Below are 107,662 nucleotides of genomic sequence, written 5' to 3' on the forward strand. Positions count from 1 at the left end.
GGGGGGGGGGGGGGGCCCCCCCCCCCCCCCCCCCCCCCCCCCCCCCCCCCCCCCCCCCCCGGGGGGGGGGGGGGCCCCCCCCCGCGAAAGCGTCCGTCAGAGCACTACATAACCATCAGGCTGCAGCGAAACGCTTATCCAGATAATCAATGATCACCTTGGACTCATACATCCAGGTAGTCTGGCCATTCTCTTCGATACGCAGGCACGGCACCTTGATCTTGCCGCCTTGCTCCAGCAGGGTCTGGCGATCCTGTTCGTTGTTCTTCGCATCGCGAAGGGCCACCGGCACATTCAGGCGGCGCAGGGTACGGCGGGTCTTCACGCAGAACGGGCAGGCGTGGAATTGATACAGGGTCAGACCCTTGGCGGCGGATTCGACCTGGGCCTGAGCGGCGGCAGGGCGCTTTTTCTTGCTCGGGCGCGTGATGAAGTCGATGAAGATGATCAGTTGGCCAAGGCCGACACGAAGCGCTTTTACGAACACGTTGAAAGCCTCACGGTGCAAATGAATAAGGGCGCGCAGCTTACCTGATTTTTTACGGGCGAAAAAAAACCGGCGATGAACGCCGGTTTTCTTCGTGCCGCGAATTACTTGATGAGGCTGAGGAATTCGCTGCGGGTGGCTGCATTCTCGCGGAACTCACCGAGCATCACCGAGGTGATCATCGTCGAATTCTGCTTCTCCACACCGCGCATCATCATGCACATGTGCTTGGCCTCGATCACCACCGCAACGCCCAGGGCGCCGGTGACTTGCTGGACCGCATCGGCGATCTGGCGGCTGAGGTTTTCCTGGATCTGCAGGCGGCGGGCGTACATGTCGACGATGCGCGCCACCTTCGACAGGCCCAGGACCTTGCCGCTCGGGATGTAGGCGACGTGAGCCTTGCCGATGAACGGCAGCAGGTGGTGTTCGCACAACGAGTACAACTCGATGTCCTTGACCAGCACCATTTCGCTGTTGTCGGAGCTGAACAGGGCACCGTTGGTGACCTCTTCCAGTGTCTGTTCATAGCCGCGGCAGAGGTACTGCATGGCTTTGGCGGCACGCTTGGGCGTGTCGAGCAGGCCCTCGCGGGAGACGTCCTCGCCCAGTTGGCCAAGGATCGCGGTGTAATTCTGTTCCAGGGACATGAAACTACCTGTGGGATTTTACGCAAAGGGCAAGGGTACGGTGGCGGACACGACGCTGCAAGCGTGGCGCATCAGCTTTACTCGTCGCGACCTTCCATCATGGTGCGTTTGAGCATGACGTAAACCGCTCCGGCACCGCCGTGTTTCGCCTGGCACGAGGTGAAGCCGAGCACCTGTGGATGCTGGCGCAGCCAGGTGTTGACGTGGCTCTTGATCATCGGCCGCTTGCCGTCCAGGCGTACCGCCTTGCCATGGGTGACGCGCACGCAGCGGATTTCGAACCGGGTTGCCTCGGCCAGGAACGCCCAGAGGGTTTCCCGGGCCTTTTCCACGCTCATGCCGTGCAGGTCGAGGCTGCCTTCGAACGGAATCTGTCCGGTCTTGAGCTTGCGCATCTGGCTTTCCTGCACGCCATCACGTGCCCACATCAGCTCGTCTTCAGGGCCGACGTCGATGACGAACTGATCGGACAGCCCGTCAACGGTGGTGGATTCGGTACGCACGCTGGCCGCCTGACGCAGCTTGGCAATCTGCGCGCGGTCAGCCTTGGGTTTGCCGGTTTCGGCGCGATCGTGCTTGATCGGCTTGACGCCTTGGAGCGCGCTCTTGAACAGGGATAAATCGTCGTCTTGCATGTCAGCCTCCGCGAAGGGCGGCCAGTTTACCCAACTCGAAGCGAATCGGGCGCGACAAAAATGCGCGCGACGTTTGGCTCAGTCGTGTTTTTTCATCAGGTGCGGGGACATGGCCAGTTCCCGCGACTGTCGCGAGCGACGACGGCAACGGCGCCACAGCCAGACCCCGAGGTACAGCACGAACAGGCCGATGACCAGGATCACGGCAGCCCCGGTGCGGCTTGTGTTCAATTCACCCAGGGCAGGTGCGTGGCCGAGCAGGCTGGCGGTACCGGCCATGGCGAGCAACACGCCGCACATCGCCAGCAATGCCGCGAACGTCGCGCCGATTCGAAAACGCCAGTTTTTTTGGCCTTTGGGCCGCAAGCGGCGAGCGTCAAAACCATCGGATAACTTCATTCCGACCTTCCTCAATGGGTATCGGCCCTTCGACCGGGAGTTGACCGGGATGTTCCTGAGGCTAAGACAATTATGGCAAATGAGAGATTTTTGCGGATGAGCGGCGTATCAGGCCGCTCATTGAGCGTCGATCAGATCAGTTCACAGGTCAGCGCGAGGGTGGCGAAGTTGTCGCCCATGATCGCCATTTCCGTCTGGTGAACGTGTTCGGCACTGAGCACTTTGCCCTTGTAAGGCAGGTCGCGGGTGGCGCAGGCGTCTTCCACCAGGGTGCAGCGGAAGCCCAGGTTCTTGGCCGCGCGCACCGTGGTGCTGACACTGGAGTGGCTCATGAAACCGCAGACGATCAGGTCGAGGGCGCCGAGGTCTTCCAGGCGTTTTGCCAGTTCGGTGCCGTGAAAGGCGCTTGGCAACAATTTACCGATGACGGTTTCACCACTCTGTGGCTCCAGGCCCGCAATGAACTCACCACCTACGCCCTGGGGGTTGAACAACCCGCCGAGTGTGCCGAGGTGGCGGACATGCACGATCGGTCGGCCGGCTGCACGGGCAGCGGCGAGCAATTGCTTGATGTTGGCGACTGCTTCATCCATGCCACTCAGGGCCAGGGGACCGCTGAGGTATTCTTTCTGGGCATCGATGATGACCAGCGTTGCATGGCTCAGATTGGCCGCTGCATAACCGCGGCCGCTGAGTTGAAACATCGTTTTTGGAACGGACATTCTGGGGCTCCTTGGAGTGGGGCTTTTGCGACATTGTCCTCTGGCTGAGCGGTTCTGTGAATCGCTACGATCGTAGGTGCCGTCGTTGCTGGCCTGTAGCCTTGTCAATAGTCGCATTTTGTTCAATAGCCAGGCGAAAAAACGGATAACTCCTACAGTTGAGTCGGAAGTTTTCCCGCGTCGTCGTGGCGCCGTTTGACTGGTAGAATCCCCCGTCGATTTTTCTGGAGTTTGCCGTCGTGATCACTTCCCGCCTTCGCACCCTGCGTGACCATATCCGTTGGGCTGTCAGCCGCTTCCATGGGGAGGATCTGTTTTTTGGCCATGGTACCGACAACGCCTGGGACGAAGCCCGTCAGTTGGTGTTGGGTGCGTTGCACTTGCCTTGGGAAATCGCCGACAGTTACCTCGACTGCAATCTGGAAGACGACGAACTGGTCCACCTGCAGAACTTGCTCAAACGTCGTATCGAAGAACGGGTGCCTACCGCGTATCTGCTGGGCGAGGCCTGGTTCTGTGGCATGTCGTTCATCGTCGATGAGCGCGTGCTGATCCCGCGCTCACCCATTGGCGAACTGATCGAAAATCGTTTTACGCCGTGGCTGGCTGCCGAGCCGGCGCGGATTCTCGACCTGTGCACCGGTTCCGGTTGCATCGGCATCGCCTGCGCCTACGAGTTCCAGCATGCCGAGGTGGTGTTGGCGGACCTGTCGTTCGAAGCGCTGGAAGTGGCTAACCAGAACATTGAGCGCCACGGCGTCGATCAGCGCGTGTACACGGTGCAGGGCGACGGTTTTGACGGCTTGCCGGGGCAACGTTTCGACTTGATCGTGTCGAACCCGCCCTACGTCGATGCCGAAGATTTTGCCGACATGCCGGACGAGTACCAGCACGAACCGGAACTGGGCCTGGCCTGCGGTGACGACGGTTTGAACCTGGTGCGGCGCATGCTTGCCGAAGCGGCGGATCATCTGACCGAGAAGGGCCTGCTGATTGTCGAAGTGGGCAACAGCCAGGTGCACGTCGAGGCGTTGTACCCGGAAGTCGACTTTGCCTGGCTGGAGTTCGAGCGTGGTGGCCATGGTGTGTTCATGCTGTCGGCCGAACAGTGCCGCGTTCATCAGACTCTATTCGCTTCCCGCGTCTGACCGCGATCATTGTGGCGAGGGGGCTTGCCCCCGTTCGGCGGCGAAGCCGTCGTAAACCCTGCTCCCAGGATTACCTGACACACCTGGTCAGCTGATTTCAGGGCTGCTTCGCAGCCCAACGGGGGCAAGCCCCCTCGCCACAAAGTGCAGTAACTTAAAGCTTTACCGGTGCGTGGCAATCCAGATCAGCAACCCCGCCTGAAACACCGCAAACGCCACCAGGCAAGTAATGGTAAAGCGCAGCCCGGCGTCTTCGCGTTTGTATTTGCTGACTTTCTCTTCGTGTTTCTTGAGTTTGACTTCCTGCTCGGCCAGGTTCTGCTCGGCTTGCTGAAGCATCTGCGCCGCTTCGAGAATTTCCACGACCTGCAGTTTTTCGCTGTTCCAGTCGCCAGTCAGGTCGCTGAGCTGGACCGGCTTGACGCTGCCTTTCAAATGCTGGGCATCGGCATACGCCACGTCGAAACCGTGCACGCGCAAAAAATGATCGCGGCGCAGGCGGGTGTCTTCGTTCAGCGCATCCTTGTTGTTCAGGTCAAAGCCGTCGACGGTATAGGTCGGCCAGCGCTTCTTCGCCCAGTTGATGCCCTGGGCCGCCAGGAACCGGCCAATGCCACGGTTCAGCGGTTCAACCTGCAAGCCGCTTTGCGGGCCGAAATGTACGCGCTTGTCGGCGTGATCGACCCACACGTCCAGATGATTCTGTTCCTTGCGTACGCGCTGGCCGGGCAGGGTGATGCTCATGCGCATCAGGCTGTGCTCCTTGTCGTTGCGCTCGGCATAGCCGAACTCGACAAATCGCAATGGGCGCCCGCCTGTGTTGCGGTCAGTCTGCAGCGGTGACAGACGGAGCATCTTGTGGTGCTCGACGTGGACGTCCGCCCAGGGCAGCTCGACCGCTGGCGGTGCGTCTTGTTCAGCGGTGGTGTCGGGTGAAGTCTGGGTGTCAGTCATAACGGCGAGATCCTGTCCAAGCTCGGCTTGTCGCCAACCAATGTGGTGGCGACAAAGGCTTATCGGCCGTTTTTTTCAAGACTGGAGGGCCAGGGGGCGTGAAAACTGGTTGAGAACGCCCCCTACAGCGGTCAACTGGTGCGAAGTCCGTCAATAAACCCGAGGATTCGCGTGCCCAGTTCTGCCGCCAGGGGTAATTGCGGGTCTTTATAGGAAGCCAGTTGGCGTTTGACGTCGTTGGGCACGATGCGCATGACGTGGTTCATGCCCTCGATCAGCGCCAGTTCGGCGTCCGGTTTGGCCGCCTTGAGCAGCCTTGCGTCATTGACGCCGACCTGGATGTCGTTGCTGCCCTGGATGATCAGCGCGGGCATCTTCAGCCTGGCAAACGCTGCGGCCGGGTCCTGGCGGAACAGGGAAATCAGGTACGGCTGCACGCTCGGACGGAAAATCGCCTGCAACGGTGGCGGCACGTTGTCGTCGGGTTTCCCGGCCTTGAGGCTGTCGAGCAACTCATTGCTGCGCAGCATCAGCGGCGGTGGCAGGCGATTGCCCAGTTGCTGGCGGATAACCTGATCAACCGGTCTTGCGCTGCCCGAGACAGAAATCACCGCGTCGGCATCAATGCCGGGCGCTGCGAGGCTGGCGATCAAGGCGCCCTCGCTATGACCCAGCATGATCAGCTTGCCAAAACGCGGATCGGCCTTGAGCTTGTGGCCCCAGGCTTGGGCGTCGGCGACATAGGCGTCCACGGTCAGGTTGCGTTCATCCGGTGTGGCCGCCAGGCTCGCGGCAACACCGCGTTTGTCGTAGCGCACACTGGCGATGTTGTGTTTGGCCAGTACCCAGGCCAGCCGCTTGAGGCTGTCATTGCGCCCGCCGTCGGTGTTGTTTCCGTCACGATCAGTAGGGCCGGAGCCGGAAATGATCAGGACAACCGGCACGGGTTCGTCGGATTTTGGCAGCAACAGCGAGCCGAAAAGCTCGCCGGTACCGGTATCCAGCGAGATCGGTCGTTGCAGGACGGTCGCCTGGGCGAAGCCGGAAATCAGGGTAAGGCTCAAGGCTAGAACTCGCAGCATCATCGCGCCATCATCAAGAAGATGCCGGTTGGACTCACCGGCACCCATAAGGTTCGAGGATGAACTACTTGGGTAGCCTGCGTATACTGGCGCGCATTACGTATTCAGGTTCATTTCACGGAGCGTCCTGCATGTCCGGCAATACCTACGGCAAGCTGTTCACTGTCACCACCGCTGGCGAAAGCCATGGTCCGGCGTTGGTCGCCATTGTCGATGGCTGCCCGCCGGGCCTGGAGATATCCCTGGAGGATCTGCAGCGTGACCTGGACCGTCGCAAGCCCGGCACCAGCCGCCACACCACCCAGCGTCAGGAAGCCGACGAAGTCGAAATCCTCTCTGGCGTGTTCGAAGGCCGCACCACCGGTTGCGCCATCGGCCTGTTGATCCGCAACACCGACCAGAAGTCCAAGGATTACTCGGCGATCAAGGATCTGTTCCGCCCGGCCCACGCCGACTACACCTACCACCACAAGTACGGTGAGCGCGACTACCGCGGCGGCGGTCGCAGTTCGGCCCGTGAAACGGCGATGCGCGTAGCGGCGGGGGCGATTGCAAAAAAATACCTGGCGAGCCAGGGCATCGTCATTCGTGGCTACATGAGCCAGCTCGGGCCGATTGAAATTCCGTTCAAGACCTGGGAATCGGTCGAGCAGAACGCCTTCTTCAGCCCGGATCCGGACAAAGTGCCGGAACTGGAAGCCTACATGGACCAGTTGCGCCGCGACCAGGATTCGGTCGGCGCGAAAATCACGGTGGTCGCCGAAGGCGTGATGCCGGGCCTGGGCGAGCCGATCTTCGACCGCCTCGATGCCGAACTGGCCCATGCGCTGATGAGCATCAATGCGGTCAAGGGCGTGGAAATCGGTGCCGGTTTCGCCAGCGTCGCCCAGCGTGGCACCGAGCATCGCGATGAAATGACCCCGCAAGGTTTTCTCAGCAATAATGCGGGGGGCATTCTCGGCGGTATTTCCTCCGGTCAGCCGATCGTTGCGCACCTGGCGCTGAAGCCGACGTCGAGCATCACCACGCCGGGCCGCTCCATCGACATCCATGGCAACCCGGTGGAAGTGATCACCAAGGGGCGTCACGACCCGTGCGTCGGCATCCGCGCCACGCCGATCGCCGAGGCGATGATGGCCATCGTGCTGATGGATCACCTGCTGCGTCACCGCGGGCAGAACGCCGATGTGCGTGTGAGCACGCCGGTGCTGGGTCAGCTCTGAATGGCTGACTTCACAGTCGCAGCCGTCTGATGGCGACTGCGGCGCTCCCGTACTGGCGGCTCTCCAGTTTCTATCTGTTCTATTTCGCCTTGCTCGGTTCTACAGCGCCGTTTCTGGCGCTGTATTTCGATCACCTCGGATTCAGTGCCGCGCGCATCGGCGAGCTGGTGGCGATCCCGATGCTGATGCGTTGCGTGGCGCCGAACATCTGGGGCTGGCTGGGCGACTACACCGGCCGGCGGCTGGCCATCGTGCGCTTCGGTGCGATGTGCACGCTGCTGACCTTTTCACTGATTTTCGTCAGCAAGACCTACGCCTGGCTGGCGATGGTCATGGCCTTGCATGCGTTTTTCTGGCATGCGGTGTTGCCACAATTCGAAGTCATCACCCTGGCACATTTGCAGGGGCAGACCTCGCGCTACAGCCAGATTCGCCTGTGGGGCTCGATCGGTTTCATCATCACCGTGGTCGCGCTGGGCCGGCTGTTCGAATGGCTGAGCCTGGACATCTACCCGGCGGCGCTGGTGCTGATCTTGGCTGGCATCGTGCTCAGCAGCCTGTGGGTGCCCAATGCCCAACCGGCGCCGGGCAACCGGGTGGCGGGGGAAGGATTCCTCAAGCAATTGCGCAGCCCCGGCGTGCTGGCGTTTTACGTATGCGTGGCGCTGATGCAGATGAGCCACGGGCCGTATTACACCTTTTTGACCCTGCACCTTGAGCGACTGGGTTACAGCCGTGGCGTGATCGGCATGCTCTGGGCGGTCGGCGTTGTCGCCGAGGTCCTGATGTTTCTGGCCATGAGCCGGATCCTCGCGCGCGTCTCGCTGCGCCGGGTGCTGATGGCCAGCTTTCTGCTGGCGGCGTTGCGTTGGCTGTTGCTGGGTTCGCTCGCGGAGTTTCTTTGGGTGCTGCTGTTTGCCCAGGTGCTGCACGCGGCGACATTCGGCAGCTTTCACGCCGCTGCCATTCAATTCGTGCAACGTAGCTTCGGTGCGCGCCAGCAAGGCCAGGGCCAGGCGTTGTACGCCGCACTGGCCGGCACCGGTGGCGCATTGGGCGCGTTGTACGCCGGTTACAGCTGGAACGCCCTCGGCGCGGCATGGACCTTTAGTATTGCCAGTCTCGCAGCCGTTGCGGCTGCCGTTATCATTGCCACATGTATGCAAGAGGACAGGCCATGAGCCTTACCCGTGAACACCTCGCCCAGGAAATCATCGACGCCGGGCGTTTTCTGTACGGCCGCGGCTGGTCGCCGGCCACCAGCAGCAATTACTCGACCCGCCTGTCGCCGACCGAAGCCTTGCTGACCGTGTCCGGCAAGCACAAGGGTCAACTCGGCATGGACGATGTGCTGGCCACTGACCTGTCGGGCAACAGCCTGGAACCGGGCAAGAAACCGTCCGCAGAAACCCTGTTGCACACCCAGCTCTACAGCTGGCGCCCAGAGATCGGTGCCGTGCTGCACACCCACTCGGTGAATGCCACCGTGCTGTCGCGCCTGACACCACAAGACTTCATCGAGTTCGAAGACTATGAACTGCAAAAAGCCTTCAGCGGTGTGACGACCCACGAATCCCGGGTGCGCGTGCCGATTTTCGACAACGACCAGGACATTGCGCGCCTGGCCGCCAAGGTGCAGCCTTGGCTCGACGCCCATCCCGATTGCGTCGGCTACCTGATCCGCGGTCATGGCCTGTACACCTGGGGGGCGCGCATGAGCGATGCCTTGCGGCAGATCGAGGCCTTTGAATTCTTGTTCGAGTGCGAGTTGAAGACGCGCTCGCTCTTTAACCGTAACGCATGAACCGTTAAGGAGTTGCCACGATGAGCAGCCTGTCCGTTTATCACGTCTCCAGCCCTGAAATGCCCAACAAGGTGCTGACCCATTTCGAAGACATCGCCTCGACCCTGGCCGAGCAGGGCGTGCGCTTCGACCGCTGGCAAGCGGCGGCGAAGATCCAGCCGGGCGCCACTCAGGAAGAAGTGATTGCCGCCTACCAGGAGCAGATCGACAAGCTGATGACCGAACACGGTTACGTTACCGTCGATGTGATCAGCCTCAACAGCGATCACCCGCAAAAAGCCGAACTGCGTGCCAAGTTCCTCGACGAACATCGCCACGGCGAAGACGAAGTACGATTTTTCGTTGCAGGCCGTGGCTTGTTTACCCTGCACATCGACGATTACGTCTACGCGGTCCTGTGCGAGAAAAACGACCTGATCTCGGTGCCGGCCGGTACCAAACACTGGTTCGACATGGGCGAACATCCGCATTTCGTCGCGATCCGTCTGTTCAACAACCCGGAAGGCTGGGTGGCCAACTTCACCGGCGAAGACATCGCCAGCCAATTCCCGCGTCTTGAGGACTGAGTCGATGCCGATCAAAGCGATTCTCACCGACATCGAAGGCACCACCAGCGCGGTGAGTTTTGTGTTCGACGTGCTGTTCCCTTATGCCGCCAAACACTTGCCGGCGTTTGTCCGTCAGCACGCCGAACGCGCCGACGTGGCAGAACAACTGGCTGCCGTGCGCCGCGACAGCAATGAAGCGAATGCTGACGTGGAGCGGGTCATCGGGATCCTGCTGGGCTGGATTGCCGAAGACCGCAAGGCCACGCCGTTGAAAGCGTTGCAGGGAATGGTCTGGGAGCAGGGCTACCAGGCCGGGCAACTGAAAGGCCACGTCTACCCCGACGCCGTCGAAGCGCTGAAGCACTGGCACCAGGACGGCTATCAACTGTTCGTTTATTCCTCGGGCTCGATCCAGGCGCAGAAGTTGATCTTCGGCTGCTCGGAGGCGGGGGATTTGACGCCGCTGTTCGGCGGCTACTTCGATACGACGTCAGGGCCAAAACGCGAGGCGCAGTCCTACGCCAACATCACCCAGGCGATCCAGGTCGAAGCGGAGCACATTCTGTTTTTGTCGGACATCGTCGAAGAACTCGACGCAGCGCGCGCGGCGGGTATGGCCACTTGCGGCCTGGCCCGTGAGGGCGGGGAGCTGGTGGGGCATGTCACTGTGGACAGCTTTGCGCGGATAAATCCTTCAGCCTTCTAAACACCGGACAACTTGTGGGAGCGGGCTTGCTCGCGAAGAGGGTGTGTCATTCAACGATGATGTTGACTGAAACACCCTCTTCGCGAGCAAGCCCGCTCCCACATTGGTTTTTTACAGCGAGTGATAGGTCGGCAGGGCAAACCGTTGCTGGCTTTGCAGCAGGGAAATCTGCGGCAGTTCACTGGCCTGTTCCGCGAGGTCGCGGCGAATCGCACTGATGACCCACATCAGTTGGTCGCCATTGTGCAATTGCTGGTAAGAGATCGAGCGCTTGAATTCTCTGCCGTCGTCGCTGCACAAGGTCAGCAGGATCCCGCCATCAGGGCGGTCCTGGGTAGTGACTGCGAAGTTGGAGAACAGGGACGAAAATTTTTCCTGGATAAGGCTCATGTCTTTCAGCTCCGTGATGACTTGAATGGCAAGCATGGGGAGGCTGTTGCAGCCTTTGTGCCAGTAAATTCAGTTGAGTAATATTGTTAAAAATCAATAAGTTAGGTTTTTCAGTGTTTTTTGCTTTCGTGCAATCTGCATGAATGGCCATCGTGCATCCTGCATTTTGCAGGTATGTCGGCGACTCGATGGAACCAATTGGCGTGCACGGGATCACCTTCGCGCAGCGCAGTCGCAGATCAAGATCGCAGATACAAAACATTTCAAAAACCGCGTGTACAGCTCAAGAACCGTTGACGTATTTTCGGGCTCAGTCATCGCCGCCCGACAATAAAAAAACATCGAACGGGAGCAATCATGAGCCGTACGTCGAACGACACGATTACCTGGGGCATGATGCTCCGCAAGCTGCCTTCCATTGCCAAAGCCATCCCCCGGGTGGTGAAGGGCATGAAGGTCGCCAACGTCACGGACCCGACCCAGGCGTGTGGTTTGGGCTGGTGTTTCGAGCAAGCCACGTTGCGCAACCCGGATGGCCCGGCGCTGTTGCAAGACGACGTGAGGCTCAGTTACTCCGAGGTCAACCAATGGGCCAACCGCATTGCCCATCACCTGATCGGCCAAGGCATCTGCAAGGGGGATGTGGTGGCGGTCTTCATCGAGAACCGCCCGGAACTGCTGGTGACGATTCTGGCGGTGGCCAAGGTCGGCGCGGTCAGTGCGCTGCTCAATACCTCGCAGACCCGCGACACCCTGGTGCACAGTGTGAATCTGGTGTCTCCGGTGGCGATCATTGTCGGTGAGGAGTTGGTCCCGGCGTACCTGGCGGTTCGTGATCGGGTGTCGATCAAGGCTGACCGAACCTGGTTCGTCGCCGATCGGGACACTTCTCGCCAACCGGGTATCGCGCCTGAAGGTTTCATCAACCTGATGACCGTCAGTCTCGATGATGCCAGCGACAACCCGGCCAGCAGCCAGCAGATTTTCTTCGACGATCCCTGCTTTTATATCTACACATCGGGCACCACGGGGCTGCCCAAGGCCGGCGTGTTCAAGCATGGCCGCTGGATGCGCAGCTCGGCGAGTTTCGGCATGATCGCCCTGGACATGCACCCGGACGATGTCGTCTATTGCACCTTGCCGCTGTACCACGCCACGGGACTTTGCGTGTGCTGGGGGGCGGCCGTCAGTGGTGCCAGCGGGTTTGCCATCCGCCGCAAATTCAGCGCCAGCCAGTTCTGGAACGACGTGCGCAAGTACCGGGCGACCACCATCGGTTATGTCGGCGAACTGTGCCGCTACCTGGTCGATCAACCGCCCAGCGCCGACGACAGCCGGCACGATGTGAAGAAGATGATCGGCAACGGCCTGCGCCCCGGCGCCTGGAACGAGTTCAAGACCCGCTTTGCGGTGAATCACATCTGTGAGCTGTACGCCGCCAGCGACGGCAATATCGGGTTCACCAACATTCTGAATTTCGACAACACCATCGGTTTTTCCCTGATGTCCTGGGAACTGGTGGCGTACGACCACGACAGCGGCGCGCCGATTCGTGGGGCCAACGGCCTGATGCGCAAGGTCGCCAAGGGCGAGCAGGGGCTGTTGCTGGCAAAAATCTACGACAAGGCCCCGCTGGATGGCTACACCGATCCGCAGAAAACCGCCAAGGTCGTGCTCCACGATGTGTTCGAGCAGGGCGACCGTTACTACAACACCGGCGATCTGTTGCGCAACATCGGCTTTGGTCATGCACAGTTCGTCGACCGCCTGGGTGATACCTACCGCTGGAAGGGTGAAAACGTGTCGACCACGGAGGTCGAAAACATCCTCCTGAAACACCCGAGTATTTCCGAAGCCGTGGCCTATGGCGTGGAAATCCGCAATACCAATGGTCGGGCCGGGATGGCGGCGATTACCCCCGCCGAATCCCTGGCAACCCTGGACTTCAGTGAACTGCTGGCCTTTGCCCGTGAGCAAATGCCGGCTTATGCGGTGCCAATGTTCCTGCGGGTGAAAGTGAAAATGGAAACCACCGGGACTTTCAAGTATCAGAAGACCCGACTCAAGGACGAGGCCTTCGACCCGGGTAAAACCGGTGATGATCCTATATATGCCTGGCTGCCGGGGACCCAGACGTATGTGCAGGTCACAGAACATTTGTTGTCTGACATTCAGGGCGGCAAGTACCGCTATTGAATCTGGCTATGGCAGCCCATGAGAAAAAACAAGTGACAGTGCCAGGGTGGCTCGGGAAACTGTCGGCTTTTACGAATGACAGAGAAGGGAGTACCCAATGTCAGACAAAAGCCGCCAGATGACCCCCGAAGAAGCCGCTGAATTTGCCGAACAGGTATTCAACAAGGCACGGGAGGGCGATGCGGCGATGATGGCCGCGCTGCTGACCAAGGGGTTACCGCCGAACCTGCGTAACCACAAGGGCGATACCTTGCTGATGCTGGCCGCGTACCACGGCCATGTGGAAACGGTAAAAGTCCTGCTGGAGCACAAGGCCGACCCGGAGATCCGCAACGACAACGGACAGAGTCCGATTGCCGGCGCCGCCTTCAAGGGCGACCTGGCGGTGATCAAGGCCTTGGTCGACGGCGGTGCGCAGGTTGAAGGTTCGTCCTTCGATGGCCGCACGGCGCTGATGATGGCGGCGATGTTCAACCGTGTCGAAGTGGTCGATTACCTGATCAGCAAGGGCGCCGACCCGAAAGCCAGGGACGCCAATGGCATCACCGCGCTGGACGCGGCGAAAACCATGGGCGCTTCCGATGTCGTTGCGCACCTGGAAAAACTGCTGGGCTGACGCAGGGCCTTGTGGCGAGGGGGCGCTCACTACAGGTCCACATTTGCGCTATCCTTCGCGCCCTCAATATTCCCCTCGCTACAGGATCCGCCCCATGAAAGCCGCACTCGTCGAACTCATCAGCAAAATCAGCTCCGGGTGCATGGGCGAAGACGAAATCCTCAAGGTCGCAGACGAAGCGGCGCAGGCCTACGCCGATCCGCAGGCTTTTCTGACCGCCAATCCGGACATCAACTACGACGACAGCTTCCCGATCCCGCTGGGTGAGTGGGTGGTGGTCGGCAGCCTGCCGGAAACGGTGCTGTTGCAGGCTGACACCTACATGGACCTGTTCGCCCAGGTTGTCGCCTCGTTCGGCCCGGGTGTGGATTTCAATCTCAAGCCCAAGCAGCTGGCCAGGACCGAAGCCCTGACCGCACTCAACCGCATCCAGGTGCAGATGAGCAGCCTGAACAAGGAAAACGGTGGCTACACACTGATGAACTTCAGCCAGTTGCTCGATGACGAGTTGCAGGTGGTGCTGGTCTACGGCAATGACGTGCCACGCGTGCTGGAATTGTGCGCTGAAGTCGGCATCGCCGCCGCGCCATCCCTGGAAGCCCTGAAAGTGGCGATCCACGTTTGATAGCCAAATACTGTCAATAAAGCGGAGCCCTCGCGACGACCGTCTATCCTGAGAGGGCAAATCACTCTTCAGGAGCGTCACCATGGGTTCCACGTTCAACAGCCTGGTTGCCTTGATCATTTTTGTCCTGGACATCTGGGCCATCATCAACGTATTCAAAAGTAGCGCCGAGACCGGGATGAAAATCCTCTGGGTACTGTTGATCGCGCTGTTGCCGGTGCTGGGACTGATCATCTGGGCCATCGCCGGGCCACGGGGCAATGTCAAACTCTGACGGATTTCCCGCAAACAACTCCGGCCCTGTGGGAGCGGGCTTGCTCGCGAAGAACGATTACGCGGTTCGCCGACAAACCGAGTTGCCTACTTCGCGAGCAAGCCCGCTCCCACAGGATTGTGGCAAGTCGAACAACTGAGGTTCGACCTGTCATGTTCCGCGACGTAGAATGCGCGCCTTTCCCGGTCAATCGAGACAATCGATTGGCCATCATGGGCGGGTAACCGTCCGTTGCCACCCGCATTCATCGGAGCACTTCCCATGAGCAACACCCCTGCCAGCGACTACCTGGAAACCCTCTACGAAGGCTACGGCCAGCGTTTTCGCATGGATAAACTGCTGCACGAAGTGCGCACCGAACACCAGCACCTGGTGATCTTCGAGAACCCGCGCATGGGCCGGGTGATGGCGCTGGACGGTGTGATTCAGACCACCGAAGCCGACGAATTCATTTATCACGAAATGCTGACCCACGTGCCGATCCTCGCCCATGGCAGCGCCAGGCGCGTGCTGATCATCGGCGGCGGCGACGGCGGCATGTTGCGTGAAGTGGCCAAGCACCGTGGTGTCGAGCACATCACCATGGTCGAGATCGACGGCACCGTGGTCGACATGTGCAAGGAATTCCTGCCGAACCACTCCAAGGGGGCATTCGATGATCCGCGTCTGAACCTGGTGATCGACGACGGCATGCGTTTCGTCGCCACCACCACCGAAAAGTTCGACGTGATCATTTCCGACTCCACCGACCCGATCGGACCGGGGGAAGTGCTGTTCTCGGAAAACTTCTACCAGGCCTGCCGCCGCTGCCTGAACGAAGGCGGCATTCTGGTGACCCAGAACGGCACGCCGTTCATGCAGATCGAAGAAGTGAAGACCACCGCCGGTCGCCTGCGCAGCCTGTTCCCGGACTGGCACTTCTACCAGGCCGCCGTGCCGACCTATATCGGTGGCTCGATGACCTTCGCCTGGGGTGCCACCAATACCGCTTATCGCAAGTTGTCCCGCGAAACCCTGCAACAGCGCTTCACGGGCAGCGGCATCATCACCCGCTACTACAATCCAGAAATCCACATCGGTGCCTTTGCCTTGCCGCAATACGTATTGCAGGCAGTGAACAAGCCAAGCAACGACTGATCTTTCAGTCCGCGCACGAAACCTGTGGGAGCGGGCTTGCTCGCGAAGAGGGAGGGTCAGTTGAAAACAAGTCGGCTGACACACCGCTTTCGTCGGAACGCCGCCCGGAGCAAGCCCGCTCCCACATGGCTGCGCTTGACGGGTTAAAGCGGGTGTCGGGAGAGATTTTCACATCCGTCGATATGTTTGATCTGGCGGAACAATTAGCCAGCTAACAAGGTCGAGATAGAGGTGAACCCATCAATGGGGTTTATCGAGGAGGCACCAATGCAAAAGTGGAAAGTCACTTTCGTGGATGATCATGGCGAAACCGTCAACGAAGTCTTCGAGTGCATCGAGCGCCCGGACTACGAGCGTGCCGCCAGGCTCATCAAGGCCAGGCTTCTTCCTGTCGCTGCCGAACTGGATCTGAACGATCTGGAAGGGCGGACCACTGATGCGAGCGTCAAAGAACTCAAGGCGCAGAACAGCATTCAAATCCTCGGTATTGCTCCAATCTGAACGACACCTGTCGCATTCAAATCCAGACCTTGGCAGAGGCTCTATCTTGGGGCTACTCTGCAAGCGAGATCAGCGAATGAATCGCTAAGGTCTGGTCTTGTCAGCTCCATGCTTGTTTCCCGCCGGCACATCGGTTGCCGTCGCTCGCGCTGTTCGGTTGCGGGTGAGGGAGTACGGAAAGTCTATCCATCGTTTTGAGGAGGACGTTTCATGAGCACAGCCTATCAAGAAGACATCAGCAGCAGCGTACTGCGCCGCATGAAAGAAGGCGGTTTTGACTTTTCGCGGTTTCATCCCATCGAGTTCTACGCCATTTTCCCGGACGAGGAGCGGGCACGCAGGGCGGCAGGTCATTTCCACCGTGGTGAATCCCTGGATGCGCAAATCAGTGTGCGCGACGACGGCGCCTGGGCGCTGGAACTGTGCAAAGTCATGTATGCCACCTACGACGACATCGGCGATTTCGAACAGGGTTTCGAAGCGGTGGTCGAGCCGTTGGGCGGCATCATCGAAGGCTGGGGTGTGAAACAGGAGGTACGAGGGCGACTCGCATAACCTTATGAACAGTGACAATTGGCAATGACGGCCGACCTTCGGGTTGGCCGTTTTCATTTTCGCCGCCAGGACATTGAACACAATCCGGTAGAAGCTGGCTTGCCAGCGAAGGCGTCCTCGAAGAGTAACCCATGACTTGCTGGCCCCATCGCCAGCAAGCTGGCTCCTACGGACTATGCTGGTGACAGGCGATCACTACGCCTTGCAATGAAGCGGGGGCGATCAGGTTGGGGCATTTGTCGCACAGGATTGGTGCGGTGCGTGCGTCTTGATTATCCAACCGATTGAAATTTAAGCGTTTATGCCGATGGCACGGGCCTTGCGAAGGTCTGGACGTCCGAGTGACAAGGAGTACGGCATGATCCGCACCTATTTTGATGAGATGTACGATGCCGGCGGCCTGGTCCGCCCGCATTATCGGGAGTTTGCCCGTTGGCTGGCCGAGACGCCTGACGAGCTTCTGGCACAACGGCGACGCGAGGCCGATCTGTTGTTTCATCGCGCCGGGATTACTTTCACACTCTACGGAGACGAGCAGGGCACTGAGCGCCTGATTCCGTTCGACACCATCCCGCGCAGCATTCCTGCCAGTGAATGGCGGGTCGTCGAGCGCGGCTGCATCCAGCGGGTCAAGGCGTTGAACATGTTCCTCGCCGACCTTTACCACGAGCAGCGCATCATCAAGGCCGGCATCATTCCGGCCGAACAGGTGCTGGCCAACGAGCAGTACCAGTTGGCGATGCAGGGTCTGGACCTGCACCGCGATATCTACTCGCATATCTCCGGGGTCGACCTGGTACGCGACGGCGACGGCACCTACTACGTGCTCGAAGACAATCTGCGCACGCCCAGCGGCGTCAGCTACATGCTTGAAGACCGCAAGATGATGATGCGCCTGTTCCCCGAACTGTTCGCGGCGCAACGCATCGCTCCTATCGACCACTACCCGAACCTGCTGCTCGACACCCTGAAAAGCTCAAGCCCCATCGACAACCCGAGCGTGGTGGTGCTGACACCCGGCCGCTTCAACAGCGCGTTCTTCGAGCATGCGTTCCTGGCGCGGGAAATGGGTGTGGAGCTGGTGGAGGGCGCGGACCTGTTCGTGCGTGACGACAAGGTCTACATGCGCACCACCGACGGGCCGAAAGCGGTCGACGTGATTTATCGTCGCCTCGACGACGCTTTCCTCGATCCGCTGGCCTTCAACCCGGAGTCAATGCTCGGCGTGCCGGGGCTGCTGTCGTCCTACCGCTCCGGCAACGTGGTGCTGGCCAATGCCATCGGCACGGGGGTGGCGGACGATAAGTCGGTGTATCCGTTCGTTACCGACATGATCCGTTTCTACCTCGACGAAGAGCCGATCCTGAAGAACGTGCCGACCTGGCAATGCCGTAACCCTTCTGAACTTTCCCACGTGCTGGCCAATCTTCCAGAACTGGTGGTCAAGGAAACCCAGGGTTCCGGCGGGTACGGAATGCTGGTGGGGCCGGCGGCGACGGCGGCGGAAATCGAAGCCTTCCGCGCGCGGATCATCGCCAAGCCCCATGCGTATATCGCCCAACCGACGCTGTCGCTGTCGACCTGTCCGACCTTTGTCGAAAACGGCATTGCACCACGCCATATCGACTTGCGGCCGTTTGTCCTGTCGGGTCGTGAAACCCGGGTCGTGCCCGGCGGTTTGACCCGTGTCGCCCTGCGCGAAGGCTCCCTGGTGGTCAACTCCTCCCAGGGTGGCGGAACCAAGGACACCTGGGTGGTCGAGGATTAAAGGAAGCCTGCCATGTTAAGTAGAACTGCCTCGGATTTGTATTGGATGTCGCGTTACCTGGAGCGGGCGGAAAACCTCGCACGGATGCTCGACATCAGCTATTCGCTGTCGCTGATGCCGCAAGACGGTCGTGGCGACGGTTTGCACGAATTGGCCATGCCGCTGTTGATCACCGGCACCCTGGACGATTACCTGGAGCGCCATGGCGAACTGCATGCCGAACGGCTGCTGCATTTCTTCGCCCTGGATGCGGCCAACCCGGCGAGCATCTACAGTTGTCTCGGTGCGGCACGGGCCAGCGCCCATGCGGTGCGTGGGCGCATCACCGCCGACATGTGGGAAAACATTAACGCCACCTGGCTGGAAATTCGCGGTATTGCCGAGCAGGGCCTCAGTCGCTACGGCATGAGCCGTTTCTGCGAGTGGATCAAGGAACGTTCCCACCTGTTCCGGGGCGCGTCCTACGGCACCATCATGCGTAACGATGCGTTTCGCTTCATTCGTCTGGGGACCTTCATCGAACGGGCGGACAACACTTTGCGCCTGCTCGATGCCCGCTACGAAATGGCCGGCGATCAGGCCGAAGCCGTCAGCGATGGCACCGCTCACGCGTATTACCAGTGGAGTGCGTTGTTGCGGGCGTTGTCGTCGTTCGAGGCCTACACGGAAATCTACCGCGACGCCCCCGGCGCCCGGCATGTCGCCGAACTGCTGTTGCTGCGGGCGGATGTACCGCGATCCCTGCGCGCCTGCACCGAAGAAATCGACCAGATCCTCGCGCAATTGCCAGGGGCCAATGGTCGCCCCGCACAACGCCTGGCGGCAGAAATGGACGCGCGCCTGCGCTACACCGGCATCCATGAAATTCTCGAAGAAGGCCTGCACGCCTGGCTGACCGAGTTCATCCCGCTGGTGCGCCAGTTGGGTAACGCGATACACAGTTCTTATCTGGAGGCCGCATGAGACTTTCCATTAGCCACGAGACCACCTATCACTACGAAGACAAGGTGCGGGCGAGCATCCAGTACCTGCGACTGACTCCCCACGACAGCGAGCGCCAGCACGTGCTCAGCTGGCAGCTCGACCTGCCTCGTCCGGTGCGGGCGCAACTCGACCCGTTCGGCAACATCCTGCATGTGCTGACCATGGATGAGCCGCACGAGGCGATCATCATCGGCGCCCGTGGCCAGGTCGATATCGACGAGTTGCGTGAGGCCGAGCACGAGAGCCAGTCGGCACTGCCGTTTCTGCGTTTCACCCGTTTGACTGAAGCCGACTCCGCCCTGCGTTCGTTCGCCGAGAACGCGTGCAAGCAACGCCGTGATCGCACGGCGTTGATCGATCTGATGCATGGACTCAACCAGCATATGACCTATACGCCGGGCTCCACGGAAGTGGACACCAGCGCAGCCCAGGCTTTTGCCGGGCGCTCTGGCGTGTGTCAGGACCATACCCATGCATTTCTTGCCTGCACGCGCAGCCTGGGTATTCCGGCGCGTTATGTGTCGGGGTATCTGTACAGCGAGAACAGCGAACACCTGGCCAGCCACGCCTGGGCCGAGGCCTGGCTGGATGACGCTTGGTACAGCTTCGACGTGACCAACGAACTGGCCCGGCCGGAACGTCACCTGAAACTGGCGGTGGGCCTGGATTACCTGGATGCCTGCCCGGTGCGCGGGATGCGTCGGGGCGGCGGGTGTGAGCAGATGCATGCCAAGGTGCTGGTTTCACCGACGCCAGCGCCGGTGATTTCAGTGCAGCAGCAGTAGGATCGGGGATACCGCTTCGCGAGCAAGCCCGCTCCCACATTTGATTTGCGGCGCACAGCAATTCCAATGTGGGAGCGGGCTTGCTCGCGAAGAGGCCGGTCCATACAGCACAAGGCTTAGGGCTTCACCTTCCGGCCCGACATATGCTTGAGATACCCCACCAACATCCCCAGGTCCCCATCCGGTAACACTTCGGTGGAGAACCCTGGCATCTTCGCCTGCGGCCACTGGCGCAAGCTCTGTGGATCGCGGATGTAGCGCTTGAGGAAGTCCGCGCCAAAATATTCGGTCGGGTTGTACGGAATATTCAGGTCCGGCCCGAACTGCGAGTCGCCAGCGCCATTGAGTCGATGGCATGCCAGGCAGTTCTTCTGGAACAACGCAAAACCCTTGTACACCGGATCATCGGCCCTCAATGCCGGATCGGGCAGCAGGGCGGGAAAGCGCTCGGCCACGGGCGCCAGGCGTTTGATGCTCGCGACCTGGAACGGCCATTGTTCGGGGCTGATGTTGCCGGCCTGCGGGTTGGTCCAGACCAGATAGAACGGCCCGGCGCCTGGCTTGCCTTCGGATAGCGGTGGCCAGGGCTTGCCAGGGTCTTCAATCGCCAGCCACGCCTGTGCCCCCTGGGAGTTGAGCAACGGCGCTGCGGCCATTTCGGCGGCAAAGCCATCCAGGGCCACGGCTTGCAGGTGGTCGTCGGGCTTGATGCCGGTCAGCAACGCGGACAGAGGCACGGCGCGGTAGCTCATGTCCCGTTTGTAGGAAACGTCGTCGCTGATGTCGATGGTTTGAACCTGAGGATGCTTGAGCAATTCCTCGGTCTGCCAGGTGCGACTGTTCGCGCCCAGCTCCAGGTTCAGCTGTGCGGCATACAGGGGCGAGCCGAACAGCAGGGCCCCGAGCAGAATGAGTATTTTCAAATGATCGCCGTCCATGTCGTGGAAGTGCCGCCAAGGTTGGCACAGCCACGCTGGCCCGGGTAGCGGGCCAGTCACATTTTGATAGTGGCAATTCAAAAACCGTGACGCCGTATCTTTCAGACGCGACTAGCCGATCACCTTGGTCAGGTTCGGCAATATCAACAACAATGTGGTGGCGAAAAGGATGAGCCCGGCTTGTCGTACTTTCGATTGTTTGAACATGGCTTGACCGCCTTTATTGTTATTTCCTGATGCCTGCCTGCATTGCTCCATGACGGCAGGTGCACTTCCTGTAGCGACGAGCGCCTCGGCAAAACCCGACGACAACTTCGTACAAGTTCACCTTAGAGCCCGCGCAGCGCTTGGCTTAGATCCATTTCGTATGGAGTTCTTACGATTCGCTTTAAAAAAGACATGAGGCCTATTGCCAGCTTTCTTGGCGCCCGTTGGCTAGACAGCTTGGTGTCCGGAATCGGTAAATCCGGTAGCTCACTACCGTCCGTCTGAGCGTGAGCGTCAACATCTGTGAGCGCTGCGGTCATTGAATCAAACGCGGCTCGGGCCAAGAGTGAGCACTCGATATTCACCCTCCCGCACTGTGGTTCGAGGACGTCATGACCCAAGCATTGATTTTCGACGCGTTACGCACGCCCCGTGGCAAAGGCAAGGCCGACGGCGCCTTGCACAGTGTCAAACCGGTGGACCTGGTTGCCGGTTTGCTCACTGCGCTGCAACAGCGCACGGCGCTGGACACCAGCCAGGTCGATGACGTGGTGCTCGGCTGCGTGACGCCGATTGGCGATCAAGGCTCTGACATCGCCAAGACCGCCGCTCAGGTGGCCGATTGGGATGTCAGCGTGGCGGGGGTACAGATCAACCGTTTCTGTGCTTCGGGGCTGGAGGCGGTCAACCTCGGTGCGATGAAAGTGCGCTCCGGCTTCGAGGACCTGGTGGTGGTCGGTGGTGTCGAGTCGATGTCCAGGGTGCCGATGGGCAGCGATGGCGGGGCCTGGGCGCTGGACCCGGCGACCAACCTGCACAGTCACTTCACACCACAGGGCGTGGGCGCGGACCTGATCGCCACCCTTGAAGGCTTCAGCCGTCAGGATGTCGATGCCTACGCGCTGCATTCCCAACAAAAGGCTGCGCGGGCGCGGGCCGACGGTTCGTTCAACAGGTCGCTGGTGCCGGTGCAGGACCAGAACGGCATCATCCTGCTCGATCACGATGAATTCATCCGCGCCGATTCGACCCTCGAAGGCCTGGGCAAGCTCAAGCCGAGTTTCGAGATGATGGGGCAGATGGGGTTCGATGCCACCGCGCTGCGGGTCTATAGCCATGTCGAGCGGATCAATCATGTGCACACCCCCGGCAACAGCTCCGGGATCGTCGATGGCGCGGCGTTGATGCTCATCGGCTCCGAAGCCAAGGGCCGGGCGCTGGGCCTGCAGCCACGGGCGCGGATTGTCGCCACGGCGGTCACCAGCACCGATCCGACCATCATGCTCACCGGTCCCGCGCCGGCGACCCGCAAAGCGTTGGCCAAGGCCGGGCTGCGGGTCGAAGACATCGATCTGTTCGAGGTCAACGAGGCGTTCGCTTCCGTGGTGTTGAAATTCATCAAGGACATGGCCGTCGATCCGGACAAGGTCAACGTCAACGGCGGTTCCATCGCCATGGGTCACCCGCTGGGCGCCACGGGCTGCGCCATTCTCGGCACGCTACTGGATGAACTGGAAGCCCGACGCCTGCGTTTTGGCCTCGCGACCCTGTGTGTCGGCGGCGGCATGGGCATTGCCACCATCATCGAACGCCTCTGAGCCCGGACTTCAAGGAATCCAGTTATGAACGAAGCCATTCGTTACGAAAAAGGCCAGGACCAAATCGTCGTCCTGACCATCGACATGCCAGGCCAGAGCGCCAACACCATGAACGCGGTGTATCGCGAGGCCATGGCTGACTGCGTTGCGCGCCTGGTGGCCGACAAGGACAGCATCGCCGGTGTGATCATTACCTCGGCCAAGAAAACCTTCTTTGCCGGCGGTGACCTCAATGAATTGATCAAGGTCGGCAAGCCCGAAGCCAAAGCCTTCTACGACATGGTACTGACCCTCAAGGGCCAGTTGCGCACCCTGGAAACCTTCGGCAAACCGGTGGTTGCGGCGATCAACGGCGCGGCACTCGGCGGCGGCTGGGAAATCTGCCTGGCCTGCCATCATCGCGTAGCGCTGGACAACCCGTCGGTGCAACTCGGTCTGCCGGAGGTCACCCTCGGCCTGCTGCCGGGCGGCGGGGGCGTGGTGCGCATGGTGCGCATGCTCGGAATCGAAAAAGCCCTGCCATACCTGCTCGAAGGCCAGAAAGTTCGCCCGCAACAGGCGTTGCAGGCGGGGTTGATTGACGAGCTGGCAGCAGATTCCGAAGAGCTGATGGCCAAGGCGAAGGCGTGGATTCTCGCCAACCCGGCGGCGGTACAACGCTGGGATGTGAAGGGTTACCAGATTCCGGGCGGTACGCCGTCAAACCCGCGAGTCGCTCAGATGCTGGCGATTGCACCGTCGATCCTGCGCAGCAAAACCCAGGGCACGATGCCCGCGCCGGAGAAAATCCTGTGCGCAGCGGTCGAGGGCGCCCAAGTGGATTTCGACACGGCGCACCTGATCGAAACCCGCTATTTCACCGAGCTGACCACCGGCCAGGTGTCGAAAAACCTGATTGGCACGTTCTGGTTCCAGCTCAACGAAATCAATGCCGGCGGCTCGCGGCCTCAAGGCTTTGCGCCTTATGTCACCCGCAAGGTCGGGGTGCTCGGTGCCGGGATGATGGGCGCCGGAATTGCGTTTGTCAGCGCGTCAGCCGGTATTGATGTGGTGCTCAAGGACATCAGCATCGCCGCGGCGGAGAAGGGCAAGGCGCATTCGGCGGCGCTGCTGGACAAGCAAGTCGCTCGCGGACAAATGAGCATCGAGCAACGCGACACCGTTCTGGCACGCATTCAAACCACCGCAAGCGATGCCGACCTGGCTGGTTGCGACCTGATCATCGAGGCCGTGTTCGAGGATCGTGACTTGAAGGCCAAAGTGTCGTTGGCGGCGCAAAAGGTCGTCGGCGCGGACGCGGTGATCGCTTCCAACACATCGACCTTGCCGATCAGCGGCCTGGCGTGCGCCGTGCCCGATCAGAGCAAGTTCATCGGCCTGCACTTTTTCAGCCCCGTGGAAAAAATGCCGCTGGTGGAAATCATCAAGGGCGCCAATACCAGCGACGAAACTTTGGCCCGTGGGTTCGATTACGTCCTGCAAATCCGGAAAACCCCGATTGTGGTCAATGACAGCCGCGGTTTCTTCACCTCAAGGGTGTTCGGCACCTTCACCAACGAAGGCATTGCCATGCTGGGTGAAGGTGTGAACGCAGCGATGATCGAGACTGAAGCACGCAAAGCCGGCATGCCTGTAGGGCCGCTGGCGATCTCTGACGAAGTTTCCCTCAGCCTGATGAACCATATCCGCCTGCAAACAGCCAAGGACCTGCAGGCAGAGGGCAAACCGCTGCGAGAGCATCCGGCATTTGCCGTGATTGACTTGTTGCTCAATGAATACAAGCGTCCGGGCAAGGCTGCCGGGGGTGGTTTCTACGAGTATCCGGCGGGCGGCCAGAAACACCTGTGGCCACAGTTGAAAACCCGCTTCGAGAAAACCGACGGGCAGATTTCACCGAAGGATGTGCGTGATCGCTTGCTGTTCGTGCAAGCCATCGAAACCGTGCGCTGTGTGGAGGAGGGCGTGTTGACCTCGACGGCGGATGCCAACGTTGGCTCGATCTTCGGTATCGGTTTTGCCGCGTGGACCGGCGGTGCGCTGCAGTACATCAACCAGTACGGCGTGCAGGACTTTGTCGCCCGCGCCCAGTACCTGGCCAAGCAATATGGCGAGCGGTTCGCACCGCCTGCATTGCTGCTGGAGAAGGCCGCCAAAGGGGAGGCATTCTAAGGGCGCGATGACGCATTTCGGGGCTTGCCTTGTCACGGTGTTTCAGGGCAGGCTCTGGGGTGTGCATTATTCCCATCACGTGTCAGGTATTTTTTATGTCGTTACGCATCTGCATTCTGGAAACCGACCACCTGCGTCCGGAATTGGTTGACCAATATCAGGGCTACGGGCAGATGTTCAAACACCTGTTTTCGCAGCAGCCGATTGCCGCCGAGTTCACGGTCTACAACGTGGTGCAGGGTGAATACCCAAGCGACGACCTGACATTCGACGCCTACCTGGTGACGGGCAGCAAGGCCGATTCCTTCGGCACCGACCCGTGGATCGAAACCCTCAAGAAATACCTTCTGACCCGCTACGAGCGCGGCGACAAGCTGCTGGGCGTCTGCTTTGGTCATCAGTTGCTGGCATTGCTGCTCGGCGGCAAGAGCGAGCGTGCGACCCAGGGTTGGGGTGTCGGCACCCACAAATACAAGCTCGCCGCCAAGGCGCCATGGATGAATCCGGTGCGCGAAGAGCTGACGCTGCTGATCAGCCACCAGGACCAGGTCACGTCGCTGCCGGAGAACGCCACGGTCATTGCCTCCAGCGATTTCTGCCCGTATGCCGCCTACCACATCAACGACCAGGTGCTGTGCTTCCAGGGGCATCCGGAGTTCATCCACGACTACTCCCGCGCCCTGCTGGAGATTCGCCAGCAGGCACTGGGTGAGCAGGTCTACTCCAAAGGTATCGCGAGCCTGGATCAGGAGCACCACGGCACCACGGTTGCCGAGTGGATGATGCGGTTTGTCGCACACAAGCCAACATCTGTTTAAAACCCGTAGGAGCGAGCCCAGCTCGCGATGGTGGTGAACGATAACGCGCCAAACCTGACAGCCCACGGTGCTCTCAGGTTTTTCGCGAGCAGGCTCGCTCCTACAGCCACCCCGACTTCTTGAAACTCGCCCACAACCCCAGACAACCCACCGTGATAAATCCCAGCACGCCGAAATAGCCGTAGTGCCAGTTCAACTCCGGCATGTTCTGGAAATTCATCCCGTAAATCCCCGCCACCGCCGTGGGGAAGGCCAGAATCGCCGCCCAGGCCGCAAACTTGCGTTGCACCACGCTCTGGCGAGAGGCCTCCAGCAGCACCCCGACCTCAATCGTCTGGCTGGCAATATCCGCCAGGGTCGTCAGGTCTTCCATTTGCCGCGTCACATGGATCTGCACGTCGCGAAAGTACGGGCGCATGTTTTTATCGATAAACGGGAAACTCAGCCGTTGCAATTCCTCCCCGATCTCAATCATCGGTGCCACATAACGACGCAAGCGCAAAACATCACGACGCAGGCCATGCAGCTTCTGGATGTCGTAGTCATTCAACACGCCGCATAACACGTTGCGCTCCAGCTCATCGATTTCCGCGTGAATGACTTCGCCCATCGGCTGGTAGTTCTCGATCACAAAATTGAGGATGGCATAGAGAACGAAATCTTCCCCGTGCTCAAGCAATAGCGGACGCGCCTCACAGCGTTGACGGACATGGGCGTAGGACGCCGAGTGACCGTTGCGTGCAGTAATGATGTAACCATTGCCGGCAAAAATATGCGTCTCGATGAACTCGAGTTTGCCTTCATGACGGATGGGCGAATACGTCACGATGAACAGCGCATCGCCGAAGGTTTCCAGCTTCGGCCGGCTGTGCTTTTCCAGGGCGTCTTCAATGGCCAGTTCGTGAAGGTTGAACTGGCGCTGCAGATTGTAGAGCTCCTCGGCATTCGGCTCCTCAAGGCCGATCCAGACAAAGTGTCCGGGCTTGGCAGCCCAGGCTGCGCCTTCGTCGAGGGTGATATTGGTGACTCTCTTACCGGCGCTATAAACCGCAGCAGCAACAACTCTACCCATGATGGTGGTTCACTTCTTTTGGCAGCTTTCAATTGGCAACATATGCAATGCCAGTGTTGATCAGCTTAGCCTCGCAGTGTTTGCGAGTCAGCTAAATCTGCCGAGTTCGCCGGTAAAGTCTCGCAGACAAAAGAAAACCCGCGCCAGGCGGGTTTTCTTGTTCAGGCGGCTTGCAGTTGCCGGTCCATCGAATCGATGCATTCACGCATCTGCTCGCGGCACTGGGCAATCAGCATGGGCATGTCGTCCAGGCTCAATCCGGCGGTGGGAATCGCCGGCAACGAACGAATCAGAATTTTCCCGCTGCGCCAGCGGTTCAATCGCATGTGTTTGACGTAACTGCTGACACACACCGGCACGATCGGCACCCCGGCGGCAATGGCCATCTGGAATGCGCCTTTCTTGAAGGGCAGCAAGTCCTCACCCAGGTTGCGCGTGCCCTCCGGGAAGACCCATATCGAGGTGTCCTTGTTTTGCAGGGTGTGGGTGGTGGTCAACATCGACTTACGCGCCTTGTGCGCATTGCCACGGTCGATCAGCACATTACCGGCCAGCCAGAACAACTGCCCGAACAGCGGCACCCATTTCAGGCTCTTTTTGCCGATGCACACGGTACGACGGGGCACTACGTTGCCAAACACAAACAAGTCGTAGTTGGACTGGTGATTGGCGATGATCACACAGCTGTCAGGCTTATCCATCAACGGCCCGACTTCGGCCTTCACCCGCAAGCGCAATATACACATGGCCGGCCACGCGTACAGGCGTGCGCACAGACGGCTGTTGTCCGGGTTGAACGGCCGGCACAGGCCGAGAATCACACCCAGCACACCCGCCACAATAAAGTGCAGGCCCATCAATGACATACGCAACAAAAACAGCATTTACAGGCCCCACCGGGACAAAAGGTGGCGCAGTGTACGGATGTGCACTGTTTTCGGCAATTGCTCCCAGAGTAGTGGGAGATAGCCGATGTTTGTGCTGATGTTTCCGACTAATCGGTCAGATACGGTCTAGAGCAGTTACAGGCGTTTAACACAGACATGTATGAAAAAGCCCGACACGACGGTCGGGCTTTTATTTGTAGCAGGTCCGGGCTTAACCCAAATGTGCCTGGTCCTGGATGATCGCGTTGTCCAGGGCCTCCAGCAGCGCTTTGCGCACTTTCAATTTGGTGTTCTTGTGGGCGGTCATGTTGATCTTCTTCAACTGGCGAGCCGCCGCCAGTGCCGCGCCTTGCAGTTCTTCAGCCGACACCACGACATCCAGGAAACCGGCAGCCACGGCGCCTTGCGGGCTGAACATCTCGCCGTTGACCACGGAACGCTGAAGCGCCACTTTGTTCAGGCGGTCACGGGCGATCTCAATGCCCGCGTGGTGCATGGTCATGCCGATCTGCACTTCGTTCAGGCCAATGCTGAACGGGCCCTCAACACCGATGCGATAGTCGGCGGACAGCAGCAGAAACGCGCCCTTGGCCACTGCATGCCCCGGGCACGCAACGATCACCGGGAAGGGGTGCGACAGCAGGCGACGGGCCAGTGTCGAGCCAGAGGTCACCAGTGCCACGGCTTCTTTAGGGCCGGCCGTCATCACCTTCAAGTCATAACCGCCGGAGAGAATGCCCGGCTGGCCGGTAATGATCACCACCGCACGATCAGTCACGGCCTGATCCAGCGCAGCGTTGAACGCGGCAATCACATCCGGGGAGATGGCATTGACCTTGCCATTGCTCAAGGTCAGGGTCGCGATACCGTCTTCGAGATGGTAGGAAATCAACTCACTCATGACGCTATTCCTTTCAATAAAGTTGGGCAGACGTTACCCACCGCCGCAAGCCAGGTAAAGCGCCGTGACTGACCCGCCAGTCACCCTTTGCCCGCCCGCCAGGCGTAGCCCGCCGTGCCTGCTGCCCGTTCCCCTCTATATAGAAGAGGGGGCGAAGCCGGAGATTGGCCGGTTTGCCATGGTCCAGAGTGAGCTGAAACGCTGAATCGCGTTAACCGCATGAAAATTCTGAAAAAAATGTTTGCCATCAGAAAAGCTTTCGACTACATTAGCGCGCCTCGACAGACAGAACATGTTTGAAGAGATACGGTGAAGTGTCCGAGTGGCTTAAGGAGCACGCCTGGAAAGTGTGTATACAGGAAACTGTATCGAGAGTTCGAATCTCTCCTTCACCGCCACATTCTGAGAACCCTCGCAAATCCATGGTTTGCGGGGGTTTTTCTTTTTCAGCTGTACTACTTGATTGTACTGCTCACTACATCCCTCCTTCTGACACTGCGATCCATACCTTTCGACGTCCCGTGTGTCTCTACTACGTCAGCTTGAGTCGTTCTAACGCATAGTCCTTACCTGCCAGGGTAAGTTCAAAAGTGGTGGCGCCGAACGTACCCCGTGTCACTTTTTGCTTCACAAGACGTTTAGCCTGGAGTTGCTTCAGACCGTCTTCAACTTCCAGCTTGCTGAGTGAGACAAGTTTGCAAACCGAGTCCAGGTTTGCAATTTTCCTGAAGTTTGCATGATAGGCCAAAGCTTCCATCAGCAGCGTTTGGTTATCTGTCAACTGTGGAAACTGAGGGTTGTTCGTTTTGTAAACCTTTCGCTCTATCTCATGTAGCTCGCCGTAAGTTCCGTCAGGGGTGCGGTAGTAGTAAATCGCTGCGGTCAGAATGCTGATCAACGCCGCGATAATTATCAGCAGCGACCAATTCGGCATTGGCGTTTCTAACAGAAGCCAGTTCCACGCACGTACCAGCCAGCCTTTGGTATCTGCCAACAACGTCAACTCGAAGTAAGTGTCGAGCAGCTTTGTGGCAGATACCAAGGCGACAAGAAAGCCTCCGGTCGAGTAGGCAATAGTCTTGAAAGTGAAGGGGAAATGATTGCCTTCTGCTGTCATGCTGCTCGTCTCCAGTGTAGAGAACCGACGCTATCAGCATAGCAGTGGAAAAGTGGCGCCCTGGCATTGGTGCGGGTGGGGGAGATGCTGATCCCGTAACATTGCCGGCGTTCGATGCACTGGCTGAATATCTGAACAGGAAGGAACAGCAATGATCACCACTACCACCCATTCCATTGAAGGTCGGCAAATTACAGCCTACCTGGACATCGTCAGCGCTGAGTCAGTGCAAGGGATCAACGTCGTCCGTGACGTGTTTGCCGGGATGCGCGACTTTTTTGGCGGGCGCTCCCAGACACTGGAGCGAGCGTTGAAGGAAGCGCGCATTCAGGCCACCGATGAGATCAAGGAGCGGGCGCGGGCGCTTCAGGCGGACGCGGTGGTCGGGCTTGATTATGAAATCAGCATGCCGGCCGGCAAGGGCGGGATGGTCGTGGTGTTTGTGACCGGGACTGCAGTCAAGTTGCGGTGAAAGTACGAAGCCATTCGTCGGTCACGGGGAAATCAGAACGGCAAGTCCATTAGTGACCGGCTAGTCTGAAAAACCTTGGCGATCGATATTGTTTCGGCAAAAGGGCTTGCCGGTGTCGATCCCGCTTTTTGAAAGGGGTGATGAGATGGCTGATCCGTATATCGAGGACGATGGCGCAGAGTTTCCGATCAACAATTGCGTGCGGTGTGGCCAGACCCAGTATGTGGCCAGTTTCGGCGAGGACCAGACAGAGGTCGACAAGATCAAGACCAGGGCGTGCCGGGTACTGAAGGGCAAATTCCTGCCCAGGGTGACAGCACCGGTCAGGAAGTAAACGAACGCGAGTAAACCCCGTCAACGAACGGGGTTTTTGATGATCGAAAGGGTTGCATGACAAAATTTTCAGGCGGCTGATCTTTCACAAACTTTTCACAGCTCCCTCCGTAATCTCGACTCATCCGTTAGAAAGCAACACCTGGCCCGTCTCCCCAGCGGGCTTTTTTTTGTCCGTCATAAAACCTTTTTCAAAAATGCTGTCCAATCGTCGCCAATCGCGAAGTTGGACCGGTGTGCTGGACTTTATCCGCGCAAAAGCATTCAATCTCGCCCCCTTTTTGTGTACCCCTATTTTTGAGGTTTTTGTCATGCGTTTAACACTGCCCGCTCTGGTTCTGGGGCTTCTGGTTGCTCAAGGTGCAATGGCTGGTGACGGTACTGCCGCGCTGGGCGGTGGCTTGGGCGGCGCATTGGGTAACGTGGTCGGCCAGAAGATGGGCGGCAGCACTGGCGCAGTGATTGGTGCGGGCGTCGCTGGCGCGGCGGGCAGCGCAGTTGCCGCCAAAAAAGGTCATCGCACCAGCGCTGCTATCGGTGGCGGTGTCGGTGCGGCCGGTGGTTCGGTGATCGGTAACAGCCTCGGCGGCAAATCCGGTGCCACCATCGGCGCAGGCTTGGGTGGTGCATTGGGCGGCGGCGTAGGCAGCAACCTGGCCAATGGTCACAAGCGTCACTGATCCTGATCCAGAATTGAAAAGAGCCCGGCTTGATGCCGGGCTTTTTCATTTATGAACGTTTTACGCCGCAGCTGCTCAAATCTTCCATACTCCTGAAGAATGCGAGGTGTGCCATGAATCCGAAAACCGACGGCAATAAAACCGCAAGCCTGAATGCTCGACGATTGATGTTGCCTGCGATTGTTTTTGGATTGCTGGTCTCTCAGGTGGCGCTGGCGGGAGGTAATGGAGATGCCGCGGTAGGCGGTGGTCTTGGTGGGGTGTTGGGCAACGTTGTGGGTGGCCAGGTGGGCGGCAGTACTGGCGCAGCGATTGGTGCGGGTGTCGGCGGAGCGGCCGGTAGTGCCATTGGCGCGCCCAAACACAGTCGCACCGAGGCGGCGGTAGGCGGTGGTTTGGGCGCGGCGGGTGGTTCGGTGGTCGGCAACAGTCTTGGCGGTTCGACCGGATCGGCCATCGGCGCGGGCCTTGGCGGTGCAGCTGGCGGCGCGGTCGGCAATGATCTGGGGAGTGATAGCGGCCATTCCCATTCCGGTAACGGTTATAAACACTCGAACAAGCACCACAAGAAGCATCACTAGTTAAGCGAGGCATACCATGACTGCGGAAACCGAAGGCAAGGAAGAAAAAGGCCCGAGCGAACTGCCGCTTATCAACGATCCCGGCAATGAAGATCCGGGATCGCTGATGGATGATGCAACGGTGCCGCTTAACGATGCTGATGATGCGGGCGATGTGGGGAACATTGATTTTGAAGATGAGGAAGAGGACGAGGATTGATCGAGCCGGGTTGCCGGGTCGAACGTGTCCATCGCCAAGTCATGCCGATGGCGATGGACCGGGTGAGCAAGCTATTACGAAGCGACAGTGAGGAAGTCCGGGTCCCGATTATTTCTTTAAACAGTCGAACCAATGGGTTCAATTGCGGTTTCAGAAATCTCCCAGGACTCCCGTGAGTTCCCGCGATACAAGTATCTTTTTGGAAGTTTTGGTGAGGGCGCATCAGGCTCACCTTCATCAACCTTTGCCACTCCCCCCCGATCCGTCACCAGACATCCCGGCTTGCTCGCCTGCGGACAATTTCCGCCCAACCCCGACGGACTCACCCACCCCGTCGGGTTCCGGGCGTATCGATACGGGTTCAACCCGCCGGCCAACTTGAGTGGATCCTGCGTCAGATAACGACCGATGTCCGGATGGTAGTAGCGATGCCGGTTGTAGTGCAGGCCGCTCTCAGTATCGAAGTATTGCCCCTGAAACCGTAGCGGCTGTTCGAGGCGTTCGTCGTTGCCGTGGCTCGGTTCGCGGAGTTTGCCGTGGGCGGTGTATTTGGCGGACCAGACGATGGCGCCGGCGTAGCTGGTCAGTTCCTGCGGGGTGCCGAGATGGTCGAGTTGGTAGTAGAACGGGCAGGCGTCTGCCCGACCTTTGCCGTCGAGCAGCGCCAGTGGGCGGAAGCTGCCGGGTTCGTAGACGTAGCTGCGGTAATGTCGGGGGCCGCTTTCAGCGATGAGCTGGTCGCCTTGCCAGAAGAATTGCGTGGTCTGGCCGTCGATGGTTTTGCGGATGCGCCGGCCGAAGGCGTCGTAGCGGTAGCTGACACTTTTACCCTCCGGGGTGCTGACGCTGATCAGGCGGTGCTGGCTGTCGTAGGTGAACTCGGTGACCCGGGGCGGCATACCGCGACATTCGCGGATCAGATTGCCGAAGGCGTCGTAGTCGTAGTGGCTGTCGCCGCGGCGGCGCAGGCGGTTGCCCTGGAGTACGCGCGGGCCGGGGCGGTCGTGGATCAGCAGGTTGCCGGCCGGGTCGTGGGTGAAGTTCTCTGCGGACTGGTCGCGGGCGTGGCGCACTCCGGTCAGGCGGTCGAGCGCGTCGTATTGGTAGCGGTGTGAACCGTGGCGGCTGTCGGTAATTTGCAGGAGATTGCCTTTGGTGCTGTAGGCATACTTGCGGCGGTACAGTGGTCGTTGCTTTTGGCTGACGGCATGGGCCTGCAAACGGTCTTGCTCGTCGTAGGCATAATCGCTGAGCAGCAGACCCTGTTGGCGTTGCTGTTCGCGTCCGCCGACAAAACGATGGCTGGTCAGGCGCGTGCCGTTGAGGTCGATGGCAGTAAGTGCGCCCCCCTTGGCGTGGTGATAGTCGAGGACGCAGGCGTCCGGCAGGCTTATACGCTTGAGCCGACCGCAGGCGTCGTAGCCGTAACGCAGGGTACCCGAACCCTGATGCTCGGTGATCAACCGGTCCTGGCGGTCGTATTCGAACTCCAGCGGATGGTCCTGGCCGTCATCGACGCTGATCAGTCGCCCGAAGTTGTCGTAGTGGTACTCGACCTTGACCCCATCGGGCAGAGTTTTGACCAGTAGCCGCCCAGCGCTGTCACGTTGATAGCCGGTAACCAGCTGCGAGCCGTCGTCGCCAAACTCGGTTTTCTCCAGCAACTGGCCATTGAAGTCGTAGCTGTAGGCGGTACGACGGCCATCGAATCCGGTTTCCTGTCGGATCAATCCGCCCTGGGTGTAGTCCAGCCGGTAAGTGTCACCGACCTCGTTGTCGATCTCTGTGAGCAACAATTGCGCAGGGTCGTAGCGGTACTTCAGTGCGCTGCCGTCGGGGTTGATCCGACGGCTGACCAAGTGCAGGTCGTCGGCGTATTCGTAACGGGTTACCCGTCCCAGTTCGTCGGTTTTGGCAGCGACCTGGCCATAGGTGTTATAGCGCCAGACACGGCGGGCACCGGTGGGCAGCGTAGTCCGGGTCAGTCGGCCCATGGCGTCCCACTCAAAACCGGTGACGGCACCGTGTTCGTCCTGCCGGGTAATCTGCCGCCCCAACGCATCGTAGGAAAAAGTGCGAAGAGCACCGTCCGGCAGGGTCTCTTCCAGCAATTGTCCCAAGGCGTTCCAGACAAACCGGTGACTGCTCTGGTCGGGAAAACGGATAGTCAGCAAGCGTCCCAGCGGGTCGTAGAAGAAGCGGGTGATCTGCCCGTCGGGATCGGTGACGGCAGTGATGTCGCCTTGGGCATTGCGTTGGTAGCTCCACGTCGCCTGACTGTGGGTGCGGGTGTGCAGGAAATGGTGACGATACTCGTAGGACATGGGCGTCTCATCCGGCGCAAGCAGTGCGATCAGCCGGCCCTGATCGTCCCAGATGTAACGCACTTCCATCTGCGCAAACGAGGCCCAGTAACGGATGCAGCGGGCTGCCTTGCCCGAGCGCTCCCACGCCCAGAAGAAACTCGCGCCGCCAGCCAGTTGCCGTTGCAGGATGACGTGCTGCTCGTCGTAGTCATAGCGCTCGCTTTCACCTGCGGCGTTGGTTGCCTCGATCAAGCGCTGGCGGGCGTCGTAGCGGTAGCTGACCAGTGTCTGTTCGGTGCGCCAGGTGTGCGCCTCGGAGCCGCTGCGCTGAAACACCTGATAGTCGACGGCCACCAGGTGCTTGAGGTCGTAACGCAGCAGCAAGGCGCGGTCGGAGCCGTTGTCCAGGCGCTGAATCCGGTCAAAGCGGTCACGCTGTACCGTGAGGCGGTTGCCATAGGCGTCGCTGATCGCGCTGAGCCGGCCGTCGTGGAAGTGATAAAAACGCGCCACGTCGCCGGCCAGGGCGAGGATCAGTTCGTCCGTTTTCTCGCCGAGGTAAATCGCCGCCCGCGAAAGGTTGTTGTGGATCAGTGGGCGCGCCGCCACCGGCCAAGGAAACGGCGTGCGGCGGTTTTCGGGGTCGATCCACAGCACCTGCCCGCCGTGGAGTTCCAGGTGCTGGGACAGCGAATGACTCCAGCCAAAACCGAGGCCGCTGTCGAGTTCGACGGCACTGGTGCGATAGAAGCGGGTGAAGTCGAACGGCAAGATCCCGTCGAGGGTGCCTTCGGTCAGGGTCAGCAGTACTTCGCCGGTAACCATCGACACAGGGCAGTTGTGAGTGGCGGTGCGCCCTGCGCTTTCGATCCTGTACGCCCGTGTCAGGGGACCGCTGGTGGGGCATGCCAATACCTTTTGGGGATCGAACATCGGCAGACTTTCGCTTGGCGGAATGTGGAGTCCGAGACTCTGCGGATGACCTGCAAGGAAAGAAGTCAGCAAGGTTGGCGTTTGCTGTAGGGCGATTCGCTAAATAACGTAGAGCCATTCGGCGTGGTTCTGGATTTCATCGTTGCTCTGGGCCAGCGGCGCTCGCTATGCTGCTGAATCCTTTAATCCATTCGGGCATCAGGCCGTTCCTGAGCTGCCCGCGATGCCTCGGAAAACGGATCAGATGCGATGAATGCACCACTGAAAGCATTCGGCCCGATCAAGGCCGTGATTTTTGATATGGACGGCTTGTTGCTGGATACAGAGGGCATCTACACCGAAGTCACGGCCATTATCGCCGCGCGTTATGGCCGGACGTTCGACTGGAGCATCAAACAGAACATCATTGGTCGGGGTGCGGGCGATCTGGCGCGTTATGTGGTTGAAGCGCTGGACTTGCCGATTACGGCGCAAGAGTTTCTGGTGATCCGCGAGCCGCTGATGCGCGAGCGTTTTCCTACCGCGCAAGCAATGCCTGGCGCACAGGAGCTGGTACGGCATCTGAAGGCCAACAACATTCCCATTGCCGTCGGTACCAGTTCTTCAAGCCAGTCGTTCGGCCAGAAAACCACCTTGCACCGCGACTGGTTCGCCTTGTTCGACTTCATCGTCACCGCCGATGACCCCGAGGTGGGCGCGGCCAAACCGGCACCGGATATTTTCCTGACGGCGGCGCGGCGCCTTGGCGTCGCGCCCGAGGATTGCCTGGTGTTCGAGGATTCGCCCTTTGGTGTCACCGCAGCGAAGGCGGCGGGGATGACGGCGATTGCAATTCCGGATGCGGCAATGGCCGATGCCAGGTATGCACATGCCGACGGTATTCTTCGTACGTTGAAGGCGTTCGAGCCGGGCGCTTATGGTTTGCCGGCGCTTGAGCGGGCCTGACGACAAAAAATGTGGGAGCGGCGGTGCGGCGATCCCACACTTTGATCGCGTTTAATGCGTCAGGCGCCGAAGCCACCGTCGATGGTCAGGCTGGCCCCTGTGATATAGCCGGCTTCAGGGCCGACGAGGTAGGCGACGAAGCTGGCGATCTCCTCGGCCTTGCCGTAACGGCCCACGGCCATCATCGGGATCAGGCTTTCCGCAAAGTCACCGTCGGCCGGGTTCATGTCGGTGTCGACCGGACCTGGTTGCACGTTATTGATGGTGATGCCTTGCGGGCCGAGATCACGGGCCAGGCCTTTGGTCAGGCCGACCAGTGCCGACTTGCTCATGGCGTACGGGCCGCCACCGGAGAAGGGCATGCGGTCGGCGTTGGTGCTGCCGATGTTGATGATGCGACCGCCTTCGGTCATGTGTCTGGCGGCGGCCTGGGTGGCGATGAACACGCTGCGCACGTTGATGGCCAGGGTCTGGTCAAAGTCTTCGAGTTTAAACTCGGCCAGCGGCGCGACGGCCAGTACCCCCGCATTGTTGACCAGGATATCCAGGCGACCGAAGGCTTCTACCGTGGCTGAGACGGCACCGCGGATCGCCTCGGCGTCGGCGCTGTCAGCCTTGATGGCCAGGGCCTTGCCGCCCTTGGCGGTAATGCTGTCCTGCAGTGCTTCGGCTTTTGCCGTCGAGCTGACATAAGTGAAGGCAATGGTTGCGCCTTCAGCAGCCAGGCGCTTGACGATGGCTGCGCCGATGCCACGGGAACCACCTTGAATCAATGCCACTTTGCCGCTGAGGTTCTGAGTAGTCATGTCGATCTCCAAGTCCCGAGGCGAGATGTCCCGGTTGATGGAGCCTAGTATCGATTCAGGATTACATGCTGTGTAGACCATAATTGCGATAGTCTGTGTAAACCAAAAGTTTATAGTGGCGACTATGGAAACCTTCAGCAGTATCGAATGCTTTGTGCGCAGCGCTGAGGTCGGCAGCTTTGCAGAAGCGGCGCGACGCTTGAGTCTGACCCCGGCGGCAGTGGGCAAGAGCGTCGCCAAGCTCGAGGCGCGCCTGGGCGTCAGATTGTTTCAGCGCAGCACGCGCAGGCTGACCCTGACGGAGGCCGGTCAGTTGTTTCTCGGCGAAGTCAGCGGCAGCCTGCACACGATCCAGAATGCCGTGGCCAATCTCGCCAGTGCCGGAGGGCAGCCGGCGGGCACTTTGAAAGTCAGCATGGGGACGGTGTTCGGTTGTTTGTACATTGTGCCGATGCTCGGCGAGTTTCTGCGGCGATTCCCGGCGATCAACCCGGACTGGCACTTCGACAACCGCCAGGTCGATCTGATCGGGCAGGGCTTCGACGCGGCAATCGGCGGCGGCTTTGAGTTACCCCAGGGCGTGGTGGCGCGCAGGCTGAGCCCGGCGCATCGGGTGTTGGTGGCTTCGCAGGCTTACCTCGAGGCTCATGCGTCGATCAGCGAGCCGGATGACCTCAAGCACCATGACGGGATTCTGATCCGCTCGCCACAAACCGGTCGTGTGCGCTCCTGGCAGTTGACCCATCGCAATCACCAGCACAGCCCGTTGACGCTCAATGCGCGGATGACCATGAGCGATTCCGAGGCTGCCTGCGCCACGGCCGCGCAGGGTCTGGGCATTGCGCTGGTGAGCATGCCGTTTGCTGCGGGCTATCTGGAGTCGGGCAGATTGCAGCGGGTGTTGCCGGACTGGTACATCGACGATGGCTACACCTCCGTCTATTACGCCGAACACAAACTGCTGCCCGGCAAGACCCGGGTGTTTGTCGATTTCATCATTGAACAGTTTGCCGAGCGGGGGTTGGGGCAGAGGTTCAGTGCGGTTTGAGCCAAGTTCTAGACCGGGTTGCCCCCTTCGCGAGCAAGCCCGCTCCCACACTGGATCTGTAGTGAATACAACATCTGTATTCAACGCAGATCCAGTGTGGGAGCGGGCTTGCTCGCGAAGGAGGCAACTCGGTCAACAGTTGCGAACTTAACGAGCAAACCGCGCCGGCCAGCCAATGATGTTTTTCGGCCGCGGTGTCGCATAAGTCCGCACCTTCGATGTCGACAACCCCAATCGCACCAGCGATTCGGCAATGGTCACCGCCGCCGTCACGCCGTCCACCACCGGTACGCCGGTACGTCGGCGAATCTGCTCGTCCAGTCCGGCCATGCCGCCGCAGCCCAGGCAAATCACTTCGGCCTTGTCCTGGGTCACCGCCAGTTCGGCCTGATGCACGATGGCTTCCAGTGCGCGCTGCGGCTCGTGCTCCAGTTCCAGCACGGCCAGACCACTGGCCCGCACCGAGGCGCAGCGATCCCAGAGGCCGGAGAGCTTGAGGCGATCTTCGATCAGCGGCACGGTGCGGTCGAGGGTGGTGACCACGGAATAGGCGTGACCGAGGAACATCGCCGTGCTGGCGGCGGCATCGGTGATATCCACCACCGGCACGTTGAGCAATTCCTGCAGGCCTTCACGGCCGTGTTCGCCGTAACCGGCCTGGATTACCGCATCGAAGGGCTGGTCGTAGGACATCACCCGGTCCATGACCGCAATGGCCGCCAGGTAGCTTTCGAAATTGCCCTCGATGGAGTCGGCGCCGAAGTGCGGGGTGAGGCCGACGATTTCCGTGCCGGGCGACGCGACGGCTTGCGCCGAGCGGGCGATGGCCTGGGTGATGGATTCGGTGGTGTTGACGTTGACCACGAGAATGCGCATGGGGAGTCCTTATTGCAGGTGGTTCCGCGGCCCGACAACGTCAGGCCGCGACAGGATTAATGGCTGGCGTTTTCGACTGCGATTGATTCGCCACTGACATCGGCATAGTGCGGTTGGCGTTTGGCGATGATCAGGTAGAGCATTCCGGCGATCCCGGCACCGATCAGCCAGGAGAACGGCGACACGCTGTGGAAGCCCGGTACCAATGCCAGGACGATGGCGATCAAGGCTGCAGGAATGAACGCCGCCACCGCGCGCAAATTGACACCGCGGCTGTAGTAATACGCGCCGTCAGGGTCTTCGCTGTACAACTGCGGCACGTTGATCCGGCCTTTTCGTACCTGCCAGTAGTCGACCATGATCACGCCGTACAACGGACCGAGCAGGGCGCCGAGGCCGGACAGGAAGTACACGATTACCAGCGGGCTGTTGTAGAGGTTCCACGGCAGGATCAGCACGGCGATGGTCGCGCTGATCAGCCCGGCGCGGCGGAAGGTCAGGTATTTCGGGGCCAGGTTGCTGAGGACGAACGCTGGGGCGACGAAGTTGGCCATGATGTTCACCGCCACGGTGACGATCAGGAACGCCAGGCAGCCGAGCACCAGGAAGAAGGTGTTGGGGATCGAGGCGATGATTTCGGTCGGGCTTTCGATGATCCGGCCATTGATCTGGAACTGCGCACCGCACAGCAGGACGGTGATGGCGGCGAACACCAGGATATTCACCGGCAGGCCCCAGAAGTTGCCGACCTTGATGGTCTTGCGGCACGGCGAAGAGCGGGCGAAATCGCAGAAGTTGAGGATCAACGTACCGTAGATCGCCAGCCACAGCGCGCCACCGGCAAAGATGTTGCGCCACATCTCACCGCCCGTCAGCGGCTCTCGGATCGACCAGGCAATGGTCGCGTCGGCCTGGGTGTACATCCACGCGGCGAGGGCGGCGACGGTCAGCAGAATCACCGGGCCGGCAAACGCCTCGTAGCGCCGCACCATCTCCATGCCATAGGCAAGGATCGCCAGTTGCACGAACCAGATCGCGACAAAACACACCCAGCCCAGGGTCGACAGGCCCAGGATCGAATTGTGGTCGTAGTCGGCGAACCCGGGATGGACCGCTGTCAACAACACGCGAAAGACGACGGACGCCAGGTACGTCTGGATACCGAACCAGGCGATGGCTATCACGGCGCGGATCAACGCAGGAATCTGCGCCCCATGAATGCCGAAACTGATTCGGCTGATGACCGGAAACGGCACCCCGGTCTTTTGCCCCATGTAGCCGGACAGGTTCATGAAGAAGTAAACCAGCGCCGCACCGATCCCCAGGGACAGCAGGATCTGCCAGCCACCCAGGCCCAGGGCATACAGACCGATGGCGAAGGAGTAGTTGGCAATGTTGTGAACGTCATTGGTCCACAGGGCAAAGATGCTGTAGCGGCCCCAGCGCCGGCCTTCGGCCTTGGTCGGCGCCAGGTCTTTGTTGTGCAGTCGGGGGCTGAGCACGACAGGGCTGTGATGCGCCTGATTGTCGGCGATGTGGGTGGAATGGGAGGAGGGTAGATCCAGCGCGATGTTGTTATTGGAGAGACTAGTACGCATTCCGGCAGGCTCCTGATGCTCGACATCGCGATGACTGTGCATGAGCGTTGGCTCGACAAATCTTCGTCGCGGGTGGCGAAAATCATTGGTTACGGGGCATCTGCAGCCTGTACGGGATAGGGCGCTTCAGGCTTGCGGATCTAAAGTGTGTGTATGTTTTGAGTTGATTGTATACAAAACATGTATGCACTTAAGCCAGAACTGTGCCAGTCGGGAGTTCTATGAAACGTGCTGCTCATTTCGTTTTGTTATGGCTTATCGCCAATTTACTGAAAAATAAATAATTTAAATTGACCGATTGAACAGGTATTTATTTTAAGAAAGGGACTCAGGAGGGCGTGGTGGCGCACATCAGGCGGTGGGATGTAACTTTTGGGGGCGCAGAAACAAAAAGTGCACACATAAATGGCACCGACGGTGACATTCTTGTGTACACATTTACGGGTATTACGAAAACCCTGTAGGAGCGAGCATGCTCGCGAAAAACTCTGGATAACGCGGGCACTCAGGCAGCACGCGTTATCGTTGACGTCCATCGCGAGCAAGCTCGCTCCTACAGAGGGGTATCACATGGCTCGGGATCAGGCTTTGGACTTGCTGATGATATTCCCCGCATGCAACCCGCATTCCTTCTGCGTCGCTTCTTCCCACCACCAGCGGCCTTCGCGCTCATGCTGGTTAGGCAGTACCGGACGGGTGCAGGGTTCGCAGCCGATGCTGATGAAGCCGCGCTCGTGCAGGCTGTTGTAAGGCAGTTCCAGCATGCGGATGTAGCCCCAGATCTCTTCGCTGGTCATTTGCGCCAGCGGGTTGAACTTGTACAGGGTGCGTTCAGGCGTGGAGAACGCGGTGTCGATCTCCATCACCGCGACGGCGCTGCGGGTGCCGGGGCTCTGGTCCCGACGCTGGCCGGTGGCCCAGGCTTTCACGCCAGACAGCTTGCGGCGCAACGGTTCGATCTTGCGGATGCCGCAGCATTCGCCATGGCCGTCCTTGTAGAAGCTGAACAGGCCTTTTTCCTTCACGAAAGGTTCGAGTTTCGTGTAGTCCGGCGACACCAGCTCGATGTCGATCTTGTAGTGCTCGCGCACCTGATCGATGAAGCGGTAGGTCTCGGGGTGCAAGCGGCCGGTGTCGAGGCTGAACACCTTGACGTTCTTGTTCAGCTTCCAGGCCATGTCCACCAGCACCACATCCTCGGCGCCGCTGAAAGATATCCACAGGTCATCGCCGAACTCGGCAAACGCGAGTTTCAGGATGTCCTGGGCGGATTTGTTGGCATAGGTCGTGGCGAGTTCCACGACGTCGAACGTTGGGCTCATCAGGGCGGCTTCCTACAGGTCGGTGGCGCTGGGCGCTCTATATGGGGTTGATGGTAACAAAAAGCCGCACGGGCCGGGGCATCCTCTGCGTTGCGCAGGCAGGCCCGAGTCGCTAGAGTTCGGCAGTCTTTTTGCTCGCTCGACTCAATAATCAATACAAATGGGAGTGTCTTGTGGAAATTGCCTGTCTGGATCTTGAAGGTGTGCTGGTCCCGGAAATCTGGATCGCCTTCGCCGAAAAAACCGGTATCGAGTCCCTCAGGGCCACCACCCGGGACATTCCCGACTACGACGTGCTGATGAAGCAGCGCCTGCGGATTCTCGACGAGCACGGCCTGAAGCTCGCCGACATTCAGGAAGTGATCGCCACGCTCAAGCCGCTGGACGGCGCCATCGAGTTCGTCGACTGGCTGCGCGAGCGGTTCCAGGTGGTGATCCTGTCAGACACCTTCTACGAGTTCTCCCAGCCGCTGATGCGCCAACTGGGCTTCCCGACCTTGCTCTGCCATCGTCTGATTACTGACGACAGTGGGCGAGTCACTGGCTATCAACTGCGTCAGAAAGATCCCAAGCGTCAGTCGGTCCTGGCCTTCAAGAGCCTCTACTACCGGGTGATCGCTGCGGGGGATTCCTACAACGACACCACGATGCTGGGCGAGGCCGATGCCGGGATCCTGTTCCATGCGCCGGACAACGTGATTGCGGAATTCCCGCAGTTCCCGGCAGTGCACAGTTTTGCAGAGCTGAAGCAGGAGTTCATCAAGGCTTCGAACCGGGCCCTGAGTTTGTAATCACATTCCCTGTAGGAGCGAGCTTGCTCGCGATGAACCTGCGAGCGCCGCGGGGTGTCAGGTTTCCAGCGTTATCGTTAACGACCATCGCGAGCAAGCTCGCTCCTACAGGGATGGGTGTGATCAGAGGTTTTGCAGCGTATCGAGCAGCACCTTCACCTTGGTGATCGACTCCTGGTACTCAGCCTGCCACTCCGAGTCCGCGACAATCCCGCCGCCGCCCCAGCAACACACCTGCCCGTCCTTGACCAGCAAGCTGCGGATGGCGATGGAGCTGTCCATCTCGCCGCGCACGTCCAGGTAAAGCAACGAACCGCAATACAGTCCGCGCCGGGTTGGCTCCAGCTCATCGATGATCTGCATGGCGCGAATCTTTGGTGCGCCGGTGATCGAGCCGCCGGGGAAACTGCCGGCGATCAGATCCAGAGCGTCGCGGTCATCCGCCAGTTCACCGGTGACACTGCTCACCAGGTGATGCACGTTCGGGTAACTTTCCAGGCTGAACAGTTCCGGCACCCGTACCGAACCGGTGCGGCAGGTCCGGCCGAGGTCATTGCGCAGCAGGTCGACGATCATCAGGTTTTCCGCGCGGTCCTTGGGGCTGGCCAGCAGTTCGGCGGCGTTCGCCGCGTCTTGCTCAGGCGTCAGGCCCCGAGGTCGAGTACCCTTGATCGGGCGGGTTTCCACATGGCTCTGGCTGACTTTGACGAAGCGTTCCGGTGACAGGCTGAGTACGGCATCGCCGTCGGGCAAGCTCTGGAAACCGGAAAAAGGCGTCGGGCACGCTGCGCGCAGTGCACAGTAAGCGGCCCACGGATCACCCTGGCAGGGCGCGCGGAAACGCTGGGCGAAGTTGACCTGATAACAGTCGCCGGCCTGAATGTATTGCTGGATGCGCTCGATTGCCTGTTGATACTCGTCAGCGCTCAAGTCGGCAGTCATCGGGGTGAGCAGTTTGAATGGAGCAAGCACTTCCGCTGCAGGCTGGCTGAACAGGTCGATCAGGCGCTGACGTTCGCTGTCGGGCAGAGTCGGGTGGAACACCAGTTGGCTGGTCAGCGAAAGGTGATCGCTGATCAATGCCCAGCCGTACAGGCCGAAACGCGCGTCAGGCAGTTGCAGGTCGTCCCGCGCCTGGCTCGGCAGGCGCTCCAGATGCCGGCCGAAGTCGTAACTCAGGTAACCGATCAATCCACCGGCAAACGGCAACTCATAAGGTGTCGGCAAAGTAGCCTCGCCCAGGTGTGTCAGGTTTTCGCGCAGGCGTTGCAGGAAAGCGTCGCCACTTTCGTCGGGCGATACCGTCAGCTGTTCCAGCGGCCAGGCACTGAGCAGGTCATAGCGACCGCGGTCGGCGCCGGGGCGGCCACTGTCGAGCAGCACGGCACCGGGCGCATGGCGAATCGCCGCGAAGTATTGGGCGGGGTTGGCGCGATAGGGCAGCGGGTGTACGGAACAGGTCAGCATGGGCGGGGGAGATCAGCCATCGAGGCGGGGTGGCGATTGTAGTCCCCTCGGAGAATTGCTCCTAGAGGGGGATTGAATACTGTAGGAGCGAGCTCGCTCGCGATGGTCGTCAACGATAACGCGGTAAGCCTGATACCCCGCAGGGTTTTCAGGTTCATCGCGAGCAAGCTCGCTCCTACAAGAGATGGGCGTCAGTTCATCGCGAGCAGGAGAAGGGGATCAGCCCACGACCGCAGGAATATGCCCAAACATTTCCTGCACGAACGCCACGCGCTCTGCGACCGTTTCGGTCACGCCACGAGCCTTCAGGTCTTCCAGTCGTGCTTCCACCGCATGAGTGCGCGACGTCAACCCGCAGTCATTGGCAATCTGGATATTCAGCCCCGGCCGGGCGTTGAGCTCCAGAATCAGCGGGCCTTTTTCCTGGTCCAGGACCATGTCGACACCGATGTAGCCCAGCCCGCACAACTCATGACAGCCAGCGGCAAGCTTCATGAAACCGTCCCAGTAGGGCAGTTGCACGCCATCCACGGCATTCGTGGTGTCCGGGTGTTTGTTGATGATGTTGTTCAGCCAGGTGCCGCGCAGGGTCAGGCCGGTGGCCAGGTCCACACCGACGCCGATGGCGCCCTGGTGCAGGTTGGCCTTGCCGTTGGACTGACGCGTCGGCAGACGCAGCATGGCCATCACCGGGTAGCCCATCAACACAATGATGCGGATGTCCGGCACGCCTTCGTAACTGATGCTCTTGAAGATCTGGTCCGGAATCACGCGGTATTCAATCAGCGCCCGGTCACGGTGACCGCCCAGGGAGTACAGGCCGGTGAGGATGCTGGAAATCTGGTGCTCGATTTCTTCATGGCTGATGATCCGGCCGGACACCGTGCGATAACGCCCCTCAAAGCGGTCGGCGATGACCAGGATGCCATCACCGCCAGCGCCCTGGGCCGGTTTGATCACGAAGTCACTGCGTCCGTCGACGATCTCTTCGAGATTGTCGATTTCCTTCTCGGTGGAAATCACCCCGTAGAGTTCCGGCACGTGAATGCCGGCGGCAATGGCGCGCTCCTTGGTGATGATCTTGTCATCGACGATCGGGTACAGGCTGCGCTTGTTGTACTTGAGCACGTAGTCTGCGTTGCGCCGATTGATTCCCATGATGCCCCGGGCTTCCAGGGCCTTCCAGGTTTTCCAGAAACCGAACATCAGGCGTCAGCCTTTTTCAGGAAGGCCTTGAAACGCACCAGTTCGGTCAGGCGATAACCGCGATAACGGCCCATAGCCAGCATGAAGCCCACCAGGATCAGCAGGATCGCCGGGAAGGTGAACACGAAGTACACCAGTTCCGGCACGGTCATGATCAGGTGTGCCAGGGACGCGGCGAACAGTGTGCCAATGGCCACTTTCATGGCATGGCCGCCGCCACGTTCTTCCCAGGTGATCGACAGGCGTTCGATGGTCATGGTCAGGATCACCATCGGGAACAGCGCCACCGACAAGCCGCGCTCCAGGCCGAGTTTATGGCTGAACAGGCTGATCGCCGCAATCAACACCACCACGAACGTCAGCACCACCGACAGCCTCGGCAGCATTTGCAGCTTCAGGTGTTCGAGATAGGAGCGTAGCGACAGGCCCAGCGCCGTGATGATGGTAAACAGCATGATACCGAAGCCGAGCTGGGTTTCGCGGAAGGCCAGGGCGATCAGCACCGGAGTGAAGGTGCCCAGGGTCTGGATGCCGACCAGATTGCGCAGGATCAGGATCACCAGCACGCCGATCGGGATCATGACCATGATCATGAAAGTCTGCTGGGTTTGCAGCGGCAGGCCGTACAACGAGTACTCGAGGAAGTTGGCGTCGGTGTTTTCGTCGGTCAGCTTGGCCAGGCGAATGGCGTTCATTTCGCTGTTGTTCAGGCTGAAGGTCACGTTGGCTTTCTTGCCGCCGTCGACGGTGATCAGGTTTTCGTCGCCGGTCCACCACAGCAGGCGGTCGGACGGCAGGCCCTGTTCACCGGTTTCCGGGTTGAAGTACAGCCAGTCGGTGCCATTGAAGCTGCGCAGCCACAGTTCCGGCAGTTGCGGCTGGTCGGCCACCAGGCGAATGGTGTGGACCTTCTCGATCGGCACATGGGCGATGGACAGCAGCAACTCGACGATTTTTGCCTTGTGCGCGGTGGATGGATCACCGGCCAGCAACAGTTTCACGTTGTCGTCGTTGAGGTTGTTGACCCGCTTGATGGCTTCGCCGACGAAGGTTTCGACGTCGGCCGAGTGCTGGCGAATCGGTGCGAGCAGGGCTTCGGCAGCGATTTTCTCCGGGCCTTCGATGGTCATGCTGTCGCGAAAGGTCGGACCTTTGATCTTGGCTTTCTCACCGGAATAACGCTTGGTCAGCACCAGGCGGTAATACAGCGTCTGATTGCCTTTGGCCCGGCGTGCCGACCACGTGACCTTGCGATTGCCGTCGACCCGGTTCACCGCCACGCCATAGTTATTGGAGATGAAGCTCTCGTTGAGGCTGACGAAGTCGCGGCTCAGTGGTGGCACGAACATCTGGATCTTGACCGGGTCCTTGGCACTGGCGACGAACTCGACCTTGGCGTCGATGTTCCACAAGTCGTCGGTGGCGTCTTCGGTTACCGGAATGCCCAGCACGAAGATCTGGTAGGCCGTAACTGAAATGCCCAGCACCACCAGGATGGCGATCAGCAGTTTCAGATGAAGGGTAAGAGAGCGCATTTGAATTACTCGGCGGTATAAGCGTCGGTGGTGCAGGCGGGTTTGCCGGCAGCATATTTAAGGCTGGGGTCAACCAGTGCATCGAAGCGCTTGAGCGCTTCGGAGCCAATCAGTAGCGGGTATTGGAAGGCACTGCGGTCGGTCAGGTTCACTTCGATGCTGCGCAGGGCCGAGCCCATGCAGATATCCAGTTCGATCACCGGACGGGCGGTGTATTTCTTGCCTTCCTCCGGGTCGTAGTCGCCGGCCCGGCGCTTGATCTTGCTGACACGGGCCAGCGGGCGTTCGATCGGGTGCGAATGGGCGGCGTCGATGGCCAGATAAAAGCGCACCCACGACTCGCCGTTGCGTTTGAAACGCTTGATATCCCGTGCACTCAGGGATGCGGTTTTCGCCCCTGTGTCGAGTTTGGCCGCCACTTCCAGATCAATGCCATTGAGCGATGCGTACTCATTGAGGCCATACACGGTCTTTTCCCCAGCCATTGCGTAGCCGGGCAGGCAAAGTAAATAAAGGAAGGCAGGGAAGGGCTTGAGTCTCATAAATCCTGGTGCGCAGCGGTCCGACTTGATTCAAGGCCCTGGCATCGCTGCGCAAGCTCCCTCGTATGCCTATCAGGGTTTTATGACAGACAGTGCAGATGTGACAAACAAATGCGGCGGCATTCTAGCACGGTGGTTTGCTGGCGCCAGCGCTGGCGGGTGGCTATGCACCGTCAGGTTGCTTCGTTATGGTGCAACCGGTTATCAGAAGATTGTCGACAATATCGATTTATCCTTTGACTGTGTCGCCTGTATTCGTTAGTTTTTGCGGCATTGGCTCACAAGGTGTCGACAATATGCTGGATCAACTCGATCCCCCGGTTTTAGCGCAGGACGATACGGAGACCCTGTCCGAGAACGTCTTTCGTCGCATTCAGGCGGCTATCGTCAAAGGCGAGATCGCGCCGGGCAGCAAAATCTCCGAACCGGAGCTGGCGCGCACCTACGGCATCAGCCGTGGCCCGCTGCGCGAGGCCATCCACCGTCTGGAAGGCCAGCGCCTGCTGGTTCGCGTACCGCATGTCGGCGCGCGGGTGGTGTCGCTCAATCACGCCGAGCTGCTTGAGCTTTATGAAATCCGTGAATCCCTGGAAGGCATGGCCTGTCGCCTCGCCGCCGAGCGCATGAGTGTCGAGGAAATCGACGAATTGCGTCGGGTCCTGGAAACCCATGAGCGCGATGAAGCGTTTCAGGCAGGCAGGGGCTATTACCAGCAGGAAGGCGATTTCGACTTCCATTACCGAATCATCCAGGGCAGCGGCAACCGCACGCTGACCCAAATGCTCTGCGGCGAGCTCTATCAGCTGGTGCGCATGTACCGCATCCAGTTTTCCACCACGCCCAATCGCCCGCACCAGGCGTTCGCCGAGCACCACCGCATTCTCGATGCCATCGCCGACCGTGACGGTGAGCTGGCCGAGTTGTTGATGCGCCGTCACATCGGCGCCTCCAAACGCAATATCGCCCGTCACTACCAGGACGGCGTTAACCCGACAGCCAAACGAGGTGAGTCATGAGTTTGAACAAGAGCACACCAGGCCAGCGTTTCCGCGATGCGGTCGCCAGTGAACATCCACTGCAAGTGGTCGGCGCGATCAACGCCAACCACGCGCTGCTGGCCAAGCGCGCCGGTTTCAAGGCGATCTACCTGTCGGGTGGCGGGGTGGCTGCCGGCTCCCTCGGCGTGCCAGACCTGGGCATCACCGGTCTGGATGACGTGCTGACCGACGTGCGCCGTATCACCGATGTATGCGATCTGCCATTGCTGGTGGACGTGGACACCGGTTTCGGTTCCTCGGCGTTCAACGTCGCTCGCACTGTCAAATCGATGATCAAGTTCGGTGCCGCGGCGATTCACATCGAAGACCAGGTCGGCGCCAAGCGCTGCGGTCACCGTCCCAATAAAGAAATCGTGACCCAGCAGGAAATGGTCGACCGCATCAAGGCGGCCGTCGATGCGCGTACCGATGACAGCTTCGTGATCATGGCCCGTACCGACGCCCTGGCGGTGGAAGGCCTGGAGTCTGCCCTGGATCGCGCCGCCGCGTGCATCGAAGCCGGCGCCGACATGGTGTTCCCGGAAGCCATCACTGAACTTGAAATGTACAAGCTGTTCGCCAGCCGTGTGAAAGCGCCGATCCTGGCCAACATCACCGAGTTCGGTGCGACGCCGCTGTACACCACCGAACAGCTGGCCGCTGCCGATGTATCGCTGGTGCTGTACCCGCTGTCGGCGTTCCGCGCCATGAACAAGGCTGCAGAAAACGTCTACACCGCGATCCGCCGCGATGGCACGCAACAGAACGTCATCGACACCATGCAGACGCGCATGGAGCTTTACGATCGCATCGACTACCACACCTTCGAGCAGAAGCTCGATGCGTTGTTTGCCGCAAAGAAATAATGAACACCGTGTACCTGTAGGAGCGAGCTCGCTCGCGATGGTGGGCCATACACCGCGGGGTATCAGTTTTCCCGCGTCATCATTGACGTCCATCGCGAGCAAGCTCGCTCCTACAGATGAAAGATTGGTTTCCCTAAAAAATTCAAGAATTGGAGACAGCAATGGCCGAAGCAAAAGTACTCAGTGGCGCCGGGCTCCGTGGCCAGGTAGCCGGGCAAACCGCACTGTCCACCGTGGGCCAGTCGGGTGCCGGTCTGACTTATCGTGGTTATGACGTTCGTGAACTGGCGGCTGACGCGCAGTTCGAAGAAGTTGCCTACCTGCTGCTGTACGGCGAGTTGCCGAGCAAAGCGCAACTTAGCGCCTACATCGCCAAGCTGGGCAAGCTGCGTGACCTGCCGCAAGCACTGAAAGAAGTGCTGGAACGCATCCCCGCCGACGCCCACCCGATGGACGTGATGCGTACTGGCTGCTCGTTCCTGGGCAACCTGGAACCCGAGGCGGATTTCTCCGAGCAGCATGACAAGACCGACCGTCTGCTGGCCGCCTTTCCGGCGATCATGACTTACTGGTATCGCTTCAGCCACGAAGGCAAGCGCATCGATTGCGTGAGCGACGAGCCGTCCATCGGCGGCCACTTCCTGCACCTGCTGCACGGCAAGAAACCGAGCGAGCTGCACGTCAAGGTGATGAACGTTTCGCTGATCCTCTACGCGGAGCACGAGTTCAACGCGTCGACCTTCACCGCGCGCGTTTGCGCATCGACCCTGTCCGACCTGTTTTCGTGCATCACCGCAGCCATCGGCTCGCTGCGCGGCCCGCTGCACGGCGGTGCCAACGAAGCGGCGATGGAAATGATCGAGCGTTTCTCGTCGCCGGAAGACGCGATCAAAGGGACCCTCGGCATGCTGGAGCGCAAGGACAAGATCATGGGCTTCGGCCACGCGATCTATAAAGACAACGATCCGCGCAACGAGGTGATCAAGGGCTGGTCGAAGAAGCTCGCTGACGAAGTGGGTGACAAGGTGTTGTTCCCGGTGTCCGAAGCCATCGACAAGACCATGTGGGAGCAGAAGAAACTGTTCCCGAACGCCGACTTCTACCATGCCTCGGCGTACCACTTCATGGGCATCCCGACCAAGTTGTTCACACCGATTTTCGTCTGCTCGCGCCTGACCGGCTGGGCCGCCCACGTGTACGAACAGCGCGCCAACAACCGCATCATCCGTCCAAGCGCCGAGTACGTTGGCGTTGAACAGCGCAAGTTCGTACCAATCGAACAACGCTGAATGGTGGAGGCTACAGCGCTGGTCACTGAATGAACCGAAACCAGTGTGGGAGCGGGCTTGCTCGCGAAGACGGACTGACATCCAGCATTGATGTTGATTGATACACCGCTTTCGCGAGCAAGCCCGCTCCCACATTTGACCGAGTTCACTTCAGTACCGGTGTCTGGCCCCGCCTTTTGTAACTACCGTGACCGAGTCCTGACGATGAACACACAATTCCGTAAACCGCTGCCCGGCAGCCACCTGGATTACTTCGATGTCCGCGCAGCGGTCGAGGCGATCCAGCCTGGCGCCTATGACACCCTGCCGTACACCTCCCGTGTGCTGGCGGAAAACCTTGTGCGTCGCTGCGACCCGGCCACGCTCACCGAATCCCTCAAGCAATTCATCGAGCGCAAGCGCGACCTCGACTTCCCGTGGTTCCCGGCCCGCGTGGTGTGCCACGACATTCTCGGCCAAACCGCGCTGGTCGACCTCGCCGGCCTGCGTGACGCCATCGCCCTGCAAGGCGGCGACCCGGCGCAAGTCAACCCGGTGGTGCCGACGCAGTTGATCGTCGACCACTCCCTGGCCGTCGAGCGTGGCGGTTTCGATCCCGAGGCGTTCGAGAAGAACCGCGCCATCGAAGACCGTCGCAACGAAGACCGCTTCCACTTCATCAACTGGACCAAAAAGGCGTTCAAGAACGTTGACGTGATCCCGCCAGGCAACGGCATCATGCACCAGATCAACCTGGAGAAAATGTCTCCGGTGATTCAGGTGCGTGATGGCGTGGCCTTCCCCGACACTTGCGTCGGCACCGACAGCCACACCCCGCACGTCGATGCACTGGGCGTGATTGCCATCGGTGTCGGTGGCCTGGAAGCCGAAAGCGTGATGCTCGGCCGCGCCTCCTGGATGCGTCTGCCGGAAAGCGTTGGCGTCGAACTGACCGGCAAGCTGCAGCCGGGCATCACCGCCACCGACATGGTGCTGGCGTTGACCGAGTTCCTGCGCAAGCAGAAAGTGGTCGGTGCCTGGCTGGAGTTCTTCGGCGAAGGCGCCTCCGCGCTGACCCTCGGCGACCGTGCAACCATCTCCAACATGGCCCCGGAATACGGCGCCACCGCGGCGATGTTCTACATCGACCAGCAGACCATCGACTACCTCAAGCTCACCGGTCGTGAAGACGAGCAGGTGCAGTTGGTCGAGAACTACGCCAAGACCACGGGCCTCTGGGCAGACAGCCTCAAGGGCGCACAGTACGAGCGCGGCCTGACCTTCGATCTGTCCTCGGTAGTGCGCAACATGGCTGGCCCGAGCAACCCGCACGCCCGTGTGGCGGTTTCGGATCTGGCGGCGAAAGGCATCTCCGGAAAGTGGGAAGACGTACCGGGCCAAATGCCGGACGGCGCGGTGATCATCGCCGCCATCACCAGTTGCACCAACACCAGCAACCCGCGCAACGTGATCGCCGCCGGCCTGCTGGCGCGCAATGCCAACAAGCTCGGGTTGACCCGCAAGCCTTGGGTCAAGTCGTCCCTGGCACCGGGCTCGAAAACCGTGGCGCTGTACCTCGATGAAGCCGGCCTGACCGATGAGCTCGAGCAGCTCGGTTTCGGCGTCGTGGCTTTCGCCTGCACCACCTGCAACGGCATGTCCGGCGCACTGGACCCGGTGATCCAGCAAGAGATCATCGACCGCGACCTGTACGCCACTGCGGTGTTGTCCGGCAACCGTAACTTCGACGGCCGGATTCACCCGTACGCCAAGCAAGCGTTCCTCGCGTCGCCGCCATTGGTGGTCGCTTACGCCATCGCCGGCACCATCCGTTTCGACATCGAGAAGGATGTACTGGGCGTGGTCGACGGCAAGGAAATCCGTCTCAAGGACATCTGGCCAAGCGACGAAGAAATCGACGCAGTCGTGAAAGCCTCGGTAAAACCCGAGCAGTTCCGTCAGGTCTACATCCCGATGTTCGCCATCCACGAAGACACCGGCCCGAAAGTCGCGCCGTTGTACGAGTGGCGCGAGATGAGCACCTACATCCGCCGTCCGCCGTACTGGGAAGGCGCGCTGGCCGGCGCGCGTCCGCTCAAGGGCATGCGCCCGCTGGCGGTACTGCCGGACAACATCACCACCGATCACCTGTCGCCGTCCAACGCCATCATGCTGGACAGCGCCGCCGGCGAATACCTGGCGAAAATGGGCCTGCCGGAAGAGGACTTCAACTCTTACGCGACTCACCGTGGTGACCACCTGACCGCGCAGCGCGCGACCTTCGCCAACCCGAAACTGTTCAACGAAATGGTTCAGGAAAACGGCAAGGTCAAGCAGGGTTCGCTGGCCCGTGTCGAGCCGGAAGGCAAAGTGATGCGCATGTGGGAAGCCATCGAAACCTACATGGATCGCAAGCAGCCGCTGATCATCATCGCCGGCGCCGACTACGGTCAGGGTTCGTCCCGCGACTGGGCCGCCAAGGGCGTGCGCCTGGCGGGTGTGGAAGCGATCGCCGCCGAAGGTTTCGAGCGCATTCACCGCACCAACCTGGTGGGCATGGGTGTGTTGCCGCTGGAATTCAAACCGGGTACCAACCGCCATACCCTGGCCATCGATGGCAGCGAAACCTACGACGTGATCGGCGATCGCACGCCGCGCGCCGAGCTGACGCTGGTGATCCATCGCAAGAACGGCGAGCGCGTCGAGGTGCCGGTGACCTGCCGCCTCGACACCGCTGAAGAAGTGTCGATCTACGAAGCGGGCGGCGTGTTGCAACGCTTTGCTCAGGACTTCCTCGAAGAATCGGCGGTTGCCGTTTAATACACGCATTGCAGACACGGGGCTTTGAGTCCCGTGTCTGCTTTCAGATCAGGAGTAACGAGCACTATGGCTCATGCACCGCAAATCAAGATTCCTGCTACCTACATGCGTGGCGGCACCAGCAAGGGCGTGTTTTTCAGCCTCAAGGATTTGCCTGAATCGGCACAGGTTCCCGGCCCTGCTCGCGATGCCTTGCTGTTGCGCGTGATCGGCAGCCCCGACCCGTACGACAAGCAAATCGACGGCATGGGCGGCGCGACCTCCAGCACCAGCAAGACCGTGATCCTGTCGAAAAGCATCAAGGCCGATCACGATGTCGACTACCTGTTCGGTCAGGTGTCCATCGACAAGCCTTTCGTCGACTGGAGCGGCAACTGCGGCAACCTGTCGGCGGCCGTCGGTTCGTTCGCCGTCAGCAATGGCCTGGTGGACGCCAGCCGCATCCCGCACAACGGTGTGGCGGTGGTTCGCGTGTGGCAGGCCAACATTGGCAAGACCATCATTGCCCACGTTCCGATCACCAACGGTGAAGTGCAGGAAACCGGCGATTTCGAGCTCGATGGCGTGACCTTCCCGGCGGCCGAAGTGCAGATCGAGTTCCTCGATCCGGCGGCGGACGAAGAGGGCGGTGGCGGTTCGATGTTTCCTACCGGCAACCTTGTGGATGATCTGGAAGTGCCCGGCGTCGGTACCTTCAAGGCGACCATGATTAACGCCGGTATCCCGACAATTTTTATCAATGCCGAAGACATCGGCTACAAAGGCACCGAGTTGCAGGGCGCAATCAATGGCGACCCGAAAGCCTTGCTGATGTTCGAAACCATCCGTGCTTACGGTGCGTTGCGCATGGGGCTGATTTCGAACATCGACGAAGCCGCCAAACGCCAACACACCCCGAAAGTGGCCTTCGTGGCCAAACCGGCGGACTACGTGGCGTCCAGCGGCAAGGCGATTGCCGCAGGGGATGTCGACCTGCTGGTGCGTGCACTGTCCATGGGCAAGTTGCACCACGCGATGATGGGGACGGCGGCCGTGGCGATCGGAACGGCCGCCGCGATTTCCGGCACATTGGTGAACCTCGCTGCGGGCGGTGTCGAGCGCAACGCGGTGCGCTTCGGTCACCCGTCCGGCACCTTGCGCGTCGGCGCCGAGGCCAGCCAGGTCAACGGCGAATGGACCGTGAACAAGGCGATCATGAGTCGCAGTGCGCGGGTGTTGATGGAAGGGTTTGTGCGAGTGCCCGGGGATTCGTTCTGACCCATACCCTCTGTAGGAGCTGGCTTGCCCGCGATGGTCGTGAGCGATAACGCGTAAACCAGATAACCAGCAGCGGTCTTGAGTTTTTCGCGAGCGAGCTCGCTCCTGCAAGAGTGAATCGAACATGAGTGCCAACGTCGACCTGAACAACCGCCCCGACTACGACAAGGTCCTGCAGGACATTGCCGATTACGTCCTCAATTTCAAGATCGAGTCCGAAGAGGCGCTGGACACCGCCCGTAACTGCCTGATCGATACCTTGGGTTGCGGCCTGCTGGCCCTGCGTTTCCCCGAATGCACCAAGCACCTGGGGCCCGTGGTCGAAGGTACCGTGGTGCCGTTCGGTGCTCGGGTTCCCGGTACGTCTTTTCGGCTGGATCCGGTCAAGGCGGCTTGGGATATCGGTTGCATCGTGCGCTGGCTCGACTACAACGACACCTGGCTCGCCGCCGAGTGGGGGCATCCGTCGGATAACCTCGGCGGCATTCTTGCGGTGACCGATCACCTGTCGCAAAAGCGCCTGGCCAATGGCGAGGCGCCGCTGACTGTGCGTACGGTACTTGAGGCGATGATCATGGCCCACGAGATTCAAGGCGTGATCGCCCTGGAAAACTCGTTCAACCGTGTCGGCCTCGATCACGTGATTCTGGTGAAGGTCGCCTCGACCGCGGTCACGGCCAAGCTGATGGGCGCCAATCGCGAGCAGTTGTTGTCGGCGTTGTCCCACGCCTTCGCGGACGGTCAGGCCCTGCGCACATACCGGCATGCACCGAATGCCGGCTCGCGCAAGTCCTGGGCGGCGGGGGATGCATCCAGTCGTGGCGTGCGCCTGGCGGACATTGCGATGCGTGGCGAAATGGGCATTCCCGGTGTGCTGACGGCCAGGCAGTGGGGCTTCTACGACGTGCTGTTCAGCCATACGAATAACGATCTGGCACTCAAGCCAGCAGACAAGCGTGCATTCAGTTTGTCGCGACCGTACGGTACCTACGTGATGGAAAACGTGCTGTTCAAGATCAGTTTTCCCGCCGAGTTCCACGCGCAAACGGCCTGCGAAGCGGCAGTGACGCTACATCCGCAAGTGCGTAATCGCCTGCATGAAATCGACCGGATCGTCATCACCACCCACGAGTCGGCGATCCGCATCATTTCCAAGGTCGGGCCGCTGGCCAATGCCGCCGACCGAGACCATTGCATCCAGTACATGACTGCCGTGCCGCTGGCCTTCGGCAATCTGGTGGCCGAGCACTACGAAGACGATTTCCACAGGGCGCATCCGCTCATCGATGTGCTGCGCGACAAGATGGTTATCGTCGAGGAACCGCGTTACACCCGCGAATACCTGGAGGCGGATAAACGCTCGATTGCCAATGCGCTGCAGGTGTTTTTCAAGGACGGGTCCAGCACCGAGAACGTGGTGGTGGAGTACCCGATTGGCCATCGTCGACGCCGTGCCGAGGGCATTCCGTTGTTGGAGGAAAAGTTCAGGGCGAACCTGCTGACACGATTCACCCGTCAGCGTAGCGAAGAGATTTTTGCGTTGTGCAAGGACCAGGCGCGGCTTGAGGCAACGCCGGTGAACCGGTTTGTTGATTTGTTTGTGATCTAGGAGACCGCGTTATCGTTCATTCGCGAGCAAGCCCGCTCCCACATTTGATCGCATTCCTCCTGGGTAAACTCGGTCAAATGTGGGAGCGGGCTTGCTCGCGAAGGCGGCAGATCAGGCGCTACAAATCTATTTGAACCGCCGCTCGACGCCTTTCTCCACGAGAATCTTCGCGGAGATTTCTTCCACGGAAAAATGCGTGGAGTTGATGTTCGGGATGTTTTCGCGGCGGAACAGGTTCTCGACCTCGCGCACCTCGAACTCGCACTGGGCGTAGCTCGAATAGCGGCTGTTGGGTTTGCGTTCGTTGCGAATCGCGGTGAGGCGGTCCGGGTCGATGGTCAGGCCGAACAGCTTGTGCTGGTGGGCGCGCAGGGCGGACGGCAGTTGCAGGCGTTCCATGTCGTCTTCGGTCAGCGGGTAGTTGGCTGCGCGAATACCGAATTGCATCGCCATATACAGGCACGTCGGCGTCTTACCACATCGCGACACGCCCACTAGTATCAGGTCGGCCTTGTCGTAATAGTGCGTGCGTGCGCCGTCGTCGTTGTCGAGGGCGAAGTTTACGGCCTCGATACGCTCCATGTAATTGGTGTTGGCGCCGATGGAGTGGGACTTGCCCACGGTATAGGAAGAATGCTCGGTCAGTTCCTGTTCAAGCGGTGCCAGGAACGTCGAGAAGATGTCGATCATGAAACCATTCGAGGTTGCGAGAATCTCACGAATGTCCTGATTGACAATTGTGTCGAAGATGATCGGACGGAAGCCGTCGGTTTCGGCGGCCTTGTTGATTTGTTGTACCATGGCCCGCGCTTTGTCCACGTTGTCGATATACGGCCGCGTGACTTTGCTGAAGGTAATGTTTTCGAACTGCGCCAGAAGGCTTTGACCCAGGGTTTCGGCGGTAATGCCGGTACCATCGGAGATAAAGAAAGCAGATCGTTTCATTTGCACCTTGGGCCTTAAGCTAGTGACGAATCTTGGATATGATAGGCGCGATTTGCCGGCCGCCAATGGCCCGCATTCTCACTTATTTTCCAGGTCCAGGCCATATAGCTGGCAAACGCTCCATAGAGCAGCCGGTTTCTGAGCTTTTCCAACACAGTTAGTGGAGAGATCACCTTGGTAGAGTACGTAGTTTCCCTCGATAAGCTCGGCAAACACGATGTTGAGCATGTGGGGGGCAAGAACGCATCCCTGGGCGAGATGATCAGCAACCTGGCAGGTGCCGGTGTATCGGTGCCCGGTGGCTTTGCCACGACCGCTCAGGCTTATCGTGATTTCCTGGAACTGAGCGGCTTGAATCAGCAGATTCACGATGCCCTCGATGCACTGGATGTCGACGACGTGAATGCCCTGGCCAAGACCGGTGCCCAGATCCGTCAATGGATCATGGAAGCCGAGTTCCCTGAAAAGCTGAATACCGAAATCCGCACCGCGTTCGCAGCGCTGTCCGCCGGCAATCCTGACGTGGCCGTGGCCGTGCGTTCTTCCGCTACCGCCGAAGACCTGCCGGACGCATCCTTCGCCGGTCAGCAGGAAACCTTCCTGAACATCCGTGGTGTCGAAAACGTCATTCGCGCCGCAAAGGAAGTATTTGCCTCCCTTTTCAACGATCGCGCGATTTCCTATCGCGTGCACCAGGGCTTCGACCACAAGTTGGTAGCCCTGTCGGCCGGCGTACAGCGCATGGTCCGCTCCGAAACCGGCACCGCCGGCGTGATGTTCACCCTCGATACCGAATCGGGTTTCCGTGACGTGGTGTTCATCACCGGCGCCTACGGCCTGGGTGAAACCGTCGTGCAAGGCGCGGTGAACCCGGATGAATTCTACGTCCACAAAGGCACACTGGCCGCCGGTCGCCCGGCGATCCTGCGCCGCAACCTGGGCAGCAAGGCCATCAAGATGATCTACGGCGACGAGGCCAAGGCCGGTCGTTCGGTCAAGACCGTCGACGTGGACAAGGCCGAGCGCGCACGTTTCTGCCTGACCGACGCCGAAGTCAGCGAGCTGGCCAAGCAGGCGATGATCATCGAGAAGCACTACCAGTGCCCGATGGACATCGAATGGGCCAAGGACGGTGACGACGGCAAGCTGTACATCGTGCAGGCCCGTCCGGAAACCGTGAAAAGCCGCACCCAGGCCAACGTCATGGAACGTTACCTGTTGAAAGAAACCGGCACCGTGCTGGTGGAAGGTCGCGCCATCGGCCAGCGCATCGGCGCCGGCAAGGTGCGCATCATCAAGGACGTGTCCGAGATGGACAAGGTCCAGCCAGGCGACGTACTGGTGTCCGACATGACCGACCCGGACTGGGAGCCGGTCATGAAGCGTGCCAGCGCCATCGTCACCAACCGTGGCGGCCGTACCTGCCACGCGGCGATCATCGCCCGTGAGCTGGGTATCCCGGCCGTAGTCGGTTGTGGCAACGCCACCCAGCTGTTGAAAGACGGCCAGGGCGTGACCGTTTCCTGCGCTGAAGGCGACACCGGTTTCATCTTCGAAGGCGAACTGGGCTTCGACATCAAGAAGAACTCCGTTGACGCCATGCCTGAGCTGCCGTTCAAGATCATGATGAACGTCGGCAACCCCGACCGCGCCTTCGACTTCGCACAGCTGCCGAACGCCGGTGTGGGCCTGGCTCGCCTGGAGTTCATCATCAACCGCATGATCGGCGTGCACCCCAAGGCACTGCTGAACTACGACGGCCTGCCGCTGGACATCAAGGAAAGCGTCGACAAGCGCATCGCCGGCTACAACGATCCGGTAGGCTTCTACGTCGAGAAACTGGTCGAAGGCATCAGCACCCTGGCGGCTGCGTTCTGGCCGAAGAAAGTCATCGTGCGCCTGTCGGACTTCAAGTCCAACGAATACGCCAACCTGATCGGCGGCAAGCTGTACGAGCCGGAAGAAGAGAACCCGATGCTGGGCTTCCGCGGTGCGTCGCGTTACATCAGCGAATCGTTCCGCGACTGCTTCGAGCTCGAGTGCCGCGCTCTGAAACGTGTGCGCAACGAGATGGGCCTGACCAACGTCGAAATCATGGTGCCGTTCGTCCGTACCCTGGGCGAAGCGAGCCAGGTGGTCGATCTGCTGGCGGAAAACGGTCTGGCCCGTGGCCAGAACGGTCTGCGCGTGATCATGATGTGCGAACTGCCGTCCAACGCCATCCTGGCGGAAGAATTCCTTGAATTCTTCGACGGTTTCTCCATCGGCTCCAACGACCTGACCCAGTTGACCCTGGGCCTGGACCGTGACTCCGGGATCATTGCGCACCTGTTCGATGAGCGAAATCCGGCGGTCAAGAAGCTGCTGGCCAATGCCATTGCCGCGTGCAACAAGGCCGGCAAATACATCGGCATCTGCGGTCAGGGCCCTTCGGACCACCCGGACCTGGCCAAGTGGCTGATGGAACAGGGCATCGAAAGCGTGTCGTTGAACCCGGACTCCGTGCTGGAAACCTGGTTCTTCCTGGCTGAGGGTCAGGCTTCGGCTTGATCGTGTGAAAACGGGCCGCTCTCTCTGTAGGAGCGAGCTTGCTCGCGATGGACTTCAACGATAACGCGTTTATCCTGGATAAACGTGGTGTCCTGAGGTTCTTCGCGAGCAGGGCTCGCTCCTACAGGGAGCGGTCTTTTTGAGATTCAAGTAGGGCGGGCTCCTGTAGGATGCCGCCCTTTTTTGTGCAAGAGATTATGCAAAGCAGCAGCAACCTATTTCCTGTCGCCCTGATCAGCGCCGAACGGCGCGGTGATCTGAGCGAAGATGTGTATCGTTTGAAGCCCGGCAACAGCCCTGACTTCACCGTCGAGCTGGCTGTGACGCGTCTCGGCTTGGCCGATGAGCCGTCTTCCCGCGGTGTGCCGGTGATCCTGCTGCACGGCAGTTTTTCCAATCGCCGGTTCTGGTTTTCTCCCAAGGGCCTGGGGTTGGGCGCTTATCTGGCCCGGTTGGGGTTCGACGTCTGGATTCCGGAAATGCGCGGTCACGGCCTGTCCCAGCGCAACCACGACTATCGCAAGAACCGTGTCGCTGACTACGCTCGCTATGACTTGCCGGCCATTGGCGCGTTCGTGCGCGAACAGAGCGGGCAGGTCCCGCACTGGATCGGTCACTCGCTGGGCGGCATTACACTGGCAGCGGCGCTGGGCGGCGAGTACATCGGTGAGCCAGTCGTGGCTTCGGCGGCGTTTTTTGGCGCCCAGGTCAGTCGCACCTACTGGCCATTGAAGATTCCGCCGGTGGAGTGGAGCGGTCGCTTCATTCTCAAACGTTTTGCCCAGTTGTCCGGATCAAGGCTCAAGCGCGGTCCGGAGGACGAGCCTATCGGCCTGGCCCTGGAAAGCATGCGTTGGTACGGTCTGTTCGGGCGCTTCGGCGATGCCGATAAAAACTGGTGGGACGGTTTGGCCGAGGTCAAGTTACCGGTGCTTGCCGTGAGCGCAGCGGGTGATCATCAGGATCCCGCGTGGGCTTGTCGCAAACTGTTCGAGCAGTTCGGTTCCGAGCACAAGCAATTTATCAATCTGGGTCGTGACCAGGGTTTTGTCGATAATTTCGGCCATGTTGAAATGCTTGTCAGCAAACCTGCCCAGGCTGAAGTCTGGCCTTTGGTGGTTCGCTGGCTGGCGGATCAGCAGACGCCGTTGTTGGGAGAGCAAGGGGATTTGGCCGCGGCGGTTTGAACCTGATGCTCTAACAAGGGCATTTCGCTCTGGTCGGCTTGCGGCTAAGATATGACGCATTGAGCTGTTCTGGTCACTTTCCGTGACTGAGCCATCACTGATGTTCGTGCTGTCTTCCTCTTTACAGGAGTTTCTCGATGATCCATTACCTCACGCCTGACCTGTGCGATGCCTATCCGGAACTGGTGCAGGTGCTGGAACCGATGTTCAGCAATTTCGGCGGCCGTGATTCTTTCGGTGGCGAAATCGTGACCATCAAGTGTTTCGAAGACAACTCGCTGGTCAAGGAGCAGGTCGAGCTCAAGGGCAATGGCAAGGTTCTGGTGGTCGATGGCGGGGGCTCCCTGCGCCGCGCGCTGCTGGGCGACATGCTCGCCGAGAAAGCGGCCAATAATGGCTGGGAAGGCCTGGTGATCTACGGTTGCATCCGTGACGTCGACGTCATTGCGCAAACCGACCTGGGGGTCCAGGCGCTGGCCAGCCACCCGATGAAAACCGACAAGCGCGGGATCGGTGATCTCAACGTTGCCGTGACCTTCGCTGGCGTGACCTTCCATCCGGGCCATTACATCTATGCGGACAACAACGGCGTGATCATCTCGCCCAGCCCGCTGAAAATGCCTGAATAAAAACGGCTGCAGATCAGAGGAGTGCGGATGTTCGAGGAAGAAAACGCGCAATGGGGGCTGGTGCATGCCCTGGTGCTGGACGGTAGAGGCGGCGCGCGTTCGATTGCCCGGACTGAACTTGATGACTTGCAGCTGCAGGCGCATGAAAGCCTGTGGCTGCACTGGGATCGCAGTCATCCGCAAACCCGGACCTGGTTACGCAAATCCAGTGGTCTGAGCGAATTCAGCTGTGACCTGTTGCTCGAAGAAAACACCCGTCCGCGACTTTTACAGCTTTCCGACAGCGAACTGCTGCTATTTTTGCGCGGGGTCAATCTGAACCCCGGTGCCGAGCCGGAAGACATGGTGTCGGTGCGGATCTTCGGTTCTGCCCAGCGGGTCATTTCCCTGCGTTTGCGTCCATTGCGCGCCACTGAAGAGTTGCTGGTGCAATTGGCCGACGGCAAAGGGCCGAAAACAGCCTCCGAACTCATCCTGTACATGGCGCAGTACCTCACCAACAAGGTGCAGGATCTGGTCAGCGACCTCTCGGAAGTGGTCGATGAGGAAGAAGAAAAGCTGGATGCCGACGAACGGTATGCGCCGGAACACGGTGCTGTATTGCAGATCCGTCGCAGGGCCGCCGCGTTGAAGCGTTTTCTTGCTCCGCAGCGGGATATTTTCGGGCAGTTGACCCGGATCAAGTTGCCCTGGTTCGTCGAGGACGATGGTGATTACTGGAACGAATTGAACAACAGCCTGACCCGCTACCTCGAAGAGCTGGAATTGACCCGGGAGCGGGTGGGGCTGGTTCTGGAAGCGGAAGACCGTCGGTTGAGCGTGCGCATGAATCGCACGATGTATCGCTTTGGCGTCATCACCGGGATCTTTTTGCCGATGAGTTTTCTGACCGGGCTTCTGGGGATCAACGTCGGTGGAATTCCATTCTCTGCCAGCCCTTATGGCTTTCTGATCGCCTGCCTGATGATGGTCTCGGTGGCGCTGGGGCAGTGGTGGTTGTTCCGACGTTTGCGCTGGGTCTGAGGGAAACCATGTGACCCGATCAAAACTCACCGCGTCTTCCACAGACATCACGAGAGGTGCGTATGCACGATCCGTTTGAACAGTCTTTGCGCGACATGCTCAACGCCTCACCGTCCACCCGGGACGACGATGCGTGCCTTGGGCGAGTACTCAAAACCGCCAACCGCCAGGTCGGCGCAGGCGATCTGTTCAGCCTGCTTGGCCGCTGGCTGCCCGCCCTGATGATCGCCCTGAACAACGGCTCGGCCCATGTCGCGCCAGTGTCCCGTCTTCGCAAACCTACCGCTCGCACTGCTGATAAGGCTGATTGAATATGGAACTTGATCTCTGGACCCAGAGCCTCGTCACTGCAATGACTGCGTTGTGGACCAAGGTTGCGAACTTCATTCCGAACCTGTTCGGCGCACTGGTCGTGCTGCTGTTGGGTTTCGTCGTGGCCAAGCTGCTGGACACCCTGCTTTCCAAATTGCTCGCCAAATTGGGCCTTGATCGCTTGATGGGTGGCACCGGTCTGACCAAGCTGCTGTCCCGCGCCGGATTGCAGGTTCCCATTTCGACCCTGATCGGCAAGATCGTCTATTGGTTCGTCCTGCTGATTTTTCTGGTTTCTGCCGCAGAATCTCTTGGGCTTGAACGAGTTTCAGCTACGCTGGATATGCTTGCGTTGTATGTACCGAAGGTTTTCGGCGCGGCGCTGGTGTTGCTGGTAGGCGTTTTACTGGCGCAACTGGCCAACGGGCTGGTGCGTGGAGCGGCAGAAGGCGTAGGCCTGGACTATGCTGCAGGGCTTGGACGAATTGCCCAGGGCCTGGTGATCATCATCAGTATTTCGGTTGCGATCAGCCAGTTGGAGGTCAAGACCGACCTGCTGAACCATGTGATCGTGATCGTTTTGATAACCGTTGGTCTGGCGGTAGCGCTGGCCATGGGCTTGGGAAGCCGGGAAATTGCCGGCCAGATCCTTGCGGGTATCTACGTGCGTGAGCTGTACCAGGTTGGGCAACAAGTGCGTGTTGGCGAGGTCGAAGGCCAGATCGAAGAGATCGGCACGGTTAAAACCACATTGCTGACCGATGAGGGTGAGCTAGTCTCTCTTTCCAATCGGATCCTCCTTGAGCAGCATGTGAGTAGCCGCTAACCCGGCAAACCCTGCTAATGTATGCCGCCGCAAAATGCCCGCTGATGCTGGCTGCGGCGGACATTGACCTGACTGTCGGCCCGACTTGTTTTGAATAAAGCCCAATCGTTATCCATGCGCTACGACCCCCGCGAGCTCTCTGATGAGGAGTTGGTCGCGCGCTCGCATACCGAGCTGTTTCACGTAACACGCGCCTATGAAGAACTGATGCGGCGTTACCAGCGAACATTATTTAATGTGTGTGCGCGATATCTCGGGAACGATCGTGATGCAGACGATGTCTGTCAGGAGGTCATGTTGAAGGTGCTGTATGGCCTGAAGAACTTCGAAGGTAAATCGAAGTTCAAGACGTGGCTATATAGCATCACGTACAACGAGTGCATCACACAGTATCGGAAGGAACGGCGAAAGCGTCGCTTGATGGACGCATTGAGTCTTGACCCCCTCGAGGAAGCGTCCGAAGAAAAGGCGCCGAAACCTGAGGAAAAGGGTGGACTTGATCGCTGGCTGGTGTATGTGAATCCGATTGACCGCGAAATTCTGGTGCTACGTTTTGTCGCAGAGCTGGAGTTTCAGGAGATCGCAGACATCATGCATATGGGTTTGAGTGCAACAAAAATGCGGTACAAACGCGCTCTGGATAAATTGCGTGAGAAATTTGCAGGCATTGCTGAAACTTAGTTCAGCGCAAATATCTCTTACGTGTAGGCAAGTTCTGTTAGACTTGCCGCCGAGTTGTCCCCCGGTTTGCGGGACTGCTTCACAATCACCAGATGGGGATTTAACGGATGAAACTGAAAAACACCTTGGGCTTGGCCATTGGTACTCTTATTGCCGCTACTTCGTTCGGCGCACTGGCACAAGGCCAAGGCGCAGTTGAAGGCGAGCTCAACTACGGGAAGAAGTACAACGACAGCGTTAACAACGTTGAAGACGGCTACACTCCTGGCGCCTCCATCGGTTACTTCTTGACCGACGACGTATCGTTGAACTTGACCTACAACAATGACGACCACACCCGTTCGAACAACGGTACTGGTAATCAGAAAATCGAAGGCGACCAGTTCGGTCTGAACGCTCAGTACCACTTCAACAACGCTGGCGACGCTCTGCGTCCTTACGTTCAAGGTGGTGTCAAGCACGGCAGCATGACCAACGTAGCCGCTGACGGCCACACCGGTCGTGACCAGTCGACTTTCCTGACTGCTGGCGCTGGCCTGAAGTACTACTTCCTCGAAAACGTCTACGCTCGTGCTGGCGTAGAAGCTGACTACAAACTGGACAACGGCCGTTGGGACTACATCCCGTCCGTAGGTCTGGGTGTGAACTTCGGTGGCGGCAACAAGCCTGCTGCTGCTCCGGTTCCAGCACCAGAAGTCTGCTCCGACAGCGACAACGATGGCGTTTGCGACAATGTCGACAAGTGCCCGGACACCCCGGCCAACGTAACTGTTGACGCTGATGGCTGCCCGGCTGTTGCTGAAGTCGTTCGTGTAGAGCTGGACGTGAAGTTCGACTTCGACAAGTCGGTAGTCAAGCCAAACAGCTACGGCGACATCAAGAACCTGGCTGACTTCATGAAGCAGTACCCATCGACCACCACTACTGTTGAAGGTCACACTGACAACGTCGGTCCTGACGCTTACAACCAGAAACTGTCCGAGCGTCGTGCAAACGCCGTTAAGCAAGTTCTGACCAACCAGTACGGTGTTGAGTCGTCCCGCGTTCAGTCCGTTGGCTACGGCGAATCCCGCCCTGTTGCTGACAACAAAACTGAAGCTGGTCGCGCTGTTAACCGTCGCGTAGAAGCGCAGGTTGAAGCTCACGCTAAGTAATTAGCGCGCAGCTCTGAGAAAAGCCCGGCTCAGGCCGGGCTTTTCTTTGCCTGCGATTTGGTGAGGAAGGACGCGTCAGGCGCGTTGAAGTCCAGCATTGATGTCGACGAATGGAGCCTCTTCGCGAGCAGGCTCGCTCCCACAGGAGGGGATGGCGTTAGCTGCGACTGCGCCGATCACCAGGATTGCCGGGCTTTTCAACTCGAAGGCACAGGCATCTTCCTCCATTGCCATCAGGCTGCTTCGACATTCCCGTTGATGCGGCAACGACGCGTTTTCAATCATCGCAACCGGCGTGTCTGCGGCCATTGCCCCCGCCAGCAATTGCTCACGGATTTCGCTGAGCTTTGCCACCCCCATGTAGATCACCAGTGTCGTGCCACCTTGGGCCAGCGCTTGCCAGTTCAGGCTGCTGTCATCCTGAGTGTGGGCGGTCACCAGCGTCACCCCGCGTGCCACGCCGCGCAAGGTCAATGGAATATCGCATTGCGTCGCGCCTGCCAGCCCGGCAGTGATGCCGTTGACCAATTCGGTCTCGATGCCACGCTCGCGTAGCCACTGCGCTTCTTCACCGCCACGCCCGAAGATGCACGGGTCGCCCCCCTTGAGTCTCACCACGCATTTTCCCTGGCGGGCATAACGCAGCATCAGGCGATGGATAAAGGCTTGCGGCGTTGAACGACAGCCACCGCGCTTACCCACCGGAATAATCCGTGCATCGGGGCAATGTTCCAGCACCGCGTCGTTGACCAGATCGTCGATCAGCACCACATCCGCTTCCCTCAACGCCCGAACAGCTTTGAGGGTCAGTAACTCGGGATCGCCGGGACCTGCACCCACCAGCCAGACTTTTGCACTCATAGTGTTTTCCTCACGAGATGGCGGCTTGCGGCTGCGCTGTGGCGGCCAGCAAACGCTTGATTTCCGGGACGCAGGAGCCGCATTGCGTGCCGCAACCCAATTCTTGTTTCAAGCCCTGCAAGTCCAGGCCGCGGCGGATGCCGGCGCAGACCGCGTTCTGGCTGACGTTTTTGCAGTTGCACAGGGTTTTGTTGCCGATCTCTTCAGCGTCGACCTGGCCCGGTGGGGCACTCAGTGGCGCCAGCAGCCAGCGCCGTAGCTGTTCATCGGCGCGACCTTCAAGCCAGAGGTTTTGCAGCCAGTGCCGGGCGAGGGTTTCACCCGCCAAGCGGATCGCGGTGATCCGGCCGTTCTCGATCCGCACGCGTTTACCGATGGAGCGTCGTGGATCGTCGTAGGCCAGGACCGGTCCATCGTTTAGCCCCAGGCATTGATCGATATCGCGCAGCAGTTGCGGATCTGGCGCCATGGCGCTGGCAGCGCGTATCAGCAGTGCAGGGCGCTCGCGACCGGTCAGGCTGAGGCTGACGTAGGAAAACGCCTCGCAGAGAGGGCGTAGAGTCTCAAAATGTTGTTGGACATCGCCCTCTATCAGCGCGAAAAGGTGCCAAGGCAATTGCACCGGTTCCAGGCGCACGCCGCTGTGTTTGAGCTCCGGTTGTTTCGACAAAGGGTCGAAGGCGGGCAGGGTGAGGCTGTTCACGCCCCCCTTGAGAAAACGGTCACCAAAATGCATCGGCAAGAAGGCTTGGCCCGGACGCACACTGTCGTCACTGGCGACCGGCATGATCACCGCGCCGCGGCGGCTTTTCAGGCTGATCAAATCGCCTGTTTGCAGGCGATGCCGGCGCAGCTCATCCGGGTGCAGGCTCAACACGGCTTCACTGACATGACCGAACAACTGCGCGGCGGTGCCGGTGCGGCTCATGCCGTGCCATTGATCACGCAGGCGGCCGGTGATCAGGGTCAGCGGGAAGCGTGCATCGCGTTGCTCTTTGGCGGCACGATACGGATCGGCCACGAACTGTGCGCGCCCGCTGGAAGTCGGGAAAATGCCGTCGAGATAGAGGCGGGCGGTGCCTGCGCTGGACCCCGTAGGAAAGGGCCATTGTTGCGGGCCGATTTTGTCGAGCAACCCGTGGCTGATCCCGGACAAGTCCAGATCCCGACCACGCGTCAGTTGTTTGTATTCGTCGAAGACCTGCGCCGGGGTTTCAAAGGCAAACAGGCTGGTCGCTTCCGGACGCAGATGTTTCTCCAGGCGCTGTGCGAAATCCACCGTGATCGCCCAGTCCGGACGTGCTTCACCCGGTGCGACGATCGCGCGGCGGACATGGGAAATACGCCGTTCGGAGTTGGTCACCATGCCGTCCTTTTCGCCCCAGCTGGCGGCGGGCAACAACAGGTCGGCAAACCTGGCGGTTTCAGTGGTGCGAAAGGCCTCCTGCAAGACCACGAATGGACAGGCTTCCAGTGCCGCGCGCACGGCAGTCTGATCGGGAAGAGACTGCGCGGGGTTGGTGCAGGCGATCCACAAGGCTTTGATCTTGCCGCTGGCCACCTGCTCAAACAACTCGATGGCAGTCAGCCCCGGGTTTTCAGGCAGTTGATCAACGCCCCAGTAAGCGGCCACGTCGGCACGGTGCTCAGCGTTGGCGGCGTCACGATGGCCCGGCAGCAGGTTAGACAGGCTACCGGTTTCCCGCCCGCCCATGGCATTAGGCTGACCGGTCAACGAGAAAGGGCCGGCACCCGGGCGGCCAATTTGCCCGGTGGCCAGGTGCAGATTGATCAGTGCACTGTTTTTCGCGCTGCCTGCGGTGGACTGATTAAGCCCCATGCACCACAGCGACAGAAAGCTTGGTGATGTACCGACCCACTCGGCACATTGCTGCAATTGCTCGACGCTGATTCCGCAGAGCTGCGAAACCATTTGCGGCGTGTAGTCACGCACCAGGCTTTTCAGCTCAGCCAGACCTTCGGTGTGGTCCCTGATGAAGTCACGATCAATCCAGTCTTCCCACAGCAGCAGATGCAAAATCCCATGGAACAGGGCGACATCGGTGCCAGGCAAGATCGCCAGGTGCAGGTCAGCCAAATCGCAGGTATCTGTACGACGTGGGTCAATGACGATGACTTTCATCTGCGGCCGGCGGGATTTGGCTTCTTCCAGCCGACGAAACAGCACCGGATGGGCGTAGGCCATGTTGCTGCCGACGATCATCACGCAATCGCTCAACTCCAGGTCTTCGTAGCTGCAGGGCGGGGCGTCGGCACCCAGGCTGCGTTTGTAGCCGACCACCGCCGAGGACATGCACAGCCGCGAATTGCTGTCGATGTTGTTGGTACCCACCAGGGCACGTGCCAGCTTGTTGAAGGCGTAGTAGTCCTCGGTCAACAATTGCCCGGAAATGTAGAACGCCACGCTGTCCGGGCCATGTTCGGTTATGGTCGCGGCAAAAACGCTGGCGGCGTGATCGAGGGCGGTATCCCAGTCGGTGCGGTGGCGGGCAAGGCCTTTGCCCAGGCGCAGTTCGGGATACAGCGCCCGCGCCGTCACGTCCCCGGTCAGGTGCAGGGTCGAGCCCTTGCTGCACAGTTTGCCGAAATTGGCCGGGTGTGCCGGATCGCCGCTGACGCCGAGGATGCGCTCGCCGTCGTGCTCGATCAGCACCCCGCAGCCGACCCCGCAGTAACAGCAGGTGGACGCGGTGATCTGGCGGTCCATCAGCCTGCGTCCCGCAAGGCCAGCATCACTCGGCCATTTTCGACCCGTGCCGGGTGGTGGTGGGCGCAGCCGACGTCCGGGGCCAGGGCTTCGCCGCTTTGCAGATCGATTTGCCAGTTGTGCAGCGGGCAGGCCACTCGTTTGCCGTAGATCAGGCCTTGGGACAGCGGGCCGCCCTTGTGCGGGCAGCGGTCATCGAGGGCGAACACTTCGTCGTCGCTGGTACGAAAAATCGCGATGTCTCCCTTTGGGCCGGCGACGATCCGCGAGCCCAGGGCATTGATTTCATCCAGTGCGCAGATATCCAGCCAGTTCATGCCAGCACCTCCAGGTTTTTCACGGGGATGACGTCGAATTCTTTTTTCAGTTGTGGCTGTTCCAGGCGTTCCTTCCACGGGTCCTGTTCGAACGACAGCGAGAATTGCAGGCGATCGTTGAGCGCCTTGCGACGCTCCGGGTCCTCAAGCACGGCTTTCTTGATATGGTCCATGCCGACCCGCTGCAGGTAGTGCACGGTGCGTTCGAGATAAAAGGCTTCTTCGCGATAGAGCTGCAGGAATGCACCGTTGTATTCGCGGACTTCCTCGGCGGTTTTCAGTTTGACGAAAAATTCCGCGACTTCGGTCTTGATCCCGCCGTTGCCGCCGATGTACATCTCCCAGCCGGAGTCCACGCCGATGATTCCTACATCCTTGATGCCGGCTTCCGAGCAGTTGCGCGGGCAACCGGAGACAGCCAGTTTCACCTTGTGCGGTGACCACATGTTGAACAGGTCATGTTCCAGCTCGATACCCAACTGTGTGGAGTTCTGGGTGCCAAAGCGGCAGAACTCACTGCCGACGCAGGTTTTCACCGTGCGGATGGATTTGCCGTAGGCGTGGCCGGACGGCATGTCCAGGTCTTTCCATACCCCTGGCAGGTCTTGCTTGCGGATGCCCAGCAAGTCGATGCGCTGGCCACCGGTGACCTTGACCATCGGCACGTTGTACTTGTCGGCAACGTCGGCAATGCGCCGCAGTTCCGAAGGATTGGTCACACCGCCCCACATCCGCGGGACGACAGAGTAAGTGCCGTCTTTCTGGATGTTGGCGTGAGCCCTTTCGTTGATCAGGCGCGATTGCGGATCGTCCCTGGCTTCCCCCGGCCAGGTGGAAATCAGGTAGTAATTGAGTGCCGGCCGGCAAGTGGCGCAACCATTGGGTGTGCGCCAGTTCAGGTAGCTCATGGTGCCGGCGATGGTCAGCAGGTGCTGCTCGCGAATGGCCTGGCGGATCTGTCCGTGGTTGAGATCGCTGCAGCCGCAGATGGCCTTTTCGCTTTTCGGCTTGACGTCGGCGGCGCCGCCCACGGTGTTGATCAGGATCTGCTCCACCAAACCCGCGCACGAACCGCAGGAGCTGGCTGCCTTGGTGTGTTTCTTGACTTCGTCGACACTGAACAGCCCGTGCTCCTGGATCGCCTTGACGATGGTGCCTTTGCACACGCCGTTGCAGCCGCAGACTTCGGCGTTGTCGGCCATGCTCATGGCTTTGTCCTGGCCCTGATGTCCGACGTCACCGAGGGCGTTTTCACCGAACATCAGATGATCGCGGATCTCACTGATGGCATGGTTTTCACGGATCTGCCGGAAATACCAACCGCCATCTGCCGTGTCGCCGTACAGGCAGGCGCCGACCAGCACGTCATCCTTGATCACCAGTTTTTTGTAGACCCCGCCGATCGGGTCCGAGAGGGTAATGGTCTCGGTGCCTTCGCCACCCATGAAGTCGCCGGCGGAAAACAGGTCGATGCCGGTGACCTTCAGTTTGGTCGAGGTCACCGAGCCCTTGTAGGTGGCAAAACCGAGTTGCGCGAGGTGGTTGGCGCAGACCTTGGCCTGTTCGAACAGTGGCGCCACCAAACCATAGGCGATGCCGCGATGGCTGGCGCACTCGCCGATGGCATAGATCCGCGGGTCGTAGGTTTGCAGGGTGTCGTTGACCAGAATCCCGCGGTTGCACGGAATGCCGGATTTCTCCGCCAGTTCGGTATTGGGGCGAATGCCGGCGGCCATCACCACCAGGTCTGCGGGGATGATCTCGCCGTTCTTGAATTGCACCGACCCGACCCGACCGTTGCCCGCGTCGTGCAAGGCCTGGGTCTGTTCGCACAGGCGAAAGTGCAGGCCACGAGCCTCCAGGGCGGTTTGCAGTAATTGGCCGCTGGTCTTGTCCAGTTGCCGCTCCATCAACCACTCGCCGATGTGTACCACGGTGACGTGCATGCCCCGCAGCATCAGGCCGTTGGCGGCCTCCAGGCCGAGCAGACCGCCACCGATCACCACGGCGTGCCGGTGGGTTTTCGCGGTGTCGATCATGGCCTGGGTGTCGGCGATGTCGCGGTAGCCGATCACGCCCTCAAGGGTGTTGCCGGGAATGGGCAGGATGAAAGGTGTCGAGCCGGTGGCGATCAGCAGGCGATCGTATTCGGCTTCGCTGCCGTCTTCGGCAATGACCCGGCGCCTGACCCGGTCGATCTCCACCACTTTGCGGTTGAGCAGCAGTTTGATGTTGTTGTCCAGGTACCAGCTCAGGTCGTTGAGCACGATCTCTTCGAAGGTCTGTTCGCCCGCCAGCACCGGCGACAGCAGGATGCGGTTGTAGTTGGTGTGCGGTTCGGCGCCGAAGACCGTGATGTCGTACAGCTCTGTGCTCAGTTTGAGCAGTTCTTCCAGGGTCCGGACCCCGGCCATGCCGTTGCCGATCATCACCAGTTTTAGTTTTTTCATCAGGTTCTCCGGGGAGCTCAGGCCTGCCTCATCAGGGTTCAGGCCATGCTCGACAAATTTTGCGCAAACAAAAAAAGGCGTCCCGCCAGTTACCTGGCGAGGACACCTTTGTCCTGGTCCCGTTCTCTCGGGAAGTGCAGCCTTCGTCGTTGAAGCCTGCGCTTTATGTCTGTTGAAAGAGGTAATGCAGCGGTTGTGCCAAGTCGCTCAGGTCCCGTGTTTATTGGCGTTCATCCTCTTCATAGGGACAGAATCGTGAGGGAATGCACCGATTCAAAGCGCGCTGCCCGCTAATGGAGCGCAACCACCAGCAGCACCAGATTGAGCAACAGCGATACCAGCGCCAATGTCCGCCAGACTTTCAGTGGCTCGCGTTCCAGCAACGGCTTGGGGCGCACATTCAAACTGCGGCGTTCGCCCTGTTCGATCAGCAGCAGCCATTCTTCCGCCGTTTCGAAGCGTTGATCGGGGGCCACCGCCACGGCGCGCTCCAGGTTATGGGCGATCCAGTCCGGCAAGTCGGGCCGGTAGCGGCTGGCGTTGACCGGGATGCCAAACCTGGGGCGCTGGAACGCTTCGATTTCGCCATAGGGGTAGTGCCCGGTGAGCAGGAAATACAAGGTCACACCGACGGCGTACAAGTCCTGCTGTGGCGTCGGCATTTCGCCGCGAAAGGCTTCTGGCGCGATGTAACTGGGTGTACCCGGCAGGGCCCAGGGTAGATCTTGCGAGAGACCGGGGCAGTAGGCGAGGCCGAAATCCAGCAGGCGCAGCTCACCATCGTGCCCCAGTAACAGGTTTTCCGGTTTGATATCGCGATGCAGAATCTGCCGTCGATGCAACAGGCCGACCGCTCGCAACAAGCGTTCGGCGATGTCTTGCCACTGGGGCAGCGGCAACGGTCCGCTTTGCTCATACCGTTGCGCCAGGGTAGCGCCCGAATATTCACGCATCACGTAGTACAAATGCTGACGCTGACTGGCGGCATGGACTTCAGGAAAATGTCGACCGGCCACGCGTTTGAGAAACCACTCTTCCGACAGCAGTGCTTGCCCGGCCTGGTGATCGTCGTGCAGGCGCCCCGGCAGCGTTTTCAGCAGCCAGGGTTGTTGCTGATTGTCGCGAACGCGATAAAGCAGTGATTGCTGGCTCTGGGCGACGATCCCCTCGACTTGCCAGCCCTCGAACGCCTGACCCGGTTTCAAGGCTGGCGGCAGTGGCCATTGCTGCAAGTGAATCAACGCATCGCCAATGCTTGCTTCACCGAGGGCATCAATCCGCACCAGTAAAGCGCTGGCATTGTCCTGGCTGCCCGCCAGGTGCGCGGCATTGACCAGGGTTTGCGCAGCGCTTTTCAAGTCCGGTTGATCACGCAGGATCGCCGCAATGGCGGTATCGCCCAGGACGGCCCAGATGCCATCGCTGAGCAGGACGAAACTTTCATCGGGGCGCAACTCACCGTCAAGAAAATCCAGCACCAGATGTTGATCGAGGCCCAGCGCCCGTTTCAGCACATGTTGCATGCCCGGCTGGTCCCAGACGTGATCCTCGCTGATTCGCTGCAATCGATCGGCGTGCCAGCGATACACCCGACAATCACCGACATGGGCCAGGGTAAAACGCCGACCGCGCAGGACCAGCGCACTGAGGGTGGTCAGCAGCGGTTGTCCGCCGCCGTTGGCCTGCAACCAGCGGTTTTGTGCCAACAGCAGACGGTCAAGTGCCTGGGCGACGCTCCAGGTTTCCGGCGTGGCGTAGTAATCCAGCGCCAGCGCCTGCAACGTCGAACGGGCAGCCAGACCGCCATCGGCGCACTGGCTGACACCGTCGGCGATGGCGAACAGGTAGCCTTTGCTCGCCGCCAGCGCAGGAGCCGGCGTGACCAGGCGCAAGGCATCCTGGTTTTCCTCGCGGGGACCGATGGCGCTGGCTTCGGCGAAACTCAGTTGCAGGCTCATCGCGACCTCAGACCCGCGCAGCTGTCACGGCGGCCGAACCCCAGGTGGTTCTCCAGCGGCGTTTCACGCCGTGCAGGCCGAACCAGGCCAGCACGCCGAGGCTGGCGAACAACCACAGCGCCAGTTGATAGCTGCCGGTGCTTTGCTTGATCGCGCCCATGCCGGCCGCGAGGGCAAAACCACCGATGCCGCCAGCCATGCCGATCAGGCCGGTCATCACGCCGATTTCCCGACGAAAACGCTGCGGCACCAACTGGAATACCGCGCCATTACCGGCACCCAAACCGAGCATGGTGCAGACGAAAAGCGCCAGTGCGGCGTAGGAGTTCGGCAGGTTGAAACCTACAGCGGTAATGCAGATTGCCGCGACGGTGTACATCGCCAGCAAGGTCCGAATACCGCCGAAACGGTCAGCCAGCGCACCGCCCAAGGGGCGCATCAGGCTGCCACCGAACACGCAGGCAGCGGTGTAGTAGCCGGCAGTGACCGGGCTCAGGCCGTACTGGTCGTTGAAGTAACCGGGCAGGGCGCTGGCCAGGCCGATGAAGCCGCCGAACGTCACGCTGTAGAAAAACATGAACCACCAGCTGTCACGATCGCCCAGGGCCTTGAAGTAGTCGGCCATGGATTTGGCTTTTGGCCGCTCGGGGGCGTTTTTGGCCAGCCAGGCGAAGACGATCAGGGTCAGGATCAGCGGAATCAGGGCGAAGCCGAACACGTTGCTCCAGCCAAACGCCGCCGCCAGCACCGGGGCGATCAATGCGGCGAACACCGTACCCGAGTTCCCTGCACCGGCGATGCCCATGGCCTTGCCTTGATGCTGCGGCGGATACCACTGCGATGCCAAGGGCAGGGCGACGGCGAAAGACGCGCCGGCCATGCCCAGGAACAGCCCCAGCAGCAACGCTTGCTCGTAGCTGTGGATACCGAGTTTCCAGGCGCCGAACAGGGCGCAGATTACAATGACCTGACCGATCAGGCCGGCTGTTTTGGGCGACAGGCGATCAGCCAGCATTCCCATGATAAAACGCAAGACCGCCCCGGCCAGAATGGGCGTGGCCACCACCAGGCCGCGTTGCTGCGTTGTCAGGTGCAGGTCGGCGGCGATCTGTACCGCCAGAGGTCCGAGCAGATACCAGACCATGAAGCTCAGGTCGAAATAGAGGAAGGCTGCGAACAATGTCGGTGTATGGCCAGATTTCCAGAAGCTTGAATTCATCGCGCACCTCAGCTGTGAAGAGTCTCGGAAGGAGTCATGAGCTTGCAGGTGGGGCGCCGTTACGGCCGCACCACCGGCCCCGTGCTGTGGGGCCAAAACGAAAAAACGCCGCGACCCGATTCGCCAGGGGCAAATGAGGTGCGCGACGTCTTTGTCGTAGGTGGGGCAACCGCCGTTGGTTACCTGTGGTGATTACTTAGCGAGATTTGTGCCAACAGTTAGAGACCGAGTCGCCGCCATTCGCGAGCAAGCCCGCTCCCACATGGATAGTGGGTGTCCACAAAACCTGTGGGAGCGGGCTTGCTCGCGAAGGCAATAGAACATTCACCACTGGACTTCAGCCAAGCAACTCGCTCATGGCAATGATCTGCTCCGCCACTTGAATCAGCTTCTGCTGTCGGCTCATCGCCTGGCGGCGCATCAGGGTGTAGGCCTCTTCCTCGTTGCAATTCTTCATTTTCATCAGCAGCCCTTTGGCCAGTTCGATGCGCTTGCGCTCGGCCAATTGCTGGTCGCGGGCATGCAACTGGGCACGCAAGGCCTGGTCGCTTTCGAAGCGCGCCATGGCCACATCGAGAATCGGCTGCAGGCGTTGTGCGTGAATGCCTTCGACGATGTAGGCACTGACCCCGGACTTGATCGCCTGTCGCATCACCTCGGGGTCGTGCTCGTCGGTGAACATCACAATCGGTCGGGGCTGGTCGCGAGTCACCAGCACCACTTGTTCCATGACATCGCGCCCCGGTGACTCGGTATCGATCAGGATCACATCCGGACGCACCGTTTCGACGCGTTCGGGCAAGTCGATGGTCAGGCCGGATTCATCGATCACTTCGAAACCGGCCTCGGTCAGGGCGGCCTTCAGGCGTCCGACTTTTTTGGCAGTGTCGTTGATCAGCAGGATACGCAGCATGTTCGTGGTCTCCTGTCAGCGGCTGGCAAAAAGGGTTGAGCTGTCGCTCAGGGCGTGCAGTTTGAAACTGCGGGCATAGCCGGCCGGGTCCGAGCCGTCCCAGATTTTGCCGTCGATCAACTGACTGCTGCGCATCTCCTTACCCAGTGCCGCGACACCTACAGCGCTGGCCGCTTCACGATATAAGTCTAGTTGCTGGACTTGACGGGCCACGGCCAGGTAATCCGGGTCGTCGCGCAACAAACCCCAGCGACGGAATTGGGTCATGAACCACATGCCATCGGACAGATGCGGCAGATTGACCTCGCCTTCACCATGGAAGCGCAGGGCGTGCGGGTCTTGCCAGCGATTGCCCAGACCATCGGCATAGTCGCCCAGCAGGCGCGGCTCGATGCATTCCAGTGGTGCATCGAGGTATTGCGCTGCACTGAGCAATTGCGCGGTGCTGCGACGATTTTCGCTGCTTTCTTCGATGAAGCGACTGGCCTCCAGAATCGCCATCACCAACGCGCGGGCAGTGTTGGGGTATTGCTCGACGAAGGCGCGGGTGCAGCCCAGGACCTTTTCCGGGTGATCGGGCCAGAGGGTCTGGGTGGTCGCCATCGTGAAACCAAGACCCTGTTGCACTGCGCTGGCGGACCAGGGCTCACCGACACATAAACCGTCGATGCGCCCTGCTTGCAGGTGCGCGACCATTTGTGGCGGCGGCACCACCACGCTGTCGACATCCTGCAGCGGGTGAATGCCCTGGCTGGCGAGCCAGTAATACAGCCACATGGCATGGGTGCCGGTTGGAAAAGTCTGGGCGAAGGTGAGTTTTGAGCGAGTTTGGTGCACGTGCCGATCCAATGCCTCAGGACTGGTCACTCCCAGCGCCTGCAAGCCGCGGGACAGATTGATGCTCTGGCCGTTCTGATTCAGGCCCATCAACACGGCCATATCGGTCGCGGCCACACCACCGATGCCCAAGTGAACGGCGTAGACCAGACCGTAGAGGCTGTGGGCTGCATCGAGTTCGCCGCTGACCAGCTTGTCTCGAAGGTTGGCCCAGGACGACTGGCGCTTGAGGTTCAGGGTCAAGCCGTGGGGTTGGGCGAAGCCCTGGGTGGCGGCGACAACCACCGAGGCGCAGTCGCTCAGGGCCATGAAGCCGAGATTGATTTCGGTTTTTTCCGGGGCATCGCTGCCATTGACCCAGGCCAGAGGGCCGGCTGACGGTTCGTTCATCGCGCGTTCACCTTGCAAAAAAAACGTCGTCACCGGTCCGTGCATGAGCAGGCCGGGGACGACGCCATTGTCTTTGCACACATTCCGTCGTTGGCATGGGTGCTGGTGCCTTGAATGGTGCAAGGCATATGCCAGTCCGGGCTTCATCAGCTTTCCATCAGGATTCAACGCGCCATCTCTTTCATCCTGCCGACTCCTGATCGTCAGGCTGTGAAGGAGGTTGGCGTGCACATCGAATCACCAGGCGCACCAGGTTTCCCTGATGCCCGTTTCAGCGGGCGGGTGCTGCATCTGTGCGTCAGCGAATCCCCTGTACATCTGGTTTCGCAACGGTGCGCATCGGCCTGCCACCTGCAGGTCGGCTGGGAAGGGCTGATTGCGATGAACGGAGTATTTGAGGTGCGCGGCAGTGTGCAGGTCTTGCCAATTCCGCAAGCAGCACTGGTGAAACTGCAAGTGTTCATCGATCTGGGGAACGCGCTGAACGATCAACGACTCAACCAGGCTCCCTGGGCGGCATTGCCGGTGGCGCATCAAACCGTTCAGTCCGAGAGAGCGCTTGAGCGCTGGTATATCGAACAGGCCATGACCGGTGGTTTGGCTTATCAAGCCTTTGCCAGCGTGCTGCGTCATACCGAGAGTTACGGACTTGTGCGTTTCCTGCTGGAGCAGGGCACCCACAGCGAAAAGTTGAGCATCCTGGCGCAGCGTTATGGCGTTTCCGTGTCGCATTTTCGTCGACTGTGCCAACAGGCGCTGGGCACGGCAGCCAAGCCTGCCTTGCGTGGCTGGCGGACGGCCCAGGCACTGCTGAACATGAGTCTGCAGGACGGCTCCCTGACGGATGTGGCGCTGGAGTTCGGTTTTGCCTCTTCTTCGCATTTCTCCAAGGAAATCCGTGAACTGGTGGGCTTTGCCCCCAGCAGCCTGGCCGACATTACCTACCTTCCAGGCAAGTGAGTCGATGAACCGCCGATCGTTGTCCATATCCCTTTTGCCCATCTGCTTAAGTGGCGTGTTCCTGCTCGCACCCTTTGCCGCGCAGGCCGATGTTTTCAGTTTCGAGGCCCGTGAACAGAGCGCACGCACCTTTTTCAGCGAGCTGTCCGGATCACTGGGCAAGCCGGTGATCGTCAGCAAGGCTGCTGCGATCAAGCGGATCTCCGGTACGTTCGATCTGCTCGTGCCGCAACGAACCTTTGAGCGCGTCGCCTCGCAAATGGGCTTGATCTGGTACAGCGACGGTCAGGCGATTTATCTGTATGACGCCCCGGAAATCAAAAGCTCCATGGTCTCGCTGCAAACCCTGACCGTGGCCAGGCTGCAGGCGTTCCTGGAGCGCTCCGGATTGCACGATGCCCGTTATCCGTTGCGTCATGACGGTCTGCGTACTTTCCATGTGTCGGGGCCGCCGATGTATGTCGATCTGGTTGTGCAAGCGGCCGGGATGATGGATAACCAGCGCTCGGAACTGTTGCTGGGCAAGCAGCAGATCGGTGTCATTCAGGTACGGAACACCTTTGTCAGCGACCGTAAGTACGAACTGCGCGATGACAAGGTGACCATCCCCGGGCTGGCCACCGTGATCGAGGATCTGTTGCGCGGTGAGACGCGCGAGTTCGAGCCGTCGGTGGCGCAAGTTCCTGCGCCGCGTCCACAGGGATTGATGCCGGCGTTTCCCCTGGAAGGCCTGGCAACCAACCCTGCGGATCAGGACCCGGCAGCGCCGCGGATCATTGCGCGAGACATGGCTGCCGGAAACATTCGGGTAGTGGCATACCCGGACACCAACGCCTTGCTGGTCAAGGGGTTGCCGGAGCAAGTGCGCTTTATCGAGAACCTGGTGAGTGCGCTGGACACGCCGAAACGACACGTGGAACTGTCGTTGTGGATCATTGATTTGCACAAGGATGAACTCAATCAACTGGGCATCAACTGGCAAGGTGCGTTGAGGTCGGGGAAATTCGCTGCATCGCTCAATGCCGGCTCGGCGACCACCCTCGATGGCCTGTCGTTCGTGACCCAGGTCATGGCGCTGGAGCGCACCAACCGGGCCAACGTGGTCTCGCGACCGGTCATCCTCACCCAGGAAAACGTACCGGCGATCTTCGACAACAACCGCACGTTTTATGCCCCGCTGGTGGGCGAGCGCAGTGTCGATTTGCAGCACGTCACCTACGGCACGCTGGTCAGTGTACTGCCCCGTTTCGCCCAGGCGGACGAGGTCGAGATGTCGCTCAATATCGAGGACGGCAACGAGGTCGAAAAACCGGATCAGGGCAAGCAGCCTGGTACATTGCCGACGGTCGGCCGCACACGGATCAGCACGGTGGCGCGGGTGCCTCAGGGCAAGAGTCTGTTGGTGGGCGGTTTCACCCGCGATGACAACAGCGAGCAAGTCGGCCGGATCCCGGTACTGGGTTCGATTCCGTGGGTCGGACGCTTGTTCAGCTATCGGCAGAATCGCTCGGCCAATACGGTGCGGGTGTTCCTGATTCAACCCAAGGAGATTGTCGACGTACTGCAACCCGCCACGACTGAACCGGCCACGCAGTTGCTGAGCCCGGAGCAGCATGAGCGTGTGCGCCGTGCCTATTTTCGGGCAGCCATAAAATGATCCTGCCACCGATTTCCACCGGAGGGCGAGCCGCCCAGGCGAGGCTTAATACCGAGAAAGCTGCTGAGCATCCACAGCCGCAGGCAGATGCCGATATCGATCTCGACGACAGCGGTACGACCGCCACCGTCCAGCGCTTTGTACACAGCAGCGATGAAATGTCCGCGGCACTGGCGCAGTTCCGTGGTCGTCGGCATTTCGAACTCAAGTCCGACACCCTGACCGATAACTTCGAAAGGGTCCTGGACGACGACACCGTGCCCAAGGCGCGACAGATACTCAACCTTGCCCGGTTGACCGATAAATCCGTCACCTGGCTGTTGCAAATGGCGCGAAAACTGTTCGCCGATGACAGCGACCTGGCATTGGTGCTACGAGAACTGTTGCGCCGCAGGAAACTCGAGACAGGCACTCGTCGGCGACTCGAAACGCTGTTGCAGACGGTGGTTGCCCAGGGCTCCCCCAAGCGCATGAACGCCGGGATCAACGCCGCCCTGAAAGCCCGGATGTTCGGTAAAGGCATGGCGGTGCACGCAGGCCTGTTGCGTGAGACGTACCGCGATTTTCTCGAGTCGGACCAAGGTCCGCTCAGTTGCTACCAGGACTGGATCGCGCTGTACGGTCCACACCAACGCATGAGCGTGCTGGCCTTCATCGAAGCGGCGTTGCTCACCGACATCAGTGCCCAGGATCCCAGTTGCTCGCGCGCAGAGTTCGGCCAACTGCTGGTCAGGGTGAACGAGCTGAAGTGCCTGCGTTCAGCCGATGAGCTGTTCATCGGCCGCCTGCTCGGTGATGCTCTCATCTGCCGGCACAACCCCCACGAGCCTGACTGGCTGGTGGTCCTGTTCGGCCTGTTGGCCTACCCCGATGAGCTAGATCAGCTGCTGCTCGGCGCATTGGGCGAGGGCGTGCTGTTGAGTCCGCACCGTGAACGCTCGACCGTTCTACAAACGGTGCGCCGGCTCAGCCTGCAACTGCCGACACCGCTGTTTGCCGATGAAGAGGCGCCGGTGCGTCTGGCACAGCAGTTCACCCGACTGGCTGACATCGCCTATGCCCACGAATGTATTGAGCAGCGACGCCGCGGTGGTGGCTCATGACTTTTTCCCGGAACTGACCTGCCATGCTCAATGTGTTTTTGCGCAACGTCGGCGCGTGCCCGGAGCTGCTGATCCTGACGCTGATGGTGATGATCATCGCCATGCTGATCATTCCCCTGCCGACAGTGCTGGTGGATTTTCTCATCGGCCTGAACATCGTCATCTCGCTGCTGGTGTTCATGGGCTCGTTCTACATCGAACGCATCCTCAGCTTTTCGACGTTTCCGGCCTTGCTGCTGTTGACCACGCTGTTTCGCCTGGCGCTGTCGATCAGCACCAGCCGGCTGATTCTCAGTCAGGCCGATGCGGGGGAGATCATCGCGTCCTTCGGTGAGTTCGTGATCGGCGAAAGCCTGGTGGTGGGCTTCGTGATTTTTTCCATCGTCACCATTGTCCAGTTCATCGTGATCACCAAGGGCTCGGAGCGGGTGGCCGAAGTCGCGGCGCGCTTCTCGCTGGACGGCATGCCGGGCAAGCAGATGAGCATCGACGGTGACCTCAAGGCCGGCGCCATCACTGCCGAGGAAGCCAGGGAAAAACGCAGCGTGCTGGAGCGCGAAAGCCAGTTGTATGGCTCGTTCGACGGCGCGATGAAGTTCATCAAGGGCGATGCGATCGCCGGCATCATCATTATCTTCGTCAACTTCATTGGCGGCATGGCCATCGGCGTCGGGCAAATGGGCATGGACATGTCCACAGCCTTGTCGACCTACACCCTGTTGACCATTGGCGATGGTTTGGTGGCGCAGATTCCCGCACTGCTGATCGCCATCGGTGCCGGTTTCATCGTCACTCGTGTCAACGGCGATGACGCCAACCTGGGGCGCAACATGCTCGCGCAGATGCTGGGGCATCCGTTCGTGCTGGGGGTGACGGCGCTGCTGGCGGTGGGTGTCGGCCTGCTGCCCGGGTTTCCGTTGCTGACTTTCCTGCCTATTGCCGCCGTCCTGGCACTGGTGGTGTTCGTCCGGCAGCGCAAGGCTTCCCGAGGTGAAAGTACAAATGAAAACCGCCCGACCTCTGCCCAGGGGGATGCCATGCAGAGCGGATCGGGTCTGCTCGACGACATTGACAACATTGCCACCGAAACCGTCGCCTTGATGTTGCTGGTGCCCACGGCGCGGTTGGAAGAGTTGAGCAAGGCCCGCTGGGCCGCACGTTTTCGCAGCCAGTTTTTCGTCGACTACGGGTTGCGCATTCCCGAACCGCAGATTCGCCCCAGCGAGGCGTTGCCGGCCCATCAAGTGGCGGTATTGATCAATGAAGTACGCGCCGAACAGTTCGACATCCATTTCGATCAATGGCGTCTGCTCGACTACTCGCCGGAGCTGGAGCCCCTGGGCATTGCCCTGGTGCGTGGCAATGACAGCAATCGCCTGGGCGGAATCTGGGTCAACGCGGCCGACAGGGAGCGGGTGCAGCAGTTGGGGTATCACCTGCGTGCGGCGGACGAGGAATGCTATCGCTGCCTGGTCACGCTGCTGGCGCGCAATATCCAGGAGTTTTTTGGCGTGCAGGAAACCAAGCAACTGCTCGACGAAATGGAAGCGCGCTACCCCGATCTGCTCAAGGAAGTGTATCGCCACGTCACGGTGCAGAAGATCGCCGAGGTGCTGCAGCGGTTAATCGGCGAGCGCATTTCAGTGCGCAACATGAAGCTAGTTCTCGAGTCGCTGGCCCATTGGGCGTCGCGGGAAAAGGACGTACTGGCACTGGTCGAGCACGTCCGCGGCGCGATGGCCCGCTACATCAGCAACAAGTTTGCCCAGGGCAATGACCTGCGTGTGCTGTTGTTGTCGGCGGAGTTCGAAGAGGTGGTGCGACGAGGGATTCGACAAACGTCGGGCGGCAGTTTCATCAACCTGGAACCGGCCGAGTCGGAGGAGCTGATGGACCGACTGTCTGTCGGTCTGGACAGTGTGCACATCGCCCACAAGGACATGGTGCTGCTGTGTTCGGTCGATGTGCGGCGCTACATCAAGAAGCTGATCGAGGGACGGTTCAGGGAGCTGGACGTGATGTCGTTCGGCGAAGTTTCCGAAACGGTCTCGGTCAATGTCATCAAAACGCTGTAAGGAAAACCTGTAAATGATGCCAATGGATATCGCTGACCTGTTGCGCGAAGCACTGCGCCACAGCGGCTGCAAGGACAGCCAGATCGGACATTTTGACAGTCACAGCACGATTGAAATGCAAATGAGGGATCTGCCCGATGTCAACGTCGGGGACGTGGACGGGGATATATGGGTCTGGGCCGCAGTCATGGAGATCGGGCCTGCACAATTGGGCCATAGCGCCGCTGCGTTGTTGCAGATTTTACTGCAGGGTTGCCCCTGGTCCCGCAGTGGGCAGTTGCACCTGTGCGAGGTAGAAGGGCAGCTCGAGTTGCGGTTGATGTGCAACGAACACGCCCTCAGTGATGCCAGCCATTTCGCCCAGGCCCTGGACCATTTTGTGGTGGTGCTCGAAGAGCTGTACGGCATTCTGCGTCTGTGAGCGGGCGACTGGAGAGAACCGCTGCCCATCCTTTGCGACTGAGCGGTCCCTTGGTTGAAGCGGCGCTGGGCAACGTGGTGATCGGCGAGGTCTGTGAAGTGCGTCGGCATTGGCGCTTGCCTGATATTGCGGCCAGGGCGCAGGTCATTGGCTTCAAGCCCGGTGCTGTGTTGCTCAGTTTGCTCGGCGATGCGAAAGGCTTGTCCAGGGAGTCGATGATTGTGCCCACGGGCGCGACACTGCAATTGACCTGCAGCGACGCCTTGCTCGGCAGCGTGGTCGATCCCCGGGGCGTCATCGTCGAGCGCCTGGCGCCGTCAACGGCGGTGGCTCAACAGGACTATCCCGTGGATGCCGACCCGCCGTCGTACCAGCAGCGGCGCCCGGTGGCGCAGCCGCTGCGCACCGGCATTCGTGTCATCGACGGCTTGCTGACCTGCGGTGTCGGTCAGCGCATCGGCATTTTTGCCGCTGCCGGTTCCGGCAAAACCACCTTGATCAACATGTTGATCAACCACACTGACGCCGATGTATTTGTCATCGGCCTGATTGGCGAACGCGGGCGCGAAGTGACCGAATTCATCGAGCATTTGCGCCAGTCCGAAAAGCGCTCCCGTTGTGTGGTGGTGTATGCCACTTCGGATTTTTCGTCGGTGGATCGTTGCAACTCGGCCCTGCAGGCCACGGCCATCGCCGAGTATTTTCGTGACCAGGGTCGGCGCGTGGTGTTGTTGCTCGACTCGTTGACACGCTACGCCCGGGCTCGACGCGACCTGGCCCTGGCGGCCGGTGAAGCACCGGCGCGGCGGGGGTATCCGGCCTCGGTGTTCGATGCCTTGCCACGCTTGCTGGAGCGACCCGGTGTGACCGCTTCCGGCAGCATTACGGCCTGGTACACGGTCTTGCTGGAAAGTGACGATGAGCCGGACCCGATCGCCGAGGAGATCCGTTCCATTCTTGACGGCCATGTGTACCTCAGTCGTGCCCTGGCGGCCAAAGGTCACTACCCGGCGATCGATGTCTTGCGCAGCGTCAGCCGCGTGGCGACGCAAGTCACCCCGCCCGAGGTACAGCAACTGGCGGCGGCGACCCGGGAAATGCTGACGCGACTTGAGCAGCTGCAGATTTTCCTCGATATGGGCGAGTACACCCAAGGCGCCGATGCCGCCAATGACCACGCGCTGCAGCACCGCGAGGCCCTCACCCGGTGGCTGCGTCAACCCACGCAAGAATGTTGTGAACCGGAAGAAACCGTACGGAGCTTGCATGAACTCATTGCCTGATCGGCAGCGTTTGTTGGCGTTCAGTCTGTTTCGTCGCCAGCGTGGCGAGCGGGCCGTACTGCGTACGCAACAGCAATTGCAGCCGCTGCTAAAGGAGCGGGTCGATTTCGAAGGGCAGGAAGCTGCGCTGCAAAGTCTGCTGGCCAGTCATCGCGCCAACGACTGTGTGCTGGATCACGGGCAGCTGTTGGCGCTGCTGCGCAGGCAGGCCGTGATCCGTCGGCAGATCGATCTGTTGCGGGTCGAGCTAGATCGTGTGGATCAGCAGTGCCGACAGGTCGAGAAAACATTGAATGAGCAGCGCGAGCAACTGCGTTTTCTGCAGCGCAAACACGACAAGTACGAGCGGTGTGTCCAGCAGCTGTTGCGTGAGCAACGACTTGAGCGGGTGCGCCGGGAAGAGCGAGAGACAGAAGAAATGAGCGGAGTTCAGCGATGAAAGATGTATCTGTCATTTCACTTCTGCCGGTTCAGGCCCTGGACCCCGTCACCGAAGGCTCCATGGATGAGCTGCGAGACATGCTTGTATCTGAGCAAGAGGAGGAGCTGCCGCAAGGTGTACTGGAGCTTATGGCGACCTTGATCCTGCGTCATCGCCCCGTGATCGAAACGGGGCGCACAGGGTCTCGACAATCGATGGCCATCGCCCAGGCGACGGATCTCGAGCGCGACGAGGTACGATCGACTGCCCGGGTGGCGACGTCTTATCCACAAGCGAGCCCGTTGTACGGCAAGCCGATAAACCATTTGTTGCCGCAATCAATGGCAGCTGCTGCTTCCCCCATCAATCGGGTCACAGCGTCACCGCACTTGAATCCGCCAACTTCGAGTTCGGTTGAACCGGCATTGATCGGGCGTCCATCGATCGCGGTTGAGCCGGTGTTGATCGAGCGCCCATCGAGCACCGTCGAATCACTGTCAGTCGAGCGTGCTGCCAATTCCAGTGCACCGTCGGTACCCACCTTCGATGGGCCATTGCCCGAAGCCTTGTCGAGCCATCCAACCCCGCGCCAGGTGCCGTGGGTTGCACGACTTTCCATCCTTCCACCTGCGACACTGCAACCGCGGCCAGCGCTCGACGTAACGCTTGAAACCCTGTCGGGTTCGGACCGGAGTTTGCTGCAGGTACCGTTCAACAAAGGCACTGCCAGCGGACAAGTGACCATTAGCCGCGTGCCAGACGAACCCACCCGGAACCTGCAGCTCAGCCCGAGCAATGCCTTGGTGTTCGAGCAAATCAAGGTGCCCTTCGAGCAGGTTCGCGAGCCTGCCTGGCGGCTGACAGACAGCGGCGGCGAGCAACAGCGTCAGGGCTCCCACCAGGCGCCGGACGACGAGCAGGCCGAAGATCCCGGGCTTCCGGCATGAGCGCGTTGAAACTGCGCAGGGTCGACGCCCAGGCGCATGCCCACCTGCAGGCGGTTCAACGCTGGCGGTGTGCCGGTCACTGTGCAGGGGCGGGTCGGCTGCCAAAGCTGCCCGGCTATCTAGGTTTTCGCGCACGGGGTAATGACGGTGGCTGGCGGGGGCTGATCGTCGCCCGCGACTGGCTGCATCACTCGCTCCCCCAATTACAGTCGCTGTTGGCGGTCGAGTGCTCGGTGGCGAGTATCGCCGGGTTGTTTCGAGCGGTACCACAACCCTTGCTGCCGGGAGTGGAGGAGTTGCACTACCGGGAGATGGCCGATGTCGATTGTGTCGTCCCCAACGAACTGCCAACCCACGACTTGCCGTGGCTCGACACGCCTCTGGGGCGAGTGTGGTTTACGCAATTGCCCTGCGCACGCGTCGTTCATGAAACCCGGGGGGCCAACTCGTGGCTGAGTGATTTGCCGCTGCGTCTGGAGCTGATGCTGGGTGTCAGTCACCTGAGCGTTGCGCGCCAGATCCGACTGAACGAGGGCGATGTCCTGCGGATCATTCAGCGCACTCAACAATGTTGGCTGACGGATCGATGCCTCGGCGTTTTCACGTTTACCGAAGAGGGAATACTCATGCAATCGACCGTGGCCGATGCCCATCAACAGAACATGCCGGAACCCCGTTCAGAGGCCGGCCTTGATACTCTGCCGGTACGCCTGGAGTTCCTGCTCGCTACCCATGAAATCGACCTGGCCACGCTGTCGCAGATCATCGACGGACAACTGATCCCGCTGGCTGACGATGCCGCACGGCAAATCGAGATTCGCGCCAATGGCAAGCGAGTTGCCCGTGGGGAACTGGTGCAACTGGACGAACAGTTGGGCGTCGAATTGCTCGAGGTCTATCGGAAACCCCGCGATGAATGACGTCTCGCTGATCGCGCTGTTGGCATTCGCGTCCTTGCTGCCGTTTCTGGTAGCGGCAGGCACCTGCTACATCAAGTTTTCCATCGTCTTCGTTATCGTGCGCAACGCCTTGGGATTACAGCAAGTGCCGTCGAACATGGCCCTCAATGCGATTGCCCTGATGCTGGCGGTTTTCGTCATGACGCCAGTGATGAAGCAGGGGTATGGCTATTACAAGGCAGAGGCGGTGGCGTTCACCGATATCGAGTCAGTGGTGAATTTTGCCGAGAATGGTTTGGGCGGCTACAAGGACTACCTGCGCAAGTACACCGACCCTGAACTGGCGCTGTTCTTCGAGCGGGCCCAAACGGTGCAGGATGAACACGAAGCCGGTCTGCCTGCCGATGAAGAACTCACCCCCTCGTTGTTTGCATTGCTGCCAGCCTATGCGCTGAGTGAAATCAAAAGCGCGTTCAAGATCGGCTTCTATCTGTATTTGCCGTTCGTGATTGTCGACCTGGTCATCTCCAGCATCCTGCTGGCGCTGGGCATGATGATGATGAGCCCGGTGATCATTTCGGTGCCGATCAAACTGGTGTTGTTTGTCGCCCTGGACGGCTGGGCATTGCTGTCGACCGGGCTGGTCAAGCAATACCTGACCTTGCTGGCGTAGGGGCGGCCATGAACGATCTGGTCTATGCCGGCAACAAGACCCTGTACCTGATTCTGTTGATGGTGGCCTGGCCGATCATTGTCGCCACGGTGGTCGGCCTGGTGGTCGGGTTGATTCAGACCGTGACCCAGTTGCAGGAGCAGACGCTGCCATTTGGTTTCAAGCTGCTGGCGGTTGCGGCGTGCCTGTTTCTGCTCTCGGGCTGGTATGGCGAAACCCTGCTCGATTTCAGTCGTGAAGTCATGCGTCTGGCGTTGGGCTAGGCCGATGTCGGTGACCTTGTTTTTCGATCTGTACGCGTTGTTCGCCGCGGCGATTCTGGGCGTTGCACGGCTGGCGCCGATTTTTTTCATGCTGCCGTTTCTCAACAGCAGCGTGCTCACTGGCGCTGCGCGTCAAGCGGTCATTGTGTTGGTAGCGCTGGGGTTCTGGGCCTACGTTGGTGTGCCATTACCTGCCCTCGACGGGCTGGCGTTCTTTGGTCTGTTGCTGCGCGAGGCGGGGATTGGTGTATTGCTGGGATGCCTGCTGTGCTGGCCGTTCTGGGTACTGCACGCCATGGGCAACCTGATCGACAATCAGCGCGGGGCGATGCTCAGCAGCACTGTGGACCCGGCGAACGGTGTCGACACTTCGGAACTGGCGAACTTCCTCCAGTTGTTCGCCGCCGCGGTGTATCTCGAAGGCGGCGGCATGCTGTTGATGCTTGAGACCGTCGGCCACAGTTACCGGATCTGTGCGCCGGCTAACGGCTGCGAGCTGTACCTGCAACCGATCCTGAGCCTGTTGGATGCGCTGGTGAGCAAGACACTGGTGATCAGCGCGCCGGTGGTGGCCACTCTGTTGATCAGCGAAGCGTTGCTCGGCTTGCTGTCGCGGTATGCGCCGCAGATGAACGCATTCTCGGTGTCGTTGACGGTCAAGAGCCTGGTGGCATTGGTGGTGTTGATGCTGTATTTCGCCGTGCACCTGCCGGACGAAGTGCTGCGCATGGGAATGAAGTCCCAGGCGCTGGAGCATTATCCGGGTGCCGACGGGGAGGCGGTCGATGTCGTCCAGCGCCTCGAAGACTGAGAAGCCGACAGCCAAGCGCCTGCGGGATGCGTCGCGCAAGGGGCAGACGTTCAAGGCCAAGGACCTGGTGGTCACCTGCCTGACCCTGTGCGGCATCAGCTACATGGTGTTCAACAGTTCGCTGATTGAAATCATGGAAGTCTATCGACGCATCATCGCCAGTGACTTCGACGTCGACCTGCAAAAGTACTCGGCGATGCTGGTGGTCGTGGGGCTCAAGGCGCTGCTGCCGCTGTTGCTGGTATGTGTCCTGACCAGTGCATTGCCCGCGTTGCTGCAAAGCGGTTTTGCCCTGGCCAGCGAAGCCTTGAAGCTGAACCTGGGTGCGTTGAACCCGATCAATGGCTTCAAGAAACTGTTCAGCCTGCGCACGGTCAAGGACACGGTCAAAGCGCTGTTGTATCTGGGCAGTTTTGCCCTGGCGCTGTGGATCGTCTGGGTCACGCAGCGGCAATTGCTGTTCGCCCAACTGTTTGCCCAGGCACCGGATCTGTTCGCCATCTGGGGGCATTTGCTGCTGGTGCTGGTGTTGGTGTTTCTGGCCTGTGTCCTGTTGATCGTGGTGCTCGATGCGCTCAGCGAGTATTGGCTGTTCATGAAAGATCAGATGATGGACAAGGACTCGGTCAAGCGCGAACACAAGGAGCAGGACGGCAATCCGGAAATCAAGGGACGTCGTCGTGACCTGCATCGGGAATTGCTGTCGGAACAGGTCAAATCCGACGTGCGCAGCTCGCGGATGATCATCGCCAACCCGACCCACATTGCCATCGGCGTGTATTTCCGCCCGGAAATCACCGTGCTGCCGTTCATCTCCCTGATGGAAACCAACCAGCGCGCCCTGGCCGTTCGAGCGTATGCCAAGGAGGTCGGTGTGCCGGTGATCAACGATATCGCGCTGGCCCGGCGGATCTTCAAGACCCACCAGCGCTACAGCTTCCTCCAGGTGCAGGAAATCGAAGAAGTGCTGCGCCTGTTGATCTGGCTCGAACAGGTCGAACAAGCCTGACCCCGATCCTTGTAGGAGCGAGCTAGCTCGCGATGGTCGTGAACGATAACGCGCAAAAAACTGACACCCAACGGCGCCCTCTGGTTTTTCGCGAGCGAGCTCGCTCCTACAGGGGGGCAGGGGTCGTTATCCATCCCGGCGTTGGCATGAGCGCAATTTGGCAGCGCCTTCGCCAGCGCTTTGGCTCAATGCATTGGTCAGCAGCGCTGACGTTTTTTCAGGAGTGTGGCTGATGAGTCGCAACAACAAAGAAGATGAACAGGTCGCCCTTGAAGTGGTGGATGCGGTGCTCGCAGGCGCGCCGTTGAAGGATGTGCAGGGCATCAGCGATGAGCAGATGAACAGCCTGTATGCCTTTGCTCACCAGTTTTATGAGCAGGGCCGGCTGGACGACGCCGAGAAGTTCTTTCACTTCCTGTGCATCTACGACTTTTACAACAGCCATTACTGGATGGGGTTGGCCGCGGTACACCAGCTCAAGCAGAACCATCAGAAAGCGATCGACCTGTATGCGATCGCCTTTGCCCAGGGCAAGAACGACTGGCGGCCGATGTTCTACACCGGCCAGTGTCATCTGGCGCTGGGTAAGGTCGGAAAAGCCAGGTTGTGTTTCGAACATGTGCTTGAGCAGGCCTCGGAAGATGATCTGCGCAAGCAGGCTCAGGTGTATCTCGACACCTTGAGTCAAATTGAAAAGGACTGTTCGGAGGACTGAACATGAGTGAAATCAGAAGCACTTTCAATCCGGCATTTCAGGGGGCATTGAGTCGAACTGACGCTTTTGAAAAATATGGCAAGGCCGCCGCCGAAGCTGCCAGGACGGTGGACTTTCAGAAAGCCGGCCAGGAGGCGCTGGCTCGCCTGATGTCGGTGAATTACGAAGGTCAGCACGGCACATCCCCAAGTGGCGCGGGAAGACCAGTGCTGCATGCGCCACCGCCCCGTGCTGACGGTAATAAACAGGAAGCCAACGGTGATCTGTTCACGTTGTTGATGGCGATGATCAGCGAGCTGATTGGTGAGGTCGATGTCAACAAGCTGAAGAATCGCCTTGCGATGTTGCAAAGCATGGCCGGCGCTAAACAACAGGGGCATGAAAAACTGGCTGCCGAATATGCCGCTGCGGTCGAGGCATTGGCGACAGCCGAGGAGGCCATCGGCGGCAGCCAGGAAAAACTCGAGAAACTGCGCGAGCGTGTTCAGCATTTTCAGGGCCTGCTGGAGGAAAGCGAAGCCCGCCTGGCCGAACTTGATCCGGAGTCACCGGAATATGCGAGCGAGCTGGCGCATCGTGACCAGCTCAAAGGCGAGTTGGCGGACCATATCCAGACGTTTCAAAAAGCCACCAATGCTCACCTGAAACTGATCGAGATCGCCAATGCCTGTGCCAAAACCCTGGCCGTGGTAGCCGCGAAAGCACAGGAGGCCGGTCTCGGTGGTTCCTCCATCAAGGAGTCCCATGAAAAGACGTTGAGCAGCAGCGCGCTGGCGCTGTTGAACCGACTGAAAATCATCGAGCTGTTGGGGGAGTCCGCGCAGAACAAGGAGGAACTCAGTCAGGAGCTGTTCCAGGAGTTGCAGGCCAGGCTTCAGGAGCACATGAAACTTGAATCGGAAAAGTATCTGGAGGAAGTCCGCAAGGCCGAGGCGTTGCAAAAGACCATGGGCTGCATCGGCGCGATCGTCGGCGCCGTTTTGGCCGTGGCGACCATCGTTGCCGGCGTGCTGACCGCCAACCCGGTGCTTATCGCCGTGGGCGTGATCGGTGCGGCGATCATGATTTCCGATGCGGTGGTCAAGGAAGCGACCGGAAAGTCGTTCATGGCCGAAGCCATGAAACCGCTGACCACCGTGATGCAGGAAGCCATCAAGTTGTTCACCGAGCTCTACATCAAGTTGCTGTTGGCTGTTGGCGTCGATGAGGAAACGGCGAAGGACATTGCACAAATCGCCGGCATGATCCAGGGCATCGCCGCAACCCTGGCTGCCGTTGCGCTGGTGGCCGTCGTCGGGGTGCAGGTGATCGGCCCCATGGTCAGCGCCGTCGCTTCGAAACTGGCTTCGGTCATTGCCCAGGCGGCACCGGCGGCGATGCAGGCAGCCCGGCAATTGGCTACATCGGTGGGCAACTCGCTGACCCAGATGCTGACCCAACTGCGCAGCTTCATCACCAGTGGCGCCGACCCTGTGACACTCGCCCGTTACGCCGCCAACCTTGAGATCGCTCAGGCCTTCACCGAGTTCAGCAATGTGGCGGTGCAGGGCGGATTGCAGATCAGGAGTGGCGCACACCAGGCCCAGGCTGCCGTGCATTTGGCTGATGTGAAGGTGCGCATGGCGATCAGCGAGGAAATCACGTCCTACCTGACCCGACTGGTCGAGGATTACGGCAATGCGATGCAGGACAGAACCCGTCAGGTCGAGCAGGTGTTTGCCGATTTGCAGCGCAGTCATTCCGTGAGCCTGCATATCGCACGGCACGTTTGAGCATATGGATAAAAGGAGTTTCTAATGAGCGGATCCAGCCCTGTTGGCAGCACCTCGCCTGCGGTATTCATTCACGATCTGGCCAACGATGCCGGCCTGAGCGAATTGATTACCCAGGAACGGTTTTCAAAAGATCGCAATGACAAACGCCTTTCGGATTCGGCGTTGATCGACCAGGTCGTGGGAGTGCAAGTGCTCCATGACACTCAACCCACGGCGGTTACTGCCGAGGCGCTCAAAAACACCATTAATGCCTACCAGCCCTCCGATTCCGATTGGCAAGACTTTGCAGGGGGCATGAGTTTGCTCGACGATAAAGTCAGGAACGATCTGATGTTCGACCCCGGCGCCTGGGAAAAACACGCGAGTGTACTGGTTGCCGCCATCATCGCACTGAACATCGCGCGGGTAGCCAATGCGCAACTGCGCGGGCATTTCAGCGTCATGGCCGCCGACGCCGCCAAGTCCCAGGGCGCCGCCATTGTCGAGTCGGGCAGGGCCGCGCTCAACAGTGCCATCACCGCCGCCGTGGTTTCCGGTGCCATCGCCGGCTTCGCCATGGTCAAGACGTTCCAGGGGCTAGGGCTGAAGCATGCGGACATCAACCTGCACAAGCGCAACTCCCTGGACGCCGGCAACGTCGAACGCGACCTCAGGCGTGACCGAAACCGCGATGACTGGAACCCGCAAACCACCTACAAGATCAAGACCTTCGATGATTTTGGCCGCACCACCTCAGTCGATTTCAAACCCAAGGGCTCCACGCTGACACCTCAAGAACAAGCCTGGTTCGACGGGGAAATGCTCAAGGCGCAGAAAGTCGGGCAGACCTCGGACTGGTTGAGCCAGATGGGCGGAAAGGGCATTGAGAAGAAGCTGGAAATTGGTCGTGCGCTCAACGCAATGTCGATGAGCATGAGCCAGGTGGTGTCCGGCATGGTGCGCATGGCCGAGCACGCTGCACGTGAGCAGGAGGTCTTGCAGCAAAGTGCGCAGAACACCCAGAAGAGTTTGAGCGATGAAGTCGGGCAGAAAGATTCGGCCGAGGCGGCGCTGTTGCAAAAGCTGATGGAGATGGTGATGCAGCTGTTTCAATCGCGCGCTGAAGTCATTCGCGCCATAAGTGCTTGAGCAGGGGAACAGCATGATCATTACGAAAACCACGCTGTCAGCGCTTAAACCACCGGCAGATTTCAACGTGGGCACTGAAACATCCGTACCTGCTGAAATGCTTCGAGACGTCAATACCGCTTCTGCCTTGGCGGGGTTGCTCGAAAGCTCGACTAAAACGCTCAATCGTAGCCTTGAAAATCTTCTTAAAGCCCAACCGGACAAATTTCAGGTGCGGTCGCAGATGGGCGCGCAGCAAGTTGAGCAGTACGGCGCACTGATCACTCATTGCTTGCAAACGCTTTCTGCGGAACAGCGGCAGAAACTCTTCGAGCACAGCCTGCAAAAGATGCCCGTGCCGGCTGAGATCGTGGACGATTTCGAAGCTGGCGTGAAATCATCGAATGATTTTTTCGATAAGCTGCTTGAACTGATCGACCTGATCAAGAACGGTTATCTGGCCGGTTATGAACATATCATCGCGGCTTACTCGGAGTTCTTTAAGGACTTCAACGCGGAGATAACTGCAAAGTTAAAGGACTGGATTGAAGGCGCGAACGAAGGTAAAGAGGTCAAGATAAATGCGGGTGACATCAGGCACGCGTTGCATGCGCTGATTGGAAAGTACTCACCTCCAAATCCGGCGGCAGTATTGTTTCCCGCTCCAGGCATGGCAGGCGCTACCAGGGAGGAAGCAGAAAAATGGCTCAAGGCGTTAGGCCTGCCTGCCACCTGCCTTCACAATAACGGGGACGGCACGTTCAGCGTGGTCATGGACCTCGGGCCGCTGAATACGATGATGAACAGCCTGCCACCCAATGTTTATTGGATTACTTGGGATACCGCGAAATTCCAGGCCTGGCAAACCGGTTTCAATGCCCAGGAGGAACGCATGAAAAACATGCTGCAGTCCTTCACGCAGAAGTATTCGAATGCCAACTCTTATCATGACAATTTCAACAAGACTTTGTCTTCGCATCTCAATCAGTTTTCCGACATGTTGAAGGCTATGTTGAATTTTTAATGCGTATGAAAATAGCGTAATCAAGAAGTTTTCATTCTCACGAAGCGGGTGTCACGGTTCGTCTGAACTCGCCTTACGCCCGCTTCTCACTGCACTGGATAAAGAATGTCGAATGATTTGAGTAATGCTTTTGAAGTTGAAAGCAAGGTAATCAAGGTGTTGTCGGATTACTTTCCTGCGGGCCGACGAAAAATTCAGATCGATTCGCGGTTGCTGGAGGATTTGTGTGTGGACTCCATAAGTCTGGTCGAAATCGTGATGGCGCTGAATGAAACGTTCGGTATTGAACTGTCTGAGGCTGATGTCGGGACGTGGAGGACGGTCAAGGATGTTTGTTTTTCGGTGAAGGGTATGGGTGGTTTCAATGACCCAGATAAAAGCAGCCTGTAAATTGATGTGCTGTTAATCAATGTAACGAAAATTCCTACAACGCTTTCCGGAAAAACATTTGATTTCAATAGCTAAGTCCTACGGATTAGTCCCGCTCAACTTTCTATAGTCGCGCAGCTTGTCATCTTGAGCCTGACCACCCACAGGCTCAATTGCGCTTCAGTACCTTTCTATAGAGATGTCTCAGAGTATGGACAGTGCAGCTGATCGAACGCCGGTGAAATCATTTGTTTTTAAACACTGGCAATTGCAAAGCGATGGAACGCTGATGCGAGATGGACAAGGAGTTCACATCCCACCCAAGGAGTTGAACGTATTGCGTCTGCTGCTGAAGTCGGCGGGTTCGGTGGTCAGCAAGGATCTTTTGCTGGATCAGGTATGGCCCGGGATGGATGCCGCGGAGGAGTCGTTGACTCGTTGTATTTACGCCTTGCGCAAGTTGCTCAGGGAGAACAGGGATTTTATTGCAACAGTGTACGGCCAGGGTTATCGATTCACCTGTCCGGTTGTCGAGCTCGACGCGCCGAACCAGGCGAAGACCGCATCACCTTCGCTGGCCGTTTTGCCATTACGAAATCTGGACGAGACTTCAGCGCTGGATCTGCAGGATGTAATGATCCGTCAGTTGACCACTGTATTCGGCGGGGCATTGCATATCATCCCCTCGGGATTGATGGCGGCCTGCAGACAACCAGTCGATGTGCGCTCGTTGGTTGAGCAGTTCTCCGCGGACTACTGCCTGAGTGGGCGCTGCACCGGCACGAGTGAACAACTGTGGTCGGTCGAGTTGATCCGTGGCAGCGATCACACTCTATTGCATGGTCAGACACTGGACGCCTGTGACCTCGCAGAGGCGCTTGGCACATTGGCCTGTCTGGTTGCGCAACGTACTCCAGGGCTGCGTCCCGTTGGTGACTCTTGTGCTTCGTACCCAGCCGCCGTGGCTTATCTCAGTGGCTTGTGCAGCTTGCAACAGCACACGCCGCAAAGCCTGCGCGATGCCCTGGTGCAGTTTCGACAGTGCCTGAAATTCGATGCCGGGTATGCGCCGCCCTGGTGTGGTTTGGCGGATGTGTGGCTGGGGCAGGCGATGATCGGTCTTTGTTATCAGGGACGAGCGGTGGAAGAGGCTCATACGGCGATTTCCAATGCATTGGCACTGGACCCTGGCAGCATTCCGGCTTTGACTCGCCTGGCGCTGCTCACCAGTCTTCGCGGTTGCGAACAGGCGGCGCAGGCGCTTTTTCGACGTTGTCTCCTGACTGCCGACCAGGCTGACGTGCATTACTTTCATGCGTGGCATCACTGGTTCTGGCGGCGCAATGAGCTGGCGGCACAGAGTATCGACAAGTGCCTGCATCATGATCCGGATTGCGTAAGGGCGCAGGTCTTGCGCGTGCGTATCGCGCTTTCACAAGGCGCCACCGAAGCCGTGCTCATGGCGCGTCGGGCCCTGCAGCAAGGTAAAGGGGGCAATCCTCTGTCGATGATTCTGCATGCACTGGTGTTGGCGTACTTCGGTCAGCATGCGGTAGCCTGGCATGAACTCGAACAAGCCGGTCTGGTTGAAAGCGCTGTCGGTGAGCAGGGGCTGGCAGCCTGGAGTGTGCTATTCGGAGGCAATCCACTTATCGCCCGCAACCAGTATGCAAACTGGATGCGCCTGATGAAGTCTCCAGCCATTGGCGAGGGGCAGGGTGGGGCAGTTATTGCGCCACTCTGGCAATCCTTGCTGCGCTCGACAGACGTTTGCCATCCGGTGTCGCCCCCGGCTGTTCCATTACAGGATCGGCCGGCGTTCGATAAAGGACGGCGTCTGGCATGAGGCTGCGCATGATCAACGGGTTGATCGTGCTGGTGTGTCTTGGCGCGGATCAGGCCCATGCCTGGTGCTGGAGTCGAGCAGGGGAGCAGCATGCAATCGAACCCGAACTGCTCCGGGCGATTGCCGATGTCGAATCAGGCCTGCAGCCAGGTGCAATCAACCATAACAAGGACGGCACACGGGACATCGGGCTGATGCAGATCAACAGCAGCCATTTTCCCCGATTGAATGCACAGGGCATCACCGAACAGCGGCTGCTGGATGAGCCTTGCCTCTCGGTCGAGGTCGGTGCGTCGGTGCTGGCCGGTTTTGTCGCCCGTTATGGTTACAACTGGACAGCGGTGGGCGCCTACAACGCCGGCAACTCACCCCGCATGCAAGCCGCGCGTCTTCGCTACGCACGCAAGGTCTGGAAGCGTTATCAGGTCATCACGGCAACTTGAGACGGTTGGCTGGGGGATTCTGATGCTCTTCAGGGTGTAATCGGCAGAATTCGATCAGGAACCCTGCCGCCAGCCTTTCTACCATGGCCACTCATTTCACAGCTCTGGAGCTTGAACGGTGACTGTCCTGGCGGCCCCCACCTCGCGACCCTGCGTGTTACGGATACTCAACGGTCCGCTGCAAGGCTGCGAATTCCCCCTGGGCGAAACCACCACCTTGTTCGTGGTGGGGGCGGTGGATCTGCTGGGGGAGGGGGCATTGACTGCCAGCGTTCCGGCGGATGCCATCTTCATCCCCCTGGATCAGGGGGGCTGCAATTTTGAGGTGCTGACGGATCAAGTCACGACGGATGGCCTTTCGCTGCGGCTGCTCAACGAGTCAGCCGAAATACGCCACTGCGCCTTTCAAACCAGGGTGCAGGTCGGCGAACTGCAGATTGCCTTGCGTCCCGGGAATCAATCCTGGGCGCCTGAAGTGCTGCGACCGCCCCACAGTATTTCATCCGATACAGCCACTGTCGTGTGGTGGCGCTCCCCTTTGACGCGATGGGCCGCCAGCGGCCTGGTGCTGGCTGTGCTGGTCGCCTTGGTCGGCATCTGGTCGGTCCCGGAACCGACGCCTGAAACCGATGTTCGCGCGCTGATCGCAGGTGCCAGTGCGCAGGTGGAGGTGCTGCCCGGTCGTGATGATTCGGTCTATGTATTTGTGACTTCCGAGCGCGATGCCGGCTGGAGCCGGCAGGTATTGATGCGCCACAACACGCTGAGCGGCAAGGTGCTGGTGATCGACCAGGAACGTCGTCGACTGGAGCAGCTGTTGGTCGACCATGATCCGCAAATCGCCTGGCACTCCCTCGATCTCAAGGACCCGTCGGTACCGCGACTGTTGCTGAGCGCTCAACGCAATCTGCTGACGCCCCAAAAGCAAAAAGCACTGCTCGATGCGCTGCTGGCAGCTGCCCCTTATGCCCGGGATATCGCGGTGCAGGTACAGGATGACCACCTGCTCAGCGATCTGGCGCAGGACGGCTTGCAACGCCTTTCACTGGGCTATAGCCGGGTCGAGCAGGGTGACAGCGTCACCTTTGCAGTGACCGGCAACTTGCAGGATTCCGAACTGGCCGCCGCTCGCCAATACATCGACGATTTTTACCGACAGTGGGGTAATCGCTTCGTGCATTTCGCTGTCGAGCTCAAGGACGACACGCTCAAGGGCAAATCGTTTCTAACCGGCCCGCAGGGCTACATCAAGATGACCTCGTCATCCTGGCATTTTCCAACACAACACTGAAAGGTGATTCATGGCTGAGATCGGTAGACCCATAGACTTTCCCGATGACTTTCTCGGGCGTCAGGCCGCAGCGTTCGAAAACGGTGCCGCCTCCCTCAAGACCGCGCTGGACAAAGCGTTGGAAGACTTGAAGAAGGATGCATCGGACCCCGGTCTGCTGGCCGCCTATCAGGCCGCATTTTCCTCCTACACGGTATTCCGGAACGCCCAGACGAACACGATCAAGGGCTTCAAGGACATCGACATGGCGATCATCCAGGCGGCTCGCTGACGCTTTCTTTCCGGCCGGCCATTGGTGCGTGACGATGGCCATTCTCATGGGTGCATCGCATGTCTATTGAAAACATTTTCGCTTCGTCAATCCAGCGCACAGCGTTCACTGAGTTGCGCGGCCCGCAGGCGGGTCCGATCGTTTCCCTGGAGTCTCGGTTGATCGAAGCGTTCGCCGGTTCCGCAGTCAACAGCGAGCAGGAGGTGGCAGCCATCAACCAGGTAATGCAAAGCCCCGATATCGCCAGCCCTGAAGTATTGGCGCAATTGCAGGAGATGACCGGGCAATACAACGTGGACATCAATTTGCTCAACGTGCTGGTGCGCAAAGCGGTCGGCACGGCCGAAACCCTGTTGCGTGCGTCATGAAGCCAGGCGTGTTGTTGATGCTGTTGTGCCTGGCGCTGTCGGGGTGTCGCCAACCCAATCTGCTCGAAGGGCTGGACCAGCAGCAGGCCAATGAAGTGCTGTCGGTCCTGCAACGCAACAACATCGCGGCGGTGAAAATCGACGCTGGCAAATCCGGCTATTCGGTGAAAATCGATCAGGTGGATTTTTCCGCCGCCGTCGATTTGCTCAACCTCTATTCGCTGCCCTCCAGGCCACGCCTGCAAGTGGCGCAGATGTTTCCCGCCGACTCTTTGGTCGCCTCGCCCCGCGCTGAAAAAGCCCGGCTGTACTCAGCGCTGGAGCAGCGGCTCGAACAGTCGCTGGGTGTGCTCGAAGGTGTGGTTTCAGCGCGGGTACATGTCAGCTACGACCTGGATGCCGGTGAAGGCGGGCGCAAGTCGCCGCCCATTCACCTCTCGGCGGTGGCAATCCATGAGCGCGATATCGAACCGCAATTGCTGATCACCAATATCAAACGTTTTCTCAAGAACAGTTTTGCGACGGTCGAGTACGAGAACATCTCGGTAGTGTTGTCGAAACGGTCCCCGACACAGCATGTCGCGCCGTCCGTGGCCGCCACGCAGGGGCATTCGTACTGGACGTGGTTGTTGGCCGTAATCACCGGACTGTTGTTGGCCGGTGGCACAGCCTGGACTTACCGCCATTCGAACGCAGGAGGGCGTGATGTCGCACGCTGAATGTTTAGGGCAAATTCTCGCCGAGCCTCTGGGTTACCTGCACCCTCAGCGCCTGACTGTCCCGGCGGGATTCGATAGCCCTGAGGCAAGAAACCTGCTCAACCGGATAGTGCTTGAAGGTCTGGAACTGCAAGGTCCGTGGCCTTCGCCATCGCTGACCTCCGTGGCGAAACAATGGGTTCGCCATTGGCGACAATTGCCCCGAATCGCCAGGTTGATGGGCGCTCATCGCTTGATGCCCGATCTGGCGCGAGGAGCGGCGCTGCTCTGCCTGCCATTGCCATTGCGCCGGTTCGCCGGTTGCAACTTAAGAGTCAGAAGCAGCCTGCCAATCGAATCCTTGCCTGTTTCAATGGAACAGGTCGAAGCCGCTGGCCTCAATGCGTTATGGAGCTGGCACGAGCAAGTACCGGCCATGTTGCTCGAACGCCTGGCCCTGCAATTTTCCGAACCGGTTGTGCGCTTGCACAAGCAATGGCCGGTCACTGAACCCAGCCCGGTGCTTTTCTTTCTGGCGGTGCAGCATGCTCGACACTATCCGAACCCTGACTGAACTTCCCGAGTCGAGCGAGGCGCTGGTGTTGCGCGAGGACATTGCCGCCGCGCGTCGGCGTCGCACCTTGCAGCAGCAGGCGCAGCGCTGGGCCCGTGATTGTATCGAGCAGGCCCGACGTGATGCCGTGGCAGTTTGCGCCCAGGCCTTTCAGGAAGGCTATGCCGAGGGCATCTTGTGCGCGACCGGGCAGTTGGCTGACGGTTTGCTGAAGTCCCAGGCGCTGGGGCTGCAATTGCGCAAAGACCTTGCGCAGGCCGCCCGCGATTTGCTCGCACAAGCCTTGAGTCGTCCCGAATGGCTGGATGACATGCTGGAGCGCTGGCTGAGCGAGCAACCGGGCGACACGGGCGCGGTGTTGCAAGTGCTGCTGCCACTGCATTGCCGGCCGCAAGGCAAGGAACTGCGCGAGCGCTTGCGCGGGCTCTGGTCCGGCGAACTGGTCCTCGACTATCACCCGCAAGAGCGCTATGTGGTGCGGCTTGCGGATCAGTTGCTCGAATTCGATGTGGAAACGGCCCGGCAACGGCTGGAACCGCGGTTGCTGGCGTGCGTGGCGAATCTGCCGGAGTCGGTTCGCGCTCTGGACCGGGTTTCCATGCAGGCCCTCACGGATCTGTATTCGACCTTTGCCGAACGCTCGGCCGGTTGCAATCAAACTGCCCCGACCGAGGTCCGCCATGAAGATTGAAACCGTCAACAGCTCCAGCACGATGGCGCACGGTGCAAACCCATCGGTCGAGACGCTTGAGTCGCGTTTGCTTGCTGCCAGTCAGGAACGCTCTGGCAGCAAGCGCCCGGACCCCGAGTTCGAGCGTCTGTATCAACACCTGTTGGCGATGGAAGGGCAAGGAAAGAACGCCATCCATGAATATCTCCGCTCGCTGCGGGGGGCGGATGGTGAATCACCTGTTTACCCCACTGCCAAGGCGTTGATGGCGGTCACCCTGCAGGTTCTGGTTCGATTGAAGGACGAGAAACTGGAGGACTCGCTGCTTTACAAGGAAGTCAGCGGCGCGAACTCCCTGGCGTTCAGCATGGACCTGTTCGTCAAGGGCTTCATGCGGGAGGTGTTCCAGCCGATTGGGGACGAGGCGTGAGAAAAGAATGAGTGGTGACGACCGCTCGATAGCCTTGAAAAAAATGCATCCAACAACTTAGAGCAAAAAAATGGTTAATTCGATTGGCTCAGGGACTGAAAACTTTCGCACCTTTTTAGACAGTGCTACGTCATCTTCAACTGCGCAGAAGGGTAGCTCCCTGATTGATGCGCTTGATCTTGCGGGGATGGATGTTCAAGTCAAGAGGCTGGGAACGAGGCGGCAAACTTTAGCGACGTTGACGCATCTGGCTCCGATATCGGGGCAATTGGATCGCTGCATTAGTGAATTCGGCGAATCAGGGCGGCGGCAGGTAGATGATGTGCTTCTCTATCTCGATGGTGGGAAAAACACCGGGACAAATGAAATATTGTCTGAAGCCGCGTTGAGGGGCGCGAGTACCCGCGAAGATCGAATCTTGGCGGTTTTTGAGGTATGCAAAGATTTTCTAACGGGGACTAACCTGCTGAACGCTGCCGCGCGCACCGGGGGGATCGTCGCTATGACTACCATCGCGCGCGAGGCCTTCGCATTTTACGCGGCACAATTCACCAGTACGACCGACTTCGGCGAAATGGGCCCCGAATTGGTTGTGGTCGCTGAAGTCCTCGTCGTTGCGGGATTGAGTGTGTTGGGAGCTGTTCTCGATTGGCGTGCGAATACGGACAATACCTATACGCGGCTTGGACGGGTGTGCATGGCCAGCATCGTAGCCGGTGGGCTGCTTTTCGCCGCACTTACCGGTGGGTTGGAGGGTTTGGTACCTAACGCGAGCAAAACAATTCTCTATTGCGCGCTTCGAGAAGCATTCCAATCCGTTTTTTTTCTGAAGGATAACGCAGGTGGATCGACTATCAAGTCGACCGGGGCAAGCATGGCGTCGTATGGAATGTGCCAGCTTGTACTGGCAGAAGTGAGTGCCTTTGTGCCACTCAGTGGTTCGGGGCGGTTTTCTGCGGGGCTCGGCCACAGTGTGGTCGCAGACTTGATCCAGGGCGTATTGAATGGCTCAGGAGAGACTGCTGACAGCGTCATCTCTGTTCTAAGCAGATTTGTCTTTTCTCCGTCATTGGGATTGAGGCCCTCTATGCCGGATCCCGAGTCAGTGGAGCAACGTGCTCGGCAGCTGCGAGCGCAAGTACGTTTGCCGTCGGTGGAACAACTCGCTGATACGGCAACGACCTATTTCCCTACCCGTTCTATGGCGTTTTTAGGGGCTCAGTTTGTGGGGGCTGCGGTGACCTCTCTGTTGGAGAGGACTGATTACAGTGACAACACTCAAGGCCATATTGTGAATGTCTGCGTGGCAATGATGCTGATGCTCATCTACTTTCCCTTCGTCTGGAGCTGTTCACAAGGTACACCCAAGAAGCTGGACGGGAATTCAGAGGCGTAGCGTCGAACTGTAAATGTTCGCAGCGATTTGCAGTGGTCAACTGATTCCGGATACCTCGATAGGTGGAGAATGCATCTATCGAGGTGTCCGGGGAAATTAGACCACTACAATTTCCATTGATCGTTTCATGTCGTCGCTCGCCCCCAACCCTCCACCCGGCTATAATCCCCGCCACTTTTCGCCGCCCTGAGTCCAACCCGCCCATGTACACCCTGGCCCGTCAGCTGTTGTTCAAACTCTCCCCGGAAACCTCCCACGATCTGTCCCTGGACCTGATCGGCGCGGGCGGACGTCTTGGGCTCAACGGCTTGCTGTGCAAGGCCCCGGCGAAAATGCCGGTGAATGTCATGGGCCTGGACTTCCCGAATCCGGTGGGACTGGCCGCCGGCCTGGACAAGAACGGCGCAGCCATCGATGGCTTCGCCCAACTGGGTTTCGGTTTTGTCGAAATCGGCACCATCACGCCGCGTCCGCAGCCGGGCAACCCGAAGCCACGCCTGTTCCGTCTGCCGGAAGCCGAGGCGATCATCAATCGCATGGGCTTCAACAACCTCGGCGTCGATCACCTGCTGGCCCGTGTGGCGGCGGCCAAGTACAAGGGCGTGCTGGGTATCAACATCGGCAAGAACTTCGATACGCCGGTCGAGCGCGCGGTGGATGACTACCTGATCTGCCTGGACAAGGTTTACGCCCACGCCAGCTATGTGACGGTCAACGTCAGTTCGCCGAACACGCCGGGCCTGCGCAGCCTGCAATTCGGTGATTCGCTCAAGCAGTTGCTGGCTGATCTGGCCGAGCGCCGTGCGGAGCTGGCCTTGCGTCATGGCAAGCATGTACCGCTGGCGATCAAGATCGCGCCGGACATGAGCGACGAAGAAACCGCGCAGGTTGCACAAGCGCTGATCGAAACCGGAATGGATGCCGTCATCGCCACCAACACCACCCTGAGCCGCGTAGGCGTCGAAGGCATGGAGCATGGCGACGAGGCCGGTGGTCTGTCTGGCGCACCGGTTCGCGACAAGAGCACCCACACCGTGAAAGTGCTGGCATCGGAACTGGGTGGTCGCCTGCCGATCATCGCTGCCGGTGGCATTACCGAAGGCAAGCACGCGGCGGAGAAAATCACCGCAGGCGCGAGCCTGGTGCAAATCTATTCGGGCTTCATCTACAAAGGCCCGGCGCTGATTCGTGAATCCGTAGACGCCATCGCCGCCCTGCGCTGAGCCTTTGTACTTGTAGGAGCGAGCTTGCTCGCGATGGTCGTTAACGATAACGCGTGCTTTCTGGATACACGCGGTGTTCTCGGGTTCATCGCGAGCGAGCTCGCTCCTACAAGGGGTTGTTCTGGGCCAATAAGCAGGCATAAAAAAGGGCTCCTTAAAAGGAGCCCCTGGGCCGGAGCCCGCCGTCCGGATGGGACGTGCGTGGTTAATTCAGTACAAAATCAGATTGTCGTGTCGGAGTGTTGTGCCCTGTAATTAGCCGACGGCGTGAAGTTCGTTGAGTCTGTGGATTCCCGCAGTGCCGGTCATACCGTCCCAGTTGTCGCCGCGTCCTTCTCGCCAGCCGTTGATCCAGGCTTGACGTACCGACGGTAGAGTAAATGGGCAAAGCTCACGGGATTTACCACCAACGCCATATTGATATCCGCGCAAAAATGCTCTTTCCAACGGATCACGCTTAAGTCTTCTCATAGGGTGTTGCCCTCACTTGTTGACTGTATTTATCGCGTTGACCTCAATCGAGGTCTGGCAGAAATGTCTGCCGTTGGGGGCTCGCTGCCGGCGTGGCGAGCCAAGGTGTTGGCGTCCGTTGTGGCGCCAACCTGTATTGAGTTCTAACCAATGCGTCACATCGAGGGAATGATCGTTTTGTCATAAGGACGTAACTATTAATGTGCTAAGGCCATAAGTAACAGCGTGTTTGTAGCGTATTTATTGGCCAAACCCCGGTATGATCGGCCCTGCGCTGGATGATGGGCTTAATCCTTTAGTGAGAATGGCTCCCGTTGCCGGGAAGCACTATTCGACGAAGGGTCGACTTATGACATTTTGTTGCATCAACTTTTTTATCTGCCCTTGCATCTAAGCTCATTTAACCCGGGCAGCAAGGGTGGAACGGCACAACTTCGTGCCACGCGGGCGCTCTTCGAGAAAAGCGCCTGATTGAAAACCGGACCGGCAATGCGTTGCCCGGTCACTCAGCTAAAGGTTCTGGAATTCCCATGTCCGATCGTTTCGAACTCTTCCTCACTTGCCCAAAAGGCCTTGAAGGCCTGCTCATCGAGGAAGCCGTCGGGCTTGGCCTTGAGGAAGCGCGGGAGCACACCTCTGCCGTGCGCGGCATGGCCACGATGGAAACCGCTTATCGCCTGTGCCTGTGGTCGCGCTTGGCCAACCGCGTGCTGCTGGTGCTCAAGCGTTTCCCGATGAAAGATGCCGAAGACCTGTACCACGGCGTGCTGGACATCGAGTGGGAAGACCACATGCTCAATGACGGCACCCTGGCCGTCGAATTCAGCGGCCATGGCTCGGGTATCGACAACACCCACTTCGGCGCGCTGAAGGTCAAGGACGCCATCGTCGACAAGTTGCGCACCCCGCAAGGCGACCGTCCGTCCATCGACAAGCTCAACCCGGACCTGCGCATCCACCTGCGCCTGGACCGTGGCGAAGCCATCCTGTCCCTCGACCTGTCCGGTCACAGCCTGCACCAGCGCGGTTATCGCCTGCAGCAAGGTGCGGCACCGCTGAAGGAAAACCTCGCGGCCGCGATCCTGATCCGTTCCGGCTGGCCACGTATCGCAGCCGAAGGCGGCGCTCTGGCCGACCCGATGTGTGGTGTCGGCACGTTCCTGGTGGAAGCGGCGATGATCGCCGCCGACATCGCGCCGAACCTGCGTCGCGAGCAGTGGGGCTTCACCGCCTGGCTCGGTCACGTTCCGGCGCTGTGGAAAAAACTCCACGAAGAAGCGTCCGAGCGCGCAGAGGCCGGGCTGGCCAAGCCACCGTTGTGGATTCGTGGCTATGAAGCCGATCCACGACTGATTCAACCGGGCCGTAACAACGTCGAACGGGCCGGCCTGAGCGAGTGGATCAAGATCTATCAGGGTGAAGTCGCGACTTTCGAGCCGCGCCCGGACCAGAACCAGAAAGGCCTGGTGATCTGTAACCCTCCGTACGGCGAGCGTCTGGGCGACGAGGCGAGCCTGCTCTACCTCTATCAGAACCTCGGCGAGCGCCTGCGCCAGGCCTGCCTGAACTGGGAAGCGGCGGTGTTCACCGGCGCGCCGGACCTGGGCAAGCGCATGGGCATCCGCAGCCACAAGCAGTATTCGTTCTGGAACGGCGCCTTGCCGTGCAAGCTGTTGCTGATCAAAGTACTGCCGGACCAGTTCGTCACCGGCGAGCGCCGCACCCCGGAGCAACGCCAGGTCGAGCGTGAACAAGCCGCCTATGATCAGGCGCCAAACGAGCCGCAGGAACGCAAGTTCAACAAAAACGGCAACCCGATCAAACCGACGCCAGCACCGGCTCCGGTGGTCGAGCAGCCGCGCCTGAGCGAAGGCGGGCAGATGTTCGCCAACCGCCTGCAAAAGAACCTCAAGGCCATGGGCAAGTGGGTCAAGCGTGAAGGCATCGACTGCTACCGCGTCTACGATGCCGACATGCCGGAATACTCCATGGCCATCGACCTGTATCACGATTGGGTCCATGTGCAGGAGTACGCCGCACCGAAATCCATCGACCCGGAAAAAGCATCGGCCCGCATGTTCGATGCCCTGGCAGCCATCCCGCAGGCGTTGAACATCGACAAGAGCCGTGTGGTGGTCAAGCGCCGCGAGCGTCAGAGTGGCACCAAACAATACGAGCGCCAGGCGGCGCAGGGCAAATTTGTCGAGGTCAATGAAGGCGGCGTGAAGCTGTTGGTGAACCTCACCGACTACCTCGACACCGGTCTGTTCCTCGACCATCGGCCGATGCGCATGCGTATCCAGAAGGAGGCGGCCGGCAAACGCTTCCTCAATCTGTTCTGCTATACCGCAACGGCCAGTGTGCATGCGGCCAAGGGCGGCGCGCGCAGCACCACCAGTGTCGACCTGTCGAAAACCTATCTGGACTGGGCACGCCGCAACCTGTCACTGAACGGTTTTTCCGACAAGAACCGCCTGGAGCAGGGCGATGTGATGGCGTGGCTCGAAGCCAGTCGTGACGAGTACGAGCTGATCTTCATCGACCCGCCGACGTTCTCCAACTCCAAGCGCATGGAAGGCGTGTTCGACGTGCAGCGCGACCAGGTGCAACTGATTGACCTGGCCATGGCGCGTCTGGCGCCTGGTGGGGTGTTGTACTTCTCCAACAACTTCCGCAAGTTCGAACTGGAGGCCAACCTCGGCGAGCGTTATGCGGTCGAGGAAATCACCGCCCAGACCATCGATCCGGATTTTGCCCGCAACGCCAAGATCCATCGCGCCTGGAAAATCATGGCTCGTTGACGGTTGAACCCACCTGTAGGAGCGAGCTTGCTCGCGATGGTCGATAACGATAACGCGTGCTTTCTGAATGCACGCGGAGTACTTGAGCCCATCGCGAGCAGAGCTCGCTCCTACAGTGCTTCGGCGAGCGTTATGCGGTCGAGGAAATCACCGCCCAGACCATCGATCCGGATTTTGCCCGCAACGCCAAGATCCATCGCGCCTGGAAGATCACGGCCCGTTGACGGTTGAACCCACCTGTAGGAGCGAGCTTGCTCGCGATGGTCGATAACGATAACGCGTGCTTTCTGAATGC

103 protein-coding genes, 1 tRNA gene and 1 pseudogene are annotated in these 107,662 nt (G+C 59.7%); 73 read left to right on the top strand and 32 right to left on the bottom strand.

Annotated elements, in window-relative coordinates:
• Positions 1–115: 115 nt before the first annotated feature.
• From ACCD00_RS03480 to ACCD00_RS03500, 5 genes are all read right to left on the bottom strand, one after another.
• Entirely contained in the window at positions 116–487 is a 372-nt protein-coding gene (locus tag ACCD00_RS03480; RefSeq protein WP_150724597.1) for a glutathione S-transferase N-terminal domain-containing protein, read from the bottom strand.
• Positions 488–591: 104 nt separating this feature from the next.
• Positions 592–1,137: a GTP cyclohydrolase I FolE gene (gene folE, locus ACCD00_RS03485; RefSeq protein WP_007988130.1), complete on the bottom strand. Its 546-nt coding sequence runs from the start codon at positions 1,135–1,137 to the stop codon at positions 592–594.
• Positions 1,138–1,214: 77 nt separating this feature from the next.
• The gene (locus ACCD00_RS03490) at positions 1,215–1,772 is read right to left on the bottom strand and encodes a Smr/MutS family protein (RefSeq protein ID WP_413421935.1); all 558 of its coding nucleotides are present in this window, start codon (positions 1,770–1,772) and stop codon (positions 1,215–1,217) included.
• Between the two features lie 78 nt (positions 1,773–1,850).
• Entirely contained in the window at positions 1,851–2,171 is a 321-nt protein-coding gene (locus ACCD00_RS03495) for a hypothetical protein (RefSeq protein WP_413421937.1), read from the bottom strand.
• Positions 2,172–2,302: 131 nt separating this feature from the next.
• Positions 2,303–2,893 carry a cysteine hydrolase family protein gene (locus tag ACCD00_RS03500; protein WP_413421939.1) on the bottom strand — a complete coding sequence of 197 codons (591 nt, stop codon included), beginning with the start codon at positions 2,891–2,893 and terminating at the stop codon, positions 2,303–2,305.
• 239 nt (positions 2,894–3,132) lie between these two features.
• Between ACCD00_RS03500 and prmB the strand changes: the two genes are divergently transcribed.
• The gene (gene prmB, locus ACCD00_RS03505) at positions 3,133–4,041 is read left to right on the top strand and encodes a 50S ribosomal protein L3 N(5)-glutamine methyltransferase (protein WP_413421941.1); all 909 of its coding nucleotides are present in this window, start codon (positions 3,133–3,135) and stop codon (positions 4,039–4,041) included.
• Positions 4,042–4,203: 162 nt separating this feature from the next.
• Here prmB and ACCD00_RS03510 read toward each other — a convergent pair whose 3' ends face one another.
• Together ACCD00_RS03510 and ACCD00_RS03515 are read right to left on the bottom strand one after the other, a co-directional pair.
• Positions 4,204–4,995, bottom strand: a complete 792-nt coding sequence (locus ACCD00_RS03510; RefSeq protein WP_413421943.1) for a hypothetical protein — start codon at positions 4,993–4,995, stop codon at positions 4,204–4,206.
• 131 nt (positions 4,996–5,126) lie between these two features.
• Complete coding sequence (locus ACCD00_RS03515; RefSeq protein WP_413421945.1) at positions 5,127–6,125, bottom strand: alpha/beta hydrolase; 999 nt, start codon at positions 6,123–6,125, stop codon at positions 5,127–5,129.
• An 83-nt stretch (positions 6,126–6,208) separates the two neighbouring features.
• Here ACCD00_RS03515 and aroC point away from each other — a divergent pair, with 83 nt between their 5' ends.
• The 5 genes from aroC to mtnC are packed head-to-tail and all read left to right on the top strand — an operon-like array spanning position 6,209 to position 10,358.
• Positions 6,209–7,300, top strand: a complete 1,092-nt coding sequence (gene aroC / locus ACCD00_RS03520) for a chorismate synthase (protein ID WP_085716874.1) — start codon at positions 6,209–6,211, stop codon at positions 7,298–7,300.
• A gap of 29 nt (positions 7,301–7,329) precedes the next feature.
• On the top strand, positions 7,330–8,481 hold the full coding sequence (locus ACCD00_RS03525) for an MFS transporter (RefSeq protein WP_413421947.1): 1,152 nt from the start codon (positions 7,330–7,332) through the stop codon (positions 8,479–8,481).
• Entirely contained in the window at positions 8,478–9,104 is a 627-nt protein-coding gene (locus ACCD00_RS03530) for a methylthioribulose 1-phosphate dehydratase (RefSeq protein ID WP_413421949.1), read from the top strand. The genes ACCD00_RS03525 and ACCD00_RS03530 overlap by 4 nt, the downstream gene beginning before the upstream one ends.
• A 20-nt stretch (positions 9,105–9,124) precedes the next feature.
• Complete coding sequence (locus ACCD00_RS03535; protein WP_413421951.1) at positions 9,125–9,670, top strand: 1,2-dihydroxy-3-keto-5-methylthiopentene dioxygenase; 546 nt, start codon at positions 9,125–9,127, stop codon at positions 9,668–9,670.
• A 4-nt stretch (positions 9,671–9,674) separates the two neighbouring features.
• On the top strand, positions 9,675–10,358 hold the full coding sequence (gene mtnC / locus ACCD00_RS03540; RefSeq protein WP_413421953.1) for an acireductone synthase: 684 nt from the start codon (positions 9,675–9,677) through the stop codon (positions 10,356–10,358).
• A 111-nt stretch (positions 10,359–10,469) separates the two neighbouring features.
• Here mtnC and ACCD00_RS03545 read toward each other — a convergent pair whose 3' ends face one another.
• On the bottom strand, positions 10,470–10,748 hold the full coding sequence (locus ACCD00_RS03545) for a DUF3509 domain-containing protein (protein WP_413422093.1): 279 nt from the start codon (positions 10,746–10,748) through the stop codon (positions 10,470–10,472).
• 357 nt (positions 10,749–11,105) lie between these two features.
• On the opposite strand from ACCD00_RS03545, the gene ACCD00_RS03550 reads away from it, so the two are divergent.
• The 10 genes from ACCD00_RS03550 (at position 11,106) to ACCD00_RS03595 (ending at position 20,189) form a co-directional block, all read left to right on the top strand.
• A complete protein-coding gene (locus ACCD00_RS03550; protein ID WP_413421955.1) occupies positions 11,106–12,944 on the top strand; it encodes a long-chain-acyl-CoA synthetase in 1,839 nt (612 codons plus the stop codon).
• 97 nt (positions 12,945–13,041) lie between these two features.
• Positions 13,042–13,560 carry an ankyrin repeat domain-containing protein gene (locus ACCD00_RS03555; protein ID WP_413421957.1) on the top strand — a complete coding sequence of 173 codons (519 nt, stop codon included), beginning with the start codon at positions 13,042–13,044 and terminating at the stop codon, positions 13,558–13,560.
• Between the two features lie 94 nt (positions 13,561–13,654).
• Positions 13,655–14,185, top strand: coding sequence for a hypothetical protein (locus tag ACCD00_RS03560; RefSeq protein ID WP_413421959.1), 531 nt, complete (start codon positions 13,655–13,657; stop codon positions 14,183–14,185).
• Between the two features lie 82 nt (positions 14,186–14,267).
• The gene (locus tag ACCD00_RS03565; protein ID WP_046042941.1) at positions 14,268–14,459 is read left to right on the top strand and encodes a PLD nuclease N-terminal domain-containing protein; all 192 of its coding nucleotides are present in this window, start codon (positions 14,268–14,270) and stop codon (positions 14,457–14,459) included.
• 261 nt (positions 14,460–14,720) lie between these two features.
• Complete coding sequence (gene speE / locus ACCD00_RS03570; RefSeq protein WP_413421962.1) at positions 14,721–15,596, top strand: polyamine aminopropyltransferase; 876 nt, start codon at positions 14,721–14,723, stop codon at positions 15,594–15,596.
• A 267-nt stretch (positions 15,597–15,863) separates the two neighbouring features.
• Positions 15,864–16,097, top strand: coding sequence for a hypothetical protein (locus ACCD00_RS03575; RefSeq protein ID WP_413421964.1), 234 nt, complete (start codon positions 15,864–15,866; stop codon positions 16,095–16,097).
• Between the two features lie 210 nt (positions 16,098–16,307).
• The gene (locus ACCD00_RS03580) at positions 16,308–16,652 is read left to right on the top strand and encodes a ribonuclease E inhibitor RraB (RefSeq protein ID WP_020796118.1); all 345 of its coding nucleotides are present in this window, start codon (positions 16,308–16,310) and stop codon (positions 16,650–16,652) included.
• 358 nt (positions 16,653–17,010) lie between these two features.
• A complete protein-coding gene (locus ACCD00_RS03585; RefSeq protein ID WP_413421966.1) occupies positions 17,011–18,420 on the top strand; it encodes a circularly permuted type 2 ATP-grasp protein in 1,410 nt (469 codons plus the stop codon).
• Positions 18,421–18,432: 12 nt separating this feature from the next.
• Positions 18,433–19,383, top strand: coding sequence for an alpha-E domain-containing protein (locus ACCD00_RS03590; protein ID WP_007971901.1), 951 nt, complete (start codon positions 18,433–18,435; stop codon positions 19,381–19,383).
• Positions 19,380–20,189, top strand: coding sequence for a transglutaminase family protein (locus ACCD00_RS03595; RefSeq protein ID WP_413421968.1), 810 nt, complete (start codon positions 19,380–19,382; stop codon positions 20,187–20,189). The genes ACCD00_RS03590 and ACCD00_RS03595 overlap by 4 nt, the downstream gene beginning before the upstream one ends.
• Positions 20,190–20,305: 116 nt before the next feature.
• Here the strand turns inward: ACCD00_RS03595 and ACCD00_RS03600 are convergent, their stop codons facing one another.
• Positions 20,306–21,127, bottom strand: a complete 822-nt coding sequence (locus ACCD00_RS03600) for a c-type cytochrome (RefSeq protein WP_413421970.1) — start codon at positions 21,125–21,127, stop codon at positions 20,306–20,308.
• 599 nt (positions 21,128–21,726) lie between these two features.
• On the opposite strand from ACCD00_RS03600, the gene ACCD00_RS03605 reads away from it, so the two are divergent.
• The 3 genes from ACCD00_RS03605 (at position 21,727) to ACCD00_RS03615 (ending at position 25,919) form a co-directional block, all read left to right on the top strand.
• A complete protein-coding gene (locus ACCD00_RS03605) occupies positions 21,727–22,932 on the top strand; it encodes an acetyl-CoA C-acetyltransferase (protein WP_413421972.1) in 1,206 nt (401 codons plus the stop codon).
• Positions 22,933–22,956: 24 nt separating this feature from the next.
• Positions 22,957–25,101 (top strand): 3-hydroxyacyl-CoA dehydrogenase NAD-binding domain-containing protein, encoded by a 2,145-nt coding sequence (locus tag ACCD00_RS03610; protein ID WP_413421974.1) that lies wholly within the window; start codon positions 22,957–22,959, stop codon positions 25,099–25,101.
• Between the two features lie 95 nt (positions 25,102–25,196).
• A complete protein-coding gene (locus tag ACCD00_RS03615) occupies positions 25,197–25,919 on the top strand; it encodes an amidotransferase (RefSeq protein WP_413421976.1) in 723 nt (240 codons plus the stop codon).
• Between the two features lie 100 nt (positions 25,920–26,019).
• Here the strand turns inward: ACCD00_RS03615 and ACCD00_RS03620 are convergent, their stop codons facing one another.
• The 3 genes from ACCD00_RS03620 to ACCD00_RS03630 all read right to left on the bottom strand — a co-directional run bounded on the left by ACCD00_RS03620 (position 26,020) and on the right by ACCD00_RS03630 (position 28,779).
• Positions 26,020–26,991 carry a magnesium and cobalt transport protein CorA gene (locus ACCD00_RS03620; RefSeq protein WP_413421978.1) on the bottom strand — a complete coding sequence of 324 codons (972 nt, stop codon included), beginning with the start codon at positions 26,989–26,991 and terminating at the stop codon, positions 26,020–26,022.
• 161 nt (positions 26,992–27,152) lie between these two features.
• Positions 27,153–27,875: a lysophospholipid acyltransferase family protein gene (locus ACCD00_RS03625; protein WP_413421980.1), complete on the bottom strand. Its 723-nt coding sequence runs from the start codon at positions 27,873–27,875 to the stop codon at positions 27,153–27,155.
• A 214-nt stretch (positions 27,876–28,089) separates the two neighbouring features.
• Positions 28,090–28,779 carry a crotonase/enoyl-CoA hydratase family protein gene (locus ACCD00_RS03630; RefSeq protein WP_413421982.1) on the bottom strand — a complete coding sequence of 230 codons (690 nt, stop codon included), beginning with the start codon at positions 28,777–28,779 and terminating at the stop codon, positions 28,090–28,092.
• Between the two features lie 308 nt (positions 28,780–29,087).
• On the opposite strand from ACCD00_RS03630, the gene ACCD00_RS03635 reads away from it, so the two are divergent.
• A tRNA-Ser gene (locus ACCD00_RS03635) sits at positions 29,088–29,177 on the top strand.
• A gap of 134 nt (positions 29,178–29,311) precedes the next feature.
• Here the strand turns inward: ACCD00_RS03635 and ACCD00_RS03640 are convergent.
• The gene (locus ACCD00_RS03640) at positions 29,312–29,896 is read right to left on the bottom strand and encodes a hypothetical protein (RefSeq protein ID WP_413421984.1); all 585 of its coding nucleotides are present in this window, start codon (positions 29,894–29,896) and stop codon (positions 29,312–29,314) included.
• A gap of 151 nt (positions 29,897–30,047) precedes the next feature.
• On the opposite strand from ACCD00_RS03640, the gene ACCD00_RS03645 reads away from it, so the two are divergent.
• From ACCD00_RS03645 to ACCD00_RS03665, 5 genes are all read left to right on the top strand, one after another.
• On the top strand, positions 30,048–30,368 hold the full coding sequence (locus ACCD00_RS03645; protein ID WP_007971919.1) for a YbjQ family protein: 321 nt from the start codon (positions 30,048–30,050) through the stop codon (positions 30,366–30,368).
• 145 nt (positions 30,369–30,513) lie between these two features.
• On the top strand, positions 30,514–30,702 hold the full coding sequence (locus ACCD00_RS03650) for a hypothetical protein (protein WP_108218939.1): 189 nt from the start codon (positions 30,514–30,516) through the stop codon (positions 30,700–30,702).
• Between the two features lie 310 nt (positions 30,703–31,012).
• Positions 31,013–31,381 carry a bacteriocin gene (locus tag ACCD00_RS03655; RefSeq protein ID WP_102672845.1) on the top strand — a complete coding sequence of 123 codons (369 nt, stop codon included), beginning with the start codon at positions 31,013–31,015 and terminating at the stop codon, positions 31,379–31,381.
• A 113-nt stretch (positions 31,382–31,494) separates the two neighbouring features.
• Positions 31,495–31,962 (top strand): glycine zipper domain-containing protein, encoded by a 468-nt coding sequence (locus ACCD00_RS03660; protein ID WP_413421987.1) that lies wholly within the window; start codon positions 31,495–31,497, stop codon positions 31,960–31,962.
• A 16-nt stretch (positions 31,963–31,978) separates the two neighbouring features.
• A complete protein-coding gene (locus tag ACCD00_RS03665) occupies positions 31,979–32,161 on the top strand; it encodes a hypothetical protein (protein WP_413421989.1) in 183 nt (60 codons plus the stop codon).
• 116 nt (positions 32,162–32,277) lie between these two features.
• Here the strand turns inward: ACCD00_RS03665 and ACCD00_RS03670 are convergent, their stop codons facing one another.
• On the bottom strand, positions 32,278–35,400 hold the full coding sequence (locus ACCD00_RS03670; RefSeq protein ID WP_413421991.1) for an RHS repeat-associated core domain-containing protein: 3,123 nt from the start codon (positions 35,398–35,400) through the stop codon (positions 32,278–32,280).
• A 249-nt stretch (positions 35,401–35,649) separates the two neighbouring features.
• On the opposite strand from ACCD00_RS03670, the gene ACCD00_RS03675 reads away from it, so the two are divergent.
• Positions 35,650–36,345 carry an HAD-IA family hydrolase gene (locus ACCD00_RS03675; RefSeq protein WP_413421993.1) on the top strand — a complete coding sequence of 232 codons (696 nt, stop codon included), beginning with the start codon at positions 35,650–35,652 and terminating at the stop codon, positions 36,343–36,345.
• 59 nt (positions 36,346–36,404) lie between these two features.
• Here ACCD00_RS03675 and ACCD00_RS03680 read toward each other — a convergent pair whose 3' ends face one another.
• A complete protein-coding gene (locus ACCD00_RS03680; protein ID WP_413421995.1) occupies positions 36,405–37,151 on the bottom strand; it encodes a 3-oxoacyl-ACP reductase family protein in 747 nt (248 codons plus the stop codon).
• 124 nt (positions 37,152–37,275) lie between these two features.
• Between ACCD00_RS03680 and ACCD00_RS03685 the strand changes: the two genes are divergently transcribed.
• Entirely contained in the window at positions 37,276–38,199 is a 924-nt protein-coding gene (locus tag ACCD00_RS03685; RefSeq protein ID WP_413421997.1) for a LysR family transcriptional regulator, read from the top strand.
• Between the two features lie 147 nt (positions 38,200–38,346).
• Here ACCD00_RS03685 and ACCD00_RS03690 read toward each other — a convergent pair whose 3' ends face one another.
• From ACCD00_RS03690 to ACCD00_RS03700, 3 genes are all read right to left on the bottom strand, one after another.
• Positions 38,347–39,075 carry an aspartate/glutamate racemase family protein gene (locus tag ACCD00_RS03690; protein WP_008017624.1) on the bottom strand — a complete coding sequence of 243 codons (729 nt, stop codon included), beginning with the start codon at positions 39,073–39,075 and terminating at the stop codon, positions 38,347–38,349.
• 56 nt (positions 39,076–39,131) lie between these two features.
• Positions 39,132–40,673: an NCS1 family nucleobase:cation symporter-1 gene (locus ACCD00_RS03695; protein ID WP_413421999.1), complete on the bottom strand. Its 1,542-nt coding sequence runs from the start codon at positions 40,671–40,673 to the stop codon at positions 39,132–39,134.
• A gap of 581 nt (positions 40,674–41,254) precedes the next feature.
• Positions 41,255–41,995 carry a phosphoadenylyl-sulfate reductase gene (locus ACCD00_RS03700; RefSeq protein WP_007971943.1) on the bottom strand — a complete coding sequence of 247 codons (741 nt, stop codon included), beginning with the start codon at positions 41,993–41,995 and terminating at the stop codon, positions 41,255–41,257.
• Between the two features lie 173 nt (positions 41,996–42,168).
• Here ACCD00_RS03700 and thrH point away from each other — a divergent pair, with 173 nt between their 5' ends.
• Positions 42,169–42,786 (top strand): bifunctional phosphoserine phosphatase/homoserine phosphotransferase ThrH, encoded by a 618-nt coding sequence (gene thrH, locus ACCD00_RS03705; RefSeq protein ID WP_413422001.1) that lies wholly within the window; start codon positions 42,169–42,171, stop codon positions 42,784–42,786.
• A 123-nt stretch (positions 42,787–42,909) separates the two neighbouring features.
• On the opposite strand, the gene pabB is transcribed toward thrH, so the two are convergent.
• The 4 genes from pabB to ACCD00_RS03725 all read right to left on the bottom strand — a co-directional run bounded on the left by pabB (position 42,910) and on the right by ACCD00_RS03725 (position 47,536).
• On the bottom strand, positions 42,910–44,253 hold the full coding sequence (gene pabB, locus ACCD00_RS03710; RefSeq protein WP_413422003.1) for an aminodeoxychorismate synthase component I: 1,344 nt from the start codon (positions 44,251–44,253) through the stop codon (positions 42,910–42,912).
• Between the two features lie 219 nt (positions 44,254–44,472).
• Complete coding sequence (locus ACCD00_RS03715; protein WP_413422005.1) at positions 44,473–45,459, bottom strand: alpha-L-glutamate ligase-like protein; 987 nt, start codon at positions 45,457–45,459, stop codon at positions 44,473–44,475.
• Entirely contained in the window at positions 45,459–46,994 is a 1,536-nt protein-coding gene (locus ACCD00_RS03720; protein WP_413422007.1) for an inactive transglutaminase family protein, read from the bottom strand. The genes ACCD00_RS03715 and ACCD00_RS03720 overlap by 1 nt, the downstream gene beginning before the upstream one ends.
• 5 nt (positions 46,995–46,999) lie before the next feature.
• Positions 47,000–47,536 carry an ATP-dependent zinc protease gene (locus ACCD00_RS03725; protein ID WP_413422009.1) on the bottom strand — a complete coding sequence of 179 codons (537 nt, stop codon included), beginning with the start codon at positions 47,534–47,536 and terminating at the stop codon, positions 47,000–47,002.
• 296 nt (positions 47,537–47,832) lie between these two features.
• Between ACCD00_RS03725 and ACCD00_RS03730 the strand changes: the two genes are divergently transcribed.
• The 6 genes from ACCD00_RS03730 to prpD all read left to right on the top strand — a co-directional run bounded on the left by ACCD00_RS03730 (position 47,833) and on the right by prpD (position 56,393).
• Complete coding sequence (locus ACCD00_RS03730; RefSeq protein WP_008017617.1) at positions 47,833–48,552, top strand: GntR family transcriptional regulator; 720 nt, start codon at positions 47,833–47,835, stop codon at positions 48,550–48,552.
• Positions 48,549–49,439: a methylisocitrate lyase gene (prpB, locus tag ACCD00_RS03735; RefSeq protein ID WP_008061726.1), complete on the top strand. Its 891-nt coding sequence runs from the start codon at positions 48,549–48,551 to the stop codon at positions 49,437–49,439. The genes ACCD00_RS03730 and prpB overlap by 4 nt, the downstream gene beginning before the upstream one ends.
• A 161-nt stretch (positions 49,440–49,600) precedes the next feature.
• Positions 49,601–50,728 carry a 2-methylcitrate synthase gene (gene prpC / locus ACCD00_RS03740; protein WP_413422012.1) on the top strand — a complete coding sequence of 376 codons (1,128 nt, stop codon included), beginning with the start codon at positions 49,601–49,603 and terminating at the stop codon, positions 50,726–50,728.
• A gap of 204 nt (positions 50,729–50,932) precedes the next feature.
• Entirely contained in the window at positions 50,933–53,527 is a 2,595-nt protein-coding gene (acnD, locus tag ACCD00_RS03745) for a Fe/S-dependent 2-methylisocitrate dehydratase AcnD (protein ID WP_413422014.1), read from the top strand.
• A gap of 66 nt (positions 53,528–53,593) precedes the next feature.
• The gene (gene prpF, locus ACCD00_RS03750; RefSeq protein WP_413422016.1) at positions 53,594–54,784 is read left to right on the top strand and encodes a 2-methylaconitate cis-trans isomerase PrpF; all 1,191 of its coding nucleotides are present in this window, start codon (positions 53,594–53,596) and stop codon (positions 54,782–54,784) included.
• A 124-nt stretch (positions 54,785–54,908) separates the two neighbouring features.
• Positions 54,909–56,393, top strand: a complete 1,485-nt coding sequence (gene prpD, locus ACCD00_RS03755; protein ID WP_413422018.1) for a 2-methylcitrate dehydratase — start codon at positions 54,909–54,911, stop codon at positions 56,391–56,393.
• 126 nt (positions 56,394–56,519) lie between these two features.
• Here prpD and ACCD00_RS03760 read toward each other — a convergent pair whose 3' ends face one another.
• Entirely contained in the window at positions 56,520–57,338 is an 819-nt protein-coding gene (locus ACCD00_RS03760) for a pyruvate, water dikinase regulatory protein (RefSeq protein ID WP_008048584.1), read from the bottom strand.
• Between the two features lie 174 nt (positions 57,339–57,512).
• On the opposite strand from ACCD00_RS03760, the gene ppsA reads away from it, so the two are divergent.
• The 8 genes from ppsA to ACCD00_RS03800 all read left to right on the top strand — a co-directional run bounded on the left by ppsA (position 57,513) and on the right by ACCD00_RS03800 (position 65,700).
• Positions 57,513–59,888: a phosphoenolpyruvate synthase gene (gene ppsA, locus ACCD00_RS03765; protein WP_008017605.1), complete on the top strand. Its 2,376-nt coding sequence runs from the start codon at positions 57,513–57,515 to the stop codon at positions 59,886–59,888.
• Between the two features lie 197 nt (positions 59,889–60,085).
• Positions 60,086–61,075: an alpha/beta fold hydrolase gene (locus tag ACCD00_RS03770; RefSeq protein WP_413422021.1), complete on the top strand. Its 990-nt coding sequence runs from the start codon at positions 60,086–60,088 to the stop codon at positions 61,073–61,075.
• Positions 61,076–61,215: 140 nt separating this feature from the next.
• Positions 61,216–61,704 carry a ribonuclease E activity regulator RraA gene (gene rraA / locus ACCD00_RS03775; RefSeq protein ID WP_177323558.1) on the top strand — a complete coding sequence of 163 codons (489 nt, stop codon included), beginning with the start codon at positions 61,216–61,218 and terminating at the stop codon, positions 61,702–61,704.
• A gap of 27 nt (positions 61,705–61,731) precedes the next feature.
• Positions 61,732–62,727 carry a zinc transporter ZntB gene (locus ACCD00_RS03780; protein ID WP_413422023.1) on the top strand — a complete coding sequence of 332 codons (996 nt, stop codon included), beginning with the start codon at positions 61,732–61,734 and terminating at the stop codon, positions 62,725–62,727.
• 62 nt (positions 62,728–62,789) lie between these two features.
• The gene (locus tag ACCD00_RS03785) at positions 62,790–63,038 is read left to right on the top strand and encodes a hypothetical protein (protein ID WP_008017601.1); all 249 of its coding nucleotides are present in this window, start codon (positions 62,790–62,792) and stop codon (positions 63,036–63,038) included.
• Between the two features lie 2 nt (positions 63,039–63,040).
• The gene (locus tag ACCD00_RS03790; RefSeq protein ID WP_046053154.1) at positions 63,041–63,865 is read left to right on the top strand and encodes a mechanosensitive ion channel family protein; all 825 of its coding nucleotides are present in this window, start codon (positions 63,041–63,043) and stop codon (positions 63,863–63,865) included.
• A gap of 90 nt (positions 63,866–63,955) precedes the next feature.
• Complete coding sequence (gene sigX, locus ACCD00_RS03795) at positions 63,956–64,546, top strand: RNA polymerase sigma factor SigX (RefSeq protein ID WP_075949123.1); 591 nt, start codon at positions 63,956–63,958, stop codon at positions 64,544–64,546.
• 107 nt (positions 64,547–64,653) lie between these two features.
• On the top strand, positions 64,654–65,700 hold the full coding sequence (locus tag ACCD00_RS03800) for an OmpA family protein (protein WP_057399268.1): 1,047 nt from the start codon (positions 64,654–64,656) through the stop codon (positions 65,698–65,700).
• 75 nt (positions 65,701–65,775) lie between these two features.
• On the opposite strand, the gene cobA is transcribed toward ACCD00_RS03800, so the two are convergent.
• The 8 genes from cobA to ACCD00_RS03840 all read right to left on the bottom strand — a co-directional run bounded on the left by cobA (position 65,776) and on the right by ACCD00_RS03840 (position 77,373).
• A complete protein-coding gene (gene cobA / locus ACCD00_RS03805) occupies positions 65,776–66,561 on the bottom strand; it encodes a uroporphyrinogen-III C-methyltransferase (protein WP_413422026.1) in 786 nt (261 codons plus the stop codon).
• A 10-nt stretch (positions 66,562–66,571) separates the two neighbouring features.
• Positions 66,572–69,289, bottom strand: a complete 2,718-nt coding sequence (locus tag ACCD00_RS03810) for a molybdopterin-dependent oxidoreductase (RefSeq protein ID WP_413422028.1) — start codon at positions 69,287–69,289, stop codon at positions 66,572–66,574.
• Complete coding sequence (gene nirD / locus ACCD00_RS03815) at positions 69,289–69,606, bottom strand: nitrite reductase small subunit NirD (RefSeq protein ID WP_102698809.1); 318 nt, start codon at positions 69,604–69,606, stop codon at positions 69,289–69,291. The genes ACCD00_RS03810 and nirD overlap by 1 nt, the downstream gene beginning before the upstream one ends.
• Entirely contained in the window at positions 69,603–72,056 is a 2,454-nt protein-coding gene (nirB, locus tag ACCD00_RS03820) for a nitrite reductase large subunit NirB (RefSeq protein ID WP_413422031.1), read from the bottom strand. The genes nirD and nirB overlap by 4 nt, the downstream gene beginning before the upstream one ends.
• Before the next feature lie 290 nt (positions 72,057–72,346).
• On the bottom strand, positions 72,347–74,014 hold the full coding sequence (locus ACCD00_RS03825) for a protein kinase domain-containing protein (RefSeq protein WP_413422032.1): 1,668 nt from the start codon (positions 74,012–74,014) through the stop codon (positions 72,347–72,349).
• 7 nt (positions 74,015–74,021) lie between these two features.
• A complete protein-coding gene (locus ACCD00_RS03830; protein WP_104449766.1) occupies positions 74,022–75,233 on the bottom strand; it encodes a nitrate/nitrite transporter in 1,212 nt (403 codons plus the stop codon).
• 337 nt (positions 75,234–75,570) lie between these two features.
• Entirely contained in the window at positions 75,571–76,146 is a 576-nt protein-coding gene (locus tag ACCD00_RS03835; RefSeq protein WP_008021841.1) for an ANTAR domain-containing response regulator, read from the bottom strand.
• Between the two features lie 15 nt (positions 76,147–76,161).
• Positions 76,162–77,373 (bottom strand): CmpA/NrtA family ABC transporter substrate-binding protein, encoded by a 1,212-nt coding sequence (locus ACCD00_RS03840; RefSeq protein ID WP_413422035.1) that lies wholly within the window; start codon positions 77,371–77,373, stop codon positions 76,162–76,164.
• 174 nt (positions 77,374–77,547) lie between these two features.
• Here ACCD00_RS03840 and ACCD00_RS03845 point away from each other — a divergent pair, with 174 nt between their 5' ends.
• The 29 genes from ACCD00_RS03845 to ACCD00_RS03985 all read left to right on the top strand — a co-directional run bounded on the left by ACCD00_RS03845 (position 77,548) and on the right by ACCD00_RS03985 (position 104,095).
• Positions 77,548–78,333: a helix-turn-helix domain-containing protein gene (locus tag ACCD00_RS03845; protein WP_413422095.1), complete on the top strand. Its 786-nt coding sequence runs from the start codon at positions 77,548–77,550 to the stop codon at positions 78,331–78,333.
• Between the two features lie 4 nt (positions 78,334–78,337).
• Positions 78,338–79,990, top strand: a complete 1,653-nt coding sequence (gene sctC, locus ACCD00_RS03850; protein WP_413422037.1) for a type III secretion system outer membrane ring subunit SctC — start codon at positions 78,338–78,340, stop codon at positions 79,988–79,990.
• Positions 79,987–81,093, top strand: coding sequence for a type III secretion system gatekeeper subunit SctW (gene sctW / locus ACCD00_RS03855; protein ID WP_413422039.1), 1,107 nt, complete (start codon positions 79,987–79,989; stop codon positions 81,091–81,093). The genes sctC and sctW overlap by 4 nt, the downstream gene beginning before the upstream one ends.
• Before the next feature lie 23 nt (positions 81,094–81,116).
• Complete coding sequence (locus ACCD00_RS03860) at positions 81,117–83,168, top strand: EscV/YscV/HrcV family type III secretion system export apparatus protein (RefSeq protein WP_413422041.1); 2,052 nt, start codon at positions 81,117–81,119, stop codon at positions 83,166–83,168.
• 13 nt (positions 83,169–83,181) lie between these two features.
• Positions 83,182–83,589 carry an Invasion protein B family gene (locus ACCD00_RS03865; RefSeq protein WP_413422043.1) on the top strand — a complete coding sequence of 136 codons (408 nt, stop codon included), beginning with the start codon at positions 83,182–83,184 and terminating at the stop codon, positions 83,587–83,589.
• Positions 83,586–84,872, top strand: a complete 1,287-nt coding sequence (gene sctN / locus ACCD00_RS03870) for a type III secretion system ATPase SctN (RefSeq protein WP_413422045.1) — start codon at positions 83,586–83,588, stop codon at positions 84,870–84,872. The genes ACCD00_RS03865 and sctN overlap by 4 nt, the downstream gene beginning before the upstream one ends.
• Positions 84,856–85,311 carry a type III secretion protein gene (locus tag ACCD00_RS03875; RefSeq protein WP_413422047.1) on the top strand — a complete coding sequence of 152 codons (456 nt, stop codon included), beginning with the start codon at positions 84,856–84,858 and terminating at the stop codon, positions 85,309–85,311. Before sctN ends, ACCD00_RS03875 begins: the two co-directional genes overlap by 17 nt.
• Positions 85,308–86,240 (top strand): invasion protein, encoded by a 933-nt coding sequence (locus ACCD00_RS03880; RefSeq protein WP_413422049.1) that lies wholly within the window; start codon positions 85,308–85,310, stop codon positions 86,238–86,240. Before ACCD00_RS03875 ends, ACCD00_RS03880 begins: the two co-directional genes overlap by 4 nt.
• The gene (locus ACCD00_RS03885) at positions 86,237–87,160 is read left to right on the top strand and encodes a FliM/FliN family flagellar motor switch protein (RefSeq protein ID WP_413422051.1); all 924 of its coding nucleotides are present in this window, start codon (positions 86,237–86,239) and stop codon (positions 87,158–87,160) included. The genes ACCD00_RS03880 and ACCD00_RS03885 overlap by 4 nt, the downstream gene beginning before the upstream one ends.
• Positions 87,153–87,812, top strand: coding sequence for an EscR/YscR/HrcR family type III secretion system export apparatus protein (locus tag ACCD00_RS03890; protein WP_413422053.1), 660 nt, complete (start codon positions 87,153–87,155; stop codon positions 87,810–87,812). Before ACCD00_RS03885 ends, ACCD00_RS03890 begins: the two co-directional genes overlap by 8 nt.
• Before the next feature lie 8 nt (positions 87,813–87,820).
• Entirely contained in the window at positions 87,821–88,075 is a 255-nt protein-coding gene (locus tag ACCD00_RS03895; protein WP_128607088.1) for an EscS/YscS/HrcS family type III secretion system export apparatus protein, read from the top strand.
• A 4-nt stretch (positions 88,076–88,079) separates the two neighbouring features.
• Complete coding sequence (gene sctT, locus ACCD00_RS03900; RefSeq protein WP_413422055.1) at positions 88,080–88,886, top strand: type III secretion system export apparatus subunit SctT; 807 nt, start codon at positions 88,080–88,082, stop codon at positions 88,884–88,886.
• Positions 88,861–89,895: an EscU/YscU/HrcU family type III secretion system export apparatus switch protein gene (locus ACCD00_RS03905; protein ID WP_413422057.1), complete on the top strand. Its 1,035-nt coding sequence runs from the start codon at positions 88,861–88,863 to the stop codon at positions 89,893–89,895. Before sctT ends, ACCD00_RS03905 begins: the two co-directional genes overlap by 26 nt.
• Before the next feature lie 232 nt (positions 89,896–90,127).
• Positions 90,128–90,610 (top strand): type III secretion system translocator chaperone SicA, encoded by a 483-nt coding sequence (gene sicA / locus ACCD00_RS03910; RefSeq protein WP_413422059.1) that lies wholly within the window; start codon positions 90,128–90,130, stop codon positions 90,608–90,610.
• A 2-nt stretch (positions 90,611–90,612) separates the two neighbouring features.
• Positions 90,613–92,382, top strand: a complete 1,770-nt coding sequence (sctE, locus tag ACCD00_RS03915; protein WP_413422061.1) for a type III secretion system translocon subunit SctE — start codon at positions 90,613–90,615, stop codon at positions 92,380–92,382.
• Between the two features lie 24 nt (positions 92,383–92,406).
• Complete coding sequence (locus tag ACCD00_RS03920) at positions 92,407–93,513, top strand: IpaC/SipC family type III secretion system effector (protein ID WP_413422063.1); 1,107 nt, start codon at positions 92,407–92,409, stop codon at positions 93,511–93,513.
• 13 nt (positions 93,514–93,526) lie between these two features.
• Positions 93,527–94,516, top strand: a complete 990-nt coding sequence (locus ACCD00_RS03925; protein WP_413422065.1) for an IpaD/SipD/SspD family type III secretion system needle tip protein — start codon at positions 93,527–93,529, stop codon at positions 94,514–94,516.
• Between the two features lie 105 nt (positions 94,517–94,621).
• Positions 94,622–94,906, top strand: a complete 285-nt coding sequence (locus tag ACCD00_RS03930; RefSeq protein ID WP_413422067.1) for an acyl carrier protein — start codon at positions 94,622–94,624, stop codon at positions 94,904–94,906.
• Positions 94,907–95,096: 190 nt separating this feature from the next.
• Positions 95,097–96,731, top strand: a complete 1,635-nt coding sequence (locus ACCD00_RS03935) for a winged helix-turn-helix domain-containing protein (protein WP_413422069.1) — start codon at positions 95,097–95,099, stop codon at positions 96,729–96,731.
• Positions 96,728–97,174 (top strand): transglycosylase SLT domain-containing protein, encoded by a 447-nt coding sequence (locus tag ACCD00_RS03940; RefSeq protein ID WP_413422071.1) that lies wholly within the window; start codon positions 96,728–96,730, stop codon positions 97,172–97,174. Before ACCD00_RS03935 ends, ACCD00_RS03940 begins: the two co-directional genes overlap by 4 nt.
• Positions 97,175–97,292: 118 nt before the next feature.
• Entirely contained in the window at positions 97,293–98,465 is a 1,173-nt protein-coding gene (locus ACCD00_RS03945) for a PrgH/EprH family type III secretion apparatus protein (RefSeq protein WP_413422073.1), read from the top strand.
• Between the two features lie 10 nt (positions 98,466–98,475).
• The gene (gene sctF, locus ACCD00_RS03950) at positions 98,476–98,736 is read left to right on the top strand and encodes a type III secretion system needle filament subunit SctF (RefSeq protein WP_413422075.1); all 261 of its coding nucleotides are present in this window, start codon (positions 98,476–98,478) and stop codon (positions 98,734–98,736) included.
• Positions 98,737–98,795: 59 nt separating this feature from the next.
• On the top strand, positions 98,796–99,104 hold the full coding sequence (gene sctI, locus ACCD00_RS03955) for a type III secretion system inner rod subunit SctI (protein ID WP_413422077.1): 309 nt from the start codon (positions 98,796–98,798) through the stop codon (positions 99,102–99,104).
• On the top strand, positions 99,101–99,823 hold the full coding sequence (locus ACCD00_RS03960; RefSeq protein ID WP_413422079.1) for an EscJ/YscJ/HrcJ family type III secretion inner membrane ring protein: 723 nt from the start codon (positions 99,101–99,103) through the stop codon (positions 99,821–99,823). The genes sctI and ACCD00_RS03960 overlap by 4 nt, the downstream gene beginning before the upstream one ends.
• Complete coding sequence (locus ACCD00_RS03965) at positions 99,810–100,376, top strand: secretion system protein (protein WP_413422081.1); 567 nt, start codon at positions 99,810–99,812, stop codon at positions 100,374–100,376. The genes ACCD00_RS03960 and ACCD00_RS03965 overlap by 14 nt, the downstream gene beginning before the upstream one ends.
• Positions 100,348–101,067 carry an oxygen-regulated invasion protein OrgB gene (locus ACCD00_RS03970; RefSeq protein ID WP_413422083.1) on the top strand — a complete coding sequence of 240 codons (720 nt, stop codon included), beginning with the start codon at positions 100,348–100,350 and terminating at the stop codon, positions 101,065–101,067. The genes ACCD00_RS03965 and ACCD00_RS03970 overlap by 29 nt, the downstream gene beginning before the upstream one ends.
• The gene (locus ACCD00_RS03975) at positions 101,057–101,476 is read left to right on the top strand and encodes a hypothetical protein (protein ID WP_413422085.1); all 420 of its coding nucleotides are present in this window, start codon (positions 101,057–101,059) and stop codon (positions 101,474–101,476) included. Before ACCD00_RS03970 ends, ACCD00_RS03975 begins: the two co-directional genes overlap by 11 nt.
• Positions 101,477–101,546: 70 nt before the next feature.
• Positions 101,547–102,872, top strand: coding sequence for a hypothetical protein (locus ACCD00_RS03980; RefSeq protein WP_413422087.1), 1,326 nt, complete (start codon positions 101,547–101,549; stop codon positions 102,870–102,872).
• Positions 102,873–103,075: 203 nt separating this feature from the next.
• A complete protein-coding gene (locus ACCD00_RS03985; protein WP_413422089.1) occupies positions 103,076–104,095 on the top strand; it encodes a quinone-dependent dihydroorotate dehydrogenase in 1,020 nt (339 codons plus the stop codon).
• A gap of 255 nt (positions 104,096–104,350) precedes the next feature.
• Here the strand turns inward: ACCD00_RS03985 and rmf are convergent, their stop codons facing one another.
• Positions 104,351–104,566 carry a ribosome modulation factor gene (gene rmf / locus ACCD00_RS03990; protein WP_003223300.1) on the bottom strand — a complete coding sequence of 72 codons (216 nt, stop codon included), beginning with the start codon at positions 104,564–104,566 and terminating at the stop codon, positions 104,351–104,353.
• A gap of 530 nt (positions 104,567–105,096) precedes the next feature.
• On the opposite strand from rmf, the gene rlmKL reads away from it, so the two are divergent.
• Together rlmKL and ACCD00_RS04000 are read left to right on the top strand one after the other, a co-directional pair.
• The gene (rlmKL, locus tag ACCD00_RS03995; RefSeq protein WP_413422091.1) at positions 105,097–107,367 is read left to right on the top strand and encodes a bifunctional 23S rRNA (guanine(2069)-N(7))-methyltransferase RlmK/23S rRNA (guanine(2445)-N(2))-methyltransferase RlmL; all 2,271 of its coding nucleotides are present in this window, start codon (positions 105,097–105,099) and stop codon (positions 107,365–107,367) included.
• A gap of 128 nt (positions 107,368–107,495) precedes the next feature.
• Positions 107,496–107,591 (top strand): annotated as a pseudogene (locus ACCD00_RS04000) (hypothetical protein); the annotation flags it as partial.
• Between the last annotated feature and the right edge of the window lie 71 nt (positions 107,592–107,662).

This window comes from Pseudomonas sp. Pseusp3, assembly GCF_047304225.1.
GTDB lineage: Bacteria > Pseudomonadota > Gammaproteobacteria > Pseudomonadales > Pseudomonadaceae > Aquipseudomonas > Aquipseudomonas fluorescens_CD.

What these genes read in the sequence shown, in the direction of transcription:
- folE (WP_007988130.1), bottom strand. Translation starts at nt 1,137, where the DNA reads ATGTCCCTGGAACAGAATTACACCGCGATCCTTGGCCAACTGGGCGAG.
- ACCD00_RS03490 (WP_413421935.1), bottom strand. Translation starts at nt 1,772, where the DNA reads ATGCAAGACGACGATTTATCCCTGTTCAAGAGCGCGCTCCAAGGCGTC.
- ACCD00_RS03495 (WP_413421937.1), bottom strand. Translation starts at nt 2,171, where the DNA reads ATGAAGTTATCCGATGGTTTTGACGCTCGCCGCTTGCGGCCCAAAGGC.
- ACCD00_RS03500 (WP_413421939.1), bottom strand. Translation starts at nt 2,893, where the DNA reads ATGTCCGTTCCAAAAACGATGTTTCAACTCAGCGGCCGCGGTTATGCA.
- ACCD00_RS03510 (WP_413421943.1), bottom strand. Translation starts at nt 4,995, where the DNA reads ATGACTGACACCCAGACTTCACCCGACACCACCGCTGAACAAGACGCA.
- ACCD00_RS03515 (WP_413421945.1), bottom strand. Translation starts at nt 6,125, where the DNA reads ATGGGTGCCGGTGAGTCCAACCGGCATCTTCTTGATGATGGCGCGATG.
- aroC (WP_085716874.1), top strand. Translation starts at nt 6,209, where the DNA reads ATGTCCGGCAATACCTACGGCAAGCTGTTCACTGTCACCACCGCTGGC.
- ACCD00_RS03525 (WP_413421947.1), top strand. Translation starts at nt 7,330, where the DNA reads ATGGCGACTGCGGCGCTCCCGTACTGGCGGCTCTCCAGTTTCTATCTG.
- ACCD00_RS03530 (WP_413421949.1), top strand. Translation starts at nt 8,478, where the DNA reads ATGAGCCTTACCCGTGAACACCTCGCCCAGGAAATCATCGACGCCGGG.
- ACCD00_RS03535 (WP_413421951.1), top strand. Translation starts at nt 9,125, where the DNA reads ATGAGCAGCCTGTCCGTTTATCACGTCTCCAGCCCTGAAATGCCCAAC.
- mtnC (WP_413421953.1), top strand. Translation starts at nt 9,675, where the DNA reads ATGCCGATCAAAGCGATTCTCACCGACATCGAAGGCACCACCAGCGCG.
- ACCD00_RS03545 (WP_413422093.1), bottom strand. Translation starts at nt 10,748, where the DNA reads ATGAGCCTTATCCAGGAAAAATTTTCGTCCCTGTTCTCCAACTTCGCA.
- ACCD00_RS03550 (WP_413421955.1), top strand. Translation starts at nt 11,106, where the DNA reads ATGAGCCGTACGTCGAACGACACGATTACCTGGGGCATGATGCTCCGC.
- ACCD00_RS03555 (WP_413421957.1), top strand. Translation starts at nt 13,042, where the DNA reads ATGTCAGACAAAAGCCGCCAGATGACCCCCGAAGAAGCCGCTGAATTT.
- ACCD00_RS03560 (WP_413421959.1), top strand. Translation starts at nt 13,655, where the DNA reads ATGAAAGCCGCACTCGTCGAACTCATCAGCAAAATCAGCTCCGGGTGC.
- ACCD00_RS03565 (WP_046042941.1), top strand. Translation starts at nt 14,268, where the DNA reads ATGGGTTCCACGTTCAACAGCCTGGTTGCCTTGATCATTTTTGTCCTG.
- speE (WP_413421962.1), top strand. Translation starts at nt 14,721, where the DNA reads ATGAGCAACACCCCTGCCAGCGACTACCTGGAAACCCTCTACGAAGGC.
- ACCD00_RS03575 (WP_413421964.1), top strand. Translation starts at nt 15,864, where the DNA reads ATGCAAAAGTGGAAAGTCACTTTCGTGGATGATCATGGCGAAACCGTC.
- ACCD00_RS03580 (WP_020796118.1), top strand. Translation starts at nt 16,308, where the DNA reads ATGAGCACAGCCTATCAAGAAGACATCAGCAGCAGCGTACTGCGCCGC.
- ACCD00_RS03585 (WP_413421966.1), top strand. Translation starts at nt 17,011, where the DNA reads ATGATCCGCACCTATTTTGATGAGATGTACGATGCCGGCGGCCTGGTC.
- ACCD00_RS03590 (WP_007971901.1), top strand. Translation starts at nt 18,433, where the DNA reads ATGTTAAGTAGAACTGCCTCGGATTTGTATTGGATGTCGCGTTACCTG.
- ACCD00_RS03595 (WP_413421968.1), top strand. Translation starts at nt 19,380, where the DNA reads ATGAGACTTTCCATTAGCCACGAGACCACCTATCACTACGAAGACAAG.
- ACCD00_RS03600 (WP_413421970.1), bottom strand. Translation starts at nt 21,127, where the DNA reads ATGGACGGCGATCATTTGAAAATACTCATTCTGCTCGGGGCCCTGCTG.
- ACCD00_RS03605 (WP_413421972.1), top strand. Translation starts at nt 21,727, where the DNA reads ATGACCCAAGCATTGATTTTCGACGCGTTACGCACGCCCCGTGGCAAA.
- ACCD00_RS03610 (WP_413421974.1), top strand. Translation starts at nt 22,957, where the DNA reads ATGAACGAAGCCATTCGTTACGAAAAAGGCCAGGACCAAATCGTCGTC.
- ACCD00_RS03615 (WP_413421976.1), top strand. Translation starts at nt 25,197, where the DNA reads ATGTCGTTACGCATCTGCATTCTGGAAACCGACCACCTGCGTCCGGAA.
- ACCD00_RS03620 (WP_413421978.1), bottom strand. Translation starts at nt 26,991, where the DNA reads ATGGGTAGAGTTGTTGCTGCTGCGGTTTATAGCGCCGGTAAGAGAGTC.
- ACCD00_RS03625 (WP_413421980.1), bottom strand. Translation starts at nt 27,875, where the DNA reads ATGCTGTTTTTGTTGCGTATGTCATTGATGGGCCTGCACTTTATTGTG.
- ACCD00_RS03630 (WP_413421982.1), bottom strand. Translation starts at nt 28,779, where the DNA reads ATGAGTGAGTTGATTTCCTACCATCTCGAAGACGGTATCGCGACCCTG.
- ACCD00_RS03640 (WP_413421984.1), bottom strand. Translation starts at nt 29,896, where the DNA reads ATGACAGCAGAAGGCAATCATTTCCCCTTCACTTTCAAGACTATTGCC.
- ACCD00_RS03645 (WP_007971919.1), top strand. Translation starts at nt 30,048, where the DNA reads ATGATCACCACTACCACCCATTCCATTGAAGGTCGGCAAATTACAGCC.
- ACCD00_RS03650 (WP_108218939.1), top strand. Translation starts at nt 30,514, where the DNA reads ATGGCTGATCCGTATATCGAGGACGATGGCGCAGAGTTTCCGATCAAC.
- ACCD00_RS03655 (WP_102672845.1), top strand. Translation starts at nt 31,013, where the DNA reads ATGCGTTTAACACTGCCCGCTCTGGTTCTGGGGCTTCTGGTTGCTCAA.
- ACCD00_RS03660 (WP_413421987.1), top strand. Translation starts at nt 31,495, where the DNA reads ATGAATCCGAAAACCGACGGCAATAAAACCGCAAGCCTGAATGCTCGA.
- ACCD00_RS03665 (WP_413421989.1), top strand. Translation starts at nt 31,979, where the DNA reads ATGACTGCGGAAACCGAAGGCAAGGAAGAAAAAGGCCCGAGCGAACTG.
- ACCD00_RS03670 (WP_413421991.1), bottom strand. Translation starts at nt 35,400, where the DNA reads ATGTTCGATCCCCAAAAGGTATTGGCATGCCCCACCAGCGGTCCCCTG.
- ACCD00_RS03675 (WP_413421993.1), top strand. Translation starts at nt 35,650, where the DNA reads ATGAATGCACCACTGAAAGCATTCGGCCCGATCAAGGCCGTGATTTTT.
- ACCD00_RS03680 (WP_413421995.1), bottom strand. Translation starts at nt 37,151, where the DNA reads ATGACTACTCAGAACCTCAGCGGCAAAGTGGCATTGATTCAAGGTGGT.
- ACCD00_RS03685 (WP_413421997.1), top strand. Translation starts at nt 37,276, where the DNA reads ATGGAAACCTTCAGCAGTATCGAATGCTTTGTGCGCAGCGCTGAGGTC.
- ACCD00_RS03690 (WP_008017624.1), bottom strand. Translation starts at nt 39,075, where the DNA reads ATGCGCATTCTCGTGGTCAACGTCAACACCACCGAATCCATCACCCAG.
- ACCD00_RS03695 (WP_413421999.1), bottom strand. Translation starts at nt 40,673, where the DNA reads ATGCGTACTAGTCTCTCCAATAACAACATCGCGCTGGATCTACCCTCC.
- ACCD00_RS03700 (WP_007971943.1), bottom strand. Translation starts at nt 41,995, where the DNA reads ATGAGCCCAACGTTCGACGTCGTGGAACTCGCCACGACCTATGCCAAC.
- pabB (WP_413422003.1), bottom strand. Translation starts at nt 44,253, where the DNA reads ATGCTGACCTGTTCCGTACACCCGCTGCCCTATCGCGCCAACCCCGCC.
- ACCD00_RS03715 (WP_413422005.1), bottom strand. Translation starts at nt 45,459, where the DNA reads ATGTTCGGTTTCTGGAAAACCTGGAAGGCCCTGGAAGCCCGGGGCATC.
- ACCD00_RS03720 (WP_413422007.1), bottom strand. Translation starts at nt 46,994, where the DNA reads ATGCGCTCTCTTACCCTTCATCTGAAACTGCTGATCGCCATCCTGGTG.
- ACCD00_RS03725 (WP_413422009.1), bottom strand. Translation starts at nt 47,536, where the DNA reads ATGAGACTCAAGCCCTTCCCTGCCTTCCTTTATTTACTTTGCCTGCCC.
- ACCD00_RS03730 (WP_008017617.1), top strand. Translation starts at nt 47,833, where the DNA reads ATGCTGGATCAACTCGATCCCCCGGTTTTAGCGCAGGACGATACGGAG.
- prpB (WP_008061726.1), top strand. Translation starts at nt 48,549, where the DNA reads ATGAGTTTGAACAAGAGCACACCAGGCCAGCGTTTCCGCGATGCGGTC.
- prpC (WP_413422012.1), top strand. Translation starts at nt 49,601, where the DNA reads ATGGCCGAAGCAAAAGTACTCAGTGGCGCCGGGCTCCGTGGCCAGGTA.
- acnD (WP_413422014.1), top strand. Translation starts at nt 50,933, where the DNA reads ATGAACACACAATTCCGTAAACCGCTGCCCGGCAGCCACCTGGATTAC.
- prpF (WP_413422016.1), top strand. Translation starts at nt 53,594, where the DNA reads ATGGCTCATGCACCGCAAATCAAGATTCCTGCTACCTACATGCGTGGC.
- prpD (WP_413422018.1), top strand. Translation starts at nt 54,909, where the DNA reads ATGAGTGCCAACGTCGACCTGAACAACCGCCCCGACTACGACAAGGTC.
- ACCD00_RS03760 (WP_008048584.1), bottom strand. Translation starts at nt 57,338, where the DNA reads ATGAAACGATCTGCTTTCTTTATCTCCGATGGTACCGGCATTACCGCC.
- ACCD00_RS03770 (WP_413422021.1), top strand. Translation starts at nt 60,086, where the DNA reads ATGCAAAGCAGCAGCAACCTATTTCCTGTCGCCCTGATCAGCGCCGAA.
- ACCD00_RS03780 (WP_413422023.1), top strand. Translation starts at nt 61,732, where the DNA reads ATGTTCGAGGAAGAAAACGCGCAATGGGGGCTGGTGCATGCCCTGGTG.
- ACCD00_RS03785 (WP_008017601.1), top strand. Translation starts at nt 62,790, where the DNA reads ATGCACGATCCGTTTGAACAGTCTTTGCGCGACATGCTCAACGCCTCA.
- ACCD00_RS03790 (WP_046053154.1), top strand. Translation starts at nt 63,041, where the DNA reads ATGGAACTTGATCTCTGGACCCAGAGCCTCGTCACTGCAATGACTGCG.
- ACCD00_RS03800 (WP_057399268.1), top strand. Translation starts at nt 64,654, where the DNA reads ATGAAACTGAAAAACACCTTGGGCTTGGCCATTGGTACTCTTATTGCC.
- cobA (WP_413422026.1), bottom strand. Translation starts at nt 66,561, where the DNA reads ATGAGTGCAAAAGTCTGGCTGGTGGGTGCAGGTCCCGGCGATCCCGAG.
- ACCD00_RS03810 (WP_413422028.1), bottom strand. Translation starts at nt 69,289, where the DNA reads ATGGACCGCCAGATCACCGCGTCCACCTGCTGTTACTGCGGGGTCGGC.
- nirD (WP_102698809.1), bottom strand. Translation starts at nt 69,606, where the DNA reads ATGAACTGGCTGGATATCTGCGCACTGGATGAAATCAATGCCCTGGGC.
- nirB (WP_413422031.1), bottom strand. Translation starts at nt 72,056, where the DNA reads ATGAAAAAACTAAAACTGGTGATGATCGGCAACGGCATGGCCGGGGTC.
- ACCD00_RS03825 (WP_413422032.1), bottom strand. Translation starts at nt 74,014, where the DNA reads ATGAGCCTGCAACTGAGTTTCGCCGAAGCCAGCGCCATCGGTCCCCGC.
- ACCD00_RS03830 (WP_104449766.1), bottom strand. Translation starts at nt 75,233, where the DNA reads ATGAATTCAAGCTTCTGGAAATCTGGCCATACACCGACATTGTTCGCA.
- ACCD00_RS03835 (WP_008021841.1), bottom strand. Translation starts at nt 76,146, where the DNA reads ATGCTGCGTATCCTGCTGATCAACGACACTGCCAAAAAAGTCGGACGC.
- ACCD00_RS03840 (WP_413422035.1), bottom strand. Translation starts at nt 77,373, where the DNA reads ATGAACGAACCGTCAGCCGGCCCTCTGGCCTGGGTCAATGGCAGCGAT.
- sctC (WP_413422037.1), top strand. Translation starts at nt 78,338, where the DNA reads ATGAACCGCCGATCGTTGTCCATATCCCTTTTGCCCATCTGCTTAAGT.
- sctW (WP_413422039.1), top strand. Translation starts at nt 79,987, where the DNA reads ATGATCCTGCCACCGATTTCCACCGGAGGGCGAGCCGCCCAGGCGAGG.
- ACCD00_RS03860 (WP_413422041.1), top strand. Translation starts at nt 81,117, where the DNA reads ATGCTCAATGTGTTTTTGCGCAACGTCGGCGCGTGCCCGGAGCTGCTG.
- ACCD00_RS03865 (WP_413422043.1), top strand. Translation starts at nt 83,182, where the DNA reads ATGATGCCAATGGATATCGCTGACCTGTTGCGCGAAGCACTGCGCCAC.
- ACCD00_RS03875 (WP_413422047.1), top strand. Translation starts at nt 84,856, where the DNA reads ATGAACTCATTGCCTGATCGGCAGCGTTTGTTGGCGTTCAGTCTGTTT.
- ACCD00_RS03880 (WP_413422049.1), top strand. Translation starts at nt 85,308, where the DNA reads ATGAAAGATGTATCTGTCATTTCACTTCTGCCGGTTCAGGCCCTGGAC.
- ACCD00_RS03885 (WP_413422051.1), top strand. Translation starts at nt 86,237, where the DNA reads ATGAGCGCGTTGAAACTGCGCAGGGTCGACGCCCAGGCGCATGCCCAC.
- ACCD00_RS03890 (WP_413422053.1), top strand. Translation starts at nt 87,153, where the DNA reads ATGAATGACGTCTCGCTGATCGCGCTGTTGGCATTCGCGTCCTTGCTG.
- ACCD00_RS03895 (WP_128607088.1), top strand. Translation starts at nt 87,821, where the DNA reads ATGAACGATCTGGTCTATGCCGGCAACAAGACCCTGTACCTGATTCTG.
- sctT (WP_413422055.1), top strand. Translation starts at nt 88,080, where the DNA reads ATGTCGGTGACCTTGTTTTTCGATCTGTACGCGTTGTTCGCCGCGGCG.
- ACCD00_RS03905 (WP_413422057.1), top strand. Translation starts at nt 88,861, where the DNA reads ATGTCGTCCAGCGCCTCGAAGACTGAGAAGCCGACAGCCAAGCGCCTG.
- sicA (WP_413422059.1), top strand. Translation starts at nt 90,128, where the DNA reads ATGAGTCGCAACAACAAAGAAGATGAACAGGTCGCCCTTGAAGTGGTG.
- sctE (WP_413422061.1), top strand. Translation starts at nt 90,613, where the DNA reads ATGAGTGAAATCAGAAGCACTTTCAATCCGGCATTTCAGGGGGCATTG.
- ACCD00_RS03920 (WP_413422063.1), top strand. Translation starts at nt 92,407, where the DNA reads ATGAGCGGATCCAGCCCTGTTGGCAGCACCTCGCCTGCGGTATTCATT.
- ACCD00_RS03925 (WP_413422065.1), top strand. Translation starts at nt 93,527, where the DNA reads ATGATCATTACGAAAACCACGCTGTCAGCGCTTAAACCACCGGCAGAT.
- ACCD00_RS03930 (WP_413422067.1), top strand. Translation starts at nt 94,622, where the DNA reads ATGTCGAATGATTTGAGTAATGCTTTTGAAGTTGAAAGCAAGGTAATC.
- ACCD00_RS03935 (WP_413422069.1), top strand. Translation starts at nt 95,097, where the DNA reads ATGGACAGTGCAGCTGATCGAACGCCGGTGAAATCATTTGTTTTTAAA.
- ACCD00_RS03940 (WP_413422071.1), top strand. Translation starts at nt 96,728, where the DNA reads ATGAGGCTGCGCATGATCAACGGGTTGATCGTGCTGGTGTGTCTTGGC.
- sctF (WP_413422075.1), top strand. Translation starts at nt 98,476, where the DNA reads ATGGCTGAGATCGGTAGACCCATAGACTTTCCCGATGACTTTCTCGGG.
- sctI (WP_413422077.1), top strand. Translation starts at nt 98,796, where the DNA reads ATGTCTATTGAAAACATTTTCGCTTCGTCAATCCAGCGCACAGCGTTC.
- ACCD00_RS03960 (WP_413422079.1), top strand. Translation starts at nt 99,101, where the DNA reads ATGAAGCCAGGCGTGTTGTTGATGCTGTTGTGCCTGGCGCTGTCGGGG.
- ACCD00_RS03965 (WP_413422081.1), top strand. Translation starts at nt 99,810, where the DNA reads ATGTCGCACGCTGAATGTTTAGGGCAAATTCTCGCCGAGCCTCTGGGT.
- ACCD00_RS03970 (WP_413422083.1), top strand. Translation starts at nt 100,348, where the DNA reads ATGCTCGACACTATCCGAACCCTGACTGAACTTCCCGAGTCGAGCGAG.
- ACCD00_RS03975 (WP_413422085.1), top strand. Translation starts at nt 101,057, where the DNA reads ATGAAGATTGAAACCGTCAACAGCTCCAGCACGATGGCGCACGGTGCA.
- ACCD00_RS03980 (WP_413422087.1), top strand. Translation starts at nt 101,547, where the DNA reads ATGGTTAATTCGATTGGCTCAGGGACTGAAAACTTTCGCACCTTTTTA.
- ACCD00_RS03985 (WP_413422089.1), top strand. Translation starts at nt 103,076, where the DNA reads ATGTACACCCTGGCCCGTCAGCTGTTGTTCAAACTCTCCCCGGAAACC.
- rmf (WP_003223300.1), bottom strand. Translation starts at nt 104,566, where the DNA reads ATGAGAAGACTTAAGCGTGATCCGTTGGAAAGAGCATTTTTGCGCGGA.
- rlmKL (WP_413422091.1), top strand. Translation starts at nt 105,097, where the DNA reads ATGTCCGATCGTTTCGAACTCTTCCTCACTTGCCCAAAAGGCCTTGAA.